This window comes from Agrobacterium sp. CG674 (assembly GCF_053521645.1).
This window is the reverse complement of record NZ_JBNWDZ010000004.1, coordinates 343,869-457,179: the sequence shown is the minus strand read 5'-3', so window position 1 is coordinate 457,179 and position 113,311 is coordinate 343,869. Positions and strand designations below refer to the sequence as shown.

Below are 113,311 nucleotides of genomic sequence, written 5' to 3'. Positions count from 1 at the left end.
CTCATGGGAGCCGGAACCGAAGTCATTGGTTCACTCATGGTATCCCTCCTGCAGACCGGCGCGATGAATACGATCGCAGCACTCTCTCTCATTAGTATTGTCCTTACAGGTGCAGGTCTTGCCCTTGCCCTTCGACTTGGAGCAAAAATCCATGACTGAACTCGTCGTAAACAACGTCCAGAAGTGGCTCGGTGGCCTGCAGATCCTCAAAGGCGCCTCCTTCACGGCAGAGCGTGGAAGCATCGTCGCACTTCTTGGTGCGTCCGGCAGTGGCAAGACAACGCTTCTGCGTTGCGTTGCGGGCCTTGAGCAGCCTGAAGTCGGAACAATCGTCATTGGCGGCAAAACCGTGCTTGATGGTGAGAAGAAACTCGCCTTGCCGCCGGAGAAACGCAACATCGGGTTGGTATTCCAGTCCTATGCATTGTGGCCGCATCGAACGGTCAAGGAAAATGTCGGCTACGGTCTGAAACTGCGCGGTGTCAGCGCCGCTGATATTGGCACCAAGGTCCAGGCAATTCTGGACCGCATGGGTCTCGGTCACCTTGCTGATCGGTTCCCCTCGCAGCTTTCAGGCGGCCAGCAGCAACGCGTCGCCATTTGCCGCGCCCTGGTCTACGAGCCTCGTGTGTTGCTTCTTGATGAGCCGCTCTCAAACCTTGATGCGAAATTGAGGGAAGAGGCGCGTTACTGGATCAGAAAGCTGATCCTGGATCTTGAAATCTGCGCCATCCTGGTCACCCACGATCAGACGGAAGCATTGGCTGCTGCCGATAATATTCTCCTGTTGCAGGACGGGCGAATCGTTCAGCAGGGCGGCCCGCAGGAGATCTATTCCAATCCGAACTCGTTCTATTCCGCCGATTTCCTTGGTGCAAATAACATCATTAAAGCCAAGGTCAGTGCAGTGGACGGTAAGGCAGCCACGATCGGTGGCGAAGGCTGGAGCCTGAATGGCACGGTACGCGAGGCTGCTGGCCTCGGGCAGGCAAAGGATGCCCGCGCAGTCATCCGTGTTGAGCAGATCAAGGTCTCCGGGGCTCCGGACAGCGACGGTATAGAGATGATCCTCGATGACAGCATCTATCTCGGCGACCATTGGGAATACCGCCTGCGGCGGGGAGACTTCGTGGCGAAGGCGCATGGAAAGGTTCAGCTTCCGACCGGGAAAGTGTGGGCTCATATCCCACCTGAAAGCGTGTGGGTGTTTTCTGGCGCGCAGAAGTAAGCCACTTCGGGTGGCCGTCCTCCTCCCGGATGGCCGCCCATTTTCCTTTCCTAGCTCATGAGGTCGAGTATGTCGTCCGCGCCGCGTATCGCGCTTATTCACGCGACTCCCATTGCCATGGAGCCAATACAGGCATCCTTCAGCGCGTCTTATCCGCAGGCCCATCTGATGAACATCTTGGACGACAGCCTGTCGCCTGATCGTGCGGCAGTGTCGGGCGTCACCACGGAGTTGGCAGATCGTATCCAATCACTCGCCGAATATGCCGTAAGGGCGGGATGTGACGCAGTGCTTTTTACATGCTCTTCCTTCGGGAGTGCAATCGAGAGAGTGGCAGCTAGTCTCCCAATTCCGGTGCTAAAACCCAACGAGGCCATGTTTGAGGCAGCGATCGGGCAGGGCGGTAGAACAGTCATGCTTTATACCTTTCCACCCGCCCGTGAGGGCATGGAAGTTGAGTTCCATGAGGAAGCGGCGCGGATCAATCCTGCAGCAACGATCGAAAGCCTATTGGTTGAAGGGGCGATCGATGCCGTGCGAAACGGTGACACGGAGACACACAACAAGCTGGTAGCGGCTGCGGCCGCTTCTCTGGAGGGAGTTGATGCCATCATGCTTGCTCATTTCTCGACTGCGCGTGCCATCAATGCCGTCCGTGGTGTGACAGCCATCCCGGTATTCAGCAGTCCGGATGCCGCCGTTGCAAAACTCCGCCGGATGCTCGCGTAGTTGGATCAACCACCTTGGAGGAGGGGCTATTATGTATGGAACGATAGGACGCAGGGGATTTATTGCTGGCGCTGCTGGCTTGGCGTCAACTGCATTTGTGAGCCGCTCGGTCGCGCAAGAAGCAGTGCCATTTTCCGAAGGGATCCGCCGCCCCCAATTCATAGCGCCGCCTAACAGCTGTGATGCTCATTTTCACATATATGACGGCCGCTTTCCGGCCGCAGCCAATGCAAGCCTGGTTCCGCCAGACGCCTTGGTGAGCGATTACAAGAAGTTGCGGGCACGGCTGGGCTTCGAGCGCAGTGTGATAGTTCAGCCATCAACCTATGGAACAGACAATTCCTGCCTGATATCTGCGCTGGACGAGTTGGGAACGTCTGCTCGAGGCATAGCAGTCGTTGATACCAGCGTTACTGATGATGTTCTAAAAAAGTTGAACGCGGCTGGCGTTCGCGGCATTCGCTTTAATCTGGGGCGTGCCGGTGCAACAACCGTGGATATGATTGAGCCGCTCGCCAAGCGTGTCGCCGACCTCGGCTGGCATATTCAGGTTCACATGCTGGGAAACGATATCGCAAAGCACGCCGAACTCCTGAGCCGCCTTCCAGTGACGGTGGTATTCGATCACCTGGGACGCTTGCCCATGCCCGATGGTGTTAAGCATCCGGCATATGCAGTCGTCAGTGGCCTGCTTGAAAAAGGCAAGGCTTACGTCAAGCTATCCAGTATTTATCAGGAGACTGTCGTTGGTCCTCCTACCTATGAGGATATGGGATCGCTCGCGCGCGCTTATATGAAAATTGCGCCAGACCGTGTGCTCTGGGCATCCGATTGGCCGCATCCTTCTCCTGGCAAGTTCGGTCGCCCCGACGACGCCGTTTTGATGGATCTGGCGGCAGAATGGGCTGGGTCGGACGAGATCCGGCAAAAGATATTCGTCGACAATGCCGCTAGACTTTATGGCTTCTGACGACCGATACAGAAAGGAATAGCAGATGCTTTTGGGCGTTATAGCAGACGACTTCACAGGTGCCAGCGACATCGCCAACACGATTGCGAAGGGTTTGCCGCCTTATGGTGGGTTGAAGACGGCTCAGTTCCTAGGCGTTCCCGCTGGTCGAGCGCCGGATGACGTCGAAGCTGGGGTGGTTGCCTTGAAAACGAGAACCGTTCCGGTCGCAGACGCGGTCAAGAAGTCTCTTGATGCGCTAGCCTGGTTGCTTGACCAAGGATGCCAGCAGATTGTCTTCAAGTACTGCTCGACGTTTGATTCCACGAAGGAAGGCAATATCGGACCCGTTGGCGAAGCTCTGGCTAACGAACTGGGGGCGAAGGCAGTCGTCGCCTGCCCAGCCTTTCCAGGTGCCGGACGGACCATCTACATGGGACACCTATTCGTTCACGACCGGCTTTTGAACGAATCGGGCATGCAGAATCATCCTCTTACACCCATGACCGATCCCGACCTCCGGCGTTGTCTCGGCTCTCAGACTGTCACACCGGTTGGACTGATTACACACCCTATGGTCGCCGGGGGGGCTGCGAGCATTCGTTCAGCTCTTGAGGCTGCGACTGACAGCACAATGGTGATTGTTGATGCGATATCCGACGAAGATCTTGCGGAAATTGGCGAGGCCGTCGCAGACCACAGGCTGGTCACGGGAGGGTCCGGAATAGCGATCGGGTTGCCTGCCAACTTTATTAAGCGCGGTCTCGCGCAAGGGAATTCGACCCGCTCTGTCGGGGCGGATGGCCCGGAAGCGATCCTGGCCGGAAGCTGCTCAGGCGCCACCAGAGGTCAGGTCGATCTTCACAAGGAAAGTCATCCGACCCTTGCCATTGATGTCGACAAGGTCATGAGTGGAGAAACTGCGTCGGATGACATCGTTTCCTTTATCTTGGCAAACCAGGGGAAGGCACCTTTGGCTTATTCGTCCGGGACACCTGAAGACGTTCGCAAGATGCAGGAAAAATATGGGCGTGAAGCTGTCGCGGAAAAACTGGACGGGCTCTTCGCAGATACCGCCCGCGCACTGGTCAATTCAGGTATCACGCGTCTTGTTGTGGCCGGAGGTGAAACGTCCGGTGCTGTTGTGTCCGCACTGGATCTCGGCGCTTTGCAGATCGGTTCAGAAATCGATCCGGGCGTCCCGGTTTTGCTCTCCAGTGGCGAAAGACCCATCGCCTTGGCCCTCAAATCCGGCAACTTCGGTACCCCCGACTTCTTTACGAAGGCACTTGAAAGGTTGGCCGCTCGATGACTGACGAAAATAAGGTTCGTGATGAGATTGCCCGGCTTTCCCGATCGCTGTTTGAGCGCGGCTATTCGGTCGGCACGGCCGGCAACATCAGCGCAGCTGTCGATGACGGCATCCTCATGACCCCTACCAACTCTTCGTTGGGCTTTCTCGATCCAGCTCGCATTAGCAAGGTTAGCAGAGATGGGAACCACCTATCGGGCGACAAGCCATCGAAAGAGATTTTCCTGCACAACGCGTTCTACGAAACCCGTCCGCAGACGGGTGCCGTCGTCCACCTTCATTCAACATTCGCGACCGCCATGTCGTGCCTGACAGACGTAAATCCCGATGACTGTATTCCGCCTTTGACGCCGTATGTGGTTATGCGCGTTGGTCGGGTAAAGCTAGTTCCCTACGTTCGACCAGGGGATGCTAAGGCAGGCGATCTGATCCGTGATCTGGGTGGACGCTATGCCGCAGTGTTGTTAGCAAATCACGGTCCAGTCGTGACCGGCAAGGACATCGCATCCGCTGTTTACGCGGCCGAAGAGCTCGAGGAAACTGCCAAGCTTCTTGTTCACCTCCGGGGAGCTCCAGTGCGAATGCTGACAGAGGCTAATGTCGAAGAGCTGAAGGCCGTATTTGGTGGGTACTGAGGTAACATCACGTTACAAATATAGCGTTATCGACTAAATTCCGGTCTACCAAGCACTTACCCAGTCTATGGACCGCGTCTGCCAGCATCAGGCAGGCTATGTCCGTGCCGGAACTCTCGTTCCAGTATTGCGCGACTGGTGGGCCGAGCAGGAAGGACCACCGCTCTATTATCCAAGCAGGTTAACATCGACGCCGTTGCGGGCATTCATTGATCTGTGCCGCAACGAAAACTCACTCCGGTAATTCTCGCGAGACGTCTGCACAAGGTCGATGACATCCGTCGGTGACTGAATCGGTCTGGTCGCAACGTACCAAAAGCAGATCGATGGCTGTTACCCTTTGGTTCAAGCTCACGCGGACTGCGGTGCATCAGAGGACAGCGTTGGAGCTCCGTGCAATTTCGCCCGTAACTTTCTAATGTCACGAGCAGGAGGGTGCCCAAACAAACGGGCGTATTCTCTGGTGAATTGAGATAGACTTTCATAGCCGACCGCAAACGCAACAGAAGCAACATCACCGGGCTTGGCGAAAAGCATCCGTCGCGCCTCGTACAACCGTATTTGCTTCTGATATTGAATGGGTGAAAGTCCGGTGCTGACCTTGAAGCGCCGCTGGAAGGCCGAAGGGCTCATGTTTGCAGCGTAGGCGAGGTCTTCTACCTGAAAGGCTGTTGCATATTCGGTCCTCATCCGGATCAGCGCGTTTCTGATTTGAGAAAAACGATCATCGATACCAGCCACTTGTCGCAATACTACACCTTGCGGACTGCGCAGCAACCGGAACAGGATTTCGCGCTCTAGCAAAGGAGCCATTACGGCAATCTCGTCGGGTCGCTCCATCAGATGTAACATTCTGAGCCAAGCATCAATCATTCGGTCACTGGCGTGGCTGACGCTGAAACTTCGCGTGTCGAACATTCGCGACTGGATAGGTGTAACGCTTAATAAATCGGCGACCACGGAGCGGTCGAAGGTTAAACTTACAGCCAGGTATGGCCCCCTCTCGCTGGCCTGGACGATCTCACCGACCACGGGAAGCTCTACAGACGCGATAAACGTATGCCCTGCGGTATAGTTCAAGACCTCGTTTCCAATCAGCAGGCGCTTTTCACCTTGCAGGATCAGGCTAACCAAGGGCTGATAGATTTCAGGGAAGAGTTCGGTAGGCTCGGTGACCTTGAGTATATCGAGGCGGGGGATTCCGGTTTGGGTACGGACGCCTTTGGCATTTTCTTCCACAAAGTTCGTTAGAGAAAGGAGGGCATCGCTCATCGAGTAGATGTGGCACGACATCGGTCTGGGTTCAACGTCATTAGCAGGAATGTGCAAATTTTAGACCGGATCAGACACGCGATGCGGTTGGGAGGGTGACACGCTAGTGCCGAGAACTCGACCCCGAGTTGAACTCTGAAAAGGACAAGTCTTATGGAAATTAAAGGCGCAGTTGTGCTCGTGACCGGCGCTTCCTCGGGTATTGGCGAGGCAACAGCACGCGCTGCTGTCCAGTCTGGAGCGCGGGTCGTTCTGATGGCGCGTAGAAAAGATCGTATCGATGCGCTGGCGAGGGAACTTGGACACCACGCCCTGGCAGTTAGCTGCGACGTCACACGCCCTGAACCGGTCAAACAAGCCGTGGCTGCCGCTATAGATGAGTTTGGCCGTATCGATGTTCTGGTGAATAACGCAGGCCAGGGGCTTCACGCCACTATCGAAGACATTGGCATCGACGATTTCCGAGAATTGCTCGATCTGAACACTGTTGCTCCCTTAGTTATGATGCAGGCGGTCATTCCTTACATGCGCAAACAAGGCGCTGGGAGCATTGTCAATGTCAGTTCGGGGGCGACACTGGCAACATATCCAGGCTCGGCTGCCTACACCAGTTCCAAATCCGCTTTGAACATGCTCTCAGGCGTTGCGCGGCTGGAGCTTGCCGACGAGGGAATAGTCGTATCGATAATGCACCCTTCTATTACTGCTACCGAATTCTATGGCTCCGTTAAATCGGGTCTGGATTTAGCAAAGGCACAAGAAGCTGGGACGGCATCGATTGCGCAATCCCCCGAGCTGGTGGCAGGCGTTATTCTCGGCTTGATCAAGAGCGGTCATGCCCAGGCAGATCTAGTCCCAAAGGAGTATGGGGGCAGCTATGAAGGCACACCGAACCCCTTATCCACTTAAACAAGGGACGCGATACATCCGGTGGAAATGGCCGCTAAAAGCCCAACTCGGACCACACTGCCTACGTTTGGATATCGGTTTTTGCATTTCGGCAATCGGTCGTCGGTTCGTATTCTTTCAAGGCGCCAACTGAGCACCTCAGGATATCGACCAATTGCGCATTTCCAGACCGTGCTTTTGCGCGAAGGGAAGAGCTTAGACACCGTGCGGCTAGGGCCCTTGGTTCCCGTTTCCCAATGGCAGGTTGGGACGGTTGTGTTGGAAGATACGTATGTGCCGCCGATTGGGATAAAGCCCGGAGTTCTCACTCCGGGCAGCCCCTACATCACTGTTTCGCCTTGAGCGGCGGCAAGAGCGATGGGCTCTTGTTGAGAGGCGTTATGGGCCCGCATTAATTGCGCCGAGTGCATCCATGAGACGGCCCACACCCGCATAAAGGTCCTGCCCGCCGACGATGTAATTCTGACCGTCGATGACGGCAACCAGTTGCGGTACGCCACGTATGCCGAGCGCCGCCATTGCCTGCTGCGTTTTATGGATGCGGGTATCGGACGCAGCCTTCAGTATTGGATCGTGAAGCATACGTTCGGTCAGTTTAGTTTTGTCGAACGCGAAGCCAACCTCAGCGGCCACAGCCACAGCAATGCGCGCCACCACCCCGGGCATCGATGTATCCTGACCCTCGACATAGCGGGCGATCTGCGCACGGTGGAGGAAGAGAGCCTCCAGGCCACTATCCGCCTCTCCAAGCGCGACCAGCGCGTGGGTCAACGCGGTTGAGTCGAAAATGCCGTTCGGTGCGAGCAGCACATTGCGGTGGTAGTCGTCACTGAAGCGTTGCCCGGTGAGGCGAGCGATCTGCTGGTCGTTGCGCCAGGCATGGTCCGCCATTGCGCTCACCGGACGCGGCTGCGTGAAGAGACCAGACGGCATCATCGTCAGCCGGTCACCAACTTCAGCGGCCAGATCGGCGAGGGCCGGCGCACTGGCGTAGCACCAGCCGCACAGGGGGTCGAAAAAGTATTGAAACCGCATGTCGTTGGTACGGGTCATCTTCGCCTCCATGCTGACTAAGGTCTTGCCAGCCGATCCGCGAACCTGGCGACGCGCTCGCCAAGTATACGGGCCGTTTCCAGATCGCCTGGGAAAGGCGCCTGCTCGGGCGTGGCATCCGACGGCGAGATCGCGTAGGCGCCGCCGAAGCCGCCAGCCCAATTCGTGTCGCCGCCGCCGCTCGCAAGCTTGTTGGACGGCAGGATGCCGGGCCCGACCCAAAGCTGCCCGTGCTGCTGCGACAGTGTCCAGAAGTACGACATCGTAGAGAATTTATCGCCATTCAACGATGCCGAGTTGGTGAAGCCGGCCGCCAGTTTGTCCTTCCACAACTGGCCGAACCACGACTTGGAACTGGCATCGGCAAAGCGTTTGAACTGCCAGGGAACGCCACCCATGTAGGTCGGGCTGCCATAGACGATTGCATCGGCTGTGCCGATTGTCTCCAGAGTTTCGGCCGGTAGATCTCCGTCCTGGGGGATGCGGATCATTGTCACCTCGGCACCAGCACCCTCTGCGCCACGCTGCACCGCTTCCGCCTGCCGCACGGTGTGGCCATAGCCGCTGAAATATACGATCGCTATCTTGCTCATCGATTGGTCCCTTGTGAGCGGCAGCTGCCGCGTTTTCTTGAGGAGCAGATTAGTTCGCAGGATGAGCTGGATAAATCAGCACAAATTGTACATACTGTAAGTCAAAATCGGACAATCAAATGATAAAAGATGCTCCCAATCTCAACCGGTTGAGGTATTTTGCGGCCACCGTCGAAGCGGGCTCCTTCACGCGTGCAGCCGAACATCTTGGGGTGGCAAAGACTGTGGTGAGCCATCAAGTTGCCAAGCTTGAGGAAGAACTCCGCGTTGCGCTGCTTAAGCGCACAACCCGCAAGCTTCATCTCACCGATGCCGGCAGGCGCTTCTACGAACGCGCCATCGGAATCCTGCGTGATTCAGATGATGCCTTTGGTGAGGCAGCGCAGGGCGTAGAAACTCCTGCCGGCACGCTGACGGTCACCGCGCCTTGTGACTACGGGCAAGCGGTGGTTGCACCAGCGATAACGGAGTTCCTGCGGCGCTTTCCCGGTTTGCAGGCGAATGTGACGTTCGACGATACCGTTATCGACCTCATCGATGCCGAAGTTGATGTCGCCATCCGGCTCGGCTGGCTTGCCAACAGTGCCTTGCAGATGCGACGGCTCGGCACTTTTCGGCAGTTGCTGGTCTGTGCGCCTGGTTTCGCTGCACGCAGCCCAAATGCGACCTTACCAACGCAGCTTTCGGCGCTACCCTGGGTCGGCAACAGGCTATTGCGCCAACCGTTGGAATGGACATTCTCTCATGGCGCGCAGAAGAGCCATGTTGTGGGAACGTTGGCGATCATGGCCGACAAGACGCCAACGACCCACGCGTGCGTTCTTGCAGGCGGTGGACTCTCAGTCTTGCCGGATTTCGTTGTGGCCGCAGATATCGCAGCCGGGCGCCTGATACATCTCCTTCCCGAATGGCGCCTGCCGGAGGGAGGTGTGTTTGCCGTCTATCCCGAGGCACGGTTTCGACCGGCTCGCGTGCGACACTTTATCGACGTGCTGGCGGAGATCGAAAACAAGCGATCAGCGACGGCGTTCTAGATCGCGACCATTAGGATAAGGTCGAAATCTCTTCTGTTGTCGCCCAATTCGATATCGACCCGAAGTCTTTCAGGTTCGAAGTTGTTGACATGAACAGGATGCTTTTTGCCGAGCTTCTCTGCAGCGCCGGCAGAACCGGGTCAACTTGATGTGCGAGCAAGGTTACGATGACGAGATCGTACGGCAGATCTTCGTCTAGCTGCCGATGCCTACCGCCGCATATTCCTGTTATCTCTGGCTACTTGACTGGCTTGCCGCTCGTTTGCCACGTCTTATGCACGTCGGCCCAATCAGGAATGTTCTCGGAATAGAATCCAAGTGTCTTACCTGTTGCAATGGATCCGAATGCTTTCATTGCCTTCAGGTGGGCGCCAGCGAGGAGATATCGCCGCATCGCGCTTTCGTCCTTCCAAACTGTCCTGGTGTGGTGGACGCCATTTATCAGGCGCGCGTCTGTGGCGATGTTGCCTTCGGCTTCTCTCGCCTGTGCCATCGACCTGATCGCATGCCACCAGAATCGGAAGAAGTGACGCCGCCCTTTAAGCTGGAGGCCGGTAATCGATATGTAGACCATTGTCATTGCCATCTCTCCAGTTAAACGGCGCTGCACAAGCAGGCTCATCACATTAAAGCGCGCTTATCTAGACACCGTCTAAATTGATGGCAGGAAGCTATGCTCTGGTCAAGCGCAATCTAGTCAGTGTAAGGATTGCGTATGAAACCTTATCATCACGGATCATTGCGCCAAGCTCTGCTAGACGCCGCGGAGGCTATTTTGGACCGGGACGGCATCGGCGGACTTACGTTACGAGCGACCGCCCGAGAAGCGGGCGTCTCCCACGGTGCGCCGGCCCACCACTTTGGCGATCTCGTCGGTTTGCTGACGGAGTTGGCGGCCTCCGGTTTCGTGCGGCTTCGTGAAACGGTGTTGACGGAGGTAGACGAAACAGCGGCTCAGGCAAGGCCATCCACTTATAATGCAGCGCTTGGACGCGGCTATATCCGGTTTGCTCGGGCCCATCCGGGCATCTTCCTCCTGATGTTCCGCTCAGAGCGACTGGATTGGTCCTCTCCCTCTCTGTCAGCCGCAGGCCCGGCAGCTTTTGCGCTCCTTTCGAGCCAAAGTGCTGGCGACATGGAAGAGGAGAGCGACCTCGAAAAGCTGATCCTTGCAAGCACCCGCTGGTCCCTGATGCACGGATTGGCGACCTTGATCATCGATGGGAGGCTTGCAGCGATGACGCAGAGCGTCCCAGGTGCCGATCTTGAAAAACTGATTGGGCAGGTACTCTCTCGCGGTCTGATTCAATAGAGTTAGATCGATACAGCCTGTGCATATCGGCTGACCTCGGTTTTGCGTCCGCTGGCTATTTCGCAAACCTAAATCCTGCGAAATGCAATGCTGTTGAATTGAGGTGCAAAACCGGGTGAACATTGCGCACTGCGGGGCGTCCTCCGATGCTAACCTGCGCTCACGATCTTATATCGGTCTATCCGGCCTCGTAGTGCGCCAATAACGGCTTGCAAGAATTCGTGTCGCCGGGGGTTGGACGTTGCCACAAGTGTCTTTTCCAGCCGGTCGTGAATCTTGTTCATGAACCCGACGTGGTCAAAACTGTGAGCAGCAATGTTGACCTCGACCTCCTCCATATAGTGAGAAAGGTGCGGGCCCAGCTCAAGGTTTGAATCCGTTTGGTAATGAGCCGCCATGCGCTCTGCAAGTGTTGCCATCTGGGCGTGGGGACCATACGTCTCGCTCATTCCGTCTCCTTTTCTAATCTCAGCAGATTACATAGGCACGGTTACTTTTAAGCACGAGATATTTTCTCCGCCATCGCGAAAACGTTATCTTTGCCCGGCCAGATGCCGGCACTTTTTTGCCGGGCAATAAGATGCCTTTTCATTCAGGCGACACGCATTCCCTCCCGCCAGACGCCAGCAATGAACGGCGGCAGGCCTGTTGTGGTCCGCACTCTAACCAGATCGGCGCGGCGTCCAATCTCGATCCGCCCACGGTCATGCAGCTTTGCCGCATCGGCCGGGTTGGCCGAGACGAGCCGGATGGCGTGAGGAAGGGCGATAATCTGTTTTTCTGCAAGCAGAAACGCCGCCTGAACCAGGCTGAACGGGACGTAGTCGGAGGAAAGGATATCCAGCGCACCGTTACTGAGAAGATCGAGGGCCGAAACGTTGCCGGAGTGTGAGCCGCCGCGAACAACATTTGGGGCACCCATCAGGATCTGAAGTCCCGCCTGACGGGAAAGTTCAGCAGCAGTGACCGTGGTTGGAAATTCCGCCATCGATATACCGAGTTCAATACCCTCGGCAACGTGCTCGGCGGTCGCGTCGTCATGCGAGGCGATAGAAATGCCCGCAGCGTGGCAACGATCTGCGATCAGTTTCCGATTTTTTACGGAATTTGCCTCGGATTCTGCAAGTCGTCTTTCACTAAACGCTTTGAATGCTTCGTCAGAGAGCTTCTTCTTGCCCTGATAATAGATGCGATACGAGTCTAGGCTCACAAATTGGCGCTGGCCGGGTGCGTGGTCCATCAAAGAGGCGAGGCGTATGCGGTTGTTTCCGCTCATCTCGTCAAAATGTTCGACCACATCTGGCACCGAAACTTCGCAGCGCAGGTGGATGAAATGTTCGGCACGCAGCCTGTTGGCAGCGGTGGCAGTGCAAATGGTCTGCGCCATGGCTGACATTTCGGGAGCCCCGAGTTCGGTGTCACCATCCATTCCGACGCGCAGTGCATCGAAAACGGTGGTGATGCCGGATATGGCGATCTGCCCGTCGTGAGCCTGAAGTGCCGCATCCATGTTCCACCGCACTTTCGGGCGTGGTTGGAAATGGGTTTCAAGATGGTCGGTATGAAGTTCCACGCAACCAGGCATGATGGTGTCGCCGCCAAGATCGATGCCGGAAACCGAGGAGCCGGTGGCGATGTCTGCAATCTTACCATCACGGACAACAAGCGTGCCCTGTACTATCTCGTCATGAAGAATGATGGAGCCGTTTGTGAAGATGAGTTCAGATGTCATTTTTGGGGTCATTCTCGTGTTGGGACGCTCGTCATGGCAAGCAGGGTCAGATGACGAGCTTGCGCAGTTGCTGCGAAATGAGGTCCATCACCGTCACCGTCAGCACGATGATAATGATGATTGCCGAGGCCTGCGGGTAGTAGAAGCCACGGATTGTTTCGAACAGGATCTGGCCAATGCCACCGGCGCCGATGAGGCCGAGCACGGTGGCTGATCGAATGTTGGATTCAAGCCGATACAATGAAAACGAGATCCAGAGCGGCAGGACCTGTGGAATGACGCCAAAGATCACCTGCTGAATGCGGGATGCGCCCGTCGTGCGGATAGCCTCGACCGGACGTGGGTCAATCGCCTCCACCGCTTCGGAAAACAGTTTGGCGAGAATGCCAGTGGTGTGGATGAACAGAGCCATCACGCCTGCAAACGGTCCAAGACCGACAGCAACGACGAACAGGACGGCGAACACGACTTCATGGATGGCGCGGAACATGTCCATCAGTCGGCGGACGGGCTGATTGACCCACCATGGCGCCATGTTATGCGCTGAGAGAATGCCAAGTGGGACAGACAGGATGACCGAAAGGAACGTACCCCAAAGCGCGATCTGGACGGTGACGAGCATTTCCTCGAGATAATATTGCCAGGTCTTGAAATCTGGCCTGAGAAAATCCTTGGCGTAGTCCGCCATGTTGCCGCTGTCAGTAAACAGGTAAGTCCAGCGGCTCATCTCTGCGGGTCCCCAGCTGAATGCCAGCGCCGCCAGGATACCAAGCGTCAGTAACCCATTCCGCATTCCGCCCTGCCGCTTCGCATGGGACATGGCTGGTTTGGCGGTGGTGTTCGCCGGAAGGATTGTTTCGCTCATTGTTACGGTCCAAGTTTCGGAAAAAGGAGCGGATACAAGATCCGCCCGTTGATGACAGGTGCAATCAGCTCTTGGAAGCCAATGCGAGTTCGGCTTCGAACTTTGCCTTCTGCTCGGTCAAGGCCTTGATTTTGGTAGCCTTGGCTTCAGCGGAAAGGGTGGCATCCGCGTCAACCTGCGAGATGGACTTCGAGAGTTCCATGACGCGGACTGGCAGAAGCTGCTTGTCGCTCGAGGCACGGAACGGTGCCCACTTCAGGCCTGCGAGGATCTTCTTTTCTGCAGCGACATCGCCCGTCGATTTGTCTGTGCCGTAGGTCATGAAGAAGTCGCGGATCTTCGTCTTGGAAGCTTCCGGAAGGTTCTTGCGCCATACAATCGGGTCAGACGGGATCAGAGGCGAGCGCCAGATTTCGCGGATTTTTGCGAAAGCTTCAGGCTTGTTCTGCTTAATCAACGCCATATTCTCGGTGTTGTTGGCAGCAGCGTCGACCTGCTTGTTGGCAACAGCCATGGCATTGGTTTCATGGTTGGCATTGGTGACGTTCTTGAAGCACGTCTTCGGATCTATGCCCTTGGCGCTAAATACGAACGTCATCGGAACAAGGTAGCCAGACGTTGAATTGGGGTCGCCAAGACCGAAGTTGATCGACTTGTCGCATTTCAGCAGGTCATCGATGTTCTTCAGCGGGCTGTCAGTTGGCACGATAACAACCGACCAGTAACCCGGCTCACCACTTGCGGGAACGCTCTGTACGAAAATTTCGCCATCGGCGCGGTCCACAGCTTCCATTGCAGACTTGTTGCCGTACCAGGCGATCTGAACCTTGTCGAAGCGCATGCCTTCGATGATGCCGGCATAGTCCGAAGCAAAGAATGCCTTCACATCAAGGCCGGTCTTCTTCTTCATGTCGGCAAGAAGTGGATCCCAGTTTGTCTTGAGGTTCTGCTGGGATTCGGTGGAAATGATGCCGAAGTTGATTGTGCTTTCCTGCGCAAAGGCCGCGGAGGTCATCGTAAAGGCGACAGACATCGCCGCCATGCTTTTCAGTATCGCGTTCATGTTTGGTCTCCGGTGCTGTGTTGATCAGGCAGTCGTTAGGACCGGCTGACGTTTGACTGACCCGGTGGCGACCACCGGTGTCGATTGCTCCGCCGGGGCATCCGGCAGGACGAGTTCTTCCGAGGCCGACCCATAGAGTTCGGCAAGGAAAGCGTTGGAAAGGGCTGTCGATGGGCCATCGAAGACAATCACGCCGTCGCGCATTGCGATTGTCCGCTTGCAGTAGCGCCGCGCGTATTCGACCTGATGCAGTGAAACGAGAATCGTGATGTCGTCCTGCCTGTTGATATCGGCCAGCACGTCCATGACGCGGCGCGCCGAGGAAGGGTCGAGCGCCGAAATCGGCTCATCGGCAATCAGGATTTTTGCTCCCTGGACCAGGGTTCGGGCGATTGCCGCGCGTTGCTGCTGGCCACCGGAAAGGGTCGATGAGCGTTGCGCAGCGACCTGCGGAATGCCGACGCGGGCAAGGGCCGCACGCGCCTTGTCCTTTTCGGCGCGGTTGAACAGACCAAGCGTTCCGCGCCAGCGGGGAACATGGCCGAGATGGCCGACCAGCACATTGGTCAGCACCGACAACCGGCCAACAAGGTTGAACTGCTGGAAGATTACCGAAACTGCACCACGCTTGACCCGACCGGTCATGCGACCGGCCTTTTGCGATACCGTGCCGAGAATGTCGATCTGCCCGCTCTGACCATCCGCCGTTTCAAGACCCGCTAGATGCCGGATCAGCGTGCTCTTGCCGGAACCGGACGCGCCAATCAGCGCGACCATTTCGCCGCGTTCCAGTGTCAGGCTGACGCCCGCAAGCGCACGAGTGGCACCGTAATTTTTAGAAAGATTGGAAACCGTAATCGCAGTCATTGCTCGTCTCCATGGCTCGGTCGGTTCGAAGAGATTGGTTGGTTTTCGATGATCGTGCAGTGACGCTTTGATGAAGTTTTTGCGTCAACCGCCGTAACGGGAAAGAAATTCTTCAGCTGGCAGTTTGCGGAAGTCTTCAAGCGCTTCGAACAGCTGGTCATGTGGCCAATCCCACCAAGCGAGGTGGTCCATGCGATCACCAATACCATCAGCAAATCTGGCTCTGATCAGTCGCGCGGGGACACCGCCGACCACGGTGTATGGTGCGACATCACGAGACACCACGGCGCCTGCGCCAACAACGGCCCCATTGCCAATTGTGACGCCGGGAAGAAGTGTTACGCCGTGGCCGAGCCAGACATCGTGACCGATGGAGACGCGCTTTGCCCGACGTTCGGCAAAGAAGTCCGTCTCGTCAGCGGCTCCCGGCCAGTAGTCTCCGGCCCGATAGGTAAAGTGATGAAGGCTGGCGCGATCCATCGGATGATTGGTGGCATTGATGCGCACGCAAGCGGCAATGTTGACGAACTTGCCGATTGTCGCGCACCATACTTGGCCGCCTCGTTCGATATAGGAATAGTCGCCAAGATCGGTCTCGGAGACGCGGCATAGCTCGGCGATCTCGGTGTAGATGCCGAGAGTGGAGCCACTGACCTCAGCTGTGGGATGGATCAATGGCTGGATTGAGAGCTTGGTCATGCTGCGACCTTTCGGGCGGAGAATGCAGACACATCTAGAATCCGTGTCGCGACGGCGTCGCGAACGGGCTGGTCGTGGAATATCCCAAGGATCGCTGTGCCCTTGGCACGCTTTTCCGCGATCATTGCCACGACCACGTCCCGGTTTTCCGCGTCCAGCGATGCTGTCGGTTCATCGAGAAGCAGGATCGGATGATCGGTTACAAACCCACGGGCGATGTTGACGCGCTGCTTCTCGCCGCCCGAAAACGTGGCAGGCGGCAAGCCGAACAGGGTTTCCGGCAGGTTCAGCCTTGAGAGCAATGCCCCGGCTGTTTCAAGCGCCTCGTCACGCGCCACACCGCGAGACGTTAACGGTTCGGCGACGACTTCCAGCGCTGAAACACGAGGAACGGCACGCAGAAACTGGCTGACGTAGCCAATGCTGTGTTTGCGCAATTCCAGCACCAGTCTCGGATCGCCGCTGCCGATATCCTGTACTGCCAGAGACGCGCCATCCCGGACCAATATTTGGCCCGCGTCGATGGCGTAGTTGCCGTAGACCATGCGCAGGATCGAGGATTTTCCGACCCCTGACGGACCGCCGAGGACGACGCATTCGCCGCGGTGCAAATCGAAACTCACATTTTTGACGACCGGCAGGACGAGGCCATCGCGCAAGTGCATGGTGAAGGATTTCGCGACGTCCCGCACTGAAAGCAGCACGGTGTCGTCGAGGGTTGTTGGTGGGGCATAAAGTGTCATCTCAGCTCTCCGGGATCGAAGCGACAAGTAGCTGGGTGTAGGCATGCTGCGGATCGTCCAGCACCCTGTCGGTCAGTCCCTGCTCTACAATCCGGCCACGCTTCATGACGATCATCCGTTGCGACAGCAGACGGGCGACAGCCAGATCATGAGTAACAAGGACGACGGACAGACTAAGGTCGTTCACCAGGCCCCGCAAAAGATCGAGTACGCGGGCCTGAACCGAGACATCGAGGCCGCCGGTTGGCTCGTCCATGAAGATCAGCCGGGGATGTGTGACCAGATTGCGGGCAATCTGGAGCCGCTGACGCATGCCGCCGGAAAACTCTACTGGCTGGTCGTCGATACGGTCGGTGGCGATCTCGACGCGGGACAGCCATTCGCCAGCGGTGCGGCGAATATCGCCGTAGTGCCGTTCGCCGACTGCCATCAGCCTTTCGCCGACATTGGCGCCGGCGGAAACCCGCATCCGCAATCCATCAGCTGGATTCTGGTGCACGAAGCCCCAGTCGGTGCGCATCAGGAACCGGCGTTCTGCTTCGGAGAGATCGGCGAGGTCAGGGAACTCTCCGTCCCGCATGCGATATCGTACGCTTCCGGACGATCGGTCGAGACGGGCAGAGATACAATTCAGCAGCGTGGTTTTCCCGGAACCGGATTCGCCAACGATGGCAACGACTTCGCCGGGCCAGACGTCAAACGAGATATCCGTGCAGCCGATGAAACTACCATAGCGCCGTTCGAGGTCGCGAACGGAAAGGATGGTGCCGGTCATGGCTGATCTCCTGTCAATGACTGCGGCAATCCGGGTCCGTGATGACCTTCGGTCTGCCGTGTCTCGCAATGATCGGTATCGGAGCAGACGAACATACGACCACCACGGTCATCCGTGACCACTTCATCGAGGTACACATCGCTGGCATTGCAAAGCGCACAGGACGACGTGAATGTCTGCACGGCAAATGGATGGTCTTCAAAATCCAGACTAATGACCTTGGTGAATGGCGGCAAAGCGTAGATACGTTTTTCACGCCCGGCACCGAACAGCTGCAATGCCGGTGAATTGTGCATTTTCGGATTGTCGAATTTCGGGATCGGCGAGGGGTCCATCACATAACGGCCCTCGACCTTGACCGGGTAGGCATAGGTCGTTGCGATATGGCCATGCTGGGCGATGTCCTCGTAAAGCTTAACCTGGATCAGACCGTATTCTTCCAACCCATGCATGATGCGGGTTTCTGTTTCGCGCGGTTCGAGAAACCGCAGCGGCTCAGGAATAGGCACCTGATAGACAAGGATCTGACCTGACTTGAGAGGCGTTTCCGGGATGCGGTGGCGGGTCTGGATCACGCTTGCCTCTGTCGTCTTCGTTGTGGTCGCAACATTTGCGGTCTTGGCGAAGAATGCGCGGATGGAGACGGCGTTGGTGGTGTCGTCCGCACCTTGATCGATGACCTTCAGCACGTCGTCCGGCCCCAGAATGGCGGCGGTGACTTGAACGCCGCCGGTTCCCCAGCCATAGGGCATCGGCATTTCGCGGGAGGCGAAGGGGACCTGATAGCCGGGAATGGCGATCGCTTTCAAAATCGCACGGCGGATCATCCGCTTGGTCTGTTCGTCGAGATAAGCGAAATTGTAAGCGGGAAGGCTCATTCCGCCGCCTCCTTATGCGATGCGTCACTGCTTTCCTGCCGCAACATGCGCAGCAGGCCGAGTTCCGCCTGGAAATCCACGTAGTGGGGGAGCTTCAAATGCTCCACGAAACCTGTTGCTTCGACATTATCGCAATGGGCGAGGACGAATTCCTCGTCCTGAGCAGGTGCCAAACGCTGTTCGTCGAACTCTTCGGCGCGAAGGGCGCGGTCCACCAGGCTCATCGCCATTGCTTTTCGCTCTGACTGTCCAAAGACAAGACCATAGCCACGGGTAAAGCGCTGGCCGTTCTCAGCCGATCCCTTGAATTGCGAGACCATCTGGCATTCCGTGACGCGGATCGAACCAATCGCGACCGCGAAGCCAAGCTCTGGAATATCGATCTCGATCTCCACCAGCCCGATGCGTACTTCGCCAACAAAAGGATGCGTTCTGCCATAGCCACGCTGCGTCGAATAACCGAGCGAAAGCAGGAAACCTTCGTCGCCGCGCGCTAGCGCCTGCAGGCGCAGATCGCGACTGACTGGAAAAGCTGTCGGATCGCGTGTCAGGTCGGCGGGCTCCTTGTCCGAGGGCACGTCTGGTTCGATCAGGCCTTCGTCATTGAGAATGTCGGTGACGCGGGGATAGGCAACGTCACTATCGAGCGGTCGTCTGGCTGGCCGTTCCACCGGTTCGTCGCCGGCCATGGCCGGATCGATCAGGCGGTGTGTGTAGTCGAAGGTGGGGCCGAGCAACTGGCCTCCGGGAACATCCTTGTAGGTTGCAGACACACGCCGTTCGATCTGCATTGCGCCGGTATCGAGTGGTCTGGAATAGCCAAAACGGGGCAGAGTTGTGCGATAGGCGCGCAGGAGGAAGATTGCCTCAATCAGATCACCACGCGATTGGCGCACGGCCATGGCGGCAAGCTCAGGATCATAGAGAGAGCCTTCGGCCATGACCCGGTCTATGGCGAGCGACAATTGTCCGGCTATCTGCTCTAGGGTCAGGGCCGGTATGTCGCGTTCTCCGCGACGGCGGTCGGCCAGCAGCTTGTGAGCCTTGTCGATTGCGGCTTCGCCGCCCTTTACGGCTACATACATGTCTCAAGCCTCCCGGATGCGCGTCGTGCGCGGCAAGGCGATCGCTTCGGCATCACAGACAAGAATGAGGTCGAAGCCGAGCGGATATGACGCCGCATTGGACTTCATCACCTCGGTGAATCCCTCTGGCAAACAACTCGGCGCGATTTCGCAGATGGTTTCGATGCCGGGACCGGAGAGTTGGAGAGTTGCCCCGCCGACAAGAGATTGAACGGGTAGCAGCAATGTTGCCGAGCGGTCGGGATAAGCCATCGTTCCGCGGGCAAAAGCATGCCACCGCGTCGTGTCGCTCATCTCCGACAGGACGACAAAACTGGCTTTTCCGGCGTCCGGAGCGATAACCGCGCCGGTCTGAAAAGTCAGCCAGGCCGCAGCTTCACGTACATCACTCGAGGCCTCGAACCAGACAGGCGTATCATAATCAGCAAGCGTCAGGAGGATTGCCGATGCGGCAGAATTCAGGGGGTAAGGCCCGGTTGCACGTAGGCCGAGATCGACCATCGTGCCCGGACGAGACATTGCATCCATCACGGCGCGGAAAATATCCTGTGAGGCAAAAACCGGATCGACAAAGCCTCCGTCGAAAACTGCATCCTGCATCAATCTTCTCCTCGTGCGACGGTGAAGAAGTCAACTTTGGTGGCCTCTGTCTCTTCGGCGCGGCGAAGCTTTCCAGCGTTCATCGCATCGAGTGCGGGGCGGACGATCTTGCTGTCGATCTGCCCAACCCAATCCGGTATCTGCCGCAACGCATCCAGATGAGCGACGATGCGAGCTTTGCGCTTGTCCCTGCCAAGGATGATCGAATGCCCGATCTCTCCGCTTGCAAGCTTGACCGTTGCGCGGGTGACGCTGGCCTCGCCAAGGTTAAATGCAGCGCCTCCGCCACCAACCTTGCCGCGGATCATGACGGCACCGATTTCCGGGCCGCGAACTGGAACTGCAGTCGGCAGCGTCGGCTCAAGTGCTTCATACTGTTCGGCAAGAATGTCTGCCGATGCCGCAGCCAGGATGTCCAGCGCGTTCTTTCTGGAGAAGATATCGGCATTGTTATCGCTGATCATTGTCGCTCCATATTTGTCTATTTGTGTAGACAAGTAGTCTTGTTGATTTTATACACTGAGAACGATGACGGTCGAATGACAGCTGGAAGATATTGCGATGAACGGAACGGATGATGGCATTTCGCGCTGGCGAAGGGTTGCAGACGGGTTACGCAGCGCCATCGGCGAAGGGGCAATCAACGATCAACTGCCTCCGGAAACCGAACTTGCGGCGCAATATGGCGTCAACCGCCATACGGTGCGGCGTGCGATCGCTGCACTTTCGAGCGAGGGTTTGCTGCGCGCCGAGCGCGGACGCGGCACTTTTGTCAACGCGGTCCAGAAGCGGATCGTCTACCCGATTGGAGCCAGAGCGCGCTTTTCCGAGAACATGATGCGCCAGTCGCTGGAACCATCGGGCCGACTTATCAACGCGCAACGAGTATCTGCGGATGCAACTCAGGCGCGGCTTCTGGAGTGTGGTGTTGGCATGCCTCTGCATCGCCTCGAACATCTGGCAGTGGTCGATGGAGTGCCGATGTCGCGTTCGACTTCGTTTTTCTCAGCCGACCGTTTTCCGGGAATTATCGCGGCCTATGCAGAGACAGGGTCGATCACCAAAGCTCTGATGCGCGAAGGTCTGGCGGATTACAGGCGACGCGAAACACGACTAACCGCAGAACGCGCCTCTGCGCGGGACGAGGATTTTTTAAACTGTGCATCGGATAGCATCATTCTCGTCAGTCAGGCCGTCGATGTCGATCTGGAGGATCGACCTGTGCAGAGCATCGTGACGCGGTTTCTTGCTGATCGAATGGAACTGGTTTTCTCAAATGCGCCAGTGATGTCTTGATCCTTGCATAAGGCAGTCCTCGCCTCCAGCTGGGAATGCTCGCCGGTTTCATGCTCGCGAAAGCCGGGTAAACCGTCGATGGGTGCGTGCGGACAGGAATTCGTTTAGCAGCCATTATTAGCGGTTAGCTTTGAAATGGCGGTTAACGCGATGAAGTTGGGCATGGAGCGCCTGACACGGAGATCACTCCGAAAAGGCAGGAACTCGCCTGCGAGGGCAAACGCAAGCGAAACCTGCCGCAGCATCGGACGGAACAGGCAACCGGATCGCATCCTGACTGGCAGACCGCCAGAAGGGTGGCGTTTCGGAACCCTGTTCCAGAGCCAAGCTTATGTCCTGGCAGCCACGACTGCGTCAGCAATTTTGAGGAAATCGCCAGCGTTGACCTTAGTCGGCTCATAGGTGGTTTTCCCAAGGTTACGAGCGACTGCAAATTCGTCCGTGACGGCACGGCGATGGACGATGACCGTGTCGATAGCAGGAAGACACAGAACGAATTGCCCGAAATTGCCATTCATCAGGTAGGAGCCTTTGAATGCGGGATCGCTGGATGTCGGTGTCCACCAGAGATACGCATATCCAAGGCCTTCCTTGCTCTTGGTCTGTTCCGGTGTAAACCGCATTTTCGTGCTTTCGGCAATCCAGCTTTCCGGCACGATTGTCTTCCCGTCCCACTTTCCGCCTTGAAGCATCAGTTGCCCTAGGCGCGCCATGTCACGAGCGGAGAGGAACAGGTGGTAGGCGAGGTAACGGGACTGGTTCTCATAACCCATCATTCTTTGTCTATCGATGTCGAAATCCTCAAAGCCCAGCGGTTCGGCGATGTCCTCCTTCAGCGCCTGGAAGACCGTCTTTCCAGTGCGTTTTTCGAAGATAGCGCCGAGAACATTGAAATCCCAGTTGTTGTAGAAAAAGACGGAGCCGGGTGCTGTCTTGCCGCGTGCCGGCGTGTTCTCGTTTCCGCCGGGGCTGCCAGCTGCATGATAGACGCCGGAACTCGATGTCAGCAGGTCCTTGATTTTCGCGGTTTTTTCCACGGGCAGAAGTCCGTCATCCTCCTCGATGCCGACATCTCCAATGGTCATGTTCAGATCAATCTTGCCTTCCGCCACATAACGTCCGAACAGCATAGATAAGACGCTTTTTCTGGCTGAAGCCAAGTAGCTGACGTCGGAAATATTTCCATAGCGATAGACGATCTCACCACCTTGCAAGATCATCATGGATGTCGTGGGCAACGGGTAAAGTTTCGTTTCCATCTCAGCAAGTTTCGCCGGTGACCAGCCAGCCGATGTGACGTCTTTGACGGTCTTCCATGGTTTGTCCGAGACGGGAGCGACACACGAAATTGGGTCTGCCGCAGATGCCGTCTGCCCGGTCAGGCCCACAGCGGTTAAAGTTGACACTGCCGACCCGGCAAGCATGGCGCGTCTCGATAGATTGGGACCAGAGACCATTGAGTTCCTCCCTCTAGATATTGATTTTTTCAGTTGGTTGAGCACGTGAAGCTGGAAGCCATCGCCATATCGCCATCACCTTTGTATTTTGGCCACGACGGATATTCGCAGAGCGGACGAGTGCGTCCCTTCGTGGACGACTTGGTCGCATCCAGTACGATTGGACCCACAGGCGGAACGTTGTTTTCGACCCAATTATCCAGGGCGGTCAGATTGTCCCATGTTGGTGAGAAGCGACCGCCTCCGTGGGCCAGACCTGGTACGAGGTAGAAGCGCATGAACGCACTGACTTTTTCCCTGCCCATCTTTGCGACGATGGACTCGAACAATTTGGTGTTGCCGAGAGGGCTTACACTCGGATCGTCATTGCCCTGAAGCCAGATGATTTTGCCGCCGCGGGCGCTGAAGGCGGACCAGTCGGTCCGTGTCGCACCAATGACATCTGAGAGTTCGACGATCTTGGCCTTCAGCTTGCCCGGATTGCGAATGTCGAACGACAGGAAATCGAGTGGCTGGTCTCGCGAGACGAAATTTTGCAGAAATTCGTAGGAGCGGCTGGAATGATGGGCATTGGGCCCGGACACTGGAGGGATACGCATTTGAGGCTCCGACCCCAACTGCATCATGATACCTTCCAGGCTGTTATAGCCGGGGTAGGTGTCTATGCCATCAGCCAGCGTGTAGGGCAGTGAGTAGCCTTCGTGATAGATATCAAGCGTCCGTTCGATCTGCGCTTTCGTCAAACAGTCTTCAGGATTTCCGGTCGTTTCACCCTGGCAGGAAAGGCTCTCGACCAGTGCTTTTGATTGAGCCCGGCATGCCCTCATATTGCTGATCATGCCATCTTCTGCACCATCCAGCCCATCGCAGGACTTGATCGCTTCCTTAGAAATCTTCTCGACGAGCTTTGGTGGGATCCATCCTGTTGAGTTGTCATCATAGACGGCACGCGCAAGCGCTGCGCCCCACAGCCTGAGTCCAACGAAATTGGCGGTCGGGTAGTTTGTCAGAATACCATCATATGATTCCGGCCAACGCGATGCCGCCGTCAAACCCTCGCGCCCGCCTGTGGAGCCACCTTGAAAATATACCCTTGATGTGGGTTTTTTATACCTTTTCTCGACCAGAGCCTTCGCAACATCGAGTGTTTTCTTGATGTGCATATATCCGTAGTTCAGCATTGCCTCGTCATTTTTGGCGAAGGTAGCATCATCTGCGGTCGATGCCTGATGTCCTGAATCGCTTCCGAATGTGACGTAGCCCTGCGCCAGCGGAGTGGGCGCGACATAGAGGCCGAGTGTCGTCTTGTCCGTTGTCGGCGGCACGCTGCCATTGTAGCCGCCGCCGCCATATTGCAGAAGCTTGCCGTTCCAGGACGTAGGGAGATTGACCTGCCAGACGATATCGGGCGCCTTTGGATCGACCGGCTTCGTCTCTCCGATGATTTTACAGTATTCTCCGTTTTGATTGGAGGGATCAGACGCGCTGACGAACGTTGCGGACCGCACTTTCGCGCCCGTGGTTGGAAGCGTTATATTAGCTGCTGGAATATCCGCATTCTCGAACGCGGAACACAAAGCATGCGCATCTTGCTCTTGCGCTCTCGCGGGTGACCAGAAAGTATAGGCGAGCGTGATCGACATCGCGCTAAGCGATGCTACCCTAAGCAGAAATGTCATATTTCCTCCCAACTGCTAGCCACTTCATGGCGAGCAGAGTTTCCTCGTTAGGGATGGTTACGGAAGAAACAGCATTATGTGAAATGCAAATAATAGACCGATTATTGCGATCCGCGCATGACGGTTCTTGCGGCACTTGTAAGTGCGGCGACGGCAATTGAGAGGGGCAGCAGTTATGGCGAAGCCGGTTTCTTCTCGACCGTCGCGAAGATGTGACGACGCTGAAGGCCAGCGGTGTCGAGGCTTCATCATCAATATGAATGAGGGTAACCGACATCGGCAGCCCCGTATCCGGGAAAACCAAAGGGTGCACCGGGGCCAGGGAAAACGCAGGCGACACGGGCATTATAAAATATCGAACAGTGGAAACATTCCGCCCGCAGAGGCAGAAGAACGATACTACGCCATGCTGGATGCGCCAGCCATGGCCGCATAACTTAAACCAAACGGTCTCCGGCAAAGCCGGCGCGGTTCATATATTTCCATACAATGAAGCTGGATGGCCAACCCAGTCATCATTTCAGATTCTTCAAGAGCACCATGTCTAATGGGCTCTTTTAATGCTAGCCCTTGCACGTGTCGGTGGCGCAAACGAGCGAAGCTGATATGTTGATCGCGTTAAAACATGCGCGGGATGACGAATGACCCAGGAAACGCTGACAATTGACTCATTAAAGGCGGAGGAGACTTCCCTCCAGATCCCGACCTTTCACTATGCATTCGCCTGGGCGCTTGGCAGCCTGCTTAGGCAGAAAGCCGTTGAGCAAAACCATCCGGTTGCGATCGAGGTAAGGCACGGAACAGACATCGTCTTCGCAACTTTGCTGCCGGGAGCAACGATCGACAATTTCGGGTGGACAAAACGAAAATGTGCCGTCGTTCAACGATTTCATCGCAGTTCTCTCAGGGTCAGGCTTGAAGCTGAGGCGAAGGGATACGATTTCAATCAAAAATTCGGTCTGCCGGTAAGTGATTACGTCGCAAGTGGAGGTGGGTTTCCTCTCGTTCTCCAGGGCGGCACGTTCATAGGTTCTGTCGCGGTCAGTGGCCTGCCAGATGTCCAGGATCACGCTCTGATTACGAACAGCCTCAGGGAAATGCTGAACACGTGAAATTTTGAGGCTCGGAAGTGTCAATTCTTCTGGCCCGATCCTGCCACATCAATCGGCCGATGGTCGATTGGTCTAAAGTCATGCCGTCATTCATTGAGTGATTGGCTTTTCGTCACCGAACGGGCGTCTGGGCAAAATCGGGACGGTTCACTCTCGATTGATCGTTCGCCAGCATAAGGCTGCCTCAGTTCAGCATGACCATATGCGAGGCCACCTGTTCTTCGAAGAATTTTGAGAATGAGGCGATGCGCGGGGGCAGGGCCTGATATGGCGGGTAGTAGAGTGTCAACCAGAGGTCTGGTGGCGACCAGCCCGGTAGAATGTGAACCAGGCGTCCTGTCTTTAGATGTTCCGAAATGTGAAAGCCCGGCAGCAATGCAACACCGGCACCATCAGCCGCCATATCGGCCAGAACCTCACCACTATTGGCGCTGAACGCGTGCCCGGCGGGGATTGCCATGCTTGCCCCGGCATCGGACAGAACCCAGTTTTCCCGGCGGCTTTCGCCACTATAGGCAAGGCAATCGTCGGGCGTCAGTTCGCTGGGATGCTGCATATCGACGAACCGGCTTCCCGGTGCCGCGACCAGAATGCGTGGCACAACTCTGATCTTGCGCCAGATCGTGAACTTGTCAGACGGTTGGGATGAGATGCGGATGGCCAGATCAAAATCGTCATCGACGATATCCACGAGCCCATCGGACAGCGATATCTCGAAACTGATTTTCGGGTGAAGCTCTCTGAACCCGGACAGGATCGGTTGCAACACAGCTTTGCCGAACCATGTCGGCGCGCTGATACGCAGGCGGCCTTGATCAGCCTTGTGGGCATTGCGGATATCCTTGCGGGCGCTTTCAAGGGCCTCGACGGCTGGCTGAATCTGCGCGGCGAAAACCGCGCCATCCGTCGTGAGCGATACCTGCCGGGTCGTTCGCACGAAAAGCTGGACACCAAGGTCTTCCTCAAGCGCTGCAATCGCCCGCGTTACGGCGGCAGCCGTCATGTTGAGCTCGCGAGCGACCTGCGCAAAATTACGCTTCTCGGCAGCGAGCAGAAAAGTCTTCAGAACCTTGTAATCATTCATCTCGATTATTTCAAAAAGAGCAATTCATTCGACAGCAATATTGCAATTCCGTGTTTCGATCAAGCCGGGTAGATCTTTGTTCACAGGAACAGACAGTCATCACGCAGAAGGACAAGGGCGATGATCAAGGATATCCAAGGGCTGCATCACATCACTTCCATGGCATCTGATGCGCGGCAAAATAACAGGTTTTTCACCGATACGCTCGGACTTCGCCGAGTGAAAAAGACCGTCAATTTTGACGATCCTAGCGTCTATCATCTCTATTATGGCGATGAGAACGGCACGCCTGGCACGGTTATGACCTATTTTCCCTTTCCGAACATGATGCCCAAACGTCCGGGTGTCGGCGAAGTCGGTGAAACGCAATTTGCCGTTCCCAAAGGTGCTCTCGCCTTCTGGAAGGATCGCTTTGTTTCCCAGGGTGTCAGCGGGCTTTCTACCGATACCGTGTTTGGAGCGAACCGCTTGCGGTTCAACGGTCCTGATGGTGACGGCTTCGCCTTGGTCGAAACGACAGACGACAACCGTACGGCCTGGGTCGGCGAGGGCGTGCCCGACGATGTTGCTATCAGAGGCTTTTCCGGAGCGCGCTTCAACCTCCACGAAACGGCCGCCACCGAAGAGCTTCTTGGCTTTATGGGGTATGAGCGGGCCCAGACTGAGGGCGATGTTACCCGGTTCATCATTCCAGGCGGTAATGGGGCCAATACGATCGATCTCGCCGGACTTGGGAAGACGCCATTTGCCCGGCAGGGTGCTGGCTCTGTCCATCACATCGCCTTTGCCGTTGATAACAGGGAAAAGCAGCTCCAGGTGCGCAAGGCGCTGATGGATACCGGTTATCAGGTGACCCCGGTCATCGACCGCGATTACTTCTGGGCAATCTATTTCCGAACTCCGGGCGGCATCCTCTTCGAGATCGCCACCAACGAACCGGGATTCAATCGGGATGAAGACACGGCTCACCTCGGTGAGGCACTGAAACTGCCCAGCCGCTATGAGAACTTCCGCCATGAGATTGAGGCTAATCTCGCGCCACTCGCGGCATAAACAGCGCATCTGCCCAAGCTGTCAGGAGCTTGCTCCCAGGTTTAGGGACGAAACACACCGCACTCAAACGATCAAGGAGATCGATCATGGAATTGCATTCATCTCGTAATGCCACCGCAGTGCTTGTTCACGGTGCCTGGGCCGACGGCTCCAGCTGGCGGCGCGTCATCAGGTTGCTTCTGGAAAAGGGGATCGACGTTGTCGCGGTCCAGAACCCGACCACCTCGCTGGCCGATGACGTTGCTGCCACGCAACTCGTGCTCGATGCAATCAAGGGACCGGTAGTCCTTGTCGGTCATAGCTGGGGTGGAACGGTTATTACGCAAGTAGGCAACAGTCCGAACGTCAAAGCCTTGGTCTATGTTGCGGCGTTCGCCCCCGACGTGGGGCAGTCGACCGGCGATCAAGTGGCCGCGCATGGAGCACCTCCAGGTTTGAGCGGTGTGACCGACATTGGAAACGGCAAGCTTATGATGAGTGTGGAAAGCTGGATCGGCAACGTCGCCCAAGATCTTCCTGAGAGCGAGGCAAGGCTCCTTGCCGCTGTGCAGACGCCGCTTGGAGTTTCAACGTTCAGTGACACAGTGAGCCAAGCGGCTTGGTTAGACAGACCCACGTATTACCTCGTTTCCAGTGAAGACCGTGCGGTGAATGTCGAGTTGCAACGTGAACTCGCCGCGAAAATGAAGGCAAAGACAACGGAGCTTGAGGCTAGCCACATGTCGTTGCTGTCAGCACCCGCTGATGTGGCCGAGGTCATTTACGGCGCGGTGATAACCGCGTCCGTTTAGCCGCCAATATGTACCGTCAGCGCGGTCTGACGTAAAATCGAGGCGCTTGATAAGCATGACTGGTGCCGTGACACCTCGCGGCATTGTCTTGCCCTGCGCCGTCGCGCACGTTTAGCCGTATGCGCAGTCGCGGTGGGCAAAACTTCAAATCAAATACTGCGTCGCCAAGTGCCGGGAGTTGTCCCGACGAGAGCCGAGAACACGCGTGTGAAGTGGCTCTGATCCGCAAAGCCGCAGGCGACCGCGATCTCCGCAAGAGGCGCATTGGAAGTCTTTATCAGATGCCGTGCGCGGTCGACGCGTTGGTTCAGGAGCCATTGATAAGGCGTCACGCCTGTGGCTTCGCGGAAAGCGCGGATGAAATAGCCGCGCGACAGGTTGCAGGCCTGCGCAACGTCAGCAATCGACACATCTCCTTCAAGATGCTCAAGCAGAATGGATTTTGCCATTTGCTCTTGCGCGCGGGAAAGCACCGGCGTTCGCACAGCAGCGGGTACAGGCCGTCCGCCGTAACGCTGAACCAGATAGGTGCCGATCGCCGTCGTCATCTGATCAACGAAAAGAGCGTTGGCCTCTTCGGGTCGCTGGAGGGCAGGGAGCAGCGCGCGCGCCAGATTTGTCAGAACGATATCCTTGCCAGCCGTTGCTGGCGAAAGCATATTCACTCCGCCTACGTCAGCATCATCAGCGATCTTTGCCAGTGAAGAAGGCGATATCTGAAACAGCATGAAATCGAACGGTGTGCAAAGATCAGCTTTGTAGTCATCCGCCAGGTTACGGATGTAAAACGCGTTTTCGAAAAAGTCGTGGCTGGTCGCGTGGTGTTGTTGAAAAATACGCCGCTGATGACCTGCGCGTAACGACACGCCGACTAGAAACCCCTGATCGCTTCCGTATGTGCTGACCTGATCGAGCTGGGAGGAGCGCGTTGCCTTGCGGAAAATGTCCATGTCCGGCGATGACAGGGTTTGATTCGTCGCCAGTTGCGTCAACGTGCAGCCGAATTTGTCCGCAGCTTTGCCTGGGGTGTTAAGGCTTGCATTTCCGGGACCAGTCATCATGAAACCTAGCTCCCTTATCTGCGACGAACGCAGTTTACCCATAAATTATGCTGGTCGCTTGACGTAAAGTTTAGCGACCAATCGATCTTGAAAAAGCGCTTTTGTACAATATAGCGTGAAAATTAGCGTGTAGGAAACTGCAATATATGGTCCCCGATTACGGCTAAAGCGCAATTCATTCCAGCACTATACAGATGTGAGTAAATGGTTGAAAGTCAATGAAAAAATCGCAGCCAGCTTTGGTGTCGATGCAGCACGGGCATTCGTAGTTAAGCCGCTGGGGGGAGCGCAACTCACCGTCGTGCATATTGTGAGTTGCTACGAACACGGTAACAGCCGGGTCGTCCTCGCACCTGATGATGCGTTCCTGGTTATGCTCTATCTTGGAGATGCCCAACATTGCGACATAGCGTCTGATGGTAGCTTGGGTCCGATCAGGACCTATGCAAACGGCTCGATCTGTCTGGTGAGTTTAGCAAGGGGTGCGGCCATTTCCATAGACGGCACACTTGATGTGCTCGTTTTTCACATCCCTGCGTCGCATCTTGCCGAACTTGCCGAGGAAGCGGGTGAACCACGGTTAAATGATTTTATGATCTGTCGTGGTCTGCACGATGAGGTGATCCACAACATGGGCGCGGCGTTGATGCCATTGTTCGATATGCCGGATCATGCACGAGACATGCTTGTTCCCCACATCGGCCTCGCATTTATTGCTCACCTTGCCCACAGATACGGACGGTCGCCTGCGCAAAGTCTGTCTGCGTCCGGTCGGCTTACACCTCTGCAGGAAAAACGTATCAAGACCTATATCAACACCAACCTGTCCCGCGAGATCAGCCTCGCGGACATATCGATGGCAAGCGGCTTTTCGGTGGAGGATTTGGCATACGGTTTTCAACAAACGACTGGTCACCCTGTTGGCGAGTGGTTGCTGGAAACACGGATCGCAAGGGCCAAGTCCTATCTTGTCAAAACGGCAGAAACCATTGGCGCGGTGGCGCAGGTTTGCGGTTTTAAAGATCAGATTGCATTTGTTGAAAGCTTCACACGGGTTACCGGTGTTGGGCCAAGGGAATGGCGCTTGCGTAACCGGCACTAGCAGGCGTGATGCCGACAGCAGGTTGGCCATCGGCATCAGCATTTTAATCGGTAAACGGGGGACGTCTCAACCCTTGATGAAGGCCAGAAGATCAGCGTTCAGCACGTCGGCATTGACCGTGAGCATGCCGTGGGAGAAGCCGGGGTAGGTTTTGATCGTGCCGTTCTTCAAAAGCTTGATGGCTTTATGGGCTGCGTCAGCAATCGGAACGATCTGGTCGTCTTCGCCATGCAGAACAAGCGTCGGAACGCCGATGGCTTTCAGATCTTCGGTCTGATCGGTTTCCGAAAATGCCTTGATGCCATCATAATGCGCCTTGGCGCTGCCCATCATGCCCTGACGCCACCAATTCTGGATGACACCCTCGTGCACGGTCGCACCATCCCGGTTAAAGCCATAGAACGGACCTGCGGGAACATCGCGGAAGAACTGAGCGCGGTTGGCGGCAAGTGCCGAGCGGAAACCATCAAAGACTTCCATGGGCAGACCTTCGGGATTGCTTTCTGTCTTCAGCATCAGCGGAGGAACGGCGGAGACGAGAACAGCCTTGGCAACGCGGCCAGCGGGTTCGCCATGCTTGGCAACATAACGGGCAACTTCGCCGCCACCTGTGGAATGGCCGATATGGACGGCGTTTTTCAGGTCCAGATGTTCGGCCACCGCAAAGGCGTCAGCCGCATAGTGGTCCATATCGTGCCCTTCTGATACCTGGGCCGAGCGTCCATGGCCGCGACGGTCATGGGCAACCACCCGGTAACCCTTGGAAACGAAGAACAGCATCTGTGCATCCCAATCGTCTGACGACAGCGGCCAGCCATGGTGGAACACGATTGGCTGCGCGTCCTTCGGACCCCAATCCTTGAAGAAAATGTCGACGCCGTCTGTGGTTTTAACGAAGCTCATTGTATCGTCTCCTGTCGTTGGGTTTGGATGGTTAGTAGCCTGTGCAGCATGAACCGGGCGGGTTGGAAGCAGCATCCCTGCAGTCAACACAGCCCCGGCAAGAAGTGCATCACGGCGGCTGAGGGAAAGATTGTGGTTGGCCATGACGGCTCCTTGTTCGTTCGAGGTATTTTCGTGGTCATGCGTCTGTCGATGTGGAGAGAATGCGCCGAGAAAAGCTGGTCAACAATTGCAATAAAAGTTTCGAATAAGTTTCGATTATTGCAATAATTGCCTCACCTTACCTTGCCGGGTTTGTTGATGGTCAGAAGGTGCCGGACTACTGGCTTGTCTGGACCAGTATGGAAGGCGATGACCTTGCTCTGCATATCCGCGTCCGCATTGGACACGCGCTTATGCTGGCGCAGATGTTCTGCCCATGATTCCACCATGAACCATTCGGTGATTTTCTCAGGGTCTGCGGAATCCTCTGTGACACCCCAACCATAGGCGCCATCGCGGCGTCGTTCGGCCGACATATCGTCGAGCGCGTGCAGGAACTTGGTGCGATTGTGCTTCTCGACATGGTAGTCGATCAGGATCAACACGGGGCCACGATCGTGCGCGACGGGCTCTGCGACCAGCGGCTCGGGCCAATGGTTGGACGAGACCAGATCCGCGTCGCCTGCTGGAAGCTTGACACGGTGCATGATAAAGCCCGCGACCAGCAATCCGGCCGCTCCGATGAGCAATGTGGCTGGTACGCCCACGGCTTCACCCACCGCACCCCAGCCAAGACTGCCTGCCGTCATCGCGCCGTTGAAGACTGTCAGATAAACTGCAAGCCCGCGACCTCTGACCCAATTGGGTAGAACAGCCTGTGCCGCGCCATTCAATGTCGTTAGTGCGGTTATCCACGATGCTCCAAGAAACAGCAGGATGATGATGGCCAGCCATTGCGGAGGGGCAAAGGAGAGCGCGCCCATAACCAGGGCTGTGACGATGGCAGAGCCCAGCAGAAGAGCATCCGCATCAAAACGCTCTCTCAGTTTCGGCATGACCAGCGCCCCACCGATGGCGCCCGCGCCGACCGAGCCCAGCAAAAGCCCGTAGAAGCTGGCGTCACCGCCAAGAAGCTGGCGGGCGACGAGGGGCAGAAGCGCCCAGACGGCGCTGGCAAAGGCAAAGAAAATGGCCGCTCGCAGCAGCACGACATGCAATGGCTTGCTGGCGCGGGTATATCTCAGCCCAGCACGAAAGGCGCCGAGGAAATTTTCAGACAAGGCGTCATCCGCATTTTTCGCCCGAGGCCACCAGATGAGTGCAGCGATGACGAGAATGTAGCTGGCAACATCAGCGCCATAGGTAACAGCCGCTCCGAAAGCTGCGAGCAAAAGCCCGCCTGCCGCAGGGCCAATCGACCGGGCGATGTTTATACCCAGCGAGTTCAGCGCGACCGCGCCTTTCACATCTTCGCGCGGCACCAGTTCCGGCACGATGGCCTGCCATGTCGGCCCCATCAGAGCAGCTCCGATGCCGCCCAGAAATGTCAGGCCGATCAAGGCGCTGACGGACAGCATGCCGAAATAGGAGAGGGTCATCAGCGATATGCTGACGCTGGCCAGCAGAAGCTGAATGGCGATCAGGAATTTGCGACGGTCGAGAATGTCCGAGAGCACGCCCGCCGGGATCGCCAGAAGGAAGATGGGCAATGTACCTGCGGCTTGCACAAGGGCAACGGCTGCCGGTGCTGCGGAAAGATCGGTCATCAACCAGGAACTGGCGACATCGCGCATGAAACTGCCAGTGTTGCCCAGAACCGTTGCCGCCCACAGGACCGCAAAGACTGGCTGGCGCAGCGGGGCGAAGCTTCCGCTTGTGGATGTGCGGGCGCTCATCACTTCGCTCCCTTGGTAAGATCAAAGGCGGCAACGAAGACGAATGCCCCGGCAAGGCCAAGATGTTCGAAGAAAGCGTTGGTCGCCATCATGCGGTCCATGCCGGGAGCCATTTCCCAGAACCGCAGAGCGATGAGCGTCGCGATAACAGTGAAGCCTGCAAGGGCCAGCGCAGCCGCCCAGCGAAGAAACCCTGAGACCACCATGGCAGACGCGGTGAGCTCAAATATAATGACGATGACCGCAAAGACGGCCGCTGGATGCAGACCGAAATGGTCCATCTCTCCCATGGCACCATTGAAATCGACAATCTTGGTCAAAGGTCCCTGGATATAGGCTGCGCACAGCGCAAGCAGAGAAACTGTCCGGACTGCTGGGGTTGCGATAATGCCCGCCAGACTTGTTTTCAGTTTAGTGGTGGTCGATGAATGGTAGGTCATGGCTGCTCCTGCAGGTTGGCCCGTGTTGATGAGCTGTTGCGATGGAGTGATTTTGAGCCGAAACGTTGCTGCCAGCAATTGCATCAATAGTTTCGATTTAATTGCGTTTTTTTATAATAGTGAGATGCGAACGAGCATGCTGCCCGTCCGCTAGAGCTAGGACGATCACACGGCCCAGCAGGAGCAACCCAGTGCCCCGAAGAAACCCTTGAGATCGGCAATTGGCAGTTTCGACGTCCAGGCACCTGCGTGGTCGTGACCGTGAACACCGCAATCGCTGGCGCAGCCGCAGTTGGAAATCGCGGTGCGGCGCAAGGAACGTGCACCTGCACCCTCCGGCTCGCCCCATGCAGCGTAACCGCCGAACTTTCGAACGGGAGACCAATCCGGCATGGCGGGCGGCACGTCGTTTTCATCCAGCGCCTTGAAGTCACCCGAACCATAGACGATCTTGCCACCGACCATGGTGAGATCCGAGGTCAGGAGGGAAATTTCGTCTTCGGAGCAGGAGAAAAAGTCCTTGTCCGGCACGATGAGGTCCGCAAACTGACCCTTTTCGATGCGGCCCTTCTTGCCCTCCTCGTTGGAGAACCACGTGACCTTTTCCGTCCACATCCGAAGTGCGGTTTCACGGTCCAGGCAGTTTGCGCGCGGATAAAGCTGCATGCCGCCAACGGTCTTGCCCGTTACCATCCACGAGAGCGATACCCAAGGATTATAGGAGGCGACACGGGTGGCATCGGTACCGGCTGAAACATGGACGCCCTTCTCCAGCATCTTGGCGATGGGCGGAGTGGCTTCGGCTACGCCGTGACCGTAGCGTTCCACGAAATATTCGCCCTGATAGGCCATGCGATGCTGGGTGGCGATACCGCCGCCAAGCGCTGCAATGCGGTCTATGGAGCGATCTGAAATCGTCTCGGCATGGTCGAAGAACCAGTTGAGACCTTCGAGCGGAATATCCTTGTTGACCTTTTCGAACACGTCGAGTGCACGGGTGATCGTCTCGTCATAGGTGGCGTGCAGACGCCATGGCCAGCGGTTTTCGGCCAGAACCCGCACCACTTCTTCCAGTTCACCTTCCATTTCCGGCGCCATTTCGGGCCTTGGTTGGCGGAAGTCCTCGAAATCGGCGGCGGAAAAGACGAGCATCTCGCCAGCGCCATTGTGCCGGAAGTAATCATTGCCCTGCTTGTATTTGACCGACTGCGTCCATTTGAGAAAGTCTTCTTTCTCTTCCTTCGGCTTTTGCGTGAACAGGTTGTAGGCGAGGCGAACCGTCATCTGGTTTTCGTCGGAAAGTTTTTGAATGACTTCGTAATCGTCCGGGTAATTCTGAAAACCGCCACCGGCATCGATCACGCCGGTAACGCCCAACCGGTTCAGTTCCCGCATGAAATGACGGGTCGAATTGACCTGATAATCCAGCGGCAGTTTCGGTCCCTTGGCAAGGGTGGAATAGAGGATGGCTGCGTTTGGCTTGGCCAGCAACAGCCCGGTCGGATTGCCATTGAGATCGCGCGTAATCTCACCACCGTGCGGCTCAGGTGTATCCTTGGTGTAGCCAACGGCGCGAAGAGCCGCGCCATTCAGAAGCGCTCTGTCATAGAGGTGCAGCAGGAAGACGGGCGTATCAGGCGCGACAGCGTTGATTTCTTCGATTGTCGGCAGGCGTTTTTCTGCAAACTGGTGCTCGGTGAAGCCGCCGACGACACGCACCCACTGCGGAGCGGGGGTTATCGCCACCTGCCGTTTGAGCATATCCATGGCATCGGCGAGCGAGCGGACGCCGTCCCAGCGCAGTTCCATGTTGAAGTTCAATCCACCGCGCACAACATGGGTATGGTTGTCGATCAGGCCGGGCAGAACGCGCTTACCCCTGAGATTGATGATCTTCGTGTCCGGTCCGGCCAGCGCCATCACATCGGCATCGCTGCCCACGTCAGTGAAAACGCCGTCCTTGATGGCGATGGCCCCTGCTTCAGGGTTGGCGCGGTCAAGCGTTGTGACGCGTCCGTTGTGCAGGATGATATCGGGATGCATCGTGTCTGCTCCGGTCTTGTTTGGATCTGCGGCTTTGGCCGTGGAGAAGAGATTGGACAGAGCGAGGCTTGACGCCCCGCCGAGGAACGTGCGGCGCGTCGCCATCAGGTTTGCCCATCTGTAGCGTCATCTCGGGATACGACAGCAACAGGGGCTTGCCCGCCCTTCGGCATATGGCCAAACATATGCGGCTTGATCTGTGTGAGCCACGAAACGGCAGCGGGCTCTTTCGCCCATATGGTCTTTGCCAGCGGCACGATCTGTTCGCCGACGAGAATGCCAAGCAAACCGACCAAAGCGATGACAGGTGGTGCCGGTGACCGCACATTGAGAAGCCCGTAAATCATCCCGACGAGAAGTCCGACGGCGAGCGAAAGGAGGTAGATTTTCATCGAAGCGTTCCTTTTCCAAAATGATTGCCCCGCCCGGCAATTCAGGCGGGGCTGCTTCAGATCAGATGGCGGCCGGGTTAGGGCCGATGCGCTTGCCATGGCTGACACGCTCGGCACCGCCGTGGACGTGCGTAACGGCATAATCAATGCCCATGCCGTAGGCGCCGGAATGCTCTTTGACCAAGGTGGTAACGGCGTCGTAGGTTTCTTTGCGCGCCCAATCGCGCTGCCATTCCAGAAGAACCTGCTGCCAGGTGACGGGAACCACACCAGCCTGAACCATACGGTCCATGGCATATTTGTGCGCATCCACGGACGTGCCGCCGGAAGCGTCGGCAACCATGTAGATTTCATAATCCGTGTCATGCATGCAGGACAGCGCGAAGGTCGTGTTGCAGACTTCGGTCCACAGGCCGGAAACAACGATCTTCTTGCGGCCTTCGGCTGCGTGTTTGGCAAGAGCATCACGAACGTTCTGGTCGTCCCAGGAATTCATCGATGTACGCTCGAGGATGTCATTATTGGGCACGACGGCCAGCAATTCAGGGAAGGTGTTGCCGGAGAAGCTGTCTGTTTCGACGGTGGTAATCGTGGTCGGAATGTTGAAAATCCTGGCAGCCTTGGCAAGGCCGACAACATTGTTCTTCAACACCTGACGGTCGATGGACTGAACGCCGAAGGCCATCTGCGGCTGTTGGTCGATGAAGATGATCTGGCTGTTCTGGGGTGTGAGAACCTGAAGCTTGTTGGACATCTCGTGTTTCCTTTGATGGGTTGTGTAACGGAATGGAGGAGGGGAGGCGTGAAGTCTTGAAGGTTATGCCGAACGATTGTCTGAAAGTGACATCATGTTTCTGGCCTTCCCGTTTGTGCGTTGATTGGCTGGTACAGTTCAAAACCTAAGCCAGTCGACGACGCGAAAGAATTGCAATAAATATTGCGATTGAGTTGCGTTTAATGAAATAATAGAAGCTTGCCGACAGGGTGCGGAGAGTACGCCAAAGGATGCGATGAGAACCATAAGACAGCCCCTGATCGGTTGCGTGTTAGCGCGCGTAGATTGTCGGCCAGCAGGGTTTCCCGCCAAGGGTCCAATGCCGATCTTTGATCGCGGTTGGATTTATTGATCTCAATCCTTGCGCATTGCGCACACACTGGTCATGCGGCGGGAACTTCCCTATCGATTGGAAGTTCTCACCCAAATCCCAATCAATGGAGATCATGATGCACTCAGCCGTCGCCCTCGTCACTGGAGCCGGGTCGGGCATTGGGAAAGCCGCGGCCTTCGCGCTCTCCAAGGATGGCTACAAAATCGGCGTCCTTGGGCATACGCAACGAGAGTTATCGTCGGTCGTCGAGGAAATTATTGCTGCTCGTGGTCAGGCCATAGCTCTCTTGGCAGACATATCCAACGAGGATCAGATGTCTGGCGCGGTCAAACAGATTGTCGCGCAATTTGGTAGGCTCGATGTCGTCGTTGCTAACGCCGGTATCAATGGGGTGTGGGCGCCAGTCGATGATTTGAAGCTTTCAGAATGGAACGAGACGATTTCTGTCAACTTGACAGGTACCTTTCTGACAATCCGTGCCACCGTGCCCGAACTGAAACGGTCTGGCGGCGGTTCGATCGTCGTCGTCTCTTCCATCAATGGAACCAGAACGTTCACGACGCCGGGGGCGACCGCATATACGGCTACCAAGGCCGCGCAAGTGGCCATGGTTCAGCAACTCGCTCTTGAGCTCGCCCGTCACCACATTCGAATTAACGCAGTCTGCCCAGGTGAGATTGATACAAATATCGAAGCAAACACCAGCATGCGGAATGAAGATGAAACGGCAATACCCGTCATATGGCCAGAGGGCCAGGTGCCTATTACCGGTGGCCGACCCGGCCGCAGCGAAGATGTGGCAAATGTCATCACCTTTCTGGCGTCAGACAAGTCTCGCCATATCACTGGATCCCCGCTGTGGGTCGATGGTGGCCAAGGGCTGCTCCGCTAACTGGCTTAGCGCCTGAATGAGGTACGCGCGTGAGAAACTGTCCACTGAGTTAACGTCTCACACGTCACTGTCCGATCTCTGCTTATCTTGCGGTTCAAAGGCGCCAGCAAGGCGCTTCCACGTATTTTCAAACAGATCGTCAGTGACTCCAATGTAACGTTGAAAACACGAGCGGGTCGAGATGGTGTTGAAGAGCTAAATGATTGCGGCAACCCACCAAGGTACTTCGGTGCAGCGGTGCACCGGTGTTAAAATCGCACCCGCGCGTGGGGGGGGCGACGGCCCCGGTTTCCGGCCGCCTTTGCAGTTGATCGGCAAAAACGCGCAAATTTGTACTCAGGAAAACTCTGCTAGATCGATCACTGAGACGAAACGCTCTGCATCACTGTTCTTGGAGCAGATTTTTCACGAGCAACACGTGACAGGCTTGATGCCCCTGTGAGCGGGCGATCAAAAAGGTAGCCTTGGCCCTGATGGCTTCCTGCCGCCATGACGATTTCACGGTGCTCTGCTGTTTCAATGCCTTCCGCAACAATTGTAAGCTTCAGTCGGTGGGCAAGATCGCATGTGCCAGCGATAATCGCGATGCCTTCCTCGCGTTGGGAGGCACCCTGAAGGAAGGATTGGTCGATCTTGATTTTGTCGAATGGGAAGCGACGCAAATAGCTAAGCGAAGCATAACCGGTACCAAAATCGTCCAGAGAAATACGGCAGCCCATCAGTCTGAGTTGATGGAGGACTGAGAGGGCACGTTCGTCATTCTCGATTAAGGTGCTCTCCGTGATTTCGATTTCGAGTCTATGCGGTAGAACATCATGTCTGGTTAGACATGCACGTGTTTGTAGCACGAGCGAAGGGTCGGTAAGTTGTGACGCAGATACGTTGACGGCAATAAAGGTATCGTTCGGTAGAAGAGCTGCCTGCTGGCAGGCAGCCTCAATAACCCATGATCCGATTGGGCCAATCTGGCCACTTTCTTCAGCGATTGGAATAAATTCTGAAGGAGAAATCAAACCAAGATCGGCATGTTGCCAGCGCAAGAGCGCCTCAAAGCCACGGGTTTCGTTTGTGGCAAGATCGACAATGGGTTGAAAGAGTAGAAACAGCTCGTTTTTTTCAATGGCGTTGCCCAAATCGTTTTGGAGGCATCGCCAGCGTGTGAGCTTCCCGTTCATATCTGGATGGAAGACCATGAACTGGTTGCGCCCAGCATTTTTAGCCTCATAGAGCGCAATATCGGCTTGGCTGAACAGTGCCGAGCCTTCGTCGTGGTTCATCGACGTGGAACTGACGCCAAGGCTAACCGTCGAACGTATGAGCCTTCCATCGATTTCAAATGGCGCGTGGACTTCAAGCAAAATGCGTTCGCAGCATTTCACCGCTTCATTCAAAGCGTCGGAACCATCATAGAGGATTGCAAATTCGTCGCCGCCAATACGTGCTACAACAGCAGCTCCCGCGCAAGCCAGGCTTAGGCGGCGGGACAGTTCAACGAGCAATTGATCCCCAGAGCCATGGCCTAATGTGTCGTTGACAATCTTGAAATGATCGACGTCCAGTACGATCATTGCCTGAACGGCCTCCGACTTTTTCGAAATCGAAATACTGAAACCTCTTCGATTTGTAATTCCAGTGAGCGAATCCCTCCGTAAGACCCGGTCCAATTGTCCGTTTTGGCGAAAAACGAACGCCAGAAGCCCGGCGCCAAAAACAGCAAATGTCATTGTCACGAAGCAGATCGCTGCAAATATGATGCCGAATTGACTTTGATTCCTCTGAATTTCATCGCCAACGCTAGCGTGCGACAGAGAGCCTAAGCGCAAGACGGGAGCAATGAATGGCTGAAGCTGCAAAACGCCGTTATGCATCGCGGACACTGAGAAAGGCTCAGCAGCCAAAGGTTTAAGCGAAACCACCACGTCGTGAAGCTGCTCAATCATGGTTTCTTGCTTGAGCTTGTTACCAGACGACCCTGCTGTTAAAATTCCAAGACGGTTGATAAGAATGCTAAGCCGAAACGATACGTCGCTAATATCTCCAGATTTCTCACTTTGTTCTAAAGCCAACTGAAGTCGCAACAATTCAACAGCGGTCTGGCCTAGATCGAAGGTGCTGTTGTATCGCGACGCTTCAATGATATGTCGCTGATAGCTGAAAGCAAGGATAGAACCGACCACCGCAATCAGTGCAAGTATCGCTGTTACAAGTGTCAGGCCCACCTTGAGACGTCGATGTCGAATAGGCAGTTCAATCGTCTCACGCATTCGTTTCATAGGATATTGATTTCGGCTAGTTGCCAGACAGCACGGCTGTAATAGCTCTGATGTTGCAATTCGGGGCGGCTGTCGAAAGGAAAGATGAGAAAAATTGGGCCCTTGTCGCTAACGGGCATGATGTCGCCGTTTTGGCGGGTAGCGAGAAGAGCATCAGCCGCCTCGAGTTCTGAAAGGCTTGCCTCAACGACGTAGTCGTTAAGAGCAATAAGTTGTAGCTTTGTGCCGCTGAGTTTCAGAACAGCAAGACAATCCCTCAAAGTGACACCGCTAAATTCAGTCACACCCTTATGCCAAGGCGTCGATGTAACAAAAGACGTTTTTGGCATTGTGTCTATCGCAGCGAGGTCAAGCATAAATGATCTATCCGCTCCGGATACTGGCCCGTTTAACTTGAGTATAGTCTGGCCAGAATAGGCATCTCTCGTTATAGAGAGCCCGCTAAGTGCAAAGGCGGAAAAGAGCATAAATTGACGGCGATTTTGCATGGAAAAGCCTCAGTTCGACAACATGAGACAATATCACTTATTTGTTGCTGATCTATTGTGGCCAACACTGCGATCAAAGTGTGTTTAATATTCTGTTAATGCCACACAGTCAGCCTGAAAATCGCATCCTATGCATGAGCTGAACCGACCTCCCAATCGAGGCAGGGCGTCGAAAACGTCGGAAACAGCTTCTGAGGCTCCAAGGTGTTCGTAGCCGCAGAACTATTTACGGAGGAAGGAGTTGATAGCTTACGCAATTCGAGGTGACCAATGTCAATTTTACAGGCGTCCAACATTCAGGGTGATGTTCCCGCCGCCGCCACCAAGCAAGGAATGGTCGATCGCAAGGAGCTTTCAGCCTTTGCCTTTCAACGCACCAGAATGCCGATGGTGGTTTCCGATGCACGACAACCCGACTACCCGATCGTTCTTGCCAATGATGCCTTTCTCGAATTAACCGGCTATGACGCGGAAGACGTCATCGGAAGAAATTGCCGGTTCCTCCAGGGCGAAGCGACCTCGAGAACGGCAGTCGCCCAGATCCGGGCCGCCGTCGCACAACAGAGGGAAGCAACAATCGAGGTCTTGAACTACAAAAAGGACGGTACGCCGTTTTGGAACCAACTGCATATTAGCCCGCTCCGGGACGAAGCCGGGGACGTGGCATATTATTTCGGATCGCAAGTCGATGTCACCGATTTGCGCCGTATTCAAACTCTCGAAGAGTCTGAGCATCGCCTTCTTCTGGAGGTCGATCATCGCGCGAAGAATGTTCTGGCGATCGTTGACAGTGTCGTACGCTTATCGCGTGCTGACAACGCCGCATCTTATGCAGCAGCGGGTTCAAGCGCTTTCGCGGACCCATGTGCTTTTATCAGAGAAGCGTTGGCAGGAAGTGGAACTGGCAGATATTATCCATACGCAGATCCACGCCTTCGAGCACGGAAATGTCGAGGTGGCCGGTCCTGTGATCATGGTTTCAGCACCGTCCGCGCAACCCATCGGCCTGGCGATCCATGAACTGGCGGCTAACGCAGCCGTACATGGTGCTTTGGCGAAGCGTGGGCAATTGCATATCAGCTGGGTAAAAACGGATCGTGGCCTCACGCTCACCTGGCGAGAACAAGGTGTCGCTGTGCCGGTGAAAGAGCAAGGGCGCGGCTTCGGAAACGTTCTTCTATCGGCCGTTATCGAAAAACAGCTTGGTGGTCGGATAACACGCGAGTGGCGGGAGGAAGGACTTTTGTTAGTGATCGAGCTGCCTCCAATGGACCGCATTGGGTGCGAACTGCAAGGCCGACCCTAGCAGTTCGTATGGTCCTTGCTCAGGTCTTGGAGCTCCTGAGTAGATCGGCACGCGCGAACGCAGGAAGATGAGCAATGGCAGCACCAGCTAGAAGTCGTCTTCTCATTGCCGGCAACAAGTCATGAAACCGTCAGCGCCGCTTTCCGCCCAACTGCACGATCGTGTCTGATGGCCCGTAAATCTTCAGAAACAGATTCACGCCCCTGGCAACCTTGCGATCGATCTCGGCCGAGGTCAGAGGCTCTCGCGCTCCAAGCTTGATTTCAAGGTTTACGAAACCAAGCCACAGCCCCGTCAAATCATCGGCGGCGATCTCGGGATCGAGGGCTGATAGCTCTTCGTTACGACATGCCTGTGCGATGATCTCAGTGAGCATCTTCTGACCGCGACCGGGACCTGCATCGAAAAACTTACGGGGTAGATCAGGATGAGCCGCCGCCGCCGCAGCGATCAATCTGTCCCAGCCGTGGAGCTCACGCCCATTGATGAAGTAAAGATAGCGCGTTCCAAACGCCATCAATGCTTCCCTGATCGTGAGATTGTCCGAGCTCTGGAACTCATCCCCAGTGATCGTCAGGTCAGACTCCCTCCGGATCACTGCCTCGATGAGTTCTTCCTTGTTCGCAACACGGGAATAGATCGTGGCTTTTGATACGTTCGCATGGCGCGCTATTTCCTCAAGGGTGACATCAAGGCCTCTGGTCAGAAATAGATCACGCGCTGCGTCGAACAGCGCAGTGACCTTTGACTGGTCCTTGGGACGACCGCGTCCCCGTTTCCCTTGTTCAGTAGACTGTTTCATGGTCATCAGCTTGTCCGGTCAGTAGGATAGGATGGCTGCCATCAGGAGGCCCCCAACAACGGTCACATGTTCGAGTGCAATTTGAAATTCGTGTGTCTTCCTCGGTTCCTCGAACTTCCAGAATGGATGGCCGAGAGGAATCGAGAGAAGCGTGAATACACCCAGTGCACCTGCGCCCAGCCAGCCCAGACCATATACGTTGGTAATGATTAACGCAGAACCGACCAGCTGACAGATGATCATTGCGATCGCACAGGCTCTTGGATAGCGCAGGCCCGCATCTTTCATCTCTTTCAGCACCAGTGAGAAGTTGAACACACCGAACAATCCGGCCATCCAGAACAGAAGCGTCAGAAGGACCCTGGCGAGGATAAGAGTAAGAGGGTTATCCAAGATGAGCGCTATCGTGTCTGGCATGTTATCCTCAAAATGAAATATCAGACTCATCGGTATAGAAATTAATTTTTGGACTGTCGAGTCTGAGATATCGAACGATGTGTCTACATATCCGCGGCTAGAAGTCGCCACAAAGTCCTGTATTCCTTTTGCTGCACGCCGATTTTTCAAAAGGAGTTCAAATGTCCAAGGTTCTGGTTCTGTACTATTCTGCATACGGTCACATCGAAACAATGGCTAACGCGGTCGCTGAGGGTGTCCGCTCGGCGGGCTCTGAAGCTGTCGTCAAGAGAGTTCCGGAGCTCGTCCCTGATGACGTCGCAAAGGCATCTCATTATAAGATGGACCAACAGGCACCGATAGCCACTGCCGATGAACTCACCGAATACGACGCCATCATCGTCGGCGCTGGTACACGGTTCGGCACTGTTGCATCTCAGATGCGTAACTTCTGGGACCAGACCGGCGGTCTGTGGGCTCAAGGTAAGCTCGTTGGCAAAGTTGGCTCGGTGTTCACATCGTCGGCGACACAGCACGGTGGTCAGGAATCGACTATCTTGAGCTTCATTCCAACCCTGCTTCACCATGGGATGGTGGTCGTGGGACTGCCTTATGCATTCCAGGGTCAGATGGGCGTCGAAGAAGTCAAGGGTGGCTCGCCGTATGGAGCCTCCACGATCACTGATGGTGACGGTTCCCGCATGCCATCGCAAGTCGAACTCGAAGCTGCCAAGTTCCAGGGCGCACACGTCGCCAAGATCGCAGCTAAACTTGCATGAGTTTTCACAGGGAGATGGCTTGTCCAACTCGAATACAACAGGTGTAGGAGTTGGTGGAGCTTATGCTCTGACCTGATCCTCCACGAACTTCTGCGGGAAAATCATTCCCGCAGAGGTCTGGGTAGAAAGAATGGCAGCGCCATTTTCTTCGTTTCAGCTGGAAGACAGTCAGCCTTCCTAACCGCATCTCCCCCAGAAGAACTTGAGAAAATCAGGCAATGGAACGTTTTGCGCCAGTTCGAATTCTTCAAAGTCCTGCGGGGAAACCGGCTTCTGAGGTCCGCTGTATCGTAGATCGCAGCTTGTCGGTCATCGCGACACGCGACCTTGGCGTTGAGTATTATGGGTGCGTTGATCGCTGTTCATATGCGAGGGCTCGAGAACAGCGTATTTTTGAAAGTGGGTTGTTAAAACTGATAGGGCTTTCCGCCAGAAACGCCATGTTGATTGTCGTGTTCGCCAGAAAACAGCAGAAGGACGGTGATAATCTCACAGAAGCGATAATAAAGGCGTCACGGTTGACACTGCTGCCCATCGTCCTGACATCGCTCGATTTCACTCTCGGCATTGTACCTTTTCTCATCGCAACGGGCGCGGGTTCTGAATTGATTCAGCGGTGTGGGGAAGAGACGTTCGCTTGAGCACGCTCGCGACCTACGGGCACGATATTAAATACAGTCAGCGATGATACATGTATACGACTGGATCTTCGACTTATGCAGAGTAAGAGACTGACCTAAGTCTCATTCACTTTTGCCAATCTACAGTAAGTCCGTGTCCGATCACGCGCAGATAATTATAAATAAGTTATCTAAATATTAGTAGGAATAGTGCTTTCATTTAATTCACCGATTGGGGCGCGGGGAAAGGCATTACTATGCCGCTATCGTCCCATGTCTGAAATACACTTGTTCTTTGAGGTCGCCTGAGAATGAAATCTGCTCCTCGTAAATCGTCCGTGGCAATGAAGTTGCTGGCAGTCAGTGCCGTTGCGATATCGCTGTTTCTTGCTTTGACCTTTTCAATTGTTGTGTACCAGGTACGGAACAGCGCTACTTTGATTACAATAGAGCAGGCTAAAGCGGATGCCAAAGCGATCAGCGAAGCGTTCAACGCCAAAATCTCGGTCCTTTCCGGAGGGGTTGCTTCGATTGCCGGGACTTTTGAGCAAGCCATTCAGGACAAGACGATTACGCGTGGGGATATCACCGCCACATTGCCGGCTCTGGTCAAAAAGTTCGACCTCGTGTTTGGATCATGGTTTCTCGAAGCTGATTTTGGATTCGACGGAGCGCGCGGACCGCTTGCCGATGCGACATCCGGAACCAACAGCTCTGGACAGTTCACACCCTATTGGACGCGTTCCGACAATGCGCTTCAACTCGTGCTGCCGGATCAGATCGACTACAATCAGCCTTATTACCGGCTCGCGGCCAGCTCCGGCAAGCCCTCGGTCACCGAGCCTTATGTGGAGGATACCGCCGGTGGCTTGCTGATGATGAGCATTGCCTATCCTGTGGCGGTCGAAGGTGTCGTGCGTGGCGTTGCTGGCGTCGATATCGGCCTGGGTGCGATTGCGGATTCCTTGAAAGCCTACAGACCATTCGGAACAGGCCGGGTCTATCTGCTTTCCGCAAGCGGTGCTTGGCTGACTGCACCTGATGCCGCCATGGTGATGAAACCGTACGGTGGGGAGGGTCTCGATATCGTCCAATCCGTTGTCAAAGGTGCGGGGCCAGCCGTTATCGAAAATGTTCAGGGCGAAGAAGGCGAGAGCGTTTATCGCGTCATTTACCCCTTCGAACTGCCCGGCTTGAACAGCCGTTGGTTCATCGTTGAAGATGTTCCAGCCGCGGCCATCTCGGCCATTGTGAATGAGCAGACGAAGATTCTTGTTGCTGGCGGACTGTTCATTCTGCTGGCCGTGGTCGTCTCACTTTTCCTCGCCATTCGCATCTTCATTCAAAAACCGATCGGCATGCTGTTGAGAGAAGTTGCCCGGCTGTCCGATGGGAACTACGAACACGTCGTTGAAGGCTGTGAGCGCGCCGATGAAATCGGGGCTCTGTCGAAGGCGCTCGAAGCCTTCCGGCACAAGCTTGAAAACGGTAGGACGCTAGAGGTTGTGGCTGAGCGCGAACGGCGGGAAGCAGAGCTGGAGCGTGGGCAGACCGAGGCGGAACGTGCGGAAACGGTGCGAACCCAGAAGCTTGTCGTCGAGAGCTTGGAAAAAGGGCTTCTGGCTCTTTCCAATGGAAATCTCACCTACCGCATCGCCGAGACATTTCCGGGTCGTTATGCGGAATTGCGTACCAACTTCAACTCCGCGCTTGAGAGCATGCACGACACGATCGCAAGCTTGAACAACACTGTGACCGCTTTGACCGCTGGCACAAATGAGATCAGCCGCAGTTCCGACCAGTTGTCGCGCCGAACCGAACAGCAAGCTGCAAGTCTGGAGGAGACGGCGGCAGCACTGAATGAGATTGGCCAAAAGTTGACGGAGAGCGCGGCCGTTGCCGGTCTTGCAGCAGAGAAAGTCAACGGCGCAAGCAAAGATGCGGAAGTCTCAGGCACCATCGTTGCAAATGCAATCGGGGCGATGGAGACTATCGAGGAATCTGCAAACAAGATGTCGCAGATCATAAGCGTCATCGATCAAATCGCTTTCCAGACCAATCTGCTGGCCTTGAATGCCGGTGTGGAGGCCGCACGTGCTGGTGAGGCTGGCAAGGGCTTTGCTGTTGTTGCAATGGAAGTCAGAGAGCTGGCCCAGCGCTCGGCGAATGCGGCCAAAGAGATCAAGGAACTGATTTCCACATCGAGCGAACAGGTTCGGCAAGGCGTTGACCTCGTGAACGATACTGGAGATGCACTCACGCGTATTGTTGATCAGGTCCGGTCCATAAACGGTCTCATCCAAACCATTTCTGCCGCCAGCCGCGAACAGGCTGCGGGCCTGAGCGAAATCAATACGGCTGTGAACCACATGGACCAAATGACACAGCAAAATGCTGCAATGGTAGAAGAGACCAATGCCGCCTCTGCGGTGCTGGACGATGAGGCCCAAAACTTGCGCATGATGGTTGATCGCTTTCGAGTGACAGCTGGCCCTAACGCGTTGCGATCCAGGGCCGCGTAGTAGGCCTGTGTCGCAAAGGAATGTATTGGGTCCATCAAGGCCGAAGCCGGATTCGAACAGAAGTGGTTGAAATCTGCTGAAAAGCAACAACTGAGGCGTGGATCTTCGCACGCCCCGGCTTTTCAAACTTCGATGACGCAGCCAAGCCGTGCGAGAGACGCATCGACCCAACCACGTTCTTTCTTGCCGAGCTTGATATTTTCCATCTGCTTCGTCTCTGCCGCATTTTTTGGAGCAGTTTCGAAGACGGTTTCCACCGAGGCAAGGGGGGCGATAAAAAGCCGGCGGCTGTGACTCACGAGCTTGTAATCAGCGGAACACCTACGTCGCAGCGTACACAATCACAGACACTACGGTTCGAGTCCTGCGTGTCTTGCACGTGGCTCAGGAATGGCCTGAAGCTTTTTCAATCAGTTAACCTCGCCTGATAGCTTTCGGATCAAGGTGTTTGCCGTTCGATTCTATTAAATCGCGACGATTGTAATATAGCAGATCCGAAGGTTTTATTTCCGTCAAAGCTTTCGATCGGGACAGTGTGAGACTTCACTTTCAAACATCACTCGATGATTTGTCGTCACGACACGCGGGCTGTTGACTCTCTTTCGACGACTCTTGGCGGGAGGAGGATCGGTCCGTCTATTGCGCCTCGGACAAGAACAGCGCGTATCGCGATTTCCGCGATCTCGTGGACGGGCTGACGGATGGTGGTCAGCCGTGGCAAGACAAGGGAAGCCAAAGGAATATCGTCAAAGCCCACGATAGAAAGGTCATGGGGCACTCGTATGCCGATATCGCGCGAGCACCGCAGGAGTCCGATCGCCTGCTGATCGTTTGCCGTGGCGATGGCCGTCGGCCGCACATTAGCGGGGGCAGAAAGCAATCTCCGGCCCATTTCCTCGCCGGACTTGTAATCGAATTGACCTTCGACAGCGGTAAATTCCACCTTGTCGCCGCGCTCCGTGGACACCCTTGCGATCTCTTCGCTAAAGCCACGCAACCGCTGCAGAGAAACCTCGGTGGTTCTGGGGCCACAAATATAGCCGATACGTCGGTGGCCAAGACCTAAAAGATACGCGGCTGCCAGTCTTCCTCCTTCCACGTTATCGACCGAGACAAGGGAATGTCCTGTCAGCGGACGGTCGACCGTCACGCACACCGGTCCCTTCACTAGACGTTCAATCACCAGGCTGTTGCTGACCGGAGCGATAACGATCCCGGCGGGCGCCCTGCCAAGAAGGCTCTGGATTTGCGTCTTCTCTGCCAGCGGATCATCATGGGTGTTGGCGAGGAGAACGGAATATCCGGCCGCCGACGCCAGGATCTCGATATGCTTTGCCAGATCCGCGAAAAACGGATTTGTAATGTCGGGAATGACAAACCCGATGATGTCAGACTTGTTTAGCCGAAGACTTCGGCCAAGACTGCTCGGACTATATCCCAGCTTCTCTATGGCCTTATCAACCCGATTACGAATGCCCTCGTTGACGGTCGCGTTTTTCGCCAGAACGCGAGATACAGTCCCAACTGAAACCCCTGCGCTCCGCGCAACATCTTTGACGGTCGGTTTCAATGGACGCTCCTTGGACCTTGCAGCATGACCATTAGCATTATGCGGAAAGCCGCAGCAAACAGATTTCATGAAACGTTTCATATTGACCACCATTTGTTTTGCCGCTACCAAAATGGAGCGTTGTCATATGCTCTATGAAACGTTTCACCGATGGCTGGAGGGCTGTCGGATCTAGGGAGGAATTGTCATGAAGTTTGTCACCATCGCGTCTGTTCTGGCGCTTTCTTTGACGACGGCGTTGCCGTCGATTGCCATAGCTGCCGACAAGCCCGTGGTCGGGCTGGTCATGAAGTCGCTTGCCAACGACTTCTTCAAAAATATGCTGGAAGGTGCTGAAGCGCATAACAAGAAGCGCGGCGACTACGAACTCAAAGCCATCGGCATGCAGAACGAGACGGATTTCGAGAGCCAGGTTAACGGCGTCGAGAACTTCATCACGCAAGGCGTCGATGCCATCGTCATCGCTCCGGCTGACTCACGCGCTATGGTCGCCCCTCTGAAGAAGGCGATGAATGCCGGCATTACCGTGATCAACTTTGACGTCTCGCTGGATGAGCAGGCAAAGAAGGACGCAGGGATCGATCTGGCTTTCGTCGGGCCTGATAACCGCGCCGGTGCAAAGATGGTCGGCGAGGCGCTTGCAAAGTCGCTCGGCGAAGGTGGCAAAGTCGTCATTATCGAAGGCAATCCAGGCGCAGACAACGCAGCGCAGCGCAAGCTTGGTTTTGAGGATGCCGTCGCTTCGGGAAAGCTTGAACTGCTGGATTCGCGCACGGCACACTGGGAAACTGAGGAGGCCAATTCTGTCTTCTCGAATATGTTGACAGCCCATCGGGACATCCAGGGGGTTCTTGCTGCCAACGACTCAATGGCGATCGGCGTTGTCAAAGCTCTTGATGCGGCTGGACGCAAGGACATCAAGGTCGTTGGCTTCGACAACGTCCCGGCGGTAGTTCCTTTGCTGAAAGACGGAAAGCTGCTCGCGACCGTTGACCAGTTCGGCTCTCAGATGGCGGCAAACGCCATCGACAAAGCGCTCGAGGTTGTTGCAGGCGGCCCGAAACTTGAAGGCTGGATCAAGACGGATATCGAATTGGTGACCAAGGAAACGGTGAAGTAACGCCCATACATCTCGCCGCACCGAACCGCTTTCGGTGCGGCATCTACTGAAGGGTGCTTCAATGACCAGTTCAAAATCAGGCCAGGCGGTACCTTCCGCCGCAGTGGATGCTTGCTCGCAAGCCATTCTCGAGCTGCACGATATCAAAAAAAAATTCGGTGGAACTGTCGCGCTGAATGGCGTGAACCTGTCTGTAAATTATGGTGAGGTCCACGGCCTCATTGGCGAGAACGGTGCGGGCAAGTCTACGCTGATCAAGACGCTCTGCGGAATTGTAAAGCCGGATTCCGGGGAAATCACGCTAGCGGGCGAAGCCTATTCACCCCAGACACCGCGCGATGCCAAGGCCCGCGGCCTACAAGTTGTCCATCAGGAGTTTAATCTTCTCCCCTATCTGTCGGTGGCGGAAAACATTTTTATCGAACACCTCCCCCGGAACGTCCTGGGCGTCGTGAAGCGGCAGGAAATGAACGAGCGTGCCCGCTTGGCGCTCGACGCCATCGGGCTTACCGATATCGACGTGCGCTGGCCTGTCGAGCGGCTTGGTATCGCGCATCGCCAATTGGTGGAGGTGGCTCGCGCTTTGATGACGGAGAGCCGAGTCCTTATTCTCGACGAGCCGACGGCAACGCTGACGTCGCGGGAGACCGAGCGATTGTTCTCGATCGTTGCCGAGTTACGCGCGCGCGGTGTCTCCTTGGTGTTTGTGTCCCATCACCTCGATGAGATCTTTGGAATCTGCGACAGGGTCACCGTCCTTAGAAATGGAGAAACGGTGTTTTCTCGGTCTATCGCCGAGACCAGCCAAGATGAACTGGTTCGCGGAATGGTCGGCAAGCAACTCCAACAGGAAATGACGAGCGAGGTGGTTTCGAGCGCGAGACGCGAGACAGTCCTTTCCCTGAAGAGTTTCCGTCACGCCCAGTCGCCGCATCGCGAGGGTATATCGTTTGATCTACACAAGGGTGAAATTCTCGGCATCGCCGGCCTGGTTGGTTCGGGCCGAACCGAACTTTTGCGCGCCATATCTGCCGCAGAGCAGCCGCTGTCCGGCGTGCTGATGAGAGATGGAAAGGCAGTTGTATTTCGCACGCCAAAAGATGCCATCGACTCCGGTATCGGCTTTGTAACCGAAGACCGGAAGGACCAAGGCCTCATATTGACTATGCCGATTGCTGCGAACGTGACACTGGCCTCGTTGTCAAACGTCTCCCGGTTCGGCCTTCTTGACAAAAAGGCCGAAGACGCAGTCACCAAGCAGTTGGGATCAGACCTCACGTTGAAATATGGGGGTCCAGCCAAACTCGTGTCGACCCTCTCTGGAGGCAATCAACAAAAGGTAGTCCTAGCCAAGTGGCTTGCGCGAAATCCCGAGATTCTGCTTCTCGACGAGCCTACCAGAGGCGTGGATGTCGGGGCAAAAGCCGAAATCTACGCCCTTATCCGTCGGTTCGCGGAGAACGGCCTAGCGCTCCTGATCGTCTCGTCGGAGCTTCCCGAGCTGATGACGCTCTGCGATCGCATTATGGTGATGTCGCAGCACGGTATTGTTGGCGAACTACCTCGTGCGGACTTCTCGGAAGAGAGAATATTGACCTACGCCTACCAAGGCGAACAGAGAAAAACGGGGCTTTGATAATGCATGCGATCAAAAACACGCCTGTGAGTGATACCAAAGAGAAACCGTCATCGAAAATATCGATGAAACTCGTCCTGCGTGATGCCGGCATCGGTATTGCTCTGCTTCTGCTGATTGCGTTTTTCTCGCTCAGCACGCAGCATTTCCTCAACCCGAACAATATTTCCAATATTCTGACACAGATAACGATCAATCTGATCCTGGCCATTGGCATGACTTTTGTCATCCTAATCGGAGGTATCGATCTATCGGTTGGGTCTATGCTCGCATTGTGCGCAGTTGTCGGTGGCAGCGTCCTGACGATCCCGGACCTCCCGGTTTGGCAAGCTGTTGGGTTGGCCACGCTTGCTGCCATGGCGACCGGTATCATATGCGGGTTCCTCAATGGCTGGATCAGCGCGTTCTGGGGCCTGCCATCCTTTATCGTTACTCTGGGCATGCTTAACATTGCCCGAGGAGCAGCGCTGCAGGTAACGGACGCTCGAACCATCTACTCTTTCCCACAGACCTTTAACGACTTTGGATCGAAAATGATCTTCGGCGTTCCTGTCGTTTTCTTGATCGCCTTGGCGCTGGTCGCGCTGGCGTGGTTTGTGCTTTCGAAAACCGTGTTCGGGAGACTGCTGTATGGCATTGGGAACAATGAGGAGGCAGTGCGGCTCGCGGGCCACTCGCTGATGCTCTACAAAGTTGCTGCGTTCACCATTGCCGGAGCGCTCGTGGGGATTGCCTCGATTATTTATATGGCCCGGCTGAACATCGCGAGCCCGATTATCGGCATAGGGTTTGAACTCAACGCCATTGCAGCCGTGATCATCGGGGGCACCAGCCTGAGCGGGGGCCGGGGTACGGTTGTCGGCACATTGCTCGGAGCCTGTATCATCGGGGTCCTAGCCAATGGCCTCATCCTCTTCGGTCTCAGTGACTTCATGCGGCAGATGATTACCGGTGTCGTAATCATTCTTGCGGTGATCATAGACAAATACCGCGAGCGCATCACAGCCGTCTAACATCCGGCAGACCGTCCCTGGAGAACACGGATAACCGGAGACGCTTCGGCACGCCACGAGCGCATCTGGTTACCTCCCATTCCGGGTCAACAAGAGGGTCGACAAGAACGTCCTCCATCACGAGCCGACGCGTGGAGAAGCGAATGCTCCCGACGTTGGGCCGACAATATGCTGCTGAAGATCGTCTCAATGACGCCCGGATTAAGGGTGTTGGGGACTCATAATCGCCTCACGCGGCAATGCTGGCCATAATAAGGCCGAGCGTTTGTTCACTCGCGTCCGGTGTCTGCTAACCGACAACGCGGCCAGCAAACATGACCAGAACGCGGTCGGATAAGGCGCGGATTTCGTCAAGCCCGACGGAGACGAGCAGGATCGCTTTGCCTGAATCTCGCACCTCAATGATCTGGCGATAAATGAATTCGATAGCGCCGATATCTACGCCTCGGATGGGCTGCCCGATGATCAGTGCTGTTGGCTTGCCACCATCAAGCAATTCGACCGCCGCATGACGCGCATGGAGCGCGAACTCGACATTTCCGTAAAGACGTTGGGAGTCTTTGTGCAATTCTGCTTGTCGACAAATCCAGCGCTGCCAGAGCCTGCCGCGCAGACTGCGCTAGCCAAGACAAGTGAACGCTCCGAGGCGTTCGTCACCGCGTTGACGCGCAGGCTGGCGAAAAGGGCCCAATCTGAGACAGGAGATTTCCGAGGGAATTGGCAAAGCGGCCACTAAGACCATTGATCTTCTTTCATATGCGATGTGTGTGCCACCGCGTTAGCCAGCCCGAAATCTCGCAGCATTATCTGTGGTGGCGACAGCTGCCATCCGGCGCATTGTTTGCATTTGTAAACGGTTGCCCAAGACCATCAGGATTGTATGGAGTTGACTGTAGAGCAAGCGCATTGATGCGCAAAGCCACTAAGATCCTGCCAGCACAGAACAACGCTGTGATTTAAGAGAATTTACAGACCACCAACGTACTATAGAAAAAATTTAAGTTTTTTAATTGGTCCATTCTGGGAAAGGCGCCCTCCCAATGTGGACATATCGAGGTCAACATATTGGAACTCTCTACCACCCTGTTACTGCATAAATCTTCTTTGCTCGTTGGGGCGGGCTGTTTCCTCTATGTGAGATGGCAATCTGGAAAGAGCCTGGGGCTAAGGCTCATGGCGATTTCTTTCATCATACTCGCCATCGGCTCAACAATCGCGGGCGCTGGGGAACGAGGAGAACTCCCCGTTTATACCTGGACACTGTTGAGCTTCACGGCTGGACCGCTTGCATATGGACTGTTCTGGATTGGAATTAGACGTCTCATCCATGAGCGCATCTGTCACCGGGACTGGATCGTGCTTGCGATAGCACCTGCGCTATTTGCCATTGCTGTTGCGACCGATTTCCATCTGGAAAACTCTTATAGAGCAACCATTTTTCTGACTGTGATGGCATCCTTCATGGTATCCTGCGCCTTTATCGTTCTACACGGCACCCGTGGAGCCATTGTCCGTGCTCGTTTTCCTTTGGCGCTCTCATTTGCCGCCAAGGCGGTGTTAGCGCTGATTGCGATTGCAAGTATTACGATCCCTGAACACGTGTCAGTTTCCGTCAGTGAAACTTTCTTTATGTTGATCCTTTGTCAGTTCCTAATCGCAATGTTCGTACAGATATTTGCCAAGGAGCGCGCGGAAATGCGCTTGATTCAGCTCCTTGAAACCGATCCGCTCACCCAGATCCACAACCGCCACTGGTTCTTTTCGAATCTGCCTGCCAATCCCTCGCCAGGGGATGTTTTTGTGACGATCGACATCGATCACTTCAAGAAGGTCAACGATGAATTCGGTCACGCGACTGGCGATCATGTTCTCGTTGCGACGGCAAAAACCATGGCTGAAAGCCTATCAGGAGACTATATGCTCGCCAGAGTCGGCGGCGAAGAGTTCGGTCTTTACATCAAATCCTCTTCATTGGATGAAGCCGAACGACAAGCGGAGCGTCTGAGGACCGCTGTTGAGGCAATCGATTTGCGTTTTGAGGGAAGGCGTGTCCCCGTCACGATCAGTCTTGGTCTCGCTACCGCGACAAGTGGAATGAAAATGCAAGCCTTGATGAGGAACGCAGATCAAGCGCTCTATGCCGCAAAGGCGGCAGGACGAAATCGAAAAGAGATTTTTAGTCCTGACCTCGAGGGGCGGCTTTTCAACGATCTTTCCAGTGACAATTCTGACGGCGTCACTCGCCTTGGCGAAATGGCCAATGCGCATGGTGACATCCAGTGATCGGCTGAGGCGGGTCAAGCGCGATAGCGTGGACCTTGCCATTTCGGGGCAGACATTGTCCTGCCTCGTAACAGCAGCCGTCTCAACCCTCGAAGATTCGCATTACGATAGCGCGATGTTAGCCATGCTCATAGCTGTTACTTTCGAAGATGTTATATACATTCTGAGGGAGGATGCCGATTCCAGATCGCTCGACGCGAGATTTTCCGGGCTATAGCCGCATATCAAAAGCCATGCACTGGATTGTGGCTTTGCTTGTTTTCGTAACATGGCCCTTGGGCTTGATGATTGGCTTCGTCAAGTATGACGTCAAGACGCTTCGAAACTCCTTTCGAAGCCATACCGCAACTGAGCGAGAAAAAACCTGAAATCTTCACTCAAACCCCAAGCCATGACATTTTGGGACTAAACACCGAGACAGGCGCATGCGTGAACTCGCCATTCCCAAGAGATTTGACGTAGGTGTAGAAGCCGCACGGCTTATCGCCAGCCGCCCCACGACACAAGCCTCTTCCCAGGCTTCCCGTTGCGCAACTTTGTGCGCCTCTTTTTGCCCATACGCTATCTCTTCGTAATGATCCAGAGACCTGTATCGCGGCTTGTGACGAGAAGGATTTTTGGATCATCGCCGATTTCGGCGGTTTGCCGAAAGCAGATTGCTGCATACTGAGGAATAGCAGTGCCATCGCGGATCTGCTCCGTGACGTGCGCTAATCGAGCCAGTGGGGTATGATGGCGCGGTCACAAAGCTGAAACGGGCGGGACGAGATATTCATGGGGTTGCGCGTTAAGGTTTTTCGATTTCCGGCCATAACTCGGCAGCCGCAGTCAGAAGTTTGGGCGTTCCTGCTGCGACCCAGGGGATGCCCGATCCGGCTCGGACCCCAATCCGAACGTCGAGGCCGGCTTCGCGGGCCAGAACAGCTCCACCTGCGATATCCCACATGGTGGTCAACTTTTGAAGGTGTCCACCGAAAATTCCGCGTGCTGCGAAGGCGAGCCCGATGGATGTAGAGCGGATCGATTCCACCACCCAGCCCGCATGGCGAAGTCCGACATTCAGCGCCGCCACCTCCTCAGCGTCGGCCGCCGCACTATCACCCAGGGACATGACCTGAACATCCTCGAATGGAACCTCTCGCGGAAGTGGCTTACCATTCAAGCGCAGGCCAGTGCCATCGGCAGCGGAGTAAATCTCCCCTAAGACAGGTATAGCGACGATACCGATTTCCGGGCGGCCGTTTCGCACAAAGCCGAGCGAAATGCCCCAGAGCGGCGAGCCCCGCAGAAAGTTTGCCGTGCCATCGATCGGGTCGATGATCCAGTAGGCGTCGTCAGCGACGCCGCCCATTTCCTCGCCCAGAACGGTTTCTCCCGGAAATGCTGTGGCCAGCCTATCCCGCACGAGCCTTTCGACGCTAGTATCGGCTTCAGACACGAAATCCTGAAAGCCCTTCGTCCTCGTCGCAATGGTGCTGCGCGCTTCGAAAAATTGCAAAGCCAGGTCCATCGCCTCTTCGATGACGAGGACGGCGCGTTCGAGGCGCGTGTTGATCGCATCCATCACTTGGCACCATGATGGCCGCTGATGTGCAGCCAGTGTTTGAACGCATCCACTTCGTCAGTCTGGATGGCACCGGCGCCTGCCCTCACGAGTGGCGCCCACACCGCGTCGGGATCAGCCAGAGCGCGTGTATCGTTGAAGTCGAGGCAATAGGAAACGTCGAGCGTGTTGATAAAGAGGCGGATATTCTGGCGTTCCAGCTCTTCGCGGCCTGCGGCGAGATCTGCAATGTCGAAGAACTTCACCTCGATCATGGGCGCATTGAGAACCTCGATCTTGCGCAGGTCTTCCGCAAAGTGGCCCGGACGCACGTCAAACATCGGCATATGCGGTATCTTGCCGAACCAATCGGCATCGAGAACGTCGAAATGGGCGGCTTGCGGATCGATGTCGGTTTTGACCAGAACCTGATCCTGAATGCCGAGCCTTAGAACCGTCTCCATCACTTGCGGCAGGTCGCGCGTGAATTTGGTATCGATGTTGACGGTGATCCTGCCGCGGATTTCTTCCAGCAACTCCTCCAGTGTCGGTATGCACTCGTCGGTAATGCTTGCATCCTTGCCGCCGGCACCCGCCCGCAGCTTCGCCAAACGCACGACATCGAACGGCAAGGCACTCACTGTTCCCGTACCTGTCGTCGTGCGGTCAAGTGTCTCGTCATGGATGACGACAAGCCTGCCATCCGCGGTGGACTGCGTATCAATTTCGATCATCTCAACACCAGCCGCAATGGCAGCCCGCACCGACGCCAGCGAGTTCTCAGCAGTTTTTTTCCAACAACCGCGATGGGCGATCGTCAGGATGGCGGGGTTGCTTAGCGAAGATAATGCCCTGATATCGCAGACGTTGCTGGCTGGAAGAGAGGCGGCACGTGTTTGAGACATGGTTTTGACTTTCGGATGTTTCGGTTCGTAAGTTGACGCAGGGATTGTTCAGAGTTTTCCCATGCCGGCTGCCATCAGGTCGTCGCGCAGAATGCGTCCGGCGATGATGAAAACGACGAGGGCAGGGAGAAGCAGAATGAAGGAGACGATGGAGGCCAGCGGCAGCTGCATGGAATAGGGGTCGAGAAACATGTAAAGCTTGATCGGCAAGGTCTCGACGACGGGTGCACCGACGATGAAGGACTTGTCGAATTCCTCGAAGCTGCCGATGAACGACATCAGGCCGCCTGCAAGCAGGCCCGGCACGGCGAGCGGCAGGATGATGTGGAGGACGATGCCGAAAGTGCCAGCGCCAAGCGAACGCGCAGCATGGATGAGATCGTCGGGAATGGTTTCCAGCGCCGCTGTCATTAGCCGGATCATCAACGGCAAGGTGCCGACGATCTGGACGAGGATGACGCCGGTAACCGAATAGGCAAGACCCATGACCATGAACACTTGCCCGATGCCCACGGCAACCACAATGCCCGGAATGATGATCGGCGCGAGAATGAAGACTTCCACCACCCGCTTCAGCCGGAATGGAAACCGGGCCATGGCCCAGGCTGTGGGCAGCGCAATCGTAGCCGTTGCAAATGTCACCACAAAGGCGATGACGATGCTGTTGAAGGCCGCGCGGATCAGGCCGCTGTCCCCCAGAATGCTTGCCCAACGCTCGGTCGTATAGTCCTTTGGCACGACCAGTGGCGGTGCCCAGCCATCGGCCACGCTCCACAGGAACATCAGGGCAAGCGGCACCAGAATGGCAAGGGCCAGCGCCGTGTAGAGACCTATCGAAACGAAAATTCGGTCTTGCGGGTTGAAGGTACGGCGACGGGTGAGGTGACGGGATTCGGTGATGACGGCGGTCATTTACGTGTCTCCCCGGTTTTGACTAACACCAATGCGGGATGTCAGCGTGTAATAGGCAATAAGGACCAGAATGGCGAAAGCGCTCAACACCATGCCGATTGCGTAGACCTGATTGAACCGGCCCTGTTTGAACTCCTGCACCATAAGAACGGACAGCGGGCGGGACGTTGGCGGGCCGACAATGTCGGGAATGGCGTAGGAGCCCATGGAGCCGATGAAGGTCAGGAGAATGGCGGCGGTGATACCCGGCATGGCCAGCGGCACCTCCACGAACAGAAAGGTCTTCAGCCGCGATGCTCCGAGCGTGCGGGACGCATAGCGGATATCTTCGGGAATGGCGGCAAACGCGCTGGTGATGATTAGCGTCATAAACGGGATCTGCTTCCAGACGCTGGCGAGAATAACGCCGATGCCCCAATCGTCACGCACCAGCTTCGGTAATGCAATTCCCAGAGGCGCAAACAGCCGGTCCATAAATCCACCGCGTTCGAAAACAACGATGACCATCAGGCCGACGATGATGCCCGGCACCGCCATGGGCAGTTTGTAAAGTCCGCTGAACAGCTTGCGACCGAAAAAGCTTTTGCGGATCAGAAGCGCCAGAGGCACTGAAGCCGCAAGTGAAACGATGACAGGCATGACCCCGTAATAGATCGAAGTCGTCAGGCCTCGGATCATCGAAGGACGGGTGAAAATCCGCTCGTAAAGAGATAAAGTGAAGCTGCCATCCTCAAGGCGGAAGCTTCCAAGCAGCGCCGACAGAAGCGGGCTGCCAAAGAAAACGAGGAGATAACCGACACCGGGTGCCAGCAAAGCAAGCAGCTGAACACGCGGGTCGCGAAGAAGGCCGCGCATCATGCAGCCTCCTTGACCGGTCGGTCATGGAGAAGATGGACCGAACCCGGAAATTGAATCGATACGCGACTTCCGACCTCGATCAAGGATACGGCGCCGGACTGGTTGATGCGTATCTGTTCCTTGCCGATCTCGACGGTGTAGAGCGCATTCGGCCCCATGAATGAAACGGCAGACACCGTGCCTGCACCCTTGGCGTCGGCAGCGATGACGATGTTTTCAGGTCTTATGGAAATCTGCGCCGGGCCTGCGGCCCGTCCGTCCAACGTGACAAGCTGACCCCAGGCCAGACACGCTTCCTGGGTACCATTCGTCGTGACGGGGAGCAGGTTGGTCTGTCCAAGAAAGCCCGCCGTGAAGGCATGTTTAGGGGCGCGGTAAAGTTCGAGGGGGGTGCCCACCTCCACCACATGACCCGCATTCATGACCACGATCCTATCCGACATCGCCATAGCCTCGGCCTGATCGTGGGTTACGTAAATGCTGGTGGCCCCAATTCTTTTATGCAGTTCCGTCAGCTCGTGGCGCAATGTATCACGCAGCTTGGCGTCCAAGTTCGACAGAGGCTCGTCGAACAGCAGCAGGCTGGGCTGCATGACGATGGCACGCGCCAACGCTACGCGCTGCTGCTGACCGCCGGAAAGCTGCCGCGGCATGCGGTCCACGAGACCCGTCAGATTGCAGATCTCGAGCGCATGGGCGATGCGGCTGATACGCTCGTCTTTAGGAACTTTCTTCATGCGCAGACCAAAGCCGAGATTTTTGGCGACCGACATATGCGGAAAAAGCGCGTAGGACTGGAAGACCATGGCGATATCGCGCGCTTCCGGCGGCGCCTGATCGATGCGTTTGCCACCGAGCCAAATTTCACCGCCGGACGGTTCACTGATCCCCATCAGGATGCGCAGAAGCGTCGATTTTCCGCAGCCGGAGGGGCCGAGGATCGTGACGAATTCGCCCCGCTCCACGGTGATCGACACGGGGTGGAGCGCGCGGCTTGCGCCATAGTCCTTGGTGATGTTGCTGATGTCGAGTTCACTCATGACGATTTTCCTTGGCGATTGCGACGGGCCGGGACCAAGCCCGGCCGGTGCGGATTGAGCGCTACTGGTTGAGCACCTTTTCATCCAGCGCTTCGCCAAGCGCCATCGACATATCCCAGAAGGCGGGAACGGAAAGGCGCGGATAAACATCCATCGGCAGGACATGCACCTGCGCATCCTTCGGCATCATGTCGTTGGTAACGTCGAGCCGGGGCGACCGCGAAGCCTTATGTTCCAGCTTCCATGTCTGGAACTCCTTGCTCATCGCCATGTCGATCAGAAGCAAGGCGGCAGCCACGTGCTTGGCGTTGGCGGGAACGAACATCGCATCGCCGGAACCGACCTGACCTTTTTCCAGCAGTGTCAGGCGGAAGCTTTCAGGCAATTGTTTGTTGCCGAGGAACGTCATGACCTGATCTTCCCAGACCGTGCCGATATAGAGCTGCTGGTTGTTGATGAGGTTCAGCGTATCGGCGTTGCCGTTGGTCAATTCGGCGACGGGCAGCAAGCGCTTATAGTAGTCCCAAACCGGGTTCAGGCATTCGGACGTCATGGCCCAGTCTTCTGCCTCCTGCCGCGTCTTGCTGTAATCGGTCAGTTGCGTGCGGCAGTCGCCGGTCAGATAGTTGAGCGCGACCGAATAGATGAAACCACTGCCGGAACCGCCTTTGGCTGGAAGAGTAACGCCGAGGCGCTTCGGGTTCTTTTCCGCCCAGTTGAGCAAGTCTTCAAAGCTTTTTGGGACATCTTCCGGCTTCACAAAGGCCGAGTCATAACCGATTGCTGTCTGGTTCATGTGCACCAGCGGGTAGCTGCCACCATGCTCTTTGCCAAACAGGGTTTTCGCCAGAACCGGATCATAATTTGCCATGTTCGGCAGGATGTTGGTTAGCGCGATCTTCCCAACGACACCTTTGGACGAAAGAAGCGGATAACTGCCGCCACCGGCGAAATAGGCATCCACTGGCGAATCCTGCCCTGCTGCCTGGACAGCAATCAGCTGCTGGTTCGCCTGATCGCCGTTTACATCGCTATAGGCAACCTTGATGCCATATTTGGCCTCGAAGCGGGTGATCAGTTCCTTCCATGTATCGCCAAAACTGCCGGCGAAATTATACATCGTTACCGAACCCTCGGCTTTGGCGGCTGGAACCACGACGTCATAAAAATTTTCCCGCGTGACCTTCGAAAGATCGAAATCAAGGTTCTTCATATTGGTGTCAGCCGCCAGACAAGGCGCAGCCGTCGTCGCCAGCGCCAGCGCGGCAATCGCAAGATATTTCATAGGCATTGATAGCTCCTTCTGGAGGTCCGTTGTTTACTGAGCTCCTATTACTACACTTTAGGTGTAATATTTATGACAGTCCTGTGAAGAAATCTTGCGGCAGCGCAACGCCTTATTGCCGCAGCTCTGTACAGCCGTTATCCAAAGGGCATGACCCTCGACCAGAACACGCCCAATACGCTCAATCGCCACCCACTTGCCAGCGGTAATGAGCGCCTTATTCTCGATATCGTCCGGCGTTATGGACCGATCTCCAGGGCCCTGATCACCGGTCACACCAACCTGACGCAGCAATCTGTGCACCGGCTGATAGACGGCCTGCTGGAACGTGGGCTTCTCCAGACCGGCGCCCCAATCAAAGGCACGCGCGGCCAGCCGAGCCCGACAATCGAGCTGGTGCCGGAAGCCGCCTATTCGCTCGGCATTTCCATCAACACAGATTCTGTTGTGATCTGCATTGCCGATTTCCGCTGCGACATCGTCGTCGAGGAGAAGCTGGAAATGCTCCCAAGTGATCGGGAGCAGACATTGGCTGCATTATCTCTCGCCTTGGAACGCTTGCTCGGGCAATACAACATCCCACGCGAAAAGCTGATTGGCCTTGGCTTTTCGATGTCCGGATTTTTTGTATCGCAAGACCGCGCCTTTAACGCGCCGGAGCCTTTACGAGATTGGTCGCTCATGGATCTGAAACCAATCCTCGAAGACAGGTTCCGCCTACCGGTCTGGCTTGAAAACAATGCCACGACTGGCGCAATCGGCGAAAGCCTGCGCGGCGTAGGTTCATGGTGCCAGACCTTCGCCTATCTTTCCTTCAATTATGGTTTTGGCGGAGGTCTCGTTCTCGGTGGCCAGCCGTTTCACGGCTTTTACGGCAACGCTGGCGAATTCAGCGGGATATATAATCCGGACGAATCTCAAAAGCGTCCTGCACTGCAATATTTGATCGAGACGCTCCAAAAAAATGGCGTCGAAATACAGTCCATAGAAGCTTTGTATCGGCAATTTGATCCAACATGGCCCGGTGTGGAAGAATGGCTCGTTCGAACTATGCCTCAGGTGAACCGGGTCGTTGCCAGTTTGATCGCAGTCATCGACCCTCAGGCCATCGTCTTCGGAGGACAGTTGCCGCGAAAGCTCGGCCAAATGATGATCGCGCGCGTTCATATGCCCTCAGAGCGAGAACATCGCTACGGCGTCGGCCCACAGGAGGCTAAACTGGTGCTCAGCGAAACCGAAGGCGATCCTGCTGCCATGGGCGCGGCCTTGCTACCGTTGAGGATGCGATCATTTAATTAGTTTTATGATCGACCAGAGTGTTCGCGCATGTGCAGTCGCGAGATCGCATTTCGACTTTCCCGCCTTGAGGGGCTCAGAACTGCCGGCCCTAGTCGGCGATTTCGTCAGGTTGGCGTCGATACGGTTGAAAAAGTCGGAGTTGCTGTCGATGCGAAGTTCTGATTCGCTCCTTCTACGGATTTGAGAGGATGTGACGATGATGGGCGAGCGGATGGTAGCATAGGAAGCGCTGTTTTCCGGGTTCAGCATGGAGCGTGACGTCCCAGCGGACGCGTTGGCGTTAGGCCTTTCAACCGCGTTTGAGCGCGGGGGAATGATAACCCCTGCGGCTGTGCTGTGACGGAGAACGCGTCATAGGTGGGAGTGCTTCAGTTAGCATTCACCGACTGTGGATCGATCATGCGTTTTGAGACCGTTCCCCAATGCCCGATCCCCGGAACACGCCCCCTTGTCGGACCTGACTGCCGCTATCCACGTGTTAAGCAACTCGACTGGCCGACCTAGTTGCACGGCGCATTTTTCCACCGTCTATTGCGGGTCATAACAACATCTAGATCGGCGCACCTCTCAAAGTCGTGTCGGTTCAGTGAGTTCTAAGCTTGCTAGAATCGCAAGTCACTGATTGGATATTATGACGACGGACTGTGCCGAAGGTTCGATTCCTATCAAGGCGAGGCAGTTGGTTTTAAGAGGTGCTCCGTTCACCCAACTGCACATCGAGAGAGTTCACGAGCTAGTTCCACGCACCCTCTCACTCGCGCCGACAGGTTTCGGGGGCCATGATAGTAAAGGCAGAGCCCCGGATAAGGGGGCTTCCAGTCTTCCAGAACACGAATGATGCGTCCCGCTATGATTGAGAAGGTGGGGAGGAACCTTGGGCTTGCCATGCTACTCGAGGAGAACGGACCACACCGTGTCGATGGAGGGACGGTGCCGACGGCATAAGGCGACTACCATCTGGATCAGGTGGGTGCGCTCCATCCGCCGATTTGGGAGTGAAGCCCGGCACGAAGGTCCTGACCCAGCTCTGTCACAGCCTTTGCGCTCGATAAGCCTCACCGTGGATGAGAGCCCCTTCACATCCGTTAGAGCTTGAATGCTAATATGCTTATGCGATACGTGGCGGGTCGAAATGGCTAGGGTAGGGTGCTTGGACAGGAATAATAGCGAGTCAACCGAGGTTGGTGATAATCGAGGCCGTATGGCGGCAACGCCTGGTGAAATCACATCCCTCGGTTATAGGGACGTATTCTGGCGCGTCGTTTCCGGATTTACGGAAGATCGCGTCACGTTGGTTGCAGCTGGCGCGACATATTACCTTCTGCTGGCTCTCTTCCCGGCTTTAGCTGCGCTCGTTTCGCTCTACGGCGTATTTTCCGACCCGTTGACCATCGCGAAGCATATTGCATTTCTATCCACGACGCTGCCTCCAGGTGGCTTTGACATCATCGTTTCCCAGCTCGATGCATTGTCACAACAGAAGAACTCCACTCTGAGCTTTGGCGTGATTACTGGCTTCATGGTGGCTCTATGGAGTGCGAATAACGGCATCAAGGCACTCTTTGAAGCCATGAATGTTGCCTATGGTGAGAAAGAGAAGCGCGGGATCATCCGGCTCAATCTGAATTCGCTGGGCTTTACCTTTGGCGCTTTGCTCGTTGCCATAGCGTTGATTACAGCCGTTGGCGTCGTGCCCGCTGTTCTCGGTTATCTCTGGCTGGACCAGTGGACTGAATTTCTGGCGAAGATAGCCCGTTGGCCTTTTCTGCTTCTTATTGTCGGATGCGGCATTACAATGATGTACCGCTATGGGCCGAGCCGCGAAGCTGCCAAGCTGCGCTGGATCACATGGGGTGCGACCTTCTCGACCTTTCTCTGGCTGGCTGCCTCAGTCTTTTTTTCACTCTATCTTGAAAACTTTGCCGACTACAACGCGACTTATGGCACGCTTGGTGCTCTGATCGGTTTAATGGTCTGGACCTGGATATCGGTGATCATCCTGATCTTGGGCGCAGAGCTCAATGCCGAACTCGAGCATCAGACAACCATCGATTCTACCACTGGCAAGCCAGTGCCAATGGGGGAACGGGGAGCCCATGTCGCGGATACAATCGGTGAGCAATCGAGCTGACCTGCGTCTCATGATGTCGTTCAGCACGGATTAAAGCCCGGCCATCTTGGATTGTCGCGCCATCATTGACCGGCTGGTATTGAGAGATGGGCAACGGGGCCATGTTCATCGAACACTCGGGTCAACCCGTTCTGATGGCGAATGATGTTGACCAGGGATCGCAGGCCCGGGTGGCCATGGCGGCGACTGTCGTAATAGACATGGAATGGTTCGCCCGGAGAGGCATGGTCTGCCAAAACAACCTTCAAGTCGCCGTCCCTGATCTCATCTGCAATTCTGGCCTCCAACAAATATGCCAATCCGAGACCAGCCTTTGCTGCCTTGATTGTGGTGGCGGTGTCATTGATGGTTATCGAACCTGGCACTCGCAGCCTTATATTCCTTTTCCCCTCAGACAGCTCCCATTTGTATGCAGAGTTATCTCCAAGCAGGAGTTGGAGGCAATTATGTTGGGCCAGGTCGTTGATAGAGTTCGGTGTCCCGTTGGCCTCAAGATATGCAGGCGATCCCGCGACCACCCAGCGTTGTGGGCCTGAGAGGGCCAAGGCAACCATATCCTCTGGTACGTTATGGCCATAGCGAAAGCCCGCGTCATATCCCTCAGCGACAATATCGATCGGACGATCCTCCACGACGACAGTTATCCTGACATCGGGGCATATGCGTGCGAACTCCGGCAATGCAGGAGCGATGAGCAAATGGGCGGCATCAGCGAAGGCGTTGATGCGAAGCTCGCCGAACCGCGCAGCACCAGGTACGTTGAGCGAGTGCAGTGCCGCGCTGATGACGTCAAATCCTTCGGTGAGCCGGGAAGCCAGTTCCACCCCCAGGTCCGTTGGTGCCACGGCGCGGCTTGTTCTGTTGAGAAGTTTTGCTCCAAGACGAGCTTCCAGCCGCCGCATCGCATGGCTGGCGGCCGAAGGGGTTATCCCAAGTTCGATGGCTGCAGATTTGAAGCTCTGCCTTCTCACGATGGTGGTGAAAAGTCTCAAATCCGCCAAGTCGACTCGCTCGAAGAAATCCATGATGCTTCTCTTTCATCGTTAGAGTGAACCAAGTTCATCATAAAGCATGAGGCTTTGAAGCGGGCAATTGCTATGACAGTGCCTGAGGACTTTGAGGAGGAAGTAGAATGTTCGACGGGTTTGTTTTTAGCGACCTCAAGGGCAAGCGTGTTCTTGTGACGGGAGGCTCAACGGGAATCGGCGCTGCGGTGGTATCGGCATTTGCGGAGCAAGGTGCTCGGGTCGCCATTCACTTTAACGAAAGCCGGGAGGCTGCCGCTGCGCTTCAGGGCAAGCATTCCGAAAACACGGTGCTTGTTCACGGGGACCTTGGCGCGCCGGGTGTCGGCGCACAGGTGGTGGATGAAGCATCCCGTCTTCTTGGTGGGCTCGACGGCATCATCAACAATGCAGGTGGCATGTTGGGCAGAGTACAGACCACGGACGTCAGCGCCGAGCATTTCGACCGTGTGTTGGACCTCAATGCGAAGTCACTCTGGGAGGCAAGCGTCGCAGCTCATCGCCATCTCGTGGCGTCAGGGGGTGGGTTCATCATCAACACGACGTCAATCGCGGCCAGAAATGGTGGCGGTGGCGGCGCCGTCCTTTACGCAGCGGCAAAGGCTTTCGTCAGCAGTTTGACCCGAGGCCAGGCCAAGGAATTCGTCAAGGACAGAATACGGGTGAATGCGGTCGCCCCCGGCCTGATCCAGACACCATTTCACGATCGGTATACGTCGGCGGAGATCATGGCCGCCCAGCGAATGACCATTCCCATGGGACGGGAGGGGACGCCGGAGGAATGCGTTGGAGCATTCCTCTTCCTCGCCTCGGAGGCTATGTCCGGATACATCACCGGGCAGGTCATTGAGGTCAACGGCGGACAATTGATGCCATAAGGAGATAATGCATGAACTATAGAGAGTTTGGTAGAACGGGACGGTCTGTCTCAGAAATCGGATTTGGTGCCTGGGCGATTGGCGGCTCCTGGGGCGATGTGTCAGAGGCGGACGCTCAAGCGGCGCTGAACGCTGCCTTGGATGCAGGCACGACATTCATCGACACCGCCGATGTTTATGGCGATGGCCGATCCGAGAAGATCATTGCGGATGTCTTGAAGGCACGTGGTGGAGAACGGCCGTTCGTCGCCACCAAGGCAGGACGTCGCCTGTCGCCGCACGTATCCGAGGGTTACAACAAGGATAACCTGACCATGTTCGTCGAGAGGTCGCTCAAAAACCTCGCGACGGATTGCCTGGACCTTGTTCAGCTGCACTGCCCGCCAACGGAGGTCTATTATCGTCCTGACGTTTTCGAGGCGATGGAATCGTTGATCAAGGCGGGGAAGATCCGAAACTACGGTGTTTCCGTCGAGAAGGTCGAAGAAGGCCTGAAAGCGATCGAATATCCGGGCGTAGCCTCTGTCCAGATTATCTACAACATCTTCAGGCAGCGCCCTGCTGATCTATTCTTCAGTGAAGCCAAGCGTAAGGGCGTGGCGGTCATCGTTCGCGTTCCGCTTGCATCCGGTTTGTTGACTGGAAAGATGAATGCCCAGACGACGTTTGCTGCCGATGATCACCGGGCATTTAATCGCAATGGGGAGGCGTTCGACAAGGGTGAGACGTTCTCCGGCGTCCCTTACGACGTGGCGCTCCAGGTTGTCGAAGATATCCGCAGGCTTGTTCCCGGTGACGTGACAATGGCCCAGTTCGCATTACGCTGGATCCTCATGAATGAGGCTGTCAGCACTGTCATTCCAGGGGCAAAGAACGCCGATCAGGCCAATGGCAATGCTTCGGCAAGCGGTATCGAGAAAATCTCGCCGTCCACGATGGAGCAGCTCAAAGCTATCTACGAAAACCGCATTGCTCCTCACGTCCATCAGCTGTGGTGAGCGATCGCCGGTTGCGGTAGCGTAACGCCGAGCAGGTATGAACGAAGCTCTTTCTATGCGCTAGTCCCGGCGCATAGAACACCATTTACTGAAATAATCGGCCGCTCATCCATTCGTGGTTCAGACGACCCTTAGCTATAGCGCGCCAGCGTGTCGGCCAGTGGAAGACGCGCGCGCATGTTGGTCAGTAGCAACGCCATACCGCCGATCTTGCGTTGAATAAGCAGCGTATCAGCAGGAGGCAGGTGCCAGCTTGCACGATCGGCCATCATCGGCGTTGCACGTTCACGGATCATCGCAATGACATCGCGGTCGGCAAAATCGAAAAGACCATTTCGGCTCGTCCCGATAAGGGAAACCGCAAGGCCAATCATGGCATCCAGTGTCGTACCGTGTCGCAGCACCTGGACTGGGGAGATGAAACCCATTTTCACGAGTGCATCACGGATCGCAGGGACATCGCCCGTTAACCCGATGCGCAGTAAAATGCGATATTGCTTTGCAATCTCAGGCGCTACCGCACGTGTGGCCCCAAAGTCCAGAAGCACGATGCGACCACCGTCGCGCTGCCAGCGATAATTGGCGAAATTAGGATCTGTCTGCATCAGGCCGAATTGGAACAGCTCCTTTAGGAGCAGTTCGAGCAGTGCTTGCGATGCCCGGTTGCGATCTGCTTCCGGTGCCGCGGCCAGTGTTTCTAAGGGGCCGCCCGGAATGTAGTCCATCGGCAGAACAGTCCTATGGAGAAGATCTGTGACAGGCTCAGGCACAACGAAACGCGGGTCATCTGCAAGAAGCCTGCGGTAGCGGCGCATCTGCTCTGCCTCCCGCAGGTAGTCCGCCTCTTCATGCAACTGCCTTTTGGCCTCGGTCAGGTAGGGTGCCAGGTCAAGTCCTGATGGTAGCAGGCCCGTGATCCGCAAAAGCGCTGCAACATTGTCAATGTCGGCATCGACGCTGGCCGAAATTCCCGGATATTGCACTTTGACCGCCAACTCGCGCCCTGATGAAAGAACGGCGCGATGAACCTGCCCAATTGAGGCCGCTGCTATCGGTGTCATATCAAATCGAGAGAAGTGCCTTTGCCAGTCTGGACCCCAGGCTGCCGTCAGCGTTTGCTGGAGTTGACGATCCGGCATAAAATGCGCGCTCTCTCGCAAGTCGGCAAGGATGACCGCGAGTTCTGGGGGCAGAAGGTCGCCCGCGTCGAGTGACAGCATCTGTCCAAGCTTCATGGCGGCGCCTCTCAGGCGCGACAATTGCTCTTTAGCCCTAAGCGCGTTGGATGGTGTCAGGAGCAGATCCGAAAGATGCGGGCGTTCTCCCTTTGCCATCCGGCGCAAGCCTTCACCGACCATCCCCGTTGCGACGCCGCCGGCAAGCTGGCCTAAAGCCGCAAGCCGACCGAGGCGGCTTTGGGGGACGGGGCGAAAACGGTCCTTCATCGGAAAAGCCTCTGCAGCCGGGGCCGAATGCGCAGGAAGCCACGATAGGCCACTTCGACCAAGGGTGTGACTGGGGGCCAGCCAGCGATCTTTCCCAGTGGGCGTAAGATCGGGATGGCGCGCCACATGGCCGCAAATGCCGCCGCACCCGAGAGCAACCGTCGTCCCTCTTGCGCATGAAAGCGGGCCAGGATGTCTCCGCGATCAATGGGGCAGACAGTCAAAGGGTCGCAGGCATCGATAAATAAGATCGCCCCGCGCCGGTCGAGCCGCTTCATCAATGCGATTTCTCGCTGACACAAGGGGCAATTGCTGTCGAACCAGACTGTCACTTGCTCAGCCATAACGATGGTCTCCGGATCTGATGAGTGCTGGAATCTTGTTGGACACGCCGTGGGCCAAGCCAGTTTCCTGAATGATGTCTTTATTGATATTACGACGCCACGCTGTATTCAGATCAGGCGAGTGATTTTGGATTCGGCTTTTCTTTCTGTAGAGCCCATGTTTTCTCAACTATACTGATCTGGAGAACGATGGTTTTAAAAGCGCGCGCCTAAGACTATTGCCGGTGCAGAAGCCGGGACAGTTTGCGGGTGTTGTGAAGCTCATTTAAGGGCGAATTTCCTCCGCAGAACTTCGGATTCGAGCGCGCTTCACCACGATACCTGCGTCACAAGATTGTTGTCGCGCCTGCAGCGGCGGATGCGGTGAGCAGGATCGCCTCATCACAGTGGGAGTGCGAGCTGTGGTTTATGATCGTTTTCTAGGGTGTTTAGTGATGACAGGGTGACCCCAAGTAGCCGCACCGGGCCTTTAAACGGAAACACCGAAGAGAGCAGCGACTCAGCTATTTCCAGGATCGTGTCGATGCCCGAGACATATCCACTTATGGTCCTGCTGCGTGTTGCCTGGGTGAAATCCGAATATTTGATTTTGACCGTCACTGTTTTTCCGGTGATGTCGTGTGCCTCGCAGTGCCGCCAGACCTTTTCGGCCAAGGGTCTCAATTCCGCCTTGGCGACGTCGAGATGTTCGACGTCCTCGACAAATGTGTCTTCCGCGCCGACAGATTTACGGATGCGATTGGACTTGACCTGCCTTTCATCAATGCCGCGGGCAATGCCGTAAAAGTATGGGCCTGATTTGCCAAAGTGCTGTTGCAGGAAGGCAAGCGGTTTGGTTTTGAGATCGAGACCCGTTTCAATGCCATGTCGTTTCATACGCTCGGCTGTGGCGGGACCCACTCCATGGAATTTTTTGACGGGGAGGGCCTCGACAAAGCCCGGCCCGTTCTTCGGAGTGATCACCGCTTGGCCATTGGGTTTGTTCAGGTCGCTCGCCATCTTCGCCAGGAACTTGTTGTATGAGATGCCCGCAGATGCGTTGAGGCCCGTGACCTCCTTGATCTTTGCGCGGATTTCGAGCGCTATATCGGTTGCGATCTCCATGCCTTTCAGGTTTTCGGTGACGTCGAGATAGGCCTCGTCAAGTGAAAGCGGTTCAATGACGGGTGTGTACTGTGCAAAGATCTCGCGGATTTGCTGGGAGACCTGACGATAGACCTCGAAACGAGGCGGCACGAATATCAGGTCCGGGCATTTCCGTTTTGCGGTGATCGACGGCATGGCCGAATAGACGCCGAAGGCTCTCGCCTCATAACTCGCGGCGGCCACCACACCTCGGGCAGCAGATCCCCCGACCGCCAGCGGCTTGCCACGAAGCTCTGGGTTGTCACGTTGCTCCACGGAGGCGTAGAACGCATCCATATCCACGTGAATGATTTTGCGAACCGGGTGCATGTCTGGTCCTTACCGATTGACCTTGTGCTAGCTGGAAAAGTCGATGCATTCCGGGCTGGGAGATGCGTTCCCCATGCTCTGCAACGCGGGCGTTTCTATTTCCACATGCCCCGCATGCGTGCGCCGACATCAATGCGGATCTGCTGTGCACTGCGTTCGGATGCTGCGGATGAGACTTTCGGCCAGGCCACCGCCTCGAAATATTGCAGCAGAGTCGCCGGGATGAACCGAGAGCGTGAAGCGTAAACATGCCGATCACCCTGCGAGTTCTGGCCGTGCGTGAAAAATCTCTGGGGTGTGATGAGTGCCAGACTGTCTTTTGCACGCGTCATGCCGACGTAGAGCAGGCGTCGCTCTTCCTCGATTTCCTGTGTCGTGCCTGTGCCCAGGTCTGACGGTATGCAGCCATCGACAACGTTGAGCATGAAGACTGAGCGCCATTCCTGTCCCTTGGCCGAATGGATGGTCGACAGGATCAGATAGTCTTCATCAAGCAACGGCACGCCCGCCTGATCGCTGGTCGCATCTGGTGGATCAAGCGTCAGTTCGGTGAGGAACCGTTCGCGTGAGGGGTAGCCGCTGGCAATCTGTTCGAGTTGCAGCAGGTCCGCCTTGCGGGTGTCGGCATCTTCATGGATGCGATCCAGATGTGGTTCGTACCATTGCCTGGCCTGCGCGATATCGGACGGCCAGCCGTCCTTCGTTTTGCGTAAGCCGCCCAGCAGTTGAACGAAGGAAGTCCAGTCCGCACCCGTTTTGGGCGGCGGCGGGATTTCAGCAAGTGCCAATAGCGGTTCAGGGTCGGTCGCGATCGTGTCGAGAATGGTGCCAGCTTTCTTGGGGCCGATGCCTGGTAGCATTTGCAGGAGCCGGAACCCCGCAACCCGGTCACGCGGGTTCTGGGCGAAACGCAGCACCGCCAGCATGTCCTTCACATGGGCACTGTCGAGAAATTTCAGGCCGCCGAACTTCACGAAGGGAATGTTTCTGCGCGTCATTTCGACTTCGAGCGCCCCGCTGTGGCTGGATGTGCGAAACAAGACGGCCTGCTGTTTCAGCGTCATCCCGGTTTCGCGATTGGCCAGCACCTGCTCGACAATGAAATTCGCCTGTTCGGTCTCGTCTTTGACTGTCACCAGTTTGGGTCGTTCGAGCGATTCCCGCTCGGTCCACAGGTTCTTGGTGAAACGCTCGCGCGCCAGTTCGATCACGCCATTTGCTGCTGCGAGAATGGGCTGGGTCGAACGGTAGTTCCGGTCCAACGTGATGACATCAGCGGCAGGGCTGAAGGACGCCGGGAAATCGAGGATATTCCTGACCGTCGCTGCGCGGAATGAGTAAATCGATTGGGCGTCATCACCAACGACGGTCAAGCCACGTCCGCCGGGCTTGAGTGCCATCAGGACAGACGCCTGCAGCTTGTTCGTGTCCTGATATTCGTCGACCATGACATGGTCGAAGCGATTGCCGATATCATCGGCAAGATCAGGATCGCTGACCATCTGCGCCCAGTAGAGCAGGAGATCGTCATAATCGAGCACGTTCTGCGCCTGCTTGGCCTCGACATAAGCTCCGAACAATTCCTTCAACTGTTCTTCCCAGGTGGCCACCCATGGATAGTGCAGGCGCAGGATTTCGCTCAGTGGCATCTCCGAGTTGACCGCCCTTGAATAGATCGCGAGACAGGTGCCCTTGGGCGGGAAGCGGTTTTCCGTCTTGGAGAAGCCAAGCTCGTGCCGCACGAGGTTCATGAGGTCCGCGCTGTCCTCACGATCATGAATGGTGAAGTCGAGATTGAGACCGATCTGCTCGGCATACATCCTGAGCAGTCTCGCACCGATACCATGGAAAGTCCCGGACCACGCAAGCGCGTCTGTGAGGATGCCAGCATTGGCACCCAGAACATTGCGGCAGATCCGCTCGACGCGACGAGCCATTTCCGAGGCGGCTCTGCGCGAAAAGGTCATCAACAGAATGCGGCGCGGGTCTGCACCATTGACGATGAGGTGAGCCACACGATGCGCCAGCGTATTGGTTTTGCCAGAGCCAGCGCCAGCGATGATCAGCAGCGGCCCCGCCGTGTTGCCCTCCGCCAACCCCACGCCATGCTCGACGGCCCGGCGCTGCTGCTCATTCAATTTTTCCAGATACGCAACTGCCATAAGAGCTCACTTGATGCCGAGAGTGAAGTTGGATGGCCTAACGAACAAATGCGGAACATACATGGTCGCTGGACGATTTGGAAGGTTGTTTTTCATATCTCTAAACAATCATCCATCGCGGGATGGTCTGCTTAAAATCGCGGGCCAAAAGCGTGGCGGCATTTCATGCCACCTTAAGGGCAGCGATCAGCGCCCTCAAAGCTGGTGGCGATTGTCTGCGGCTGGGGTGATACAGGAAAAAACCAGGATAGCTTGGACACCAGTCCTCCAGAACCTGAACAAGGGTTCCTGCTGCGATCTCGTCAGCGACATCATGCTCATTGATGTAACCGAGCCCCGCGCCGGCACGAACGGCAGCAGCCGGCAGATCGCCATCATTGGCCACCAGGGGGCCGCTGGTGCGGATATTGATCTCTTTGCCGTCTTTCTCAAATTCCCAGGGTAGCAATCCGCCTGATGTCGTCAGCCGGTAGCCGATACAGGCATGGCGTTCGAGGTCGTATGGGGTCAACGGGGGAGGGTAGCGCTCGAAATAGGACGGCGTGCCAACCACCACCGTCCTTAAATCCGGGCCTACCTTCACCGCGATCATATCCTTGGCAACGGCCTCTCCCAGCCGAATACCGGCATCGAAGCCGGCGGCCACGATATCCGTCAGTCCATCGTCGATGTTGACCTCAACCCGCACATCCGGATTGGCCAGTAGAAACGCTGGCAGTTTTGGCAGAAGCACCATGCGGGATGCATAGGCGAAAGTGGTGATCCTGACCGTGCCGGAAGGGTTGTCGCGCCACTCCGCCAACGCTTCCAACCCGCTTTCAATATTGGCAAGCGCAGGATTGAGTGATTGCAGTAGGCGTTCACCCGGTTCAGTCGGTGCCACACTGCGCGTGGTGCGCGATAGGAGCCGGACGCCCAACCGCTCCTCCAGTCCGCGCATCGCATGGCTCAGCGCCGAGGGCGACATGCCGAGAATCGCAGCAGCACGGGTAAAGCTGCGCTCGCGGGCAACGGCAGCAAAGGCCAGGAGATCATTGAGTTCATTTCGTTCCATTCATGCACTGTGCTCATAAGTTCATGCCGCTATCAATGGCTTATCCTCACAGACGCCGATCGCTACACCTGTTGCATCACAACGATGGAGACACCGATGGATCTCACCAGTTACCGCACGCTTGGCAAGTCCGGCCTCATCGTCAGCCCGTTGGCACTCGGCACCATGACCTTCGGCGCAGAGCGCTGGGGCGCTGGCGACAAAACTGCGCGCGCAATTTTCGACGCCTATGTCGAAACCGGTGGCAATTTCATCGACACTGCGGATGTCTATTCCGCAGGCCGCAGCGAGGACATGCTCGGGACTTTTGTTTCCGACAGCAGCATGCGTGATCGGTTGGTGATCGCGACCAAATCCGGTTTTCCGCGCGGGCAGGGCACACCTTTGTGGGGTGGCAACGGTGCCAAGAACATTCGGATGGGCATAGAAGGCTCGCTAAAGCGGCTGAAAACCGATTACATCGACATGTATTGGATGCATGTGTGGGACCGCACGACTCCAGCAGAAGAGGTTTTGCAAACGCTGTCCGATGCGGTTCGCGCTGGCAAGATCCTGCATTATGGTTTTTCCAACACGCCTGCCTGGTATGTGGCAAAGGTCGCAACACTTGCAGAAGCGCATGGTCTGCCAAAGCCGATCGGCTTGCAATATGCCTATTCGCTGATTGACCGTGGCGTGGAACTGGATCTCATTCCGGCTGGTGCCGAATTTGGTTTGGGAATGGTGCCATGGAGCCCGCTTGGCGCTGGTCTGCTGACAGGGAAATACGGTCGCGACAAGATCAGCGACGCCAACCGCTCGGCCGCACTGCCAGACAAGGCCGGAACCGTGAGCGAAGGTGAAAGCGATGGGCGCCTCAATGGTGACAACCCGTTTGGCGGCATGCTGTTTACGGATCGCAACTTCGATATCGTTGATGTTCTGAAAGCTGTGGCATTGGAGGTTGGCCGTTCGCCTGCGGAAGTGGCGCTGGCCTGGGTAGCGAAACGCCCCGGCGTCTCCTCAGTGCTGATCGGCGCAAGCCGGGTAGAGCAACTCACCCAAAACATTGCCTCTCTCGACACTGTACTGGAGGATGAACATCTGCAACGACTGGAAGTGGCAAGCGCGCTGCCTATGCTCAATCCTTATTTCATCTTCCAGATGCCAACTGAAATGGTGTTCGGTGGGCAGCAGGTGCGTCCATGGATAGTATTACGGTGAGGATGGGCAAAGTCGGATGATAGGTCGTTTCACAACGCTGCAAGCGTGGCTTCATCGGATTTACCGTCGTAAAAAACCTCAAGAGCTTTTTCAAACGCCGAACCAGCCGGAGCGACGGCTCCAAATAGCGTCATGCTGGAATGGAACTTGAGGTCATCGGGAGATCCAAGAACATCATATGCGCCGAGATCAGAATGATTGAGTATGGCGTGTGTGCATTCTTGCAACCGCGGTCCTAAAATGGAGTGGTCAAGGTAGGCTATAGCCTCCGATCGTCCAGAAATTGCGTAAAAGCGAGCAGTCTCTGAATGACCAAGTCCGCGAATTTGGGGGAAGATGAACCACATCCAATGGGATTTCTTATGGCCGTCAATCAACTCACGCACAGCTGTACTGTAGACGTTGTGCTGCGCCGTCACGAACCTAACGAGATCAAAATCCATCCGTGAGCCCTCCAGTCGTTTCAAACTCAAGTCGTTTGGATGCCTTCACCGCTTTGGCGCAACTATCAAAAGTACGACTGCGCGAAGCCTATCGCCGCAAAACATGTCCAACGGTATAGGTGCACCCGCTCGCGAGAGGGCTCACATGCTAGTCTTGCAGAGGCTTGATAGCATCGACCCGAACGACCCCCTCTATAACGCCGCGGCTGAGGCCTTTACGGCCATGCTCGATCTCGATGACAGTGTAGAGCTTTTCGTCGCGAAATGCGCTTGCATTTGAGGTCGTCACATCTTCCGCCGGGGCGGAATCGATTTCCATGAAGTCGACCTCGCGGCCGGATGCGACGATCCGTGCGTCACCAGATGTACGAGCTGCGACCGTCACTGACCCGTTAGGCTGAAAACCCTGCCATCTGGGATCGTCAGGGCTCGCTATTGGCTCCAGACGGTAAATGTTGAGAGGTTCATCAGCCCGTTCTGCCACGACAGAACTATCTCGAATTTGAGCCTGACTTTCGACAGATTTACCGAACCGCGTTTCACTGGTGTTTTCGCCGCCGCCTGATCTCGTCACGTCTGACATGATTTAATCTCCATCGCTCCAAGGATATTCCCCAAGGCAAAATCTCGATTGAGGGATGTACCGTTATGAGGTCATACTGAAGTCGGTACTGAGCATTAACAAGCAGACGAGCACGTAGTTCCTTTGCGCTTAAAGACGAGAAGTCCGGTAAGCAATCAGAGCGTGTTTTCGCCAGACGCCGGGAGCATGCCGGATGTTCCTTCTGCGCACCATCACGACAAAACCACGTGGCCCGGTGACACGGTGCGGTAAACTCTTTCCGGGCAGTTGTAGCCTAACGGACGAATTGGGCTTTTCAGTTCCTCTATCGCAGCATTGCGGCGCAAGCCTCGACGTGCGGGATCAGGTACTGGCACTGCGGCCATCAATTTCTTAGTGTAGGGGTGTTGTGGATTGGCGAAAATCGATGCTCGTGGGCCGATTTCCACTATCTCACCGAGATACATGACCGCGACGCGGTGGCTGACGCGTTCCACGACGGCCATATCATGGCTGATGAAAAGGAAGGCGATCTTAAACTGCTCCTGAAGATCGAGCAGCAGATTGCACACCTGGGCCTTGATCGACACGTCGAGAGCAGACACGCTTTCATCCGCGATGATGACCTTGGGGTTAAGCGCCAGTGCACGCGCAATAGCGATACGTTGCCGCTGCCCACCGGAAAACTCGTGCGGATAACGATCCATCATGGAAGCCGACAGACCGACGCGTTCCAGCAGATCCGCAGCCATCTGTCTGGCTTGCGAGGACGGGGCGATGTTGTGTTTGATCATCGGTTCGGCCACCGCATAGCCCACAGTCATGCGCGGATTGAGGCTGGAGAATGGGTCCTGAAAGATCATCTGAACGCTTCGGCGCATGTTGCGCAGTGCGACCTGATCGAGTTTCAGGACATCGAAACCATCTAGAGTGACCTCACCACTGCGCGGTTCCACCAAGCGGGCAATCGAGCGCCCGGTCGTTGATTTGCCGCAGCCGGACTCGCCCACCAGAGATAGGGTTTCGCCCTGAAACAGGTCAAAGGAGACATTTTCCACAGCGTGCACAGCACCCGTTGGCCGGCCCAACAACCCCGAACGGATATCGAAACGTGTCACGAGGTTCTTGACCGAAAGAACAGGCGTCATGCCGCCCTCGACGGTATTGGGGACTTCTTTGGCTTCCGAGATTTCGCCGCTTTCCATGTCCACACGGGGGAAGCGCAATGGCCACGCATGCCCCTCCATGGAGCCGAGCTTAGGCACTGCCGCCAGCAAGGCGCGGGTATAGGGATGCTGGCCACGGTGAAAGACATCGGCAGTTTCCCCGGTTTCGACCTGATCGCCGCGAAACATCACGATCGTGCGGTCTGCAATTTCGGCAACGACACCCATGTCATGGGTGATGAAGAGAACGGCCATGCCTTCCTCTTCCTGCAGCTGTTTGATGAGATCGAGGATTTGGCCTTGAATCGTGACATCAAGTGCCGTTGTTGGCTCATCGGCGATCAACAGCTTGGGTCTTGACGCCAGCGCCATGGCGATCATCACACGCTGCCGCATGCCGCCTGAGAATTGGTGCGGGTACTCTTCGAAACGGCTTTGCGCATTCGGAATGCGAACCTTTTCCAGAAGCCGGATGGTTTCTGCCCGGGCCTGCGCCTTGTTCATGCCCTTGTGACGGGTCAGCACTTCCGAAATCTGGCGACCGATCGTGAAGACAGGATTGAGCGATGTCATGGGTTCTTGAAAAATCATCGCCACATCATTGCCACGCACCGCGCGCATTTCCTTTTCGGAAATTGCGAGAATATCTCGTCCACCAAGCAATACCTTGCCTTCGATGCGGCTGGAGCGCGCATCCAGCAACCGCATGACGGAGAGAGAGGTAACGCTCTTGCCCGATCCGCTTTCCCCGACGATGGCAACGGTTTCTCCTGCCTTCACCTCGAAGGAAAGGTCGCGTACGACGCTCTTCCATTCCCCGTCCACCATAAATGAGGTGGTGAGGTTTTGAACCGAAAGGACGGTTTCGCGCGGCGATGTTTTCACGGCTTCGGTCATATCGTTTTCCCCGGCATCATGCTGGTTTCAGCGGCGTCGCGAAGGACGAAGAAGGCACGCCCTTCGCTGCTCGCGCCGCTTCCACAGTTGCTATTTTTTCATCGATTTCAGCTCGGTCGCGCATTCCATGCGGATTGGCGCGTGTCGGCATGGTCTCGGCCACGTACAGATACCGTTCCTGCGCCACGGCATAGAGGCGGCGGAGTTCCGCCAGAGGATCGGCGTGGTCATCGGTGCGGATGTCCAGCCACGGATAATCCTGATCCCGGTAGATCACCAGCGCTGCCGATTGCCTGCCGCGTTTGTCTCCACCTGCGGCTTCGCCTGCCTCCATGGCAAGAAGCAGACGTTCGGCAAATGGCAGGCCGACAGTTTCCTTGTACACCCTCATCGTCTGTTCGATCACCTGAGGCCCGGCCAGCATGTTGCCTGCGACGGACACGTTGTGATCCACGAGATGCCCCGCCCAATCAATGCAGCTTCCTCCAGTGAAAGCTGCATTGTGACCTTCGGCGTCGATCATATGTAACTGCCGCTGGGCGCTGCCTTCATCCCGCGATATGAGGGCATCGATGATCTCTTTCGGCATCTTGCCTTCGGCAAGCCCAGTCAATCCATCCGTGCCATAGGTGGGGTTGATAAAGGCCTGCGTCGCAATCGCGCCGATCTTCCCGCGAATATGCGGAACGAGCGCGCCAACCGCAAAGAAGCGGGTGGCGACGGCAATTCCCAGGTGGCCTGTTTCGGGTTCGCGCGCAACGATGGACCAGGTCATGCGATTACCGTCCCACTGCGTAGGCTTGCATCAGACGTGGAGTGGCGGCAGCCCTCAACAAACCGTCGGCGTCTCGTCGCGCCGCGGTCAGGCGACCAACGGTCCAGGGGTCGGCTGCGGAAATATCATGGCCACGCGTCTTGAGATCGGAAAGTGCTGCCTCGCCTATGCTGCGCTCGATCATGACATTGCCCGGTTGGCGCGTACGCGGATAGAACGAGCCTGGGAAGTGGGTGGTATGGAACAGCGGCAGGTCGATTGCCTCCTGCAAATTCATGCCGAAGTGGGCGTAACGCAGGAAGAAAGAGAGTTGCCATTGGTCCTGTTGATCACCGCCTGGTGTTCCGAAGGCGAGCGTCGGCCTTCCCTCAAACAGGGCCAGTGATGGCGTCAGCGTCGTACGCGGACGCTTGCCGGGTGCCAGAGATGTTGGCAGGCCCGGCTTCATCCAGAACATCTGCGCGCGGGAATTGAGACAGAAGCCAAGACCGGGAATGATAGGCGACGACTGCAGCCACCCACCGGATGGCGTGACCGACACCATGTTGCCGTCACGGTCGATCACATCGATATGCACTGTATCGCCGCGCTTTTCGGTCAGGTGTGACATGGTCGGCTCGTAGACCGCGCCAATGCCAGCCATCGAATTGAGCATGCCCATGGTGAGATCATGTTGCGTATCGAAACCGGGAATGCGGCCGGGGCGCAGGTCCATGGAAGCTTTGTCGGTGATCAGCTTGCGGCGTTCGTTGTTATATTCGTCCGACAGCAGCGTCTGTGTCGGGATTTGTCCGAAGTCCGGGTCCCCGTAATAAACTTCGCGGTCGGCATAGGACAGCTTCATCGCTTCGACGACCGTGTGGACGAAGTCCGCGCCTGCGGGATCCATCGAGCCGATATCGATGCCCTTCAGGATTGCCAGTGACTGGAGTAGCACCGGGCCTTGCCCCCATGGGCCTGTCTTGGCAATTGTCCAGCCGTGATAATCATAGGTCGTGGGCTCTTCGATGGTCGCCGTCCAGTTGGCCATGTCCTCGGCGGTCAGCACACCCTTGTGGCGGGTGCCGCTGGCATCCATGACTTCCGCAGTCTTGAGATAGTCGCTGATCGCCTCCGCGACGAAACCGCGATAGAACGCGTCACGTGCAGCGTCTATGCCAGCCTCGCGACCGGGCCTGGCTTCAGATGCCGAGATGATGCGCTTCCACGTCTCAGCGAGAACCGGGTTCTTGAAGCTGGAATACGGCTCGGGTGCAAACCCGCCCGGCAACCACGTCTCATAGGAGGTAGGCCATTCCTTCTGAAAGAAATCGGCCAGTCCCTTGATGGTGGCTGCCACGCGCGGCAGCATTGGATGACCATTTTCGAGATAGTAGATGGACGGCTCCAGCACTTCGCGAACGGTCATGGTGCCGTAATCGCGCAGCATCAGCATCCAGCCATCGAAGGCTCCGGGAATGACGGTCGCCAGCAGGCCATCGCCAGGGATGAGGTCGATGCCTTCGGCGGTATAATGTTCGATGGTGGCCGCTGCGGGTGCCGTGCCCTGCGCGCAGATGACTTCGACCTTGTCTTTCTTTTTCGAATAGATGATGGCGGGCATATCGCCGCCTGGACCATTCAGATGCGGCTCCAGAACCTGCAAGACGAAGCCGGTGGCAACGGCGGCGTCGAAGGCATTACCACCTTTTTCCAGAATGCTCATGCCCACAGCAGAGGCAATCCAGTGCGTCGATGTGACGGCGCCGAACGTACCTAGAATTTCAGGACGGGTGGTGAATGTGGTCATTGCAGTATCCTTTGGAATTCTTAGTTTTCGCGTGGATCGAGCGCATCGCGCAGACCATCGCCAAGCAGATTGAAGCCGATCACGACACAGAAGATTGCAGCACCCGGCCACATTGCCATCCAGGGTGCCTGGGTCAGGAAGTTCTTGGCAACGTTGAGCATGGAACCCCAGCTTGGGGCCGGAGCCTGTTGGCCAAGGCCGAGGAAGGAAAGGCTTGCCTCGGCGATGATGGCCGTGGCGACCGTCAAGGTCGCTTGCACGATGATCGGTGGCACGATGTTGGGCAGGATATAACGCAACATGATATCGCCGTGGCCAAGCCCGATGGAGCGTGCACCCTCGATGTAGTCTTCCGTCTTGACGGCGAGCACCTGCGAGCGTGTAAGCCGCACGAAAACCGGCATGGCAGACAGGCCGATGGCGATCATCGCATTCATCAGGCTCGGCCCGAGGAACGCGGCCAGTGCAATTGCCATGATCAGAAATGGCATGGCGAGAAATGCTTCTGTGATGCGCGAAATCACCTGATCGACCCAGCCACCGAAATAACCGGAGATGAGCCCGAAGGGAACTCCCGTCAGGACGGCGATTGCGACCGATATGACACCCGCCATCAACGAGGCCTGAGCACCCCAGATCATTCGGGAAAGAACGTCGCGGCCAATATCGTCGGTACCGAGCCAGTGCGCTGCCGAAGGTGCTTTTCGGATGGTACCCCAACTCGTGGCAAGCGGATCTGCCAGCGGCAGGAGGGGTGAAGTGATTGCAAGCAAAGTGAAAAACGCAATGATGATGAGACCGGCAATCGCACTGCGATTGCGCTTCATTTTCTTCCACGCCCGGTTTTCGCGGGGGTTCGTCTTTGCGGCTGGGGCGGCCTGTGCGGACACACTCATATGGCGGCCCTCATGCGTGGATTGAGAAGAACGGTCACGACATCCGCCAGCAGGTTCATGAAGATGAAGCCAACGGCTGTGCACAGCACGACGCCTTGCACCACCGCGTAGTCACGGTTGAACACTGCATCAACGATCAGCTTGCCAAATCCGGGGATGGTAAAAATCTGCTCCGTGAGGACGGCGCCTGCCAGAAGCTCGCCGAACAGCAGTGCCGTTAGCGTTATCACGGGCAAAAGCGCGTTGCGGAACGAATGGCTGAGCACCACTTCACGCGTGGACAATCCCTTGGCACGAGCCGTGCGGATATAATCGGACTTCATGACTGACAGCATGGATGAGCGCGTGTGCCGCATGAGAGTTGCAGCAAGTCCCGTGCCCAGAACGAATGACGGCATGATCATCGTTTGCAGTGACCGCACTGGATCAACGAAAATGGACTCGTAACCCGAGGCCGGTAACCAGCCAAGCTGAACCGAAACCAGGAGGATCAACATGATGCCGAGCCAGAAATTAGGAATGGAAAGCCCTGACAAAGCAACGATGTTGGCTACATAATCAATCCACGTGTTCTGCTTCACGGCCGCAAGAATGCCCATCGGTACGCCTATGACAAAGGCAAAAAACATGGACATCAGTGCGAGCTGAATGGTGACAGGCAGCTTTTCAGTCACCAGCTCCAGAACCGGCTGGTTGGTGCGTAACGAGACGCCGAAATCTCCCTGCACCACGGAACCTAGCCAATAGAAATACTGATACACGACAGGATCGTTCATCCGGTATTTTTCGCGCAACAGTTCAATAACAACGGGGTCGCGTTCTTCTCCGGCCATGGCGAGAATGGGGTCGCCGGGGAGAAGCTTCTGCAACGAAAAGACAAAAACGGAGATGATCAGCAGCGTCGGTATCGCTACCAGCAGCCGCTTGGCGATGTAGATATGCATGAAAGCAAATCCTTATACGGGCAAGCTTTGGAGTAGGGCTGCGGGATGCGCCGAAAGACGCATCCCGCGAGTACGCAAGACAGGCTCAGTCGGTCTTCTTGACGCCGGTCAGGCGGATCATGCCATCACCGGATGGCGTGAAACCGGTGACTTTCTTGGAGGAGGCGTAGAGATAGGCCTGATGACCGAGATAGATCAGCGGCAAATCCTCATCGAGGATTTTGGTCGCTGCATCGTATTTTTCCTTGCGGACGGCGTTGTCCGTTGAGGCGCGGGCGTCGTTCAGCAGCTTGTCGACCTCTGGGTTGCAATACTTGGTGTCGTTGATGCCGCCCTTGCAGGTCACGAACTGGTGGATGTTGCCATCCGGATCGGAACGGCCAGACCAGTCTGAGCGCGACAAGACATAATTGCCTGCAGTTTGCTCCGACAGCAACGTAGCGAACTCGGTGGCCTTCAGCTTCACATCGAACCCGGCTTCGGCAGCCATCGACTGGATGACCTGCATCGCCTGCGTCTGTGTGGTGTTGTTGGCGTGCTGAAGTTCGATTTCGTACTTGTCGAAACCGGCTTCCTTCATCAGCGCCTTGGCCTTTTCGACGTCACGGGCCGGCACGGGGATGTCCTTGTTGTACCATGGGCTGGATGGTGGCCATGGCTGGTTGCCGGCCATCGCCGTGCCCTCGAACACCACTTGGTTTATCGCTTCGCGGTCTATCGAGAGGGAGAAGGCCTGACGCAGGCGCTTGTCTTTGCCGAACGGATTGTCGGCTTTGGCGCCATTGCCGATATTCACATACAGCGCCATGTAACCGGGTCCGACGATCTCGCCGTAGTTCAGTTTGTTGTCTGCCTTAACGGAGGCGACGTCAGATGCGGAAATGCGCTCTGCAAGATCGAGATCGCCTGATTGCAGGTTGGCGAGACGAACTGTGGTATCGGGAATTGGTAGGAACGTGACCTTGTCGATAAAGATATTGTCCTTGTTCCAATAGTCAGCGAACTTCTCCAGAACGATCCGGTCCTGCTGGATGCGCTCTACGAATCTGAAAGCACCGGAGCACACGGGTTTCGTGCTGAACTTTGCACCCAGTTCCTTGCCTGCAGTCGGAGAAATCATCATGCCCGCACGGTCGGAAAGCTGCGCCAGAAGGCTGGCGTCGGGGCTCTTCAGCGTGAACTTGACCTGATAGTCGCCGGTGGCTTCGACCTTGGCGACGGATGCCAATTCACTCTTGCGGCGCGATTCCGGCATCGTCATGTTGCGGTCGATATTGTAGACGACGGCTTCAGCATTAAATGGCGTGCCATCGTGGAAGACCACGCCTTCGCGCAAGTCCATCGTCAACGTGCCGCCATTATCACCCCACGCCCATTTGGTGGCCAGTTGCGGAATGATGGAGAGATTGTTGTCGAGATCGACCAGCTTGTCGCAAAGGCTGGTATAGACGATGCGGCCCACGAATGTGCGCGACTGTGCGGGATCGAGCACATCGGCATCGTCCATCAGGCCGATCCGCAAGTCGGCTGATAGTGCCGATGTCGCCATAAGAGAGCTTACAAAAAGGAGTCCGGAAAGTTTTTTCAGTTGTTTCATGATCTCTGTTCCTCTGGTGATTTTTCAACACGCCGGTTTTCCGGTCTTTTGTTTTCGACGTTTGGGCAGTTTAAAACTTGGTCTCCTCCACGGGTGTGGCCTGATCACTCAGTTCCATCGATGTCTGGCGGATCAACCTCTCCTGAAGTGTCAGCAGGTGCGTGCGCATGGCTTCTCCTGCTCGAGCAGGGTCCCGCGAAGCGATGGCCTCGATGATTTCGGTGTGCTGATCACGTGATTCACGCAACGTTTTATGCTGCTTGCGCGCTCGTTCGCGCACCGACTGCCAAACCGGGTCCTGACGAACACGGTTGATGACATCGAATAGCGAGAGGAAAAGTTGATTGCCAGCCGACTGTGCGATCAACCGGTGCAGCGAACCATCCCAAAGCTCACGCCAATCCGCATCCGTGCGCTCATAGATCTTGTCGCGCAGATCCCGCATGCGCTCGATATCGGTGTCCTTGGCGCGCAACGCCGCCAGTTGGGCCAATTGCGGCTCAAGCCTCAGGCGCACTTCCATGATTTCCATGAAATTGGTTCCAGTGACCAAACTGGCAGCATGGTCACTCCAGCTATCGGGTCTTTGGCCGAGGAATGTGCCGGCGCCCTGCTTGCGCCAGATCAGTCCTTCAGCTTCCAGAACCTCCAGCGCCCGCCGGATTTCTCGCCTTCCGACCCCAAAACGCTCTGAAAGCGCGCGCTCGGTCGGCAACTTGCCGTCAGCGACCAGCGTCGTGACCCGCAACAGTTCACGCAAACGCTCCAACGCATAGTTGGAATTTTCAACAGCAATGTTCCCTGGTTTCTCGTTCAATGGTTCGTACCAATTCATAATTGGTTCAATGAAGCCGCTCACATACGTTTCGTCAAGCCGTTTTTTTCGGCGTTGCAAAAAAATGAGTGAAAATGAGGCAAACTGTACCAATTGCACGTATCGATGGGAAAATACTTTCAAACCTCATCAAGGGCTTGGAATTAACGGCCGTTATTGTACAAGTATTGCGCAAACTAAAACCAAGATTGCGACAGTTACGTATAGCGCAATGAATTTTTTGGAATTTAATCGCGTGTAATGCAACGTGTCTCTTGACATAACTCGTGCGTATTTTAGGGCCTGAAGATGAATCTCAAAGCAAATGTATATATTTTGGCAGTGTCGATCAGTGTTGCCGTGATGAGCTCTTCCGCAAAAGCTGATGAGTATTCTTTCACAGCGACCAATACGACCGATTCGGCCATCACAAAGATTTTGGTATCCGAGAACAAAAAAGAATGGGGCTACTTTGATATCGGTGGCGGTATCAAGCCTGGTCAGACTGCTAATTTGGAATGGGACCAAAGCACAAACAGCGAAAGCTGCAAGCAGTGGGTCAAGGCAAGCTACGCCGATGGCAGTGAATCTGAGCCTGCCAAATTCGATTTCTGTGAGGATGGGCTTGAAATTAATTTCTGAGTAGATGGCCGGTGGTATCTGCTCTGCAGGCCTACTCACTTTATGAGTGGAAAAAGACGTTCTACTTGATGCCCATTGGCCTCCCCGTCCGCCGCTATCGTTTCGATGAGTTTGCCCTTGCGGGAAGGCCTCAGATCTTTTTTGACAACACACCCTGAAGCATGGCCTCGTCCAGAGGAAAGATAGGCTACGATCCGCTTTAGCCTTCGTCTCAAGCGGCCGCAGGCGCTTTATCTCCGAGGGCACTAGGTCCGCTTTTTTTACGCCAATTAATGGGATGGACTGTTCCCCCACCCCTCAGTCAGAATGATCGCGCCAACAAAGGAGGTTGCCATGGCAAATGTTGCGGTTCTGGGAATTGATATCGCCAAGAATGTGTTCCAGCTTCATGGCGTTGATTGCGATGGTCAGGTTGCACTGAAGAGGCGTGTGATGCGCGATCAACTACTACAAATAACCGAGGCGATGCCTCCTTGCCTGATTGGGATCGAAGCTTGCACAGGCGCCTTTCATTGGCAGCGGCATTTTGAGTCCCAGGGACATACGGTCAAGATCATTGCGCCGCAGTATGTGAAGCCGTTCGTGAAGGGCCAGAAGAATGATGGAAATGACGCGCAGGCAATCTGCATTGCAGTTCAACAGCCGCATATGCGATTCGTCCCGAAGAAATCGATTATCCAGCAGGATATCCAAGGCCTCCATCGTGCTCGGCAGAGGCTGGTTAATCATCGCACCGCCCTGATCTCTCAGATGCGCGGTTTGCTTCTGGAGCGCGGAGTAGCAATTCCAAAGTCAGCTTCGGTTGCCCAGCGAACGATTCCAGAGATTATTACCAATCCAAGGATCGATATCACCGAGCTCACGCGTGATATAATTGGTACGCTGCATGCCTTCCTTCTGCAGCTCAACGAAAAGATCAAATACTTCGATAGGCAGATTGAAGCAGTCTTCCGCGAGAGCGAAGTTTGCCAGCGTATTGCCAAGATCCGCGGCGTTGGCCCAAAAACTGCGACTGCAGTTGTCGCCGCTGTCGGTGATGGTGGAGACTTCAAGAATGGCCGGCATCTGGCTGCCTGGATGGGGCTTGTGCCGAGGCAGCAGTCCAGCGGCGATCGACGTATCCTGCTTGGCATCAGCAAGCGGGGCAGCCAACATCTGCGAACACTTCTGGTCCACGGCGGGAGATCTGTGGTCCGTACAGCGCAACGAAAATCCGACCCTGCCAGCGAATGGGTCAACGAGCTTAGGGAGAGGCGTGGTTACAACCGAGCAGCGGTTGCCGTTGCCAACAAGAACGCAAGGGTGATCTGGGCCTTGCTTCACCACGGCGGCGAATACCGAGCCAATCCTTAAGGGCAGGCATGCGAATTGCAGGCTGAAAGTTGAAATGGAATGAACGGTCGGACCGGCACATACGGAACCTGTGTTTTATAATGGCCGACAAGGCCTCCCAATTGTTGAGGCGTATGTGCGCGGATACCCCATTTGGGCGCTTCGAAAATGATGACGCCGTATAGATGTTTGCAATCGACCAGAGTCAAACCGCTTCAAAATCAAGCTTGCAACGGGGGAACAGTCCATAGATGTAGAACGTCGCATACGACATATTCGCCTTGCGGCACACCTCACCGATCGGTGTTGCATCCTCTACCTGCTTCAGAAAAATGCAGTCTGCGCTCTCGGAAACGCATACACCTTCATCGAAATCTTGCCTTCTCCCTTCCGTGAAGGGTTTCAAAAGTCGATCAAATATCGGCGCGACGGCGCCGCTACCGTTCCAGCAGATTGATAAGAATTGGCTGAATATCTCAACGACAGGGGTTGCGGACTTTTTGCACTCGCATTAAACGTTATAGCATTACATTTCGAGCGGAGCTATAGCGTCGTTGTGACTGAAGCATGCCTTACCTTTGCCAATTTGACCTTGGGCTACAATCGCCATCCTTCTGTACATCACATAAATGGTGTCCTGCGCCAAAGAAACCGTCTGGCCGTAGTTGACGGCAGCGGGCCTATTAAATCGACGCCGATGAAGGGTATTGGTGGCTTATTGAGGCCCACGGGCCGCATGTGGTCGAAAGCCCCACGCACCCGTTTCGCTGATCTGCCGCAGCTCTTCAAGCTGGATGGGTCATTCCCCGCTCTTGCGCATGACTTCGTGTCGCTCGGTCTTTGGCCGGGCTGTCGGGTCGCCGCATTGTGAGTTTTTTGGCCGCCCAGAGGGCAACCAGATCCGAAACATCTGCAGACGTTGTTTCGCTCATTTCGGTGATCGGAGAAAAGCGCTGCGGCTAAGACAACCGTACGACCAGACGAGAAACTCAAAACGCAAGCGTTATGTAATATCATTAATAGGAGAAGAGAATGAGACATTTGATCAGAAGCGTATCTGCGCTTGCACTGTCAGCAACCCTGCTCGGGTCTGCTGCGTTTGCCCAGGACGATGAAGAAAGCGTAACACTTTACCGCGTGTTCGTCGGAGATCATAACGATCCGAAGGTCACGACGTTCGACCTGAGCAAGCCCGAGAAACGCTGGACATTCGATACCCTCGGCCAGAACAAGCTCTACAGCGTCAATGAGGGCGCCAGCGTTATTGCAGTTCAGTCTGACAATGATGCTGTCAGCTTTATCAATAGCGGCATTTCCCTTCACTCACACGGTGACCATTCAGACATACAGGTTGATGATCCGTCGGTCGTAGAAAAAAACTTGACCGGCCCGCGCCCGTTTCATGTCATCGACCATGACGGCAAGATCGTCATCAACTTCGACAAGGGTGGATATAACGAGATCGTCGATGCGCACGAACTTACAGATAACAAAATTGAAGCGACACGCCTGAAGCAGGCCCGTGCTCATCACGGTTTTGCGGCGCCTGTCGGAAATGGCTGGGTAACGACTGTTGCTTCCGATGCTCCTGTGCAAGGCGATACGGCTCCGACGCGTATCGGCTTGCGTGCGGTAAAGGAAGACGGCACGCCCATAGGCGATGTTGCGACCTGCACAGGCATTCACGGCGAAGCGTTTTCAGGCGCTTACCTCGCAGCGGGATGCAAGGAAGGCATTCTGACGGTGACCGCGAGCGCTGATGGCCCAGTGACCAAGATGCTGAACTATCCAGCCGACCTGCCGAGCGGCGAGACGACAGGTACATTGCTGGGCGCCAAGAGCATGCAGGTGTTTCTCGGTAACTATGGCGCCAAGGGTCTCGTCGTCGTTGACCCCGTGGATGAGCCGTACTTCCGTTACATCGAATTGCCATTTCGCCGTATCGACTTTGCGCTGGATCCTACCAATGCCCGCTTTGGCTATGTGCTGACGGAAGATGGCACTCTGCATCAGATCGACATTCTCGACGGCAAGATTTCCAAGAGCGCCAAAGTGACGGAGCCCTATTCCATGGATGGGCACTGGAACGACCCGCGCCCGCGTATTGCCATGGCTGGCGATGATATCGTCATGACCGATCCCAATGCCGGGTTGGTGCGTCGCATCTCCAAGATGGAACTTAAGGAAGTTGGCGCGATCAAGGTTGATGGCAAGCCCTACAACATTGCGGTTGCCGGTGGCAGCGGCAAGGTCCATGAGCACGCCCACAGCCACGGCGATCCTAAAATCTATGCCGGCTACTTCGAAGACAGCCAGATCAAGGATCGCCCGCTGGCTGATTACGCTGGCGACTGGCAGTCAGTCTATCCTTACCTAAAGGATGGCAGCCTTGATTCCGTATGGACGCATAAGGCTGAAAAAGGGACTTCCACCGCAGAAGAGATCCGCGCCGAGTATGAAGTCGGGTACAAGACCGACGTGAACCGCATCACGATTGACGGCGATGCCGTTACCTTCTTCAAGGAAGGCCAGCCGTCAAAGGGGACCTATGCCTATGACGGTAGGGAAATCCTGATCTACAAGAAGGGCAATCGCGGCGTACGGTTCATCTTCAAGAAGACAGACGGTGACGCGACAGCTCCCCAATACATCCAGTTCAGCGATCACGGAATCGCTCCGAACAAGGCCGATCATTACCATCTCTATTGGGGTAACGACCGCGCAGCTCTGCTAAAGGAAATCACCAACTGGCCGACCTACTACCCGTCTTCATTGAAGGCCAAACAGATCGTCAGCGAAATGAAGGCTCACTAATCGATCAAGCATGAGCAGGGCATCCGGCTTTCCCTGGCCGGATGCGGCCACTTTGGATCGCAGTGTTACCGAAGTGCTGTCTGTAGCGGGCTAACAATTATCAGTCACATAAAAGACCCGCGCAACGAAATGCGCGGGCCATGCGGCAAAGGCCAGTTGGGGGGGGATGATCAGAGGTCGCCCAGCAGCTCGTTGATGCGTGTTTCAGCAGAAGACAGCGCCTCATCGACTGGCTTGTCGCCATTGACTGCTGCTCCGACCTCTTCACCGATAATATCCTGGATCGGGAACTGGCGTTGAACTTCTGCCGGTAGCGAGCGGCCGGTCTGAGCGATCTTTGCGATGTTATCGCGATGCGGCAGAGCCTTAAATTGCGGCATGTCGAAGACCGCCTTGACCGCCGGGAGGTGGCCGGTACGGGCCCACTGGAAATCATTATCCGCCAGAAACTTGAAGAGTTTGCCGACAGCAGCAACCTGTTCTGGCGAGCGATCCTTCTTTGGCATGACCCAGCTGTGGCCGTCCGCATAGGTGCTGTCCTGCGCGGGGAAGAGCTGCGGGACCGGATAGACGGTGTAGCCCTTCGAAAGTGCCGTACCATCCTTTTCTGACTGTGCTGCGTAGTCACCGATCAGCCATGTGCCGTTGACCGAGATGCCGCCATCACCATTGGCGAAGGCGGAAACGGCGGCGGCATAGTCGAGGCCGGTTGTGGAAATGCCCTCGTCCTTCGTTGCCTTCATCAATTCGACGGCGGCCTTGGCTTCAGGCGTATTCAGTTTGATGGCTGTCGGATCTGCAAAGAAATCAGCGTTCTGCTGTTGCAGCAGGGTGTAGAGGACGCGCGTGTAGGACGCGGTTTCGTTGGCCATAATCTGGATGAGATAGGGCTTGCCGGTCTTTTCCTTGAACTGCTTGCCTTGGGAGATCAGTTCCTTGGCCGACTTCGGCAGGATCGGTGTGCCGTCAGCGTTGACCAACCCTGCTTGCTTCATAAGGTTCAGATTGACGTGGAACAGCATGGTCCAGTTGTCGAAGGGCAGGCCATAGAGCTGACCATCCTTTGTGACACCGTTGCGGCTGGCATCGGTGAAGCTATCGGGTGTGACGCCCTGTGCCGCCAAGACTTCATCGATAGGCTCTATGAGGCCGCGGCTCTGATAGTCGGAAATGGCCGAGTAATGCATGGAGACCACATCGGGGGCAGCGCCGGAGGCGAGCTGTGCATTGAGCTGGTCATAGCCCGGCCATTCGACTGTCGTCACGTTGACGTCGATATCTGGATTGTCGGCCTCGAACTTGTTGATGAGCGCGGTGACGATGCCGCATTCGCCGACAGCGGCGGATACGTCGGTGACCTTGCCGTAGTCTGCTTCACAGGCGCCGAAGAAGCGCTGCAACTCGATCTTGGTCTGCGCTTGCGCGGAGGTGCCAACCCCAAGCGCAATCATCGCGACGGTGGTCCATAAAATGCGTTTCATGATGTCTCACTCCCTTTTGTCGGGCGTTTCGCCCCGTTCAACGAAGCCGGCCAGCTCCTCCCCGGCCGGGTAGGCTTTATTTCACCGCGCCGCCTGAGACGGCGGTGACAATGTGTTTCTGGAAGATCAGATAAACGATGAGCGCCGGCAGGCTGGCAAAAACCGCCTGTGCGGCGAGGAAGCCGAGACCTTCGCTCTGGGCAAAATTCGATTGCGACGAGGCGATGCCGATTGTCAGCGTGTACATTTCCTTCTTCGTCGCCGAAATTAGTGGCCACCAATAGTCGTTCCAGGCATGCAGGAAGGTGAAGATGCCGAGCGTCGCCTGAGCCGGTAGCGTCAGTGGCAGCATGATCTTCCAGAAGATGCGAAACTGGGAGGCGTTGTCGAGCAGGGCCGCTTCGTCAATGTCCTTCGGGATGGCGCGAAAGAACTGCGTCATCAGAAATACGCCGAAAGCAGAGGATAGGCCGGGCAACATTAATCCAAGATGGGTGTTGTGCAGGCCCACCCAGTTGAACATCTGGTGACGGGCGATGATGACTGCCTGTTCCGGCACCGCAAGGCCGAACAGCACGAGGATGAACAGCGTGCGACGGAACGGAAACTCCAGTCGGGCAAAGCCATAGCCAGCAAGTGACGAGAGAACGAGCACCATCAGGGTCTGGCCGGTCGCAACCACGAAACTGTTGAAGAACCATCCGAACACCTGCGATGAGTGCAGGATATTCAGGTAGTTGGCGATGGTATAGGGAGCTCGAAAGACCGAGTCCGTGCCGAGCATCAGTTCCTGATTGTTCTTGATCGACAGGCCGACCAGCCAGGCGACAGGCGCCATCATGATGACCGAAAGGAAGGCAGCACCCCAGAGAAGCGGGCGATTGGCAGTCAGGACATCGGGCTTGTACGTGTCGTCTTTGCGAGTCATGCGCCGTCCTCCGTCTTGCGTGCCGACACGAAATACTGGGCCATTGCCGCGACAAGGATGATGACGAACAGGACCTGCGAGGCGGCGGCGGCGCGGCCCACATCCCAGCGAATGAAACCGACCTCATAGATATACATGACGAGCGGACGCGAGCTGCCGTTCGGTCCGCCATTGGTCATCTGCTGCGCCTGACCGAAAAGCTGGAACTGCATGACGATCTGGATGATCGTGACCAGCATGATGGTGCGCGCGATTGACGGGAGGGTGATCCTCGTCAGCACACGCCGGGGACTGGCGTTATCGAGGGCGGCGGCCTCATAGAGGTCTTGTGGCACCTGCTGGAGGGCTGCAAGAAAAAGCATCATGGGCAGGCCAATGCACCACCAGACAGTAGCAACGCCGACCGAAAACAGGGACCAGCCCTTGGTCGAGAGAAAGTTGATCTGCTCGATGCCGGATTGCTCGAACAGAACCGACAGAAGGCCATCGCCAGGAATGAACACGAAGCGCCAGATCAAGGTGACGATGGTGACCGACAGCACAGAGGACGAGAAGAACAGACCCCGGAAGAAGCTGGTGGTGCGTGTCGTGCGGTTAAGCGCCAAGGCGAGAAAAAGCCCGAGTGCGACCAGCGAGGGAACGCTTACCAGCACGAAGATGACAGTGTTCCATAGCGCTTGGCGAAAGATCGGATCGGCAAGAACCCTCATGTAATTGGTGATGCCGACGAAGCGTCCGGGGCCGAAAAGGTCTACCTTGTGCAGGCTGAGCCAGATGCCCCAGAAAAGCGGAAAAACCAGCAAGGCTATAAAGACGAGAAGATAAGGCAGGATGAAGAGCCCGTGGCTCCACTGGCTGCGGCGATAGCTCTCGGCCATGTCAGCAGCCCTCCCTTTGCAGGGAATGTCCGTCCGCGTCGAAGAGATGGAATGCCTGCGGGTCTGCCTTGATGTTGACGATGTCCCCCGCCTTGGCCAGAGACCGACCGTCCGCTTCGACGGTGAGCTTGGTACCGTCGCCGAGCACGCCGTAAATAAGCGTCCGGTCCCCGAGCCGCTCGATGACTTCGGCCTTGAGCGGGACGCCAGCCTCACTATCACGGCAGACAGAGACGTCTTCCGCGCGGATTCCGAGAACGGCACCGTCGGGGCTAAGGTTGCTTGGGGCGGTGAAGCCTGTCTGCGCTTGTCCAAGAGCTGCGGTCGAGACGATCAGGCCTGACGAGCCTGGCTCCCAGCCCGAAACGGGCAGGAAATTCATGGCCGGAGATCCTATGAAGCTGGCGACGAAGCGCGTTGCCGGTCGCTGATAGACCTCCATCGGAGTGCCGATCTGTTCGATCTTGCGCGCATTCATGATGACGATCCGATCCGCGAGCGTCATGGCCTCGACTTGGTCATGGGTGACGAAGACCATTGTCGAACCCAGCCGACCATGAAGCTGCGCAAGCTCCAGCCGCGTTCTGCCGCGCAAGGCCGCATCCAGGTTTGAAAGTGGTTCGTCGAAGAGGAAAGCTTTGGGCTCCTTGACGATGGCACGGCCGATTGCGACGCGCTGACGTTGTCCGCCTGAAAGCTTCTGCGGCTTGCGATCCAGAAGATGTCCGATCTCCAGCGTGTCTGCGGCGGACAAGACACGGCGTTCGATCTCGTCCTTCGCCATGCCGATGTTTTCAAGCCCGAACGCCATGTTCTGCCTGACTGTCATATGCGGATAAAGCGCATAGGACTGGAAGACCATCGCCACCCCGCGTTTGCCGGGTGGAAGCGTGTCCACCCGCTCTCCGGCGACCCGGATCGTACCTTCGGTGACATCCTCTAGGCCCGCGATCATGCGCAGCAATGTCGATTTTCCGCAGCCCGAGGGGCCCAGAAATACAACGAATTCGCCCGCGCCAATCGAGAGCGAAATCTCGTCCAGAACGGTCAGCGCGCCGTAACGCTTGGTGACATTATCGATCTCAATCGAAGCCGACATGGTTTCTCCTCCCCGTCGTCTATCGGTTTACTGGCCGAGCCGGATAACCCGGTAGCTAAGTGGCGCGATCTCGCCTTTGAGACGTCCACCCTCCACGGTGATACCGCTGCCATCCTGCGGCGCAATGATCTGCGCCTGCGGCTCGTTTACGGCCTTCAACTCATGCCCTGAAAGGACCTGATCCAGGATGACCTTGCGGTTGCCAAAGCCTTCGAGCGCGAGGTCAAGGCTGATCGCATCGGTCTGGTGGCGGTTGACGACGAAAAGTGTCAGCGCGCCGTCCGCGTCGCTCTCGACGGCAGAGACATCGAGATAGGGTACGTCCTTGGCAAAGTCAGTCGAATAAACAGGGCAGTCGATCGACAGCTGGTAGGACGTGCCGCGGCCATATCGGGAAGCAAAGAGATAGGGATAGAAGGTCGTCTGGCGCCAGGCCGGACCGCCGGGAACGGTCATGATCGGGGCGATGACGTTGACGAGCTGTGCCAGGCAGCCAATCTTGACCACATCGGCATGGCGGATAAAGGTGTTGAGGATGCAGCCGACCTGCAGCGCGTCTTCGAAATTATAGATGTCTTCCAACAGGGCAGGGGCATGGGGCCAGCCGTCACGGCCTTCGAGCACCGTCCGGTCGGCTTCGGCGGAATGATACCAGACGTTCCACTCGTCAAAGCTGATATAGACGTCCTTCTTGGAGCGCTTCTTCGACTTGGTCACGCGGATGACGGATGCGATCGTCTCGATGTAGTCGTCAAGCCGGGCATTCTGGGCGAGATAGGCTGCGGTGTCGCCTGCGTGATTTTCGAAATACATGTGCAGGCTGATGTAATCGACGCTCTCATAGGTGTAGTCGAGAACCGTGGATTCCCAGGCTGGATAGGTCGGCATTTTCGGCGTCGAAGAACCGCAGACCACAAGCTCGATGGACTTGTCGAATGCGCGCATGGCCTTGGCGGTCTCGAAAGCCTGACGCCCATATTCCTCCGCCGTCTTCTGGCCAATCTGCCAGGGGCCGTCCATTTCGTTGCCGAGGCACCAGAGTTTGACGTTCCAGGGCTCCTCACGGCCATTCTTGCGGCGCAGGTCCGACCAATAGCTGCCGCCCGGATGGTTGACATATTCCAGAAAGGCGCGGGCCTCGTCCAGACCACGCGAGCCAAGATTGACGGCGAGCATCATTTCTGTGTTTGCGGCCTTTGCCCAATCGGCAAATTCATGGATACCGACCTGGTTCGACTCGGACGTATGCCATGCGAGATCAAGGCGGACAGGCCGGTCTTCGCGCGGGCCGATGCCATCTTCCCAATTATAAGCCGAAACGAAGTTGCCGCCGGGATAACGTACGACGGGAACATCCAGTTCGCGCACGAGGTCGATCACATCCTGACGCATGCCGTTATCGTCTGCGGTGGGATGATCGGGTTCATAGATGCCGGTGTAGACCGCGCGGCCGAGATGTTCGACGAAAGAGCCGTAAAGACGTGGGTCAATCGTGCTGATTTTGAAGTCGCGGTGAACGGTGCCAACTGCCCGCATTGTGAATTTCCTCCCTTTATATCCATATTGCGGATATATATCATAATTGACGATATGATACACGGGATCATCAGGACGTCAATCCGGCAATATTTGTTTGAACAGGGGTCTTTTTTCAGGTCTTGACGCGCAGGACGATGTCCTGGTCGTAATTGCCGAAGCCGCGACCGAAGATGTTGATGCCACCGGGGTGTTCTGCCGTATCGGGCACCTCTATCCGCAGCCGGATAGACCGGTGCTGGAGGAGGTCGAGGTCATCAAGATTGGTGTCTGAGACACGGACTCCGTCGATGAAGGTGCCGCCTTCTGTAACGCGGAAGCTCTTTAGAACGCCGTACTGACTTCCCCGCAGTTTCCACCAGTCAGGCGTGAATTTGCCCCTGTGGTCGCCGAAATCGCCAGGCGAGGTCCATGTGGCTATCGGCTGGCCATTAATCGATATGGTGATGTCGGAGGGCCAGTTTGCGGAGGTTCCGGGCACCTCGGAAGATAGCTCCATCAAGAGCTCCAGCTCGCGGACCGGCGCGCCCTTGATGCGGGCATTATTGGGAAACTGGTAGTCGACAAAGCCGCGCGTGAACCACACGAGCCCGGCCTTCATGCGCTCGGGCGATAGAAATGTATCGGGATTGTCGAGATAGCCAATAATCGCTTCATTCGAGCACATGCCGCAGGGGGCAAACACCTCATAGCCGCTGTAGAGGCCGACCGGCATCGAGACCTCGATGGTCTCGTCAACAGTCTCGCTGGGGCGGGAGAAGCTGAGAACGATCTCATCATGCACGGCGTGACAGATTTTCTGGCTACCTTTGCGTGCCTTCTGGACCTCCGTGCGGATCAGTCCCGCCTCTTCCATCTGATTAATATGCGTCGAGGTGGTCGATTGCGGCAGGTCGAGCAGCTCGGCGATCTCGTTGACATTGAGAGAACCATTCGCGTGAAGGATCTTCAATATGGAGAGACGTGCGGGCGCGGCAAGGCATTTGAGAACCTCGGCACCGTCATCCGGCGTGATCATTAGAAAACGGCTGCTCAATTATCCACCTCTCTTGATAGTGGATATGTATCAAAAATATGGATTGAAACAAGTGGCAGTCGCGCTACGGATCGAGATTATCAAACCGGCCAGAATTACATAGCTGTCTAGACCCAAGGCCGGGGCAGCATCGATCTTGAGGGTGCGGCAGGGGCTCATCCTGTCACACTGAAAATTTCCAGCAGGCCTGTTTGATCTGTTCGCTCGATCACGTCGTATAACGGTTATTTGATAGGATTTCGGTGTGGCACGTCATATTGCAATTGTGGGAAACGGTTCGTTTGCTCGGTCAGATGCAAGCGCCATCGACAGGTGTGATCTGGTCATCCGCTTCAACGATTGCCGTTCGGTTGGTGAGGGCGGATCTCGAACCGATGTGGTAGCAGTCTGCAACACGGGGCGCCCCGCCAGCGCGATGATCAGACAAAGCGCCTGGCGTGAGAAAGCGCCAATTGGCCTTGCAACCGGCATCTGGTGTGTTCGGGACGGTGAGAAATTCGCCGAGCTGAAGCCGAGGCTTGCTGCTCACTATCCTGATCTGGATGACTTTTGTGATGACTACACGAGCGAATTTACCCAATTTGCCACAGAGTCTGCAAAGACCTTGACGGTGATACCGCGCCGATATCACGACCAGATCGATGAGGAGCTTCAGGCACTGCTTATCAGCAACTACGTCGTGCCAAGTTCAGGCCTGATTGCGATCTCCTATGTTCTTGGCGAGGTCGCTGACGATGATGACACGGTTCTGCTGGCCGGTTTCAATCACGAAGGATGGAGCGGCCATCCTTTCGCGGCTGAGCGGGACCTCGTAGAGGGTTATATCGTCAAAGGCCAACTCCGCAGGTTATAAAAGGCTGATCGCCGCGCCAGAACGGATGTAAAGTCTGTATCGTTACAACAAGACATGTCCGAGCCAACACCATGTGGCTCCTGAAGAACCAAACTGGAGCAGCCAATGGTACGACTTCAACGAATTGGGATCATCGGCGCTGGAATGGCCGGAATGACACTGGCGAGAGTCCTCTCCAGGATCGCTGATGTCAGCATTTTCGAGAAGAGCAAAGGTGTCGGAGGCCGAATGGCGACGCGACGGATGGAAGATGCCGCCTTTGACCACGGCGCGCAGTACTTCACCGTCAGAGACGACCGGTTCCGACATGAACTGGAAGCTGCCCGTCAAGCGGGGATCGTGCAGGCTTGGGACGGCGACATCGTGCGTCTGGGAGATGGCGGTGATCTGACAGCGAGCGCCTCTAGCACACCAAGATATGTCGGCTGTCCGTCGATGAATGCGCTGCCGAAATCGATGTCCGCCGGTCTCAATATTCTGCACGATGTTCAGGTTACGGCCATTACCGGCGAGCCCGGCCAATGGTACCTTGACATGCAGGACAGGCGGGAAGGCCCGTTCGATTGGGTCGTCGCCGCAGCACCTGCGCCGCAATCGGCAGCGCTGCTACCATCGCGTTTCGCGCATTATGAAGCCCTTGGCCTCGTTAAGATGAACGCATGTTTCACGTTGATGCTCAGGCTTAAGGACGGCGCGGGCATACCGTTTGCGGCGGCCCGTATTGATGACCCTGTCATTGAGTGGATTGCCCGCAACGAGAGCAAACCGGGCCGTTCCGAGGCAGCCTGTCTGGTGGTGAATTCAAATCCGCTATGGGCCGACCTCAACATCGACAAACCGCTCGACATCATCCGCGGACAAATGCTCGATGCTTTACGAAACCATATTCCGATCGAGATGGCCGAGGCCGAAGATGCCATCATTCATCGCTGGCGTTATGCAAATGTGCAGCAACCTGCTGGAAAATCCTTTCTGCTCGATCAGGCGTCGCAGCTTGCTGCATGCGGGGACTGGTGTATCGCCGGCCGCGTCGAGGCCGCCTTTCTCAGCGGAGCAGGGCTTGGAGATGCTCTGAAGGGTATTCTAGGGGTAGCAGAATGAACGCCGTATCCCGCAATATCTCGATCATGCTCACCTATGCCGGTGCTCTGCCGTTCTGGTTTCTGATGCTTACGCCGGAAACCGTTGCGGGCATCGATACGGGATCGGCATTCGTTGCCTATGGTGCGATCATCAGCTCTTTCATGGCGGGGACCCTGTGGGGGCGTGCGCAGACAGAGAGGGGTGATGTATTGCTCATCGTGGTGAGCAATGTCCTGGCATTGATCGCTTTCGTCACCGTCGTGGCCGGGCTTTCGTTCGCCACTCTCATCGTGCAACTGGCAGTGTTTGGCCTTCTTCTTGCGGTCGATTTCCGCAGCCTCGCCCGGCAGGCGGAGCACCGTTGGTACTGGATGCTGCGCCTGCGGGTTACATTCATTGTGGCCGTGGCTTACTGCGTGATGATTGTCGATCACGTACGCATGGCGGGATTTTGAGGCCCCTTAATCGCTCCACACCCAATCTTTGATCTCAGGCAGATCATCAAAATGCTCACGGATGTAATCGTGATGTTTCGCGAGTGTGTCGGTGCAGTGGGTCAGGAGGTCTGCGCCATCGATCAGCATTTTCGGAACGTATCTCAAAACATCAAGGCAAAGATGCAGGCGGCTGATCCTGTTCAGAACGACCATGTCGAACGGGGTCGTCGTGGTTCCTTCTTCGAGGTAGCCACGCACGTGGAAACGGTCGTGCGCTTCACGGCCGTGCAAGAGATCGTGGATGACGCCCGGATATCCGTGGAAGGTGAAGATGACGGGTGCCGTTGTCGTGAAAATCTCTGCAAATTCGATATCGCTCATTCCATGGGGGTGCTTGTTTGCGGGACATAGACGCATCAGATCGACAACATTGACGATGCGGACTTTCAATCCCGGAGTTTTTTGACGGAGCAACCATGCCGCGGCAATCGTTTCCTGCGTCGGGATATCGCCTGCGCAGGCCAGCACGACATCAGGCTCATCGGGGCCATTGCTGTACATATCCCAGATGCCTGCACCTTTCGCGCAGTGTTCGCGGGCCTCATCCATCGTCAGCCATTGCAACTGCGGTTGCTTGTCGATGACGATGAGATTGAGATAATTGCGGCTGCGGAAACAGTGGTCTGCGACGGACAGAAGGCAATTTGCATCGGGCGGAAGATAAACACGGGCAACCGCTGGCTTGCGGTGGATGATGGTATCGATGAAGCCGGGTCCCTGATGGCTGAAGCCATTGTGGTCATTCCGCCAGCAGGTCGATGTCAGAAGATAGTTCAGCGACGGAATGTCGGCGCGCCACGGGACATGTTTTGCATGTTCCATCCACTTGCCATGCTGCATCGACATGGAATCAACGATCATGGCAAAGGCTTCGTAGGTTGCAAAGAGGCCATGGCGGCCTGTCAGCGTATATCCTTCCAGCCATCCGTGGCAGCAATGCTCGCTCAAAACCTCCATGACACGACCATCATGCGAGACGTGATCATCCCCCGGCAGTATCTCGCTCACCAGGCAGCGGTCCGTGACTTCAAAGATTGCTCCGAGCCGGTTGGAATTGGCTTCGTCGGGACAAAACAGACGAAAAGTGTGCGGGTTTTTGATGTAAATATCGCGAAGATAGTCTCCGAGCACAGCCGTAGACCCCATGCGCTCCGTCGCGCGTTTTCCCAATTTGACGGCATAGGAGTTGTAGTCCGGGAGATCGAGAGGCTTTGTCAGCATGCCGCCATTGGCATGCGGGTTTGACCCCATGCGCGACTTTCCATCAGGAGAAAGGTCCGCATATTCTGCGCGGAACGTTCCGTTGTCATCAAACAGCTCTTCCGGTCTATAGCTGCGCATCCAGTCTTCCAGAATGGTGAGATGCTCAGGGTTTGTCCGAACCTCAGACACCGGCACCTGATGGGCGCGAAATGTGCCTTCGATGGGAATGCCATCAACGACCTTGGGTCCCGTCCAGCCTTTTGGCGTGCGCAGGACGATCATTGGCCAACCCGGCCTGCTGCTTGCGCCGCCATTGCGCGCCGATGATTGTATCGCGCGGATTTCAGAGACAGCGCGCTCGGCTACGCTTGCGAAAAGCTGATGGACGACCTCGGGCACGTCACCCTCAACGAAATAGGGCTCGTAGCCCTGGCCCTCAAAGAACTTCCGCAAGTCTTCATCGCTGTGTCGCGCAAGAACTGTTGGACCAGCGATTTTGTAGCCATTGAGGTGCAGGATCGGGAGAACTGCGCCGTCGCGTGCGGCATTGATAAAGTCGATGCTTTTCCAGCTTCCAGCCAGTGGTCCGGTTTCCGCCTCGCCATCACCCACTACAGCAACGACAAGAAGGTCGGGATTATCCATGACCGCTCCGAAGGCGTGGACCAGAACATAACCGAGTTCCCCGCCCTCATGAATCGAGCCCGGTGTGGGAACGCTGACATGGCTGGGTATGCCGCCGGGCGTCGAAAATTGCCGGAACAGGCGCAGCAGACCAGCCTCGTCCTGCGTTACGTCAGGGTAAAACTCGGTGTAGCTTCCCTCAAGATAGACGTTTGCAATCAGCGCAGGGCCACCATGGCCGGGGCCGGCCATGTAAATAGTGTTGAGGTCAAATTTCTTGATCAAGCGGTTCATGTGCGCATAGATCAAATTCAGGCCAGGAGACGTGCCCCAATGCCCCAGCAGCCTTGGCTTGATGTGCTCCACCTTCAAAGGCTCGCGCAAAAGAGGGTTGGCTGAAAGGTAGATCTGCCCGACATTCAGATAGTTGGCGGCCCTCCACCACGCATCAATCCTGTGAAGTTCCTCACCACCAAGTGGCTGCGCCGTCTGATTGAGATGATCCATAGTTGCTCCTGTGGCATCTGGTATTGCGGCTTGAAAACGGAAACCAAGAGGTTTGTCGTGCGCGTGAAAACGTGGCGGCTTGGCGCCTAGCCCATTGGCCTGGCTCAGTTCGTTTGCAGTGCTTGCAGCAAGCAGAAGGTATCGTCTGCAATCACCTGCTCTTCATCCGTTGCGATGACAAAGACCTTGATCCTGCTCTCTGTGCTGCTGATGATCTGGGCGTTCGCCGCATTCGCCTCGACGTTGATGTGGAGACCGAGCCAGCCGAGATGTGACGAGATGGCGGCCCTGATCGAGGGTTGATTTTCCCCTATTCCAGCTGTGAACACGAAGGCGTCTATTCCGCCCAGAGTGTTGATGATCCGTGCGGTCTCGCCAGCGGTGCGAAACGCGAAGAGATCAATGGCGTCCTTTGCCTCAGGGCGATCACTTTCAAGAAGGGCGCGGCTGTCCGAACTGATGCCTGAAACGCCCAGGAGGCCGCTTTCGTGATATAAGAGATGCTCCAGTTCTGCCGGGCTGCGGTTCTTTTCGGTGAGCAGGTAAAGCAGGACGCCGGGATCCAGCGCGCCACAGCGTGTGGCCATCGGTATGCCGTCCAGCGTCGAAAACCCCATGCTGACATCGCGACTCAGGCCGCCGTCCATCCCGCAAAGGCTGGAGCCGCTGCCAAGATGGGCGACGACGACTTTTCCATGGGCGATCTCCGGTGCCACACGGGTCAACTCCTGAGCAATGAATGAATAGGATAAGCCGTGAAATCCGAAACGCTTTATGCCCTGGTCATGCAAGGCACGGGGCAGGGCGTATCGTCTCACCAGCGCAGAATTGGTGTTGTGGAAGGATGTATCGAAAGACGCAGTCTGGAACATGTGTGGGTGCAGTCTCAAAACCGCGTCAATCAGTTCAAGACTGTGCTGCTGGTGGAGAGGAGCCTGAGGAAGCAGGCTTTCCACTGATGTCCGCGCTGAGTCGTCCATCGCCACTGCGCCGTGGAACAGGTCACCGCCATGCACCATGCGGTGGCCGACGGCTGTGATGTGTGAGATGTCGATATGGGCGGCCAGACTTGCGAAAACGGCTTCAACAATCGCATCGGGATGCATCTCACCACTATGCGCAAGTGCGACCTCGGATGTCCCCGAACCCTCAATATGGAAGCTTAAAGACTTCCGCTGAAGATCGATTGTGCCTTTGCCGATCCTCTCGGGAGCACCCGTTTCCAGGCTAAAGACACCCATTTTGATGGACGACGAACCAGCGTTGAATGTCAGGATTTTTCCGTCGTTCGATTGGAGACTTTGATGACGGTGATCAGACGGCTCAAGCATCTGATCATCCTAATCGTTTCTCGCACGCCGGCCCGACAGGGTGTCGATCTCTACACTGAAGAAGACCGGCAAAGACGCGGGTTTGGGAGGCTCCATCCCAGCTGGTTTATAGGCGCCGGGTTCCCACCAGTCGTTCTTCTTTTGTAGAAGAGACCACGCATGCATATGCTCCCCATGCCAATTTTCGTCATCTGGCAACTCTTGGTAACGTCCTTCGACCAGAACGCTCTGCCATTCCTGTTTCGACTCAACATGATCCAGTTGCAGACAGACATGCGGGTCCGCGCGCATGCTCTCAATCTTTTTACCCGGCATCGAGAAGGCGTAAAGCATACCACCGCGATAAATGTACTGGAGCGGCACGATATAGGGTTTTCCGGCTGCAATGCAGCCCAGGTGACATATGCTGTTGGCTTCAAGCATGGCCTGGCATTCAGGCGTCGTCATCTCTTGCACGTTCATGTGGCAATCCTGACGAAAGCTGCGAGCAACGTCCGAAGGAGAGCTGCTGAGCGAAATCTGGTATGCGCTCTTTCGTTGTGGATCGCAATCAGAAGTTTTGGTGGCGTGTCACGCTTGTGCGCGCTGAAGCGCGTTGCTGGGGGGCGAAATTCGCCATCGACCGATGTTGGCCGTATCAGATTGATGCGGTCATGGCTTTTATCCAGCGATGTTTTGAATATTTGCGGTCGCAACCGCATAAAGTCTTACGGTACGCTTTCCCGCCAGCCAGCCAATACAGCAGATTGGATAGTGCCACGAGTGTGGGCGCGAAGGCCGACCCCGTAACTCATTCGGCCACCTGCGTTGACGGCATACCGCCATGCTGTGCACATGGTTGAAAAGCCCGGTAGCATCAAGAGATTGAATGCGGCCGGACTTTTTCAAAATATCTGGCAGAAAACTGCCGTCTGCTCGCCTTAGAAATTAACGAGCAGGTCTGCTCGCCTTCTTAGGAGCAGCAATACCGCTTTCGCGTTCCAGCTTCTTGCGAGCCATCTTGCGAACGCGGCGAACGCCTTCTGCCTTTTCTCTGGCACGCTTTACCGATGGCTTTTCAAAATGCTCGCGCAGACGCATTTCGCGGAAGAGACCTTCGCGCTGCATTCTCTTCTTGAGCACGCGCAGGGCCTGCTCAACGTTGTTATCACGCACATCTACCTTCAATTTAGTTCCTCATCTCTTTAGTCCCGCACATGGTGCGGATTGGTGCTTGCGGTGAGAAAACACTTCCCACCCTTTGTCTGAACCGCCTTCATAGATTGCTTGGCGTTGAAGGTCGATCTTCTCTTGCATTTTTTTTACAGAAAGATCGCCCTACAAGACCTTTTGACGGGCACATATAGCAAATATTGCCCGATGTGAAGGAGCAAAGTCAGCATAAATGCCTCTCATGTTGCAAGTGGCTCTGCTTCTGGTGGATAAATTTCTGTACGGGCTCTCCTTTGGCGCAGAATCATGCGGTTAAATACGGGTTGGGTGCTATAGATGGTGTCCATCTACCCAATTCGCTGATGCAACAAGACATGGCTTTTCCCATGTCGGTGTGTCCGTGACGCTTGTCCATGCAACCAATCAATGCCCACGCTTGACGTCGACTGACGACAGGCGCGATGCATCGTGCGGTGATCCCGGGCATCGATCCTGAAAGGATCCTATTATGGTAACTCTTGCTAACACCGCAAATCCTGCAGCTTACGAAAGGTCGCAGCAATATTCACCGTTGCTGCGCGCAAAGATGTCAGGCGTTGAGGCATGATCGGATATCTGATTCTCGTTCACCGGTTTCCCAAGCAGTTCAAACGTCTTTTCAAGGCAATCTATGATCCGCGCAACAGCTACGTGGTCCATGTCGACAAGAATTCCGGCGAGGCGCTAAATGCTGATATCAACAACTTTCTGAAGCCTTATCCGAATGCCGAAGTGATGGAGGGTCACGCGGCGCTGTGGGGCGGCTATAGTCTCGTCGATGCGGAACTTCGCGGGATGGAACACCTGCTGGCGATGAATGGCGAGTGGAGCCACTTCATCAATCTGAGCGGGCAGGATTTTCCCTTGAAAACGCAGGCGCAGATCATGGCCTATCTGACGGCCCATCCAGGCCGGGAATATATCAAGGTTCTCGACCAGGAGAAAATCCGTCCGGACACGATGCGCCGCATTGGAGAGTTCGTCATCGAAACAGGCGGCCAGATTGAACAGACGCTGACGATGCGGCCGTTTATAGAAGGTGCAACACCTTATATCGGCAACCAGTGGATGATCGTCAGCCGAGCATTTTGCGATTTCGTCTGCCACGATGCACGGGCCGATCGCTACAAGGCATTTTACCGCAACACCTTCATTGCCGACGAGGGGTTCTTCCAGACTGTTATGATGAATAACCCCGTGCACGGCGAGATCGTGAATGATGATTTACGCATGATCGACTGGGTGCCGGATGGCGACATAAAATTGCGACCAAGGACTTACGGCCGTGAGGACGCAGTGGCCTTGACGTCAAGCCACAATCTTTTCGCACGCAAATTCGAACAGGATGTCGATGGCGATATTCTGTCGATACTGGAGGGGCATCTGGCAAGGCAGACACATTTCTCCGCAGCCGAATTTGAACTGGCACCCGCGACTGCCGCCTGAGGTTAGCGAGAGCTGAACTGCACGTGGTTTCCCGAACCGGTCGGACTGGACACCGTGAATACGGGTTCAGTCTAGACCTGTGGGGGAACGGCTCTATGGACAAAGATCGGTCGAGCGGCTGGCCACTCGTTCGATCTTGAGGCCGCTACATCTGCGCCATATCGTCCAGCAGGTTCTGCGACAAATCACTGATTGCGACTTCTGCTTCCTCAAGGCTCCAGCCAACGCTTTCGGCCTGCCTTGCGAGGGTCATGAGCTGTGGCACGAGCTTACCGCCGGCAGCAGCTGTGATGTCATCGGGCTTCAATCCTTGAGCAATCAGCAGAAATGACTGCTCCACTGCCTCCTGGCAGGCAATATCCCTGTCAGGATAAGGCCCTGAGCTTCGTGGTCTGTTCAAAATGGCCATACGATCTAACCCGCTTTGGTTCTCAATACACTCTTTGCGATGCCCCAATGGGAGCGCGCCGCTTTCCAATAGCACCTGTGCGCACCATCAGCGACATGAATTCAACAGCTGGCCGGGTTGATTGACTTGTGTGGGAACGAACGCCCCACCTCGCGGTTCGGAGGGAAGTCGTTCAGCAGCATGGCGCGATACGCTTCATGACGTTGCTGGATACCGGACATTCTTTGGAGGTAGATATGGCACTGAAGGTTCTTGCCCTCAACGGCACTCTCAAGACATCATCATCAACAGAGACATCGTCTACAGCGATGCTGCTTGATCTGATTGCTGAGGAGTTCAAGTCTTTCGATGCCGTTACGGAGACAGTTTGGCTGGCAGATCATGACATCAAGCCGGGCGTGACATCGGATGAAGGGGAAGGCGATGCCTGGCCTGCGATCAGAACCAAGATTCTCGACGCTGATATCCTTATCCTCGGTACACCGATATGGCTGGGGCAGCCAGGCAGTGTAGTCAAGCGTGCGCTGGAGAGAATGGACGCCTTTCTGGAGGAGACCGATGAGGAGGGTCGGATGGTTTCCTATGGTAAGGTTGCCGCCGTGGCTGTTGTTGGCAACGAGGACGGTGCTCATCACGTGTCCGCTGAAATTTATCAGGCCTTGAATGATGTAGGCTTCACCATTCCGCCAAACGCTGTTGCCTATTGGGTGGGCGAAGCAATGGGTTCAACCAACCTTATCGATCTTGATGAGACCCCTGAGACCGTCACAACAATGATCGAGATGCTCGTACGGAACACGGCGCACCTGGCGGCCCTTCTCCGGGCCAACCAATACCCTGGGGACTCCTAAGCCAGATGTGAAGGTTCACCGGCTCTGCGACAACGTAACGAGGCGTGGAACTTGCTGTCCCTCGCGGAGTTGAAGGGCAACAATAATCAGTGGCGGGAAGCACCGGAGGACATCATTTGAACGAGTGGCTCTTGTCGGTCGGCATTCAACTCAATTTCCTTCCACATCTCGTGGCGCTGCTGGTTGCCTACATCCTTGCGCTTCCCATTGGATGGGACCGCGAGCGAAATGAGCGAAGTGCGGGTCTACGTACGTTCCCGCTGGTTGCCATTGCAGCATGTGGTTTTATTCAAGCTTCGGAGAAGATCACGCTTGGCAATGCGGAAGCGACCGCGCGTGTCCTTGAAGGCTTGATCAACGGGGTCGGCTTTATCGGAGGCGGGGCAATTCTCGTTGGAAAAATGGGAACGCGTGGTACTGCCACGGCTGCAAGCATATGGGCGACAGGCGCCATTGGAGCCGCTGTGGGGCTAGGATCATACGATACCGCCATAGTTCTCTCGATCGTCACATTCGCGACATTGCGAGTGATGACGAACTTCAAGTCTCCAGAGAATCCTGTGAAGCTGCCGGAGCGAGACTGATTCCGATAGATCGGAATTGTTCTCCTAACCCCGGCGCGAGATTCAGTCTGGATTGCGCGCTTCGGCCACCGCTGCTTCGAATGCGTCCCTCGCCTCATCGACGGATTTATGTCCGGCCAATGCTGCCCGGCAAGCGCTTCTGGCTCTCACGAAGTTCAGACCTCGAACGGCTGGCCACTGTTCCGTCATATGTAGCAGCGCATCAAATGGGCCGCGCACCTCGTAAGATCCTTTTGTTGGAAAATTGAACTCGACGGGTTCGCTCCAACGCGCACTTGGTCCGGACATATCGCAAACTCCCCTCAACAAATCAGGCCTTAAACGATGCCGCCTTTAATTAGTTCCATCTAAAATAGATGCTAGACGCACTCGCCTTCAGTTAAGCCCGCTGAGATTATGCGCTGCCCTGTTTGAGGAATCGTGATCGCCCTTGTGTAAAGCCAGTATTCTTCTGGCATCGTCCAGATGGATGCCGTGTCTCTTCGCAAACTCCGAAGGCTCGTAGGAAATGTTTTCCTGCTGCTTGCGGACAAAAATTGGTTTTGATTTCATCTCATGCTCCCCAACGCCACCGACAATTGGGTGATGATATCAAGCCTTAGCATATCTCCCGACCAAAAGCTTGAAATCACTCCGAAAAAGCACGGGAGCGAAGATGGCTTTGGTCTCAGCAGAGTTCCAGCCAAAAAACGCCGGGAAATATGATCACGGTGGAGAAAAGGCCCGCGGCTGCACAGTAATAACCGATCCTCTTTATGCTCGGCTGGTCTGTATCGATCCGCGTCGCCAGATAATACATCAACGCCGACACCGCTGCCGATGCCGCCAGCATCGTGACCAGTACCCATCGGAGCAGTGGAATGCCGGCGATGAAGGCCGTATCCCAGCATGCTCTGCAGCCGACGGCTTGAACGCCGTAAATGCCGATGAAATAAATGCTCCACATGACGAAGGGCCCGAGGATCAACGCGAGCAGGCGATATCGCATGGTTTATCCTCCCGGCGTCAGCGTTGTCAGGAGGTGGGGGTATAGCCACGCAATGAGGACAACGCCGAGGCAATAGCGATGCCACAGAGTGCCGATGTGGAGATCGTTCTGACGCGCGTCGGAAATATAGTCGCGGGTGCGCCACAGACCAAAACCGGAAAACACTAGCCCAAGGAAGAGGTGCAGCAGGAGGTAGCTGGAGACAGCAAATTCCACTGCATTGAGAGCCTGTGCCGTGGCGGTCGCGTAGCGGCCATGTAGCTCGACCAGAACCAGACACGCCGCCGCGCCATAAGCTATGAGCGAAGCGATGAACATGGGACGATATAGTGCTCGTTTGACGCCCGCAAACGCACCAACGCATGTTCCAAGCAGAGCAAGGGCGATCATGACAGAAGCGCCCCAGCTCGATGTCACGTCGGTGAGAGGTCTCGGATCCAAGTTCGAGACCCAAAGGAAAATGCCGCCGAATAAGAGCGATGCAAACAGAGTGGCGTTAGCCACCAGCAGCAGCCGCATAGCCAGAATGGTTGGCGCATCCCGGCACTCGAAATGCAAGGGAAGGCGGCAGTCTCGGGATGCATCAAGCAGACCACGATCCGTTTTTGCGTCCGGGTTGCGGGTCCAGAGCAGGAACATTCCAAGGGTGATGAGCCCGAAAAATATCGCGACCGGGTAGAATTTGAGAAGAAGCGAGACGAAGACCCCGCCAGTCGAGATCGCGGTCAAGATGGGCAGATAGGATGGTCTTGGCAGGATGATAATCTGATTAGGTTCGCCTGAGATGGCATCGACACCCATCGTTTCCATCCACCCGTGGCGTGAAAAGCCCAGATAGCCCTTGCCTGCCGCCAGTTCGGCCCCGAGCGTTTCGATGGGCAGAGTGTCGGCCCGTTCTGAAATGTGCGGGATCGACGCGAAACTATAGGATGGGGGCGGCGTTGGCATGGCCCATTCCAGCGTTCCCGCCTTCCAGGGATTGCGCCGGAACGGCTTTCCGAAAATGAAGATGAGCACCATGTCGAGTGCAACGAGCATGAATCCCATCGCCATGATGAAACTGCCGAAAGACGACAGCAGGTTCAGCCACTCCCAGGGCGAGCCTTCGGGATAGGCATATATGCGGCGCGGCATCCCCAGCAGGCCGGTCAGATGCATCATGAAAAACGTGAGATTGAAGCCGATGAAGATCATCCAGAAGGCTGCGCGCGACAGATGCTGCACGGGTTGGCGTCCGCTCATGTGCGGCACCCAGTAATAAAGGCCTGCAAGCATCGGAAAGAGAAAGCCACCCACAAGGACATAGTGAAGATGTGCGATGACGAAATGGGTGTCATGCGCCTGCTGGTCAAACGGTACCATCGCCAACATGACGCCGGTTAATCCGCCCATGACGAAGACGAAGAAAAAGCCGATGACGTGCAGCATGGGAATGTTAATTTGCGGCCGCCCCTGTGCCATGGTCGCAAGCCAGGCAAAAAGCTGGATTGCCGTTGGTATGGCGACAAGCGCGCTGGCTGCCGAGAAGAATGACAGCGCCACATGCGGAATGCCCACCGTGTACATGTGATGCACCCATAGGCCGAAAGAAAGAAAGGCCATGGCCATCAACGCCGCGATGATGATTTCGTAGCCGGTCAATGTGGTTCGGGCCAGCACGGGAATGATGGTAGACAGGGCGCCTGCTGCTGGAAGAAAAATGATGTAGACCTCCGGGTGTCCGAACAGCCAGAACAGATGCTGCCACAGCAGCGGATCGCCGCCCCGGTCAGGATCAAAGAACGGCAGGTCGAACGCCCGTTCCGCTTCCAGAAGGATCGAGCCGAGGATGAGGGGCGGAAAGCCGACCAGCATCATGCCGCCGACCACGAGCATGTACCAGGCAAAGATCGGCATTCTAACCAGAGACATTCCTGGCGCGCGCATGCGGATGATCGTGACCACGATTTCAATGGCCGCGCTGATGGCCGAAATCTCCACGAAGGTGATGCCCAGCAACCAGATATCCGCATTGATGCCGGGGCTGTATTTGGATGAGGACAGAGGCGTATACATGAACCAGCCGCCGTCAGGGGCAACGCCGGTAACGAGGGCGAAGATCAGCATCGAGCCGCCAAAGAGATAACACCAGTAGCCGTAAGCGGATAATCGGGGAAAGGCCAGATCCCGCGCGCCCAGCATCTTCGGCAGGAGATACATGGACAGGCCTTCAAAAAATGGAATCGCAAACAGGAACATCATGATGGTCCCGTGCATGGTGAAGACCTGCGCATATTGCGCGGCATTCATGAACCCATTGGAGGCCGTTGCCAGCTGTGTGCGGATCAGCATGCCCAGGAACCCGCCGATGGCGAAAAACACCAGGGCTGTTACCATAAAACGTTTGCCAACCACGTTGTGATTGACCGCTGCAAGTCGCCTCATGCCCGAACCGGCATTCCAGATCGCATCAAGCTGCCTGTGAAGCGCTATGGGTGACAGTTTCTGCGTAGGCATGGATCGGTCCATCACGGCGTTAAAGTCCTCAATGCATTTTCAAAATCTGTTTTTTCATGTGCCTTCACGCGGAAGTTCATGCCGGCATGGCCTTCCCCGCAATATTCCGAACAGACGCCGCCAAATGTGCCCTCGATATCCGCGAGCAGGGTGATCGTGTTGATCTGGCCGGGAATGGAATCGATTTTGCCGCCAAGGCGCGGCACCCAGAAACTATGGATGACATCGACGCTCGTCGTGTCGATCTTGACCGGCAGACCGACCGGAATGTGGAGAACATCGCGGGATACGACCTGTCTGCCATCGATCTCATAGGTGAACTCCCAGTTCCACATTCGGGACGTTGCCATAATCATGACCGCAGGGCGCGGCGTGTTGGCCCCGAACATCCTCTCACCCTGATAAAAGGCGTAACCCGATAGAGCGATGAGAATGGGAATAGGCATGACAATGCCGCCCAGCACGATCCAGCGTTTCGGATCGATGGACTTCAAACGTCCGCGCGCCATCAGCACCAGCAATAACAGGACCATGACCAATGCGAAAATGACCGCCGAACCCGAGAGCATCGCCCACCACAGCTTTGCAAAGGCCTGCGTCGAAGGCCCGGCGGGATCAAGCGCCGATAGGTCTCCCTGACAGCCGGAGAGAATGGCACCCGAAGCCGCCAAGAGGATCAAGCGCGGGAACCGGAAAGCGTATCGCAGTGTTGATAACCGATTAGGAGCCAATGGATGCCAGAAACAGACAAGCCGAACCCAGTCATTTCCGAGGTGGAGGAAAAGACCACCAGTTCCGCCGTTGCTGTCGCAGGTCATCCCCTGCATGCCATGACGGTTCACTTCCCGATCGCACTCGTCATTGCCACTTTGGCTGCAGACGTCATGTTTTGGTGGAGCGGCGACAGCTTCTGGACCAGAGCCGCACTCTGGGCTTCGGGTGGCGCCTTCTTCGCTGGCATCGGAGCAGGATTGATTGGCACTGCCGAATTGTTGCTCGTCTCGGGCATAAGAGCCCGCGTTGCCAGCTGGGCCCATGGCATCGCCGCCATGTCGCTGATCGCGGTCGCAGGCACCAACTGGGGCGGACGCGTGACGGAAAGCATCGATGTTCTTCCTCACGGCCTGGGCCTCTCGCTTCTGGCTTCCGTTTTGACCGGGCTGGCCGGATGGCACGGCGGGAAATTGATCTTCGATCATGGCATCGGCCTCATGGTATCTCCCAAGGACTGATGTCTGAGACAATACGTTTGAGCGCGCCCGGCTCCGCCCACCCTGATGGCAGAGAGAAAGGCGCTTCAGGTCGTGCAAGAACGAGGAAAAGGATACCGCAAACAACAATACCGCTTGCGATGGTGACGGAAACAAAGCGCCACACCGGATACACTTCGCCCTTGTTAAACAGGCGGATGATGACAAGACCCGTCATGACGTGAATGACGACCATGACGCCAACAAGAGCCAGCTTCATGGAGAACCAGGCGCTGAACGGATTTTGCAGAAAAATCAGCCCGGTGCCGGTTGCAATCGCGATAAAGGCGGCGGGCGATAGGACACGGACATAGGAAAATCTGACGATCTTCTGAAGCCTGTAAAGATCATGATCTCTATCGATCTTGGCGCGCTGCACATAGAGCCCCGGCATGCTGAC

General features: G+C 56.0%; 107 protein-coding genes and 6 pseudogenes (2 of these 113 only partly in view). 40 read left to right on the top strand and 73 right to left on the bottom strand.

What is annotated here, in order from left to right; genetic code table 11:
- The 6 genes from ACQZ51_RS14495 to otnC all read left to right on the top strand — a co-directional run.
- Positions 1-159 carry the final stretch of an ABC transporter permease gene (locus ACQZ51_RS14495; RefSeq protein ID WP_448778204.1) on the top strand. Its footprint begins 1,602 nt before the window's first position, so 159 of the gene's 1,761 nt are visible here — the last part of the coding sequence; its start codon lies beyond the left edge, outside the window; its stop codon occupies positions 157-159.
- The gene (locus ACQZ51_RS14490) at positions 152-1,228 is read left to right on the top strand and encodes an ABC transporter ATP-binding protein (protein WP_448778202.1); all 1,077 of its coding nucleotides are present in this window, start codon (positions 152-154) and stop codon (positions 1,226-1,228) included. Before ACQZ51_RS14495 ends, ACQZ51_RS14490 begins: the two co-directional genes overlap by 8 nt.
- A gap of 69 nt (positions 1,229-1,297) precedes the next feature.
- Entirely contained in the window at positions 1,298-1,957 is a 660-nt protein-coding gene (locus ACQZ51_RS14485) for an aspartate/glutamate racemase family protein (protein WP_448778201.1), read from the top strand.
- A 124-nt stretch (positions 1,958-2,081) separates the two neighbouring features.
- Positions 2,082-2,927 carry an amidohydrolase family protein gene (locus ACQZ51_RS14480; protein WP_448778343.1) on the top strand — a complete coding sequence of 282 codons (846 nt, stop codon included), beginning with the start codon at positions 2,082-2,084 and terminating at the stop codon, positions 2,925-2,927.
- A gap of 25 nt (positions 2,928-2,952) precedes the next feature.
- A complete protein-coding gene (gene otnK / locus ACQZ51_RS14475) occupies positions 2,953-4,218 on the top strand; it encodes a 3-oxo-tetronate kinase (protein WP_448778200.1) in 1,266 nt (421 codons plus the stop codon).
- Entirely contained in the window at positions 4,215-4,853 is a 639-nt protein-coding gene (gene otnC / locus ACQZ51_RS14470) for a 3-oxo-tetronate 4-phosphate decarboxylase (protein WP_448778198.1), read from the top strand. The genes otnK and otnC overlap by 4 nt, the downstream gene beginning before the upstream one ends.
- A 351-nt stretch (positions 4,854-5,204) precedes the next feature.
- On the opposite strand, the gene ACQZ51_RS14465 is transcribed toward otnC, so the two are convergent.
- Positions 5,205-6,125, bottom strand: a complete 921-nt coding sequence (locus ACQZ51_RS14465) for an AraC family transcriptional regulator N-terminal domain-containing protein (RefSeq protein WP_448778196.1) — start codon at positions 6,123-6,125, stop codon at positions 5,205-5,207.
- A gap of 153 nt (positions 6,126-6,278) precedes the next feature.
- Between ACQZ51_RS14465 and ACQZ51_RS14460 the strand changes: the two genes are divergently transcribed.
- On the top strand, positions 6,279-7,034 hold the full coding sequence (locus tag ACQZ51_RS14460; RefSeq protein ID WP_448778195.1) for an SDR family oxidoreductase: 756 nt from the start codon (positions 6,279-6,281) through the stop codon (positions 7,032-7,034).
- Positions 7,035-7,412: 378 nt separating this feature from the next.
- Here ACQZ51_RS14460 and ACQZ51_RS14455 read toward each other — a convergent pair whose 3' ends face one another.
- Together ACQZ51_RS14455 and ACQZ51_RS14450 are read right to left on the bottom strand one after the other, a co-directional pair.
- Positions 7,413-8,087 carry a DsbA family protein gene (locus tag ACQZ51_RS14455; RefSeq protein WP_448778194.1) on the bottom strand — a complete coding sequence of 225 codons (675 nt, stop codon included), beginning with the start codon at positions 8,085-8,087 and terminating at the stop codon, positions 7,413-7,415.
- 17 nt (positions 8,088-8,104) lie between these two features.
- The gene (locus ACQZ51_RS14450) at positions 8,105-8,680 is read right to left on the bottom strand and encodes a flavodoxin family protein (protein ID WP_448778193.1); all 576 of its coding nucleotides are present in this window, start codon (positions 8,678-8,680) and stop codon (positions 8,105-8,107) included.
- A 119-nt stretch (positions 8,681-8,799) separates the two neighbouring features.
- On the opposite strand from ACQZ51_RS14450, the gene ACQZ51_RS14445 reads away from it, so the two are divergent.
- Complete coding sequence (locus ACQZ51_RS14445; RefSeq protein ID WP_448778192.1) at positions 8,800-9,714, top strand: LysR substrate-binding domain-containing protein; 915 nt, start codon at positions 8,800-8,802, stop codon at positions 9,712-9,714.
- Positions 9,715-9,952: 238 nt separating this feature from the next.
- Here ACQZ51_RS14445 and ACQZ51_RS14440 read toward each other — a convergent pair whose 3' ends face one another.
- Positions 9,953-10,294: a hypothetical protein gene (locus ACQZ51_RS14440; protein WP_448778190.1), complete on the bottom strand. Its 342-nt coding sequence runs from the start codon at positions 10,292-10,294 to the stop codon at positions 9,953-9,955.
- A gap of 135 nt (positions 10,295-10,429) precedes the next feature.
- On the opposite strand from ACQZ51_RS14440, the gene ACQZ51_RS14435 reads away from it, so the two are divergent.
- Complete coding sequence (locus ACQZ51_RS14435; RefSeq protein WP_448778188.1) at positions 10,430-11,026, top strand: TetR/AcrR family transcriptional regulator; 597 nt, start codon at positions 10,430-10,432, stop codon at positions 11,024-11,026.
- Positions 11,027-11,175: 149 nt separating this feature from the next.
- Here ACQZ51_RS14435 and ACQZ51_RS14430 read toward each other — a convergent pair whose 3' ends face one another.
- The 12 genes from ACQZ51_RS14430 to phnG all read right to left on the bottom strand — a co-directional run bounded on the left by ACQZ51_RS14430 (position 11,176) and on the right by phnG (position 20,797).
- Positions 11,176-11,475, bottom strand: a complete 300-nt coding sequence (locus tag ACQZ51_RS14430) for a hypothetical protein (RefSeq protein ID WP_448778186.1) — start codon at positions 11,473-11,475, stop codon at positions 11,176-11,178.
- A gap of 143 nt (positions 11,476-11,618) precedes the next feature.
- Positions 11,619-12,770, bottom strand: coding sequence for an alpha-D-ribose 1-methylphosphonate 5-triphosphate diphosphatase (locus ACQZ51_RS14425; RefSeq protein ID WP_448778184.1), 1,152 nt, complete (start codon positions 12,768-12,770; stop codon positions 11,619-11,621).
- Between the two features lie 34 nt (positions 12,771-12,804).
- Positions 12,805-13,623: a phosphonate ABC transporter, permease protein PhnE gene (phnE, locus tag ACQZ51_RS14420; RefSeq protein WP_448778183.1), complete on the bottom strand. Its 819-nt coding sequence runs from the start codon at positions 13,621-13,623 to the stop codon at positions 12,805-12,807.
- Between the two features lie 64 nt (positions 13,624-13,687).
- Complete coding sequence (phnD, locus tag ACQZ51_RS14415) at positions 13,688-14,686, bottom strand: phosphonate ABC transporter substrate-binding protein (RefSeq protein ID WP_448778181.1); 999 nt, start codon at positions 14,684-14,686, stop codon at positions 13,688-13,690.
- Positions 14,687-14,710: 24 nt separating this feature from the next.
- Positions 14,711-15,553 (bottom strand): phosphonate ABC transporter ATP-binding protein, encoded by an 843-nt coding sequence (gene phnC, locus ACQZ51_RS14410; protein ID WP_448778179.1) that lies wholly within the window; start codon positions 15,551-15,553, stop codon positions 14,711-14,713.
- An 84-nt stretch (positions 15,554-15,637) separates the two neighbouring features.
- Positions 15,638-16,252, bottom strand: coding sequence for a DapH/DapD/GlmU-related protein (locus ACQZ51_RS14405; protein ID WP_448778177.1), 615 nt, complete (start codon positions 16,250-16,252; stop codon positions 15,638-15,640).
- The gene (gene phnL, locus ACQZ51_RS14400) at positions 16,249-16,995 is read right to left on the bottom strand and encodes a phosphonate C-P lyase system protein PhnL (protein ID WP_448778175.1); all 747 of its coding nucleotides are present in this window, start codon (positions 16,993-16,995) and stop codon (positions 16,249-16,251) included. Before phnL ends, ACQZ51_RS14405 begins: the two co-directional genes overlap by 4 nt.
- Position 16,996: 1 nt before the next feature.
- Positions 16,997-17,770: a phosphonate C-P lyase system protein PhnK gene (gene phnK / locus ACQZ51_RS14395; RefSeq protein WP_448778173.1), complete on the bottom strand. Its 774-nt coding sequence runs from the start codon at positions 17,768-17,770 to the stop codon at positions 16,997-16,999.
- Complete coding sequence (locus ACQZ51_RS14390) at positions 17,767-18,648, bottom strand: alpha-D-ribose 1-methylphosphonate 5-phosphate C-P-lyase PhnJ (protein WP_448778171.1); 882 nt, start codon at positions 18,646-18,648, stop codon at positions 17,767-17,769. The genes phnK and ACQZ51_RS14390 overlap by 4 nt, the downstream gene beginning before the upstream one ends.
- Positions 18,645-19,733: a carbon-phosphorus lyase complex subunit PhnI gene (locus tag ACQZ51_RS14385; protein ID WP_448778169.1), complete on the bottom strand. Its 1,089-nt coding sequence runs from the start codon at positions 19,731-19,733 to the stop codon at positions 18,645-18,647. The genes ACQZ51_RS14390 and ACQZ51_RS14385 overlap by 4 nt, the downstream gene beginning before the upstream one ends.
- A 3-nt stretch (positions 19,734-19,736) precedes the next feature.
- A complete protein-coding gene (phnH, locus tag ACQZ51_RS14380; protein WP_448778168.1) occupies positions 19,737-20,333 on the bottom strand; it encodes a phosphonate C-P lyase system protein PhnH in 597 nt (198 codons plus the stop codon).
- On the bottom strand, positions 20,333-20,797 hold the full coding sequence (gene phnG / locus ACQZ51_RS14375; RefSeq protein ID WP_448778167.1) for a phosphonate C-P lyase system protein PhnG: 465 nt from the start codon (positions 20,795-20,797) through the stop codon (positions 20,333-20,335). Before phnG ends, phnH begins: the two co-directional genes overlap by 1 nt.
- Positions 20,798-20,894: 97 nt before the next feature.
- Here phnG and phnF point away from each other — a divergent pair, with 97 nt between their 5' ends.
- Complete coding sequence (gene phnF / locus ACQZ51_RS14370) at positions 20,895-21,629, top strand: phosphonate metabolism transcriptional regulator PhnF (RefSeq protein WP_448778165.1); 735 nt, start codon at positions 20,895-20,897, stop codon at positions 21,627-21,629.
- A gap of 329 nt (positions 21,630-21,958) precedes the next feature.
- Here phnF and ACQZ51_RS14365 read toward each other — a convergent pair whose 3' ends face one another.
- Both ACQZ51_RS14365 and ACQZ51_RS14360 read right to left on the bottom strand, forming a co-directional pair.
- Positions 21,959-23,086 carry a serine hydrolase domain-containing protein gene (locus tag ACQZ51_RS14365; RefSeq protein WP_448778163.1) on the bottom strand — a complete coding sequence of 376 codons (1,128 nt, stop codon included), beginning with the start codon at positions 23,084-23,086 and terminating at the stop codon, positions 21,959-21,961.
- A gap of 29 nt (positions 23,087-23,115) precedes the next feature.
- Positions 23,116-24,765 (bottom strand): tannase/feruloyl esterase family alpha/beta hydrolase, encoded by a 1,650-nt coding sequence (locus ACQZ51_RS14360; RefSeq protein ID WP_448778162.1) that lies wholly within the window; start codon positions 24,763-24,765, stop codon positions 23,116-23,118.
- Between the two features lie 641 nt (positions 24,766-25,406).
- Here ACQZ51_RS14360 and ACQZ51_RS14355 point away from each other — a divergent pair.
- The gene (locus tag ACQZ51_RS14355; RefSeq protein WP_448778161.1) at positions 25,407-25,877 is read left to right on the top strand and encodes a heme-degrading domain-containing protein; all 471 of its coding nucleotides are present in this window, start codon (positions 25,407-25,409) and stop codon (positions 25,875-25,877) included.
- Between the two features lie 184 nt (positions 25,878-26,061).
- Here the strand turns inward: ACQZ51_RS14355 and ACQZ51_RS14350 are convergent, their stop codons facing one another.
- On the bottom strand, positions 26,062-26,961 hold the full coding sequence (locus ACQZ51_RS14350) for a LysR substrate-binding domain-containing protein (protein ID WP_448778159.1): 900 nt from the start codon (positions 26,959-26,961) through the stop codon (positions 26,062-26,064).
- A 120-nt stretch (positions 26,962-27,081) separates the two neighbouring features.
- On the opposite strand from ACQZ51_RS14350, the gene ACQZ51_RS14345 reads away from it, so the two are divergent.
- Together ACQZ51_RS14345 and ACQZ51_RS14340 are read left to right on the top strand one after the other, a co-directional pair.
- Positions 27,082-28,014, top strand: a complete 933-nt coding sequence (locus ACQZ51_RS14345; RefSeq protein ID WP_448778157.1) for a VOC family protein — start codon at positions 27,082-27,084, stop codon at positions 28,012-28,014.
- An 86-nt stretch (positions 28,015-28,100) separates the two neighbouring features.
- Positions 28,101-28,805 carry an alpha/beta fold hydrolase gene (locus tag ACQZ51_RS14340; protein WP_448778156.1) on the top strand — a complete coding sequence of 235 codons (705 nt, stop codon included), beginning with the start codon at positions 28,101-28,103 and terminating at the stop codon, positions 28,803-28,805.
- A 149-nt stretch (positions 28,806-28,954) separates the two neighbouring features.
- Here ACQZ51_RS14340 and ACQZ51_RS14335 read toward each other — a convergent pair whose 3' ends face one another.
- Positions 28,955-29,788 (bottom strand): helix-turn-helix domain-containing protein, encoded by an 834-nt coding sequence (locus ACQZ51_RS14335; protein WP_448778342.1) that lies wholly within the window; start codon positions 29,786-29,788, stop codon positions 28,955-28,957.
- 286 nt (positions 29,789-30,074) lie between these two features.
- On the opposite strand from ACQZ51_RS14335, the gene ACQZ51_RS14330 reads away from it, so the two are divergent.
- Complete coding sequence (locus ACQZ51_RS14330) at positions 30,075-30,968, top strand: helix-turn-helix transcriptional regulator (RefSeq protein WP_448778155.1); 894 nt, start codon at positions 30,075-30,077, stop codon at positions 30,966-30,968.
- 66 nt (positions 30,969-31,034) lie between these two features.
- Here the strand turns inward: ACQZ51_RS14330 and ACQZ51_RS14325 are convergent, their stop codons facing one another.
- The 6 genes from ACQZ51_RS14325 to ACQZ51_RS14300 all read right to left on the bottom strand — a co-directional run bounded on the left by ACQZ51_RS14325 (position 31,035) and on the right by ACQZ51_RS14300 (position 37,377).
- Positions 31,035-31,871 (bottom strand): alpha/beta fold hydrolase, encoded by an 837-nt coding sequence (locus ACQZ51_RS14325; RefSeq protein WP_448778340.1) that lies wholly within the window; start codon positions 31,869-31,871, stop codon positions 31,035-31,037.
- 275 nt (positions 31,872-32,146) lie between these two features.
- Positions 32,147-33,748 (bottom strand): MFS transporter, encoded by a 1,602-nt coding sequence (locus ACQZ51_RS14320; RefSeq protein WP_448778153.1) that lies wholly within the window; start codon positions 33,746-33,748, stop codon positions 32,147-32,149.
- Complete coding sequence (locus ACQZ51_RS14315; RefSeq protein WP_448778151.1) at positions 33,748-34,188, bottom strand: DoxX family protein; 441 nt, start codon at positions 34,186-34,188, stop codon at positions 33,748-33,750. Before ACQZ51_RS14315 ends, ACQZ51_RS14320 begins: the two co-directional genes overlap by 1 nt.
- A gap of 165 nt (positions 34,189-34,353) precedes the next feature.
- Positions 34,354-36,336 (bottom strand): amidohydrolase, encoded by a 1,983-nt coding sequence (locus ACQZ51_RS14310; RefSeq protein ID WP_448778149.1) that lies wholly within the window; start codon positions 36,334-36,336, stop codon positions 34,354-34,356.
- Positions 36,336-36,623: a XapX domain-containing protein gene (locus ACQZ51_RS14305; RefSeq protein WP_448778147.1), complete on the bottom strand. Its 288-nt coding sequence runs from the start codon at positions 36,621-36,623 to the stop codon at positions 36,336-36,338. Before ACQZ51_RS14305 ends, ACQZ51_RS14310 begins: the two co-directional genes overlap by 1 nt.
- Before the next feature lie 61 nt (positions 36,624-36,684).
- Positions 36,685-37,377 (bottom strand): hydrolase, encoded by a 693-nt coding sequence (locus ACQZ51_RS14300; RefSeq protein WP_448778146.1) that lies wholly within the window; start codon positions 37,375-37,377, stop codon positions 36,685-36,687.
- A gap of 470 nt (positions 37,378-37,847) precedes the next feature.
- Between ACQZ51_RS14300 and ACQZ51_RS14295 the strand changes: the two genes are divergently transcribed.
- Positions 37,848-38,624, top strand: a complete 777-nt coding sequence (locus tag ACQZ51_RS14295; protein ID WP_448778144.1) for an SDR family oxidoreductase — start codon at positions 37,848-37,850, stop codon at positions 38,622-38,624.
- 359 nt (positions 38,625-38,983) lie between these two features.
- Here ACQZ51_RS14295 and ACQZ51_RS14290 read toward each other — a convergent pair whose 3' ends face one another.
- Together ACQZ51_RS14290 and ACQZ51_RS14285 are read right to left on the bottom strand one after the other, a co-directional pair.
- Positions 38,984-40,888: a putative bifunctional diguanylate cyclase/phosphodiesterase gene (locus ACQZ51_RS14290; protein ID WP_448778143.1), complete on the bottom strand. Its 1,905-nt coding sequence runs from the start codon at positions 40,886-40,888 to the stop codon at positions 38,984-38,986.
- A 5-nt stretch (positions 40,889-40,893) separates the two neighbouring features.
- Positions 40,894-41,253, bottom strand: a complete 360-nt coding sequence (locus ACQZ51_RS14285) for an oxidoreductase (protein ID WP_448778141.1) — start codon at positions 41,251-41,253, stop codon at positions 40,894-40,896.
- 402 nt (positions 41,254-41,655) lie between these two features.
- On the opposite strand from ACQZ51_RS14285, the pseudogene lov reads away from it, so the two are divergent.
- A pseudogene (gene lov, locus ACQZ51_RS14280) lies at positions 41,656-42,691 on the top strand (blue-light-activated histidine kinase).
- A gap of 130 nt (positions 42,692-42,821) precedes the next feature.
- Here the strand turns inward: lov and ACQZ51_RS14275 are convergent.
- Positions 42,822-43,493: a TetR/AcrR family transcriptional regulator gene (locus ACQZ51_RS14275; RefSeq protein WP_448778139.1), complete on the bottom strand. Its 672-nt coding sequence runs from the start codon at positions 43,491-43,493 to the stop codon at positions 42,822-42,824.
- An 18-nt stretch (positions 43,494-43,511) separates the two neighbouring features.
- Positions 43,512-43,910 carry a DoxX family protein gene (locus tag ACQZ51_RS14270; protein ID WP_448778137.1) on the bottom strand — a complete coding sequence of 133 codons (399 nt, stop codon included), beginning with the start codon at positions 43,908-43,910 and terminating at the stop codon, positions 43,512-43,514.
- 161 nt (positions 43,911-44,071) lie between these two features.
- Here ACQZ51_RS14270 and wrbA point away from each other — a divergent pair, with 161 nt between their 5' ends.
- The 3 genes from wrbA to ACQZ51_RS14255 all read left to right on the top strand — a co-directional run bounded on the left by wrbA (position 44,072) and on the right by ACQZ51_RS14255 (position 47,810).
- The gene (gene wrbA / locus ACQZ51_RS14265; RefSeq protein WP_448778135.1) at positions 44,072-44,668 is read left to right on the top strand and encodes an NAD(P)H:quinone oxidoreductase type IV; all 597 of its coding nucleotides are present in this window, start codon (positions 44,072-44,074) and stop codon (positions 44,666-44,668) included.
- 218 nt (positions 44,669-44,886) lie between these two features.
- Positions 44,887-45,309 (top strand): efflux RND transporter permease subunit, encoded by a 423-nt coding sequence (locus ACQZ51_RS14260; RefSeq protein ID WP_448778134.1) that lies wholly within the window; start codon positions 44,887-44,889, stop codon positions 45,307-45,309.
- Between the two features lie 416 nt (positions 45,310-45,725).
- Positions 45,726-47,810, top strand: a complete 2,085-nt coding sequence (locus ACQZ51_RS14255; RefSeq protein WP_448778132.1) for a methyl-accepting chemotaxis protein — start codon at positions 45,726-45,728, stop codon at positions 47,808-47,810.
- Positions 47,811-47,932: 122 nt separating this feature from the next.
- Here ACQZ51_RS14255 and ACQZ51_RS14250 read toward each other — a convergent pair whose 3' ends face one another.
- Positions 47,933-48,109: a hypothetical protein gene (locus ACQZ51_RS14250; protein WP_448778131.1), complete on the bottom strand. Its 177-nt coding sequence runs from the start codon at positions 48,107-48,109 to the stop codon at positions 47,933-47,935.
- 275 nt (positions 48,110-48,384) lie between these two features.
- The gene (locus ACQZ51_RS14245; RefSeq protein ID WP_448778129.1) at positions 48,385-49,461 is read right to left on the bottom strand and encodes a LacI family DNA-binding transcriptional regulator; all 1,077 of its coding nucleotides are present in this window, start codon (positions 49,459-49,461) and stop codon (positions 48,385-48,387) included.
- A 106-nt stretch (positions 49,462-49,567) separates the two neighbouring features.
- Here ACQZ51_RS14245 and ACQZ51_RS14240 point away from each other — a divergent pair, with 106 nt between their 5' ends.
- The 3 genes from ACQZ51_RS14240 to ACQZ51_RS14230 all read left to right on the top strand — a co-directional run bounded on the left by ACQZ51_RS14240 (position 49,568) and on the right by ACQZ51_RS14230 (position 53,149).
- Positions 49,568-50,500 (top strand): substrate-binding domain-containing protein, encoded by a 933-nt coding sequence (locus ACQZ51_RS14240; RefSeq protein ID WP_448778128.1) that lies wholly within the window; start codon positions 49,568-49,570, stop codon positions 50,498-50,500.
- A 61-nt stretch (positions 50,501-50,561) separates the two neighbouring features.
- Complete coding sequence (locus tag ACQZ51_RS14235; protein ID WP_448778126.1) at positions 50,562-52,136, top strand: sugar ABC transporter ATP-binding protein; 1,575 nt, start codon at positions 50,562-50,564, stop codon at positions 52,134-52,136.
- Positions 52,137-52,201: 65 nt separating this feature from the next.
- Positions 52,202-53,149 (top strand): ABC transporter permease, encoded by a 948-nt coding sequence (locus ACQZ51_RS14230; RefSeq protein ID WP_448778124.1) that lies wholly within the window; start codon positions 52,202-52,204, stop codon positions 53,147-53,149.
- Between the two features lie 289 nt (positions 53,150-53,438).
- On the opposite strand, the pseudogene ACQZ51_RS14225 reads toward ACQZ51_RS14230, so the two are convergent.
- Positions 53,439-53,627, bottom strand: a pseudogene (locus tag ACQZ51_RS14225) (heme ABC transporter ATP-binding protein); the annotation flags it as partial.
- A gap of 15 nt (positions 53,628-53,642) precedes the next feature.
- Here ACQZ51_RS14225 and ACQZ51_RS14220 point away from each other — a divergent pair.
- Together ACQZ51_RS14220 and ACQZ51_RS14215 are read left to right on the top strand one after the other, a co-directional pair.
- Positions 53,643-53,931, top strand: a pseudogene (locus ACQZ51_RS14220) (hypothetical protein); the annotation flags it as partial.
- A gap of 283 nt (positions 53,932-54,214) precedes the next feature.
- On the top strand, positions 54,215-55,432 hold the full coding sequence (locus tag ACQZ51_RS14215; RefSeq protein ID WP_448778122.1) for a GGDEF domain-containing protein: 1,218 nt from the start codon (positions 54,215-54,217) through the stop codon (positions 55,430-55,432).
- A gap of 787 nt (positions 55,433-56,219) precedes the next feature.
- Here the strand turns inward: ACQZ51_RS14215 and ACQZ51_RS14210 are convergent.
- The 6 genes from ACQZ51_RS14210 to ACQZ51_RS14185 form a co-directional block, all read right to left on the bottom strand.
- Positions 56,220-56,996: an inositol monophosphatase family protein gene (locus ACQZ51_RS14210; protein ID WP_448778120.1), complete on the bottom strand. Its 777-nt coding sequence runs from the start codon at positions 56,994-56,996 to the stop codon at positions 56,220-56,222.
- The gene (locus tag ACQZ51_RS14205) at positions 56,996-57,880 is read right to left on the bottom strand and encodes a glycerophosphodiester phosphodiesterase family protein (RefSeq protein WP_448778118.1); all 885 of its coding nucleotides are present in this window, start codon (positions 57,878-57,880) and stop codon (positions 56,996-56,998) included. The genes ACQZ51_RS14210 and ACQZ51_RS14205 overlap by 1 nt, the downstream gene beginning before the upstream one ends.
- Positions 57,881-57,928: 48 nt before the next feature.
- Positions 57,929-58,792 carry an ABC transporter permease gene (locus ACQZ51_RS14200; RefSeq protein ID WP_448778116.1) on the bottom strand — a complete coding sequence of 288 codons (864 nt, stop codon included), beginning with the start codon at positions 58,790-58,792 and terminating at the stop codon, positions 57,929-57,931.
- Positions 58,793-59,647: an ABC transporter permease gene (locus tag ACQZ51_RS14195; protein ID WP_448778338.1), complete on the bottom strand. Its 855-nt coding sequence runs from the start codon at positions 59,645-59,647 to the stop codon at positions 58,793-58,795.
- On the bottom strand, positions 59,647-60,690 hold the full coding sequence (locus tag ACQZ51_RS14190) for an ABC transporter ATP-binding protein (RefSeq protein WP_448778114.1): 1,044 nt from the start codon (positions 60,688-60,690) through the stop codon (positions 59,647-59,649). Before ACQZ51_RS14190 ends, ACQZ51_RS14195 begins: the two co-directional genes overlap by 1 nt.
- Positions 60,691-60,751: 61 nt before the next feature.
- Positions 60,752-61,981 carry an extracellular solute-binding protein gene (locus ACQZ51_RS14185; RefSeq protein WP_448778113.1) on the bottom strand — a complete coding sequence of 410 codons (1,230 nt, stop codon included), beginning with the start codon at positions 61,979-61,981 and terminating at the stop codon, positions 60,752-60,754.
- Positions 61,982-62,125: 144 nt separating this feature from the next.
- On the opposite strand from ACQZ51_RS14185, the gene ACQZ51_RS14180 reads away from it, so the two are divergent.
- On the top strand, positions 62,126-63,274 hold the full coding sequence (locus tag ACQZ51_RS14180) for an ROK family transcriptional regulator (RefSeq protein WP_448778111.1): 1,149 nt from the start codon (positions 62,126-62,128) through the stop codon (positions 63,272-63,274).
- Between the two features lie 374 nt (positions 63,275-63,648).
- Here the strand turns inward: ACQZ51_RS14180 and ACQZ51_RS14175 are convergent.
- Positions 63,649-63,775 (bottom strand): annotated as a pseudogene (locus tag ACQZ51_RS14175) (integrase); the annotation flags it as partial.
- 200 nt (positions 63,776-63,975) lie between these two features.
- Positions 63,976-64,128 (bottom strand): annotated as a pseudogene (locus ACQZ51_RS14170) (LysR substrate-binding domain-containing protein); the annotation flags it as partial.
- A gap of 278 nt (positions 64,129-64,406) precedes the next feature.
- On the opposite strand from ACQZ51_RS14170, the gene ACQZ51_RS14165 reads away from it, so the two are divergent.
- Entirely contained in the window at positions 64,407-65,405 is a 999-nt protein-coding gene (locus ACQZ51_RS14165) for a YihY/virulence factor BrkB family protein (protein WP_448778109.1), read from the top strand.
- Positions 65,406-65,467: 62 nt separating this feature from the next.
- Here ACQZ51_RS14165 and ACQZ51_RS14160 read toward each other — a convergent pair whose 3' ends face one another.
- Positions 65,468-66,430 (bottom strand): LysR family transcriptional regulator, encoded by a 963-nt coding sequence (locus tag ACQZ51_RS14160; RefSeq protein WP_448778107.1) that lies wholly within the window; start codon positions 66,428-66,430, stop codon positions 65,468-65,470.
- A 107-nt stretch (positions 66,431-66,537) separates the two neighbouring features.
- Between ACQZ51_RS14160 and ACQZ51_RS14155 the strand changes: the two genes are divergently transcribed.
- Positions 66,538-67,308: an SDR family NAD(P)-dependent oxidoreductase gene (locus ACQZ51_RS14155; protein ID WP_448778105.1), complete on the top strand. Its 771-nt coding sequence runs from the start codon at positions 66,538-66,540 to the stop codon at positions 67,306-67,308.
- An 11-nt stretch (positions 67,309-67,319) separates the two neighbouring features.
- Positions 67,320-68,306 (top strand): aldo/keto reductase, encoded by a 987-nt coding sequence (locus ACQZ51_RS14150; RefSeq protein WP_448778103.1) that lies wholly within the window; start codon positions 67,320-67,322, stop codon positions 68,304-68,306.
- A 131-nt stretch (positions 68,307-68,437) separates the two neighbouring features.
- Here ACQZ51_RS14150 and ACQZ51_RS14145 read toward each other — a convergent pair whose 3' ends face one another.
- The 5 genes from ACQZ51_RS14145 to ACQZ51_RS14125 form a co-directional block, all read right to left on the bottom strand.
- Positions 68,438-69,751, bottom strand: coding sequence for an ABC1 kinase family protein (locus tag ACQZ51_RS14145; protein WP_448778102.1), 1,314 nt, complete (start codon positions 69,749-69,751; stop codon positions 68,438-68,440).
- Entirely contained in the window at positions 69,748-70,095 is a 348-nt protein-coding gene (locus ACQZ51_RS14140; RefSeq protein WP_448778100.1) for a thiol-disulfide oxidoreductase DCC family protein, read from the bottom strand. The genes ACQZ51_RS14145 and ACQZ51_RS14140 overlap by 4 nt, the downstream gene beginning before the upstream one ends.
- Positions 70,096-70,476: 381 nt before the next feature.
- A complete protein-coding gene (gene dinB, locus ACQZ51_RS14135) occupies positions 70,477-71,550 on the bottom strand; it encodes a DNA polymerase IV (RefSeq protein WP_448778098.1) in 1,074 nt (357 codons plus the stop codon).
- A gap of 95 nt (positions 71,551-71,645) precedes the next feature.
- Positions 71,646-73,712 (bottom strand): ATP-dependent helicase, encoded by a 2,067-nt coding sequence (locus tag ACQZ51_RS14130; RefSeq protein ID WP_448778097.1) that lies wholly within the window; start codon positions 73,710-73,712, stop codon positions 71,646-71,648.
- Positions 73,713-73,875: 163 nt separating this feature from the next.
- Positions 73,876-74,766: a LysR family transcriptional regulator gene (locus ACQZ51_RS14125; RefSeq protein WP_448778095.1), complete on the bottom strand. Its 891-nt coding sequence runs from the start codon at positions 74,764-74,766 to the stop codon at positions 73,876-73,878.
- A gap of 96 nt (positions 74,767-74,862) precedes the next feature.
- On the opposite strand from ACQZ51_RS14125, the gene ACQZ51_RS14120 reads away from it, so the two are divergent.
- Positions 74,863-75,969: an aldo/keto reductase gene (locus ACQZ51_RS14120; RefSeq protein WP_448778094.1), complete on the top strand. Its 1,107-nt coding sequence runs from the start codon at positions 74,863-74,865 to the stop codon at positions 75,967-75,969.
- 29 nt (positions 75,970-75,998) lie between these two features.
- Here ACQZ51_RS14120 and ACQZ51_RS14115 read toward each other — a convergent pair whose 3' ends face one another.
- The 9 genes from ACQZ51_RS14115 to ACQZ51_RS14075 all read right to left on the bottom strand — a co-directional run bounded on the left by ACQZ51_RS14115 (position 75,999) and on the right by ACQZ51_RS14075 (position 85,873).
- Positions 75,999-76,412, bottom strand: a complete 414-nt coding sequence (locus ACQZ51_RS14115; protein WP_448778093.1) for a DUF1810 domain-containing protein — start codon at positions 76,410-76,412, stop codon at positions 75,999-76,001.
- A gap of 148 nt (positions 76,413-76,560) precedes the next feature.
- Positions 76,561-76,995, bottom strand: a complete 435-nt coding sequence (locus ACQZ51_RS14110) for a hypothetical protein (RefSeq protein WP_448778092.1) — start codon at positions 76,993-76,995, stop codon at positions 76,561-76,563.
- Between the two features lie 212 nt (positions 76,996-77,207).
- Positions 77,208-79,037 carry an ABC transporter ATP-binding protein gene (locus ACQZ51_RS14105; protein ID WP_448778091.1) on the bottom strand — a complete coding sequence of 610 codons (1,830 nt, stop codon included), beginning with the start codon at positions 79,035-79,037 and terminating at the stop codon, positions 77,208-77,210.
- A 16-nt stretch (positions 79,038-79,053) separates the two neighbouring features.
- On the bottom strand, positions 79,054-79,812 hold the full coding sequence (locus ACQZ51_RS14100) for a DUF1028 domain-containing protein (RefSeq protein WP_448778090.1): 759 nt from the start codon (positions 79,810-79,812) through the stop codon (positions 79,054-79,056).
- A 4-nt stretch (positions 79,813-79,816) separates the two neighbouring features.
- Positions 79,817-81,601, bottom strand: a complete 1,785-nt coding sequence (locus ACQZ51_RS14095; RefSeq protein WP_448778088.1) for a gamma-glutamyltransferase family protein — start codon at positions 81,599-81,601, stop codon at positions 79,817-79,819.
- Positions 81,602-81,621: 20 nt separating this feature from the next.
- Positions 81,622-82,497, bottom strand: coding sequence for an ABC transporter permease (locus ACQZ51_RS14090; RefSeq protein ID WP_448778086.1), 876 nt, complete (start codon positions 82,495-82,497; stop codon positions 81,622-81,624).
- Complete coding sequence (locus ACQZ51_RS14085; RefSeq protein WP_448778085.1) at positions 82,494-83,441, bottom strand: ABC transporter permease; 948 nt, start codon at positions 83,439-83,441, stop codon at positions 82,494-82,496. Before ACQZ51_RS14085 ends, ACQZ51_RS14090 begins: the two co-directional genes overlap by 4 nt.
- An 85-nt stretch (positions 83,442-83,526) precedes the next feature.
- Positions 83,527-84,990: an ABC transporter substrate-binding protein gene (locus tag ACQZ51_RS14080; protein WP_448778336.1), complete on the bottom strand. Its 1,464-nt coding sequence runs from the start codon at positions 84,988-84,990 to the stop codon at positions 83,527-83,529.
- A 118-nt stretch (positions 84,991-85,108) separates the two neighbouring features.
- Positions 85,109-85,873 carry a FadR/GntR family transcriptional regulator gene (locus tag ACQZ51_RS14075; RefSeq protein ID WP_448778084.1) on the bottom strand — a complete coding sequence of 255 codons (765 nt, stop codon included), beginning with the start codon at positions 85,871-85,873 and terminating at the stop codon, positions 85,109-85,111.
- Between the two features lie 288 nt (positions 85,874-86,161).
- On the opposite strand from ACQZ51_RS14075, the gene ACQZ51_RS14070 reads away from it, so the two are divergent.
- The 4 genes and pseudogenes from ACQZ51_RS14070 to ACQZ51_RS14055 form a co-directional block, all read left to right on the top strand.
- Positions 86,162-86,494 carry a hypothetical protein gene (locus ACQZ51_RS14070; protein WP_448778082.1) on the top strand — a complete coding sequence of 111 codons (333 nt, stop codon included), beginning with the start codon at positions 86,162-86,164 and terminating at the stop codon, positions 86,492-86,494.
- Positions 86,495-86,827: 333 nt separating this feature from the next.
- On the top strand, positions 86,828-87,847 hold the full coding sequence (locus ACQZ51_RS14065; protein WP_448778081.1) for an IS110 family RNA-guided transposase: 1,020 nt from the start codon (positions 86,828-86,830) through the stop codon (positions 87,845-87,847).
- 442 nt (positions 87,848-88,289) lie between these two features.
- Entirely contained in the window at positions 88,290-88,697 is a 408-nt protein-coding gene (locus ACQZ51_RS14060) for a hypothetical protein (RefSeq protein WP_448778079.1), read from the top strand.
- Between the two features lie 1,355 nt (positions 88,698-90,052).
- Positions 90,053-90,640 (top strand): annotated as a pseudogene (locus tag ACQZ51_RS14055) (ZinT family metal-binding protein); the annotation flags it as partial.
- 170 nt (positions 90,641-90,810) lie between these two features.
- Here ACQZ51_RS14055 and ACQZ51_RS14050 read toward each other — a convergent pair.
- From ACQZ51_RS14050 to ACQZ51_RS14025, 6 genes are all read right to left on the bottom strand, one after another.
- A complete protein-coding gene (locus ACQZ51_RS14050) occupies positions 90,811-92,121 on the bottom strand; it encodes an extracellular solute-binding protein (protein ID WP_448778077.1) in 1,311 nt (436 codons plus the stop codon).
- A 76-nt stretch (positions 92,122-92,197) separates the two neighbouring features.
- Positions 92,198-93,049 (bottom strand): carbohydrate ABC transporter permease, encoded by an 852-nt coding sequence (locus ACQZ51_RS14045; protein ID WP_448778075.1) that lies wholly within the window; start codon positions 93,047-93,049, stop codon positions 92,198-92,200.
- Complete coding sequence (locus ACQZ51_RS14040; RefSeq protein WP_448778073.1) at positions 93,046-93,927, bottom strand: carbohydrate ABC transporter permease; 882 nt, start codon at positions 93,925-93,927, stop codon at positions 93,046-93,048. Before ACQZ51_RS14040 ends, ACQZ51_RS14045 begins: the two co-directional genes overlap by 4 nt.
- A gap of 1 nt (position 93,928) precedes the next feature.
- Positions 93,929-95,026 carry an ABC transporter ATP-binding protein gene (locus tag ACQZ51_RS14035; protein ID WP_448778072.1) on the bottom strand — a complete coding sequence of 366 codons (1,098 nt, stop codon included), beginning with the start codon at positions 95,024-95,026 and terminating at the stop codon, positions 93,929-93,931.
- A gap of 27 nt (positions 95,027-95,053) precedes the next feature.
- Entirely contained in the window at positions 95,054-96,562 is a 1,509-nt protein-coding gene (arfA, locus tag ACQZ51_RS14030) for an arabinosylfuranosidase ArfA (RefSeq protein WP_448778071.1), read from the bottom strand.
- 115 nt (positions 96,563-96,677) lie between these two features.
- Positions 96,678-97,598 (bottom strand): ArsR/SmtB family transcription factor, encoded by a 921-nt coding sequence (locus tag ACQZ51_RS14025; protein ID WP_448778068.1) that lies wholly within the window; start codon positions 97,596-97,598, stop codon positions 96,678-96,680.
- A 244-nt stretch (positions 97,599-97,842) separates the two neighbouring features.
- Between ACQZ51_RS14025 and ACQZ51_RS14020 the strand changes: the two genes are divergently transcribed.
- The 3 genes from ACQZ51_RS14020 to ACQZ51_RS14010 all read left to right on the top strand — a co-directional run bounded on the left by ACQZ51_RS14020 (position 97,843) and on the right by ACQZ51_RS14010 (position 99,989).
- The gene (locus tag ACQZ51_RS14020; protein WP_448778067.1) at positions 97,843-98,451 is read left to right on the top strand and encodes a Urease operon accessory protein; all 609 of its coding nucleotides are present in this window, start codon (positions 97,843-97,845) and stop codon (positions 98,449-98,451) included.
- Positions 98,452-98,556: 105 nt separating this feature from the next.
- Complete coding sequence (locus ACQZ51_RS14015; protein ID WP_448778065.1) at positions 98,557-99,552, top strand: NAD(P)/FAD-dependent oxidoreductase; 996 nt, start codon at positions 98,557-98,559, stop codon at positions 99,550-99,552.
- Complete coding sequence (locus tag ACQZ51_RS14010) at positions 99,549-99,989, top strand: DUF3429 domain-containing protein (protein WP_448778063.1); 441 nt, start codon at positions 99,549-99,551, stop codon at positions 99,987-99,989. Before ACQZ51_RS14015 ends, ACQZ51_RS14010 begins: the two co-directional genes overlap by 4 nt.
- Positions 99,990-99,995: 6 nt before the next feature.
- On the opposite strand, the gene ACQZ51_RS14005 is transcribed toward ACQZ51_RS14010, so the two are convergent.
- From ACQZ51_RS14005 to rpsU, 4 genes are all read right to left on the bottom strand, one after another.
- The gene (locus tag ACQZ51_RS14005) at positions 99,996-102,365 is read right to left on the bottom strand and encodes a phosphoketolase family protein (RefSeq protein ID WP_448778061.1); all 2,370 of its coding nucleotides are present in this window, start codon (positions 102,363-102,365) and stop codon (positions 99,996-99,998) included.
- A 104-nt stretch (positions 102,366-102,469) separates the two neighbouring features.
- A complete protein-coding gene (locus ACQZ51_RS14000; RefSeq protein WP_448778059.1) occupies positions 102,470-103,696 on the bottom strand; it encodes an acetate/propionate family kinase in 1,227 nt (408 codons plus the stop codon).
- Between the two features lie 9 nt (positions 103,697-103,705).
- Positions 103,706-104,158, bottom strand: coding sequence for a pyridoxamine 5'-phosphate oxidase family protein (locus tag ACQZ51_RS13995; RefSeq protein WP_448778057.1), 453 nt, complete (start codon positions 104,156-104,158; stop codon positions 103,706-103,708).
- A gap of 465 nt (positions 104,159-104,623) precedes the next feature.
- Positions 104,624-104,863: a 30S ribosomal protein S21 gene (gene rpsU / locus ACQZ51_RS13990; RefSeq protein WP_042616682.1), complete on the bottom strand. Its 240-nt coding sequence runs from the start codon at positions 104,861-104,863 to the stop codon at positions 104,624-104,626.
- Positions 104,864-105,451: 588 nt separating this feature from the next.
- Here rpsU and ACQZ51_RS13985 point away from each other — a divergent pair.
- Positions 105,452-106,333 (top strand): beta-1,6-N-acetylglucosaminyltransferase, encoded by an 882-nt coding sequence (locus ACQZ51_RS13985; RefSeq protein ID WP_448778055.1) that lies wholly within the window; start codon positions 105,452-105,454, stop codon positions 106,331-106,333.
- Between the two features lie 145 nt (positions 106,334-106,478).
- Here ACQZ51_RS13985 and ACQZ51_RS13980 read toward each other — a convergent pair whose 3' ends face one another.
- The gene (locus tag ACQZ51_RS13980) at positions 106,479-106,673 is read right to left on the bottom strand and encodes a hypothetical protein (RefSeq protein WP_448778053.1); all 195 of its coding nucleotides are present in this window, start codon (positions 106,671-106,673) and stop codon (positions 106,479-106,481) included.
- A 305-nt stretch (positions 106,674-106,978) separates the two neighbouring features.
- Here ACQZ51_RS13980 and ACQZ51_RS13975 point away from each other — a divergent pair, with 305 nt between their 5' ends.
- Positions 106,979-107,593, top strand: coding sequence for a flavodoxin family protein (locus ACQZ51_RS13975; RefSeq protein WP_448778051.1), 615 nt, complete (start codon positions 106,979-106,981; stop codon positions 107,591-107,593).
- Positions 107,594-107,709: 116 nt separating this feature from the next.
- A complete protein-coding gene (locus tag ACQZ51_RS13970; RefSeq protein ID WP_448778049.1) occupies positions 107,710-108,177 on the top strand; it encodes an MgtC/SapB family protein in 468 nt (155 codons plus the stop codon).
- A gap of 42 nt (positions 108,178-108,219) precedes the next feature.
- Here ACQZ51_RS13970 and ACQZ51_RS13965 read toward each other — a convergent pair whose 3' ends face one another.
- From ACQZ51_RS13965 to coxB, 5 genes are all read right to left on the bottom strand, one after another.
- Complete coding sequence (locus ACQZ51_RS13965) at positions 108,220-108,465, bottom strand: DUF982 domain-containing protein (RefSeq protein WP_448778047.1); 246 nt, start codon at positions 108,463-108,465, stop codon at positions 108,220-108,222.
- A gap of 87 nt (positions 108,466-108,552) precedes the next feature.
- A complete protein-coding gene (locus ACQZ51_RS13960; protein ID WP_448778046.1) occupies positions 108,553-108,729 on the bottom strand; it encodes a hypothetical protein in 177 nt (58 codons plus the stop codon).
- 115 nt (positions 108,730-108,844) lie between these two features.
- Entirely contained in the window at positions 108,845-109,165 is a 321-nt protein-coding gene (locus ACQZ51_RS13955) for a hypothetical protein (protein ID WP_448778045.1), read from the bottom strand.
- Positions 109,166-109,168: 3 nt separating this feature from the next.
- Positions 109,169-111,661 (bottom strand): cytochrome c oxidase subunit I, encoded by a 2,493-nt coding sequence (ctaD, locus tag ACQZ51_RS13950; RefSeq protein WP_448778043.1) that lies wholly within the window; start codon positions 111,659-111,661, stop codon positions 109,169-109,171.
- 11 nt (positions 111,662-111,672) lie between these two features.
- Positions 111,673-112,341: a cytochrome c oxidase subunit II gene (coxB, locus tag ACQZ51_RS13945; RefSeq protein ID WP_448778041.1), complete on the bottom strand. Its 669-nt coding sequence runs from the start codon at positions 112,339-112,341 to the stop codon at positions 111,673-111,675.
- A gap of 54 nt (positions 112,342-112,395) precedes the next feature.
- Here coxB and ACQZ51_RS13940 point away from each other — a divergent pair, with 54 nt between their 5' ends.
- Entirely contained in the window at positions 112,396-112,893 is a 498-nt protein-coding gene (locus tag ACQZ51_RS13940; protein ID WP_448778039.1) for a DUF2231 domain-containing protein, read from the top strand.
- Here ACQZ51_RS13940 and ACQZ51_RS13935 read toward each other — a convergent pair.
- Positions 112,871-113,311, bottom strand: the 3' portion of a protein-coding gene (locus tag ACQZ51_RS13935) for a CopD family protein (RefSeq protein WP_448778037.1). It continues 57 nt past the right edge of the window; 441 of the gene's 498 nt are visible here — the last part of the coding sequence; the start codon falls outside the window, past its right edge — the gene reads right to left on this strand; its stop codon occupies positions 112,871-112,873. The two genes, ACQZ51_RS13940 and ACQZ51_RS13935, sit on opposite strands and share 23 nt — an antisense overlap.

Bases quoted from the DNA above. Each gene is read 5' to 3' on its own strand.
- ACQZ51_RS14490 (WP_448778202.1), top strand. From the start codon at position 152: ATGACTGAACTCGTCGTAAACAACGTCCAGAAGTGGCTCGGTGGCCTG.
- ACQZ51_RS14485 (WP_448778201.1), top strand. From the start codon at position 1,298: ATGTCGTCCGCGCCGCGTATCGCGCTTATTCACGCGACTCCCATTGCC.
- otnK (WP_448778200.1), top strand. From the start codon at position 2,953: ATGCTTTTGGGCGTTATAGCAGACGACTTCACAGGTGCCAGCGACATC.
- otnC (WP_448778198.1), top strand. From the start codon at position 4,215: ATGACTGACGAAAATAAGGTTCGTGATGAGATTGCCCGGCTTTCCCGA.
- ACQZ51_RS14465 (WP_448778196.1), bottom strand. From the start codon at position 6,125: ATGAGCGATGCCCTCCTTTCTCTAACGAACTTTGTGGAAGAAAATGCC.
- ACQZ51_RS14460 (WP_448778195.1), top strand. From the start codon at position 6,279: ATGGAAATTAAAGGCGCAGTTGTGCTCGTGACCGGCGCTTCCTCGGGT.
- ACQZ51_RS14455 (WP_448778194.1), bottom strand. From the start codon at position 8,087: ATGACCCGTACCAACGACATGCGGTTTCAATACTTTTTCGACCCCCTG.
- ACQZ51_RS14450 (WP_448778193.1), bottom strand. From the start codon at position 8,680: ATGAGCAAGATAGCGATCGTATATTTCAGCGGCTATGGCCACACCGTG.
- ACQZ51_RS14445 (WP_448778192.1), top strand. From the start codon at position 8,800: ATGATAAAAGATGCTCCCAATCTCAACCGGTTGAGGTATTTTGCGGCC.
- ACQZ51_RS14440 (WP_448778190.1), bottom strand. From the start codon at position 10,294: ATGACAATGGTCTACATATCGATTACCGGCCTCCAGCTTAAAGGGCGG.
- ACQZ51_RS14435 (WP_448778188.1), top strand. From the start codon at position 10,430: ATGAAACCTTATCATCACGGATCATTGCGCCAAGCTCTGCTAGACGCC.
- ACQZ51_RS14430 (WP_448778186.1), bottom strand. From the start codon at position 11,475: ATGAGCGAGACGTATGGTCCCCACGCCCAGATGGCAACACTTGCAGAG.
- ACQZ51_RS14425 (WP_448778184.1), bottom strand. From the start codon at position 12,770: ATGACCCCAAAAATGACATCTGAACTCATCTTCACAAACGGCTCCATC.
- phnE (WP_448778183.1), bottom strand. From the start codon at position 13,623: ATGAGCGAAACAATCCTTCCGGCGAACACCACCGCCAAACCAGCCATG.
- phnD (WP_448778181.1), bottom strand. From the start codon at position 14,686: ATGAACGCGATACTGAAAAGCATGGCGGCGATGTCTGTCGCCTTTACG.
- phnC (WP_448778179.1), bottom strand. From the start codon at position 15,553: ATGACTGCGATTACGGTTTCCAATCTTTCTAAAAATTACGGTGCCACT.
- ACQZ51_RS14405 (WP_448778177.1), bottom strand. From the start codon at position 16,252: ATGACCAAGCTCTCAATCCAGCCATTGATCCATCCCACAGCTGAGGTC.
- phnL (WP_448778175.1), bottom strand. From the start codon at position 16,995: ATGACACTTTATGCCCCACCAACAACCCTCGACGACACCGTGCTGCTT.
- phnK (WP_448778173.1), bottom strand. From the start codon at position 17,770: ATGACCGGCACCATCCTTTCCGTTCGCGACCTCGAACGGCGCTATGGT.
- ACQZ51_RS14390 (WP_448778171.1), bottom strand. From the start codon at position 18,648: ATGAGCCTTCCCGCTTACAATTTCGCTTATCTCGACGAACAGACCAAG.
- ACQZ51_RS14385 (WP_448778169.1), bottom strand. From the start codon at position 19,733: ATGTATGTAGCCGTAAAGGGCGGCGAAGCCGCAATCGACAAGGCTCAC.
- phnH (WP_448778168.1), bottom strand. From the start codon at position 20,333: ATGCAGGATGCAGTTTTCGACGGAGGCTTTGTCGATCCGGTTTTTGCC.
- phnG (WP_448778167.1), bottom strand. From the start codon at position 20,797: ATGATCAGCGATAACAATGCCGATATCTTCTCCAGAAAGAACGCGCTG.
- phnF (WP_448778165.1), top strand. From the start codon at position 20,895: ATGAACGGAACGGATGATGGCATTTCGCGCTGGCGAAGGGTTGCAGAC.
- ACQZ51_RS14365 (WP_448778163.1), bottom strand. From the start codon at position 23,086: ATGGTCTCTGGTCCCAATCTATCGAGACGCGCCATGCTTGCCGGGTCG.
- ACQZ51_RS14360 (WP_448778162.1), bottom strand. From the start codon at position 24,765: ATGACATTTCTGCTTAGGGTAGCATCGCTTAGCGCGATGTCGATCACG.
- ACQZ51_RS14355 (WP_448778161.1), top strand. From the start codon at position 25,407: ATGACCCAGGAAACGCTGACAATTGACTCATTAAAGGCGGAGGAGACT.
- ACQZ51_RS14350 (WP_448778159.1), bottom strand. From the start codon at position 26,961: ATGAATGATTACAAGGTTCTGAAGACTTTTCTGCTCGCTGCCGAGAAG.
- ACQZ51_RS14345 (WP_448778157.1), top strand. From the start codon at position 27,082: ATGATCAAGGATATCCAAGGGCTGCATCACATCACTTCCATGGCATCT.
- ACQZ51_RS14340 (WP_448778156.1), top strand. From the start codon at position 28,101: ATGGAATTGCATTCATCTCGTAATGCCACCGCAGTGCTTGTTCACGGT.
- ACQZ51_RS14325 (WP_448778340.1), bottom strand. From the start codon at position 31,871: ATGAGCTTCGTTAAAACCACAGACGGCGTCGACATTTTCTTCAAGGAT.
- ACQZ51_RS14320 (WP_448778153.1), bottom strand. From the start codon at position 33,748: ATGAGCGCCCGCACATCCACAAGCGGAAGCTTCGCCCCGCTGCGCCAG.
- ACQZ51_RS14315 (WP_448778151.1), bottom strand. From the start codon at position 34,188: ATGACCTACCATTCATCGACCACCACTAAACTGAAAACAAGTCTGGCG.
- ACQZ51_RS14310 (WP_448778149.1), bottom strand. From the start codon at position 36,336: ATGGCGACGCGCCGCACGTTCCTCGGCGGGGCGTCAAGCCTCGCTCTG.
- ACQZ51_RS14305 (WP_448778147.1), bottom strand. From the start codon at position 36,623: ATGAAAATCTACCTCCTTTCGCTCGCCGTCGGACTTCTCGTCGGGATG.
- ACQZ51_RS14300 (WP_448778146.1), bottom strand. From the start codon at position 37,377: ATGTCCAACAAGCTTCAGGTTCTCACACCCCAGAACAGCCAGATCATC.
- ACQZ51_RS14295 (WP_448778144.1), top strand. From the start codon at position 37,848: ATGCACTCAGCCGTCGCCCTCGTCACTGGAGCCGGGTCGGGCATTGGG.
- ACQZ51_RS14290 (WP_448778143.1), bottom strand. From the start codon at position 40,888: ATGCGTGAGACGATTGAACTGCCTATTCGACATCGACGTCTCAAGGTG.
- ACQZ51_RS14285 (WP_448778141.1), bottom strand. From the start codon at position 41,253: ATGCTTGACCTCGCTGCGATAGACACAATGCCAAAAACGTCTTTTGTT.
- ACQZ51_RS14275 (WP_448778139.1), bottom strand. From the start codon at position 43,493: ATGAAACAGTCTACTGAACAAGGGAAACGGGGACGCGGTCGTCCCAAG.
- ACQZ51_RS14270 (WP_448778137.1), bottom strand. From the start codon at position 43,910: ATGCCAGACACGATAGCGCTCATCTTGGATAACCCTCTTACTCTTATC.
- wrbA (WP_448778135.1), top strand. From the start codon at position 44,072: ATGTCCAAGGTTCTGGTTCTGTACTATTCTGCATACGGTCACATCGAA.
- ACQZ51_RS14260 (WP_448778134.1), top strand. From the start codon at position 44,887: ATGGAACGTTTTGCGCCAGTTCGAATTCTTCAAAGTCCTGCGGGGAAA.
- ACQZ51_RS14245 (WP_448778129.1), bottom strand. From the start codon at position 49,461: ATGAAACGTTTCATGAAATCTGTTTGCTGCGGCTTTCCGCATAATGCT.
- ACQZ51_RS14240 (WP_448778128.1), top strand. From the start codon at position 49,568: ATGAAGTTTGTCACCATCGCGTCTGTTCTGGCGCTTTCTTTGACGACG.
- ACQZ51_RS14235 (WP_448778126.1), top strand. From the start codon at position 50,562: ATGACCAGTTCAAAATCAGGCCAGGCGGTACCTTCCGCCGCAGTGGAT.
- ACQZ51_RS14230 (WP_448778124.1), top strand. From the start codon at position 52,202: ATGAAACTCGTCCTGCGTGATGCCGGCATCGGTATTGCTCTGCTTCTG.
- ACQZ51_RS14210 (WP_448778120.1), bottom strand. From the start codon at position 56,996: ATGGATGCGATCAACACGCGCCTCGAACGCGCCGTCCTCGTCATCGAA.
- ACQZ51_RS14205 (WP_448778118.1), bottom strand. From the start codon at position 57,880: ATGTCTCAAACACGTGCCGCCTCTCTTCCAGCCAGCAACGTCTGCGAT.
- ACQZ51_RS14200 (WP_448778116.1), bottom strand. From the start codon at position 58,792: ATGACCGCCGTCATCACCGAATCCCGTCACCTCACCCGTCGCCGTACC.
- ACQZ51_RS14195 (WP_448778338.1), bottom strand. From the start codon at position 59,647: ATGCGCGGCCTTCTTCGCGACCCGCGTGTTCAGCTGCTTGCTTTGCTG.
- ACQZ51_RS14190 (WP_448778114.1), bottom strand. From the start codon at position 60,690: ATGAGTGAACTCGACATCAGCAACATCACCAAGGACTATGGCGCAAGC.
- ACQZ51_RS14185 (WP_448778113.1), bottom strand. From the start codon at position 61,981: ATGCCTATGAAATATCTTGCGATTGCCGCGCTGGCGCTGGCGACGACG.
- ACQZ51_RS14180 (WP_448778111.1), top strand. From the start codon at position 62,126: ATGACCCTCGACCAGAACACGCCCAATACGCTCAATCGCCACCCACTT.
- ACQZ51_RS14165 (WP_448778109.1), top strand. From the start codon at position 64,407: ATGGCTAGGGTAGGGTGCTTGGACAGGAATAATAGCGAGTCAACCGAG.
- ACQZ51_RS14160 (WP_448778107.1), bottom strand. From the start codon at position 66,430: ATGGATTTCTTCGAGCGAGTCGACTTGGCGGATTTGAGACTTTTCACC.
- ACQZ51_RS14155 (WP_448778105.1), top strand. From the start codon at position 66,538: ATGTTCGACGGGTTTGTTTTTAGCGACCTCAAGGGCAAGCGTGTTCTT.
- ACQZ51_RS14150 (WP_448778103.1), top strand. From the start codon at position 67,320: ATGAACTATAGAGAGTTTGGTAGAACGGGACGGTCTGTCTCAGAAATC.
- ACQZ51_RS14145 (WP_448778102.1), bottom strand. From the start codon at position 69,751: ATGAAGGACCGTTTTCGCCCCGTCCCCCAAAGCCGCCTCGGTCGGCTT.
- ACQZ51_RS14140 (WP_448778100.1), bottom strand. From the start codon at position 70,095: ATGGCTGAGCAAGTGACAGTCTGGTTCGACAGCAATTGCCCCTTGTGT.
- dinB (WP_448778098.1), bottom strand. From the start codon at position 71,550: ATGCACCCGGTTCGCAAAATCATTCACGTGGATATGGATGCGTTCTAC.
- ACQZ51_RS14130 (WP_448778097.1), bottom strand. From the start codon at position 73,712: ATGGCAGTTGCGTATCTGGAAAAATTGAATGAGCAGCAGCGCCGGGCC.
- ACQZ51_RS14125 (WP_448778095.1), bottom strand. From the start codon at position 74,766: ATGGAACGAAATGAACTCAATGATCTCCTGGCCTTTGCTGCCGTTGCC.
- ACQZ51_RS14120 (WP_448778094.1), top strand. From the start codon at position 74,863: ATGGATCTCACCAGTTACCGCACGCTTGGCAAGTCCGGCCTCATCGTC.
- ACQZ51_RS14115 (WP_448778093.1), bottom strand. From the start codon at position 76,412: ATGGATTTTGATCTCGTTAGGTTCGTGACGGCGCAGCACAACGTCTAC.
- ACQZ51_RS14110 (WP_448778092.1), bottom strand. From the start codon at position 76,995: ATGTCAGACGTGACGAGATCAGGCGGCGGCGAAAACACCAGTGAAACG.
- ACQZ51_RS14105 (WP_448778091.1), bottom strand. From the start codon at position 79,037: ATGACCGAAGCCGTGAAAACATCGCCGCGCGAAACCGTCCTTTCGGTT.
- ACQZ51_RS14100 (WP_448778090.1), bottom strand. From the start codon at position 79,812: ATGACCTGGTCCATCGTTGCGCGCGAACCCGAAACAGGCCACCTGGGA.
- ACQZ51_RS14095 (WP_448778088.1), bottom strand. From the start codon at position 81,601: ATGACCACATTCACCACCCGTCCTGAAATTCTAGGTACGTTCGGCGCC.
- ACQZ51_RS14090 (WP_448778086.1), bottom strand. From the start codon at position 82,497: ATGAGTGTGTCCGCACAGGCCGCCCCAGCCGCAAAGACGAACCCCCGC.
- ACQZ51_RS14085 (WP_448778085.1), bottom strand. From the start codon at position 83,441: ATGCATATCTACATCGCCAAGCGGCTGCTGGTAGCGATACCGACGCTG.
- ACQZ51_RS14080 (WP_448778336.1), bottom strand. From the start codon at position 84,990: ATGGCGACATCGGCACTATCAGCCGACTTGCGGATCGGCCTGATGGAC.
- ACQZ51_RS14075 (WP_448778084.1), bottom strand. From the start codon at position 85,873: ATGAATTGGTACGAACCATTGAACGAGAAACCAGGGAACATTGCTGTT.
- ACQZ51_RS14070 (WP_448778082.1), top strand. From the start codon at position 86,162: ATGAATCTCAAAGCAAATGTATATATTTTGGCAGTGTCGATCAGTGTT.
- ACQZ51_RS14065 (WP_448778081.1), top strand. From the start codon at position 86,828: ATGGCAAATGTTGCGGTTCTGGGAATTGATATCGCCAAGAATGTGTTC.
- ACQZ51_RS14050 (WP_448778077.1), bottom strand. From the start codon at position 92,121: ATGAAACGCATTTTATGGACCACCGTCGCGATGATTGCGCTTGGGGTT.
- ACQZ51_RS14045 (WP_448778075.1), bottom strand. From the start codon at position 93,049: ATGACTCGCAAAGACGACACGTACAAGCCCGATGTCCTGACTGCCAAT.
- ACQZ51_RS14040 (WP_448778073.1), bottom strand. From the start codon at position 93,927: ATGGCCGAGAGCTATCGCCGCAGCCAGTGGAGCCACGGGCTCTTCATC.
- ACQZ51_RS14035 (WP_448778072.1), bottom strand. From the start codon at position 95,026: ATGTCGGCTTCGATTGAGATCGATAATGTCACCAAGCGTTACGGCGCG.
- arfA (WP_448778071.1), bottom strand. From the start codon at position 96,562: ATGCGGGCAGTTGGCACCGTTCACCGCGACTTCAAAATCAGCACGATT.
- ACQZ51_RS14015 (WP_448778065.1), top strand. From the start codon at position 98,557: ATGGTACGACTTCAACGAATTGGGATCATCGGCGCTGGAATGGCCGGA.
- ACQZ51_RS14010 (WP_448778063.1), top strand. From the start codon at position 99,549: ATGAACGCCGTATCCCGCAATATCTCGATCATGCTCACCTATGCCGGT.
- ACQZ51_RS14005 (WP_448778061.1), bottom strand. From the start codon at position 102,365: ATGGATCATCTCAATCAGACGGCGCAGCCACTTGGTGGTGAGGAACTT.
- ACQZ51_RS14000 (WP_448778059.1), bottom strand. From the start codon at position 103,696: ATGCTTGAGCCGTCTGATCACCGTCATCAAAGTCTCCAATCGAACGAC.
- ACQZ51_RS13995 (WP_448778057.1), bottom strand. From the start codon at position 104,158: ATGAACGTGCAAGAGATGACGACGCCTGAATGCCAGGCCATGCTTGAA.
- ACQZ51_RS13985 (WP_448778055.1), top strand. From the start codon at position 105,452: ATGATCGGATATCTGATTCTCGTTCACCGGTTTCCCAAGCAGTTCAAA.
- ACQZ51_RS13975 (WP_448778051.1), top strand. From the start codon at position 106,979: ATGGCACTGAAGGTTCTTGCCCTCAACGGCACTCTCAAGACATCATCA.
- ACQZ51_RS13965 (WP_448778047.1), bottom strand. From the start codon at position 108,465: ATGTCCGGACCAAGTGCGCGTTGGAGCGAACCCGTCGAGTTCAATTTT.
- ACQZ51_RS13960 (WP_448778046.1), bottom strand. From the start codon at position 108,729: ATGAAATCAAAACCAATTTTTGTCCGCAAGCAGCAGGAAAACATTTCC.
- ACQZ51_RS13955 (WP_448778045.1), bottom strand. From the start codon at position 109,165: ATGCGATATCGCCTGCTCGCGTTGATCCTCGGGCCCTTCGTCATGTGG.
- ctaD (WP_448778043.1), bottom strand. From the start codon at position 111,661: ATGCCTACGCAGAAACTGTCACCCATAGCGCTTCACAGGCAGCTTGAT.
- ACQZ51_RS13940 (WP_448778039.1), top strand. From the start codon at position 112,396: ATGCCAGAAACAGACAAGCCGAACCCAGTCATTTCCGAGGTGGAGGAA.